Below are 115343 nucleotides of genomic sequence, written 5' to 3'. Positions count from 1 at the left end.
CCATCCCCTGGAATAAGCCACAATCTAATAAAATCTGGGTGCCGTTTTTTAAGGTAATAAGGTGCTTACTCCCCGTAACAGTACGGGCGGCACCATGAAAAGCAATGTTCATCTAAATGGTGGTTAGAAAATATATATAGAATAAAAATGCCGGATATTTCCGGCACTTCCAATTCTTTATGCATTTATTTCTGCTATTTTATCTTTCACCTTATCAGCTACACCAGTTGCTTTATCTGCTAAACCTGCAAGTTTATCTTTCGAACTATCTAAAATATCCGCTAACCAGTCTGATACTTTACCCTTTAAATCGCTGGTAGAATCAGAAGATAATGCCAATGCGATTGTTGCACCAAGTGCTGCTCCAGCTAATACGCCTACTATAATTTTTGTTTCCTTTGTCATAACTTTATTATTTAATAATTAAACATTAATTGGCACTTGTTGTTTTGGTTTTATTCTAACATAAATCATTCCATTTACATGAAGCATATTTTTTTTATCGATCTGGACAATACCATCTATTTTACCAAACCTAACGAAGAGCAGTTGATGAGTGGTTTATACCAGCTTTTAGACCAGGAAGATTTAGGAGTTTCTGATGAGGTATATCAAACATCGAAAAAAGATATGTTAAGGACCCCTTTCCAGAAAGTAGCCAAAAAATATGGCTTTAAACAATTAGCCGTTGATCGTGCGGTTGATTATTTAAAAAACCGCGAAGTAACCAGCCCCTTAAAACCGAGCAATGATTACCATTACATTAAAAGCCTTAAAGGACGTAAATTTATTGTAACGGCGGGTTTTCCGAAACAGCAAACCTCAAAGGTGAAGATGTTGGGTATCGCTGATGATTTTGAGGAAATACATGTTGTGGATGTTTCGACCACCAACAAAAAGGAAGCTTTCAAACTGCTGATTGATAAATACAATCTTAAAACAGATGATATCTTAATTATAGGTGATGATGCCGAATCGGAAATTAAATTCGGACTGGAACTGGGGATTGAAACATTTTTACTCGATCCCGAAAACCTGCATCCAGGTGCCAAAAGCACTTTTAGGGGAATTGATTTAAGTAATTTGCATAAGGCAGCAGGGCAGTAAGGTGCCGTCATTGTGAAGCCAGTTTTTCATTGGCTGAAGCAATCTTTATTGCAACACCCCCATTGCATGAAGATGGCCTGTCTGTTGTTCCCGAAGCAGTACTGCATTTACATTTTCAGATAAATATTATAAAGTTAATAGGAGAGCAGTTTTCTACAATTATTTAAGTATCTCCCCGCTTTCCGTTTTACTTATCCCGATGAAGATCGGGATTGCGTGCTCACTCCAATCGGGTCTAGATAGCTCGTGGGGTGGTGTTATTTTTGGCTGGGTGCTCAGCTGCATAAGCCTTTGTTTTTAAACCCCTACCAGCAGCAAGCAGTAATTTCTTTAACTAACCCACTTGCTCCTAATTCAAAATTAAATACTTTTGAATTTTATTTCGTCCCAGATCAATATGGATTACCTAAGTTATAAGCTCAAATTAATTTATTCCCGTTATCTTATCATTACATTAGGCTCAATTGTTGGTTTTTCAATAGTAAATATATGCCTCTTTCAAACACAGCTTATACCCATTGAAGACTTTTTTTATGAGTTTTTAATACCCATGCTCCTTCCTATACTTCCAGTAATTTTTTGGTTGAGGCCACGACTAAAGCTTTTAAGGCTGGAAAGAAAAAATGGAAAAGATTTATTTGAATTTTACCTGATCATTGCATGGTTTGCCATTATATGCCCTTCTATTTTTGCACAGAAATATATCACCAGCGCAGTTGGCCAACTCACCGAATTAAAAACAATTAGCAGCATCGACCAAAGTTACCTCACCAAATTTTATAAGGTTCAAAATCTGTATCTTGATAAGACACATAGTGCTGTACAGGTTGAAGCCAAAGCCACTGGCAAACACAACGAAAATTTAAAATTTACAGTTTATACGGCCATTCCAATTTACAATGAACCAACACCGCCGCTAATGAGATCTCCATCAAAAGCAAGATCGCTTCAATATGGAGTAAAATCTTCAGGTAAGATGGAGCTAGATGATTTACGGCCAAAAGCCTGGCTTGGCTGGCAAATGACAAAACAAATAAACAACAGACTAACGAAAGAAACAAAAGATAATATGTTTAGGACGTTCCTTAAAGATTCACATCTGAGTTTCCTGCACGACAAAATTTATAATTTTGATTATCTGCAGAAAATAGGCAACAGTAAGGATTATAAAAATTTCAAAAAAGGTATTGCCCATGCTGATCCCGGTTCACCAATAAATCCTGTTTTGTTAATACCTAAATATACTCCATTTGAAAAAAGGGGTAGCCATCAATTATTTCTGACACTTTTATCATTTTTTATAGGTTCAACAATATGGTTAATCATGTTAATCCCTCCGAAATTTAAAAAAGAAAAACTGCAAATGCCAGTGGGATCTATTTAAAATAAAACAAAAAAAGTCCCGATTTTCATCGGGACTTATCAATCTATCCTCTACCACCTCTTGATGGTCTTCCTCCTTCAGAGCCGCTTCTTTCACCACCCCTTTGTTGTTGTTGTTGCGGTGGTGCTTCTGTTCTTCTTTGTTCTTGTCTTTGTTGCATTTGCTGCTGCTGTTGCTGTGCTCTTTGTTGTTGAGCCTGCGCATCACGCTGTGCACGTTCTTGTTGCTGCGCCTGGGCACGTTGTTGCTGTGCCTGAGCATCGCGTTGCGCTCTTTCTTGTTGCTGAGCCTGAGCTTGCTGCGCACGTTGTTGTTGCATTTGCTCATTTCTTTGCTGTTGCATCTGCGCATCTCGCTGAGTCCTTTCCTGTTGCTGGGCCTGGGCTTGCTGTGCACGTTGCTGTTGCAACTGCTCATTACGTTGTTGCTGTACCTGGGCATCACGTTGCGTACGTTGTTGCTGAAATTGCTCATTACGCTGTGCTCTTTGCTGCTCCATTTGGGCCGCGCGTTGTTGTTGGTCTATCTGACCACGTTGCTGTGTTTGAACATCGCGCTGTGTACGTTGCTGATCCTGGCTCATACGGTCTTGTTGCGTACGTTGTTGCCTCATCTGCTCTAAACGCTGCTGATCCTGACCGCGGTTTACGTTTTCTTGTCCGTTTCTTCCGTCTACACCATTGGCATTTCCACGGCTGGCACGACCATTAGCATCTCTATTGTAAACTTCACCTCTGTTATTAGGCTGATTGTTATTGTCTCTGCTTATGGTACCATTGTTCCGGTCAGGTTGTGCGGTACGGTTATCTCCTCTTGATCCAAAACGGTTATCATTATTATTGTTACTACCACCTCTTTGATCGCGATTGCTATAACCTTCATTTCTACCACCCCTGCTAATACCAGCATTACCTTGCTCAAATTTTCTTGGTGCTGCACTACGGTTGTCGGCATTACGCTCTGGTCTAGGTCTGTAAATAGATACTTCCCTGCTATTAATCCTGCTTGCACCTGGTCTTGAACCTTGTGAATACCTATAAACGGTTACATCCCTGTTGGTTGCACGTCTGATATCTTCAACCCTTGGGCCACCATAATAGGTTCTTCTGTTATACACATAGGTATTATTGATAATGGTGGTGTTTCGGATATATACATTGTTGCGACCATAATCATATCTTGGAAATACATTGATATAGATATTGCGTTGCGGGATAAAGTTCCAGCAGAAATCTGGCACAGCATAACGACGGCCAAAGCTCAGATTAATATTAATGCTTGGTGCCATTGGTGCCCATCCGTAGTATCCATCGCCGCTTCTCCAATCTACCCAGGCTGGTCCCCAATTGGTATCTGGTAACCAGATCCATTGCCTGTAACTGTTAATCACCCAACGGCCATAGTGGAAAGGTGCCCAGCCCCAATCGTAATTAGAAACCCAGGTATTACCATATTCGGTCATGGCCCAGCGTCCGTTGGTATAATATGGACGAAATTCGCTTTGATCTACATCCGGGCGCCAAACATAGCCATATTGAGGATCTTGTATCCAGGTGCCATAAGGCGAAAGTTCATCGTAAAAAGTCTGTAAAGAAACATTGCCAGTGCTATAACCATCGTCCTGGTAATCGTTTTGATAGTCTTGTGCCCTGACAAGGGTTGTGGTTCCGGCAAGGAGCGCAAATAGCCCCAGCACAAGTGCCGTAGATTTCAGTGTTTTCATTTGTGTGTTTTATTTTAATAACCTAATGTGTGTGTATCAATTAGAGAACCAAAAATATAGAAGGTTTAATATGCATGCATAGTTTCTGCGTTTTCCTTCAAATATTGCCCTACAAGGCATATTTAACTAATATTTAACGTTTTAAGCCGAGTTTAATTGTGCAGAAAATAAGTCAGTTAGAAATAAAATTTGCTACACCTTTGCTTACAAAAGAGATTATATTGCCGGTACCGCAAATTTTAGAACTTAAATTCTATTTATTGTAAGTATTTTTGTAGCATGCAAAAAGGCACTTTATACCTTATTCCCGTACCATTGGCTGAAGAGGTAGCACACAAAACTTTTACCCCTTATTTGGTTGATACCATTAACCAGATTGATACCTACATTGTAGAAAATAGTAAAACAGCCCGCCGGTTTTTAAAAGAGGCTGGTTTAAAAACACCTCAAAAAGATTTAATCGTGCACGATTATGGCAAACATAACCGGACAGATTTAGGTCAGTTTTTTGTTGAGCTTGCCGCCGGAAAAGATGTAGGTTTAATGAGCGAAGCGGGTTGTCCGGGCATTGCCGATCCCGGGGCTGATATTGTCGCCGAAGCACATAAACGCGGCATTAAAGTGGTACCATTAGTAGGGCCAAGCTCGATTTTACTGGCCTTAATGGCCTCAGGTTTTAACGGACAGAGTTTCGCATTTTGGGGCTATTTACCAATTGATAAAGAACAGCGGACCAAACGCATTAAAGATTTAGATTTATCGGCGAGCCGTTACAAACAAACCCAGATCTTCATCGAAACCCCTTTCCGCAACAACCAGCTTTTTGAAGAAGTGCTGAAAAGCTGCAAACCCAATACGCAGGTTTGTGTAGCCAGTAACCTCACGGCAGAAGATGAGTTTATTAAAACCCAAAGTGTTTACAATTGGCGCAAAGAGGAAATAGATCTTCATAAACAACCTACTATATTTTTGTTGTACTAAGATAAAATCGTCATCTCGACTGAAGCGTAGTCCCGAATTATCGGGAGAGAGATCTTTTTATATAGATTTCCCGACTCCGTTGCACTTTGCTCGAAATGACGAACAATTTCAAAAAATCAAAACATATCCGATAACATATTGGTTGTTATTATAGCGCGCTGCAATTTATTTACTAAATCTTAGCATGATGAAAAACACGATCACACCAAAAAACAATCCAACCGTTCAGGGCAGTTCAATAGCCGATCGGGCGAACCACGATGTTAAAACGGATAAAAAAATCCAGGGAATAACCAATGGCGGTGGCCAGCGGTCAGATCAAACTTCTAACAAGGATAATCAACGGAAGTACGATAATAAAAAATAATCGAAGGTCGTTTAATATGACCAAAAGAAAAGGCTTGTCGGAAAATCTTTATTGAATGAGATTTCCTGACAAGCCTTTTTTAATAAATGGCATTTTATTTCGCCATTACATTATAGAAGTTATAATCCGTCATGGGTGCACCTGTTATGCCTAAATTATGGCAAATCGTAATGATCTGGCCACGGTGGTAAGTACTGTGGTTGAAAACATGTAACACATATTCGAAATTCTGAAAGTCGGAAGTGAACCAGGGGCTTTGGATTTCCGTTTTCTGATTAAATCTATCTTCACTAATTGCGGTAATATAAACGGCTAAATTTTCTGACTGTTTCAACAGCGCATCAAAAATATCATTCAAACTTCCATATTCGCGAAATTCGAATTCGGTTTTAGTGAGGATTGAATACCAATACTCCTGCGCCTGTAAAATATGGGCGAGCGTTAACTTTACACTTTTAAAACTCGATAATACTTCCTGCTCCAATAATTGTTCCGGATGATTTTTTAACCAGTTTACCAAGGTTAAATTTGCCCAGAAATTATAGTTTGCATAATTTTTCATTAAATACACAAGGGAAGTTTCTTCCATTGTTTCTGCGAATAATTGTTCCTGTACCATGTCTTTTTTGCTTTAGTTACACAAAGAAAACACAGGCCACTGACAACCCTATGGCAGTGTAAAAATCAGCATGAAAATATTTTTAAAATAAACATTTCCCCATCCATTTTCCATCATCCATCTCCCATCTTACATCATCCATCTTTGCCTCCTACCTGATCACCCTATCAGGAGAATAGGCGATAAAATACTCCGATCCGGTTTGGATACTGACATTCCGATCGGGCACATTAACTTTAGGTTGCTCTTTAAGCTGCAATAATACGCTCGCTGCAAAATCATGTATCTTTTTTGGATCTACCCGGTAAGAAACCGTCGGAAAGAAATCATGTTCTATTTCGGCCTTTCCCTGCTCACTTACCTGGCTAAACTTCCAAGATTCTTTGGCCCGAAAACCATTTTCGTTGTTGGCATTGTTTAAATGGTATAAAAACACCTTCGCCTGTAAGGCTATACTCTCATTTTGCATACTATAAAATTTGGGCCTTCCGGCCATAATTTGGTAAGGTAAGAAGAATTAACTGGTAGTCTGTTTTTTTTCGACCTGCAAGCGGTGCCGCCCGCACGTTATTTTCGGTTTACCAATCAATCCCATTAAAAAAAATCCATAAAAACAGACTGTTTGTGTAAATTTTTAAATACAAATATAGCTTTACAACATTACATCATATGCTAATTAAGTTTTCGTGTAAAATAATAAAATGGGCGGATATTAATGTAACACCTTCTGTTACATTTGTTTATCAGCTCCGAAAGGACTTAACTAACTTAAACTTCATGAAAAATAATCTAAAAAAGATTGCCATCGTTGCCATGGTGGCATTGGTAATTGCCGCCTGTAAAAAAAATCAGGAATCGACCACTGCGCCACAAGAAACGGTAAAAAATGCTGACAAAGTTTTACAGTACATTAAAGACCTTGGTTTCCCTGCATCAAGTATTGTTGATAATGGCAATGAATTTATCGTAGAAGAGGATATTTCATTTCCGAAAAACATGGAAATCCCGGCTAATGGTGCTGGCGCAATAACAGAGCAATACTACACCGGAAGCATTGTAAACAGCACTAAAAAACTGAATATTAGAATTTTTGTAGATCCATCTATGACTTCTATGAGCAGCGAGATCAATAGTGCAATTGCGCAATGGAATGGTGTATCAGGTTCAACCTTAAGGTTTAGTATCGTAACTACAGCGCCATACGATATCTTAATCAAAGACGAAGCCTTAACAGCGCCTCCGGGATATGTTACCTGTGGTATGGCACAATTCCCTTCGGGCGGAAGTGCTGGTGCGCTGGTTAGAATTAACAAAGCAGGCATTGCAGGTAATTCCTTTGCACAACGTGCAAGAACAATATGCCATGAGTTTGGACACTGTATTTCTTTCAGACATACGAACTGGTCAGCTCAGGGCGAATCTACGGCTACAAACGTTCCTGGTGTTACCGGAACAGATGCTTTATCACTGATGAATGGTGGCCAATGTGGATCGGGCGCAACAGTATTATCACAAAAAGATAAAGATGCCACTGCTGCATTGTATTAAAATTTGCTAAAAACAACTAAACAAACCTAAACTGGTCTATAAGGAGCTGATAAAATGATTAAGCCCGGGCACTCATTGTAGTACCTGGGCTTATTCTTTTGACAAGGCAATAATGTCTTTCCCTTCTAAAATCCGTCGCTCGTCATTATGGCTTAAAGTATTAATCATGGCATTGCCCAGCTCGGCCATGGTGCAAAATCCACCAGGATAAATGGCCCTTCCAACAGGAAATAACCAATTGATATAAGTATAAAATTTGTGTGCGTATTTTTGTCCTGGCAATGGTTTAATAAAACCCGGGCGAAAATTAAATACCTGTTTGAAAGGTAATTTCATTAAATCGTTCTCCGTTTTACCCTTTACCTGCGCCCATTTCAACCGGCCATTCGCATTAGTTCCCCCTCCTGAAACATAACAAAAAGTCATTCCATCGTTCAGCTTGCTTAAGGTTTCGGCAACATGCATGGTTAGGGTATAAGTCATTTTGTAATAAGTATCGCTATCAACACCTACTGAGGTAATGCCTAAACAAAAGAAACAGGCATTATAACCCGAAAGCTGATTTTCAATTGGCGAAAAATCGAAAAAATCAGCATGGATAATTTCTTTTAGCTTAGGATGCGTATACCCACAAGGCTTGCGGTTGATGACTAAAACACCATCAATTTCCGGACTGTTTAAACATTGCATCAATACGCCCTCGCCAACCATTCCTGTAGCACCGGTGATGATTATGTTATTCTGACCTCTGGTTTTTCCCATGATTATTGTTTACGAACTAAAACGATCCAAAAGAAGCTTTGTTTAGCACAATATACAAAAAGAGCAACCGGTTAAAGTTGCTCTTAAAAAATTATCTTGCTGAGGGGCCTCTCATCTGGTAATCTTTAGGTGGTTCTGCTCCTAAAAGATGTTGTACAAAGTAATCCCAGCGTCGTCGGGTCATATATGGCGAGTAATCGCCATAACCGTGTGCACTATTTGGAAAAATAACCAGATCAAAAGATTTGTTTGCTTTTTCTAATGCCTCAACTACGAGTAATGTATTGTAAGGTGGTACATTATCATCCATCATACCATGTACCAGCATCAGTTTTCCTTTCAGGTTTTTAGCGTAGTTCTGGTTGGCCTGTGCTTCGTAATCTGAATTTTCTACCAAACCATTGTAACGCTCGCCCCAATCGTCCTCATAATTTCTGTTATCGTGATTTCCTGATTCTGAAATTCCCACTTTAAAGAAATCCGGATAACGGAACATGGCCGCAGCGGTGGCAAAACCACCACCCGAGTGCCCCCAGATCCCTACTTTTGTCGTATCAATAGGGTATTTAGCAGAAAGCTGTCTGATGGCTGCAATCTGATCAGGCAGGGTATTCTCGGCCATATTGCCATAACTCATGTCATGGAAACTTTTAGAGCGGTCGGGATTACTGGTTCCTTCTATTACCACTACAATAAAGCCCAGTTCGGCCAAAGCCTGATTATCGCCACGCGAAGCCGCAAAAGACCAGCTGCCTACACTACCACCCTGCGGACCTGGGTAAATATAATCGATCACCGGGTATTTCTGCCCTGCATCCATTTTGGTTGGTGTAAAAACCAGTCCGTAAATATCGGTTTTGCCATCTTTGGCTTTAACTGTAACCGGAACAGGGGCTTTCCAGCCGGTAGCGCTTAACCTCGATACATCTGTTTTCTCTAAAGTATTGATCAGTTTCCCATCGATACTTCTTAAAACAGTAACCGCTGGTACATCTGGTTGCGAATAAGTATCTACAAAATATGCAAACGAAGGAGAAAATACCACCTGGTGGTTGCCTTCTTCAGGGGTTAACGATGCCAGGTTTTTCCCGTCGAAACCGATTTTGTATAAATGGCTGAAATAAGGATTGCCTTTTTCGCGGCCATTGGCCATGAAATAAAGTGTGCGTGTTTTTTCGTCAACTTTAATTAAACGGGTCACTACGAAATCGCCTTTGGTAATCTGGTTTTTCAATTTTCCGCTGGTCGCATCGTACAAGTACAAGTGGCCCCAGTTATCTCTTTCCGAATACCAGATAATTTCTTTTGATGCCGGAAGGTAGCGCCAGTTGATGGCTCCCTGACCAGATTCGTATTGTGTTTTTACCGTTTCTTCAAAAACTTCGCGAACCGCGCCTGTTGTAGTATTGGCAATGCGGAATTTTTCATTTTTATGATCGCGGGAAGTAGAGAGGAAGGCCACTTCAGTACCATCGGCTTTCCAGTCGATATCATCAAAAGTACCGCTGCTCGAAATATCATCGCTTAAGGTTGCACGATGTTGATCTGCCGGGATGTTTAGCGAAACCATCTTCGCATTTTCTACATCAATAACTACTCTTCTAATCGTTGCAATCTGTTTATCACCAGGCAGAGGGTATTTCCATGCTTTTAATTCTGGCGCGCCTACATTAGTGGTTACCAGATACATGTCTTTCGAATTTCGCTGATCCTGCTGAAAAGTGGCTATCTTTTTCGAATCAGGCGACCAGCGCAAAATCGGTGCATCGCTATGTTTCCATCCCGCATTGTCGGTAGCATAACCATAATCTTTAATGCCATCAGTGGTTAACTGTGTTAATTTTCCTGTGGCTACATCCTTAACAAACAGGTTGTAATCTTGAATTAAAACGGCTTTTTTCCCATCAGGAGACAAAACTTCATTGCGGCCAGCGCCCCGGCGTGATGGCGTTGCACTGCTTTTATAGTCGGTAGTTAACGTTTTGGTTTTCTTTACCGGATCTACCAAAAAAGTTTGTTCGGCACCATTGGTTTTAGTGGTGTACCAGAATTTATCGCCATCCAGCCAGTTTGGTTGCACACTGGCATGGTCGATGTACTTTGCGGTGTTGTAGCTCATAAAACTTTCCGCTCTTTCGTAATCTTTAACGGTTAAAGCTTTCTGCTGAGCATTTGCTGTAATGGCTAAAGCACAAGCCGTTACGGTAAGCCAATATTTATTTATCATGTTAGTTAATCTTGCGATAAAAATAAGACTGTTTTAGGAAATGATTGGTATTAATCTTGATATAATTTCCCCAAGCATCATAATCTTTCTTTTTTTTGGAAAAGCAGGTTCCTGTGTGCATTGGCCCCGAAAGTCCTGCTCATTCGCGCTACTGCGTGCCGCTGCGATCAAGGTTTATTTAACCTGGTTAGGTGGTTCTTGGGGAACATCAATCCCGCACAGCTATATAAACTGAATAGAAAGCTTTTTCAGATAATAGAACTAGTGATTTTACCTGGCCAAACTTTGCTCCAATTACAGGATCTCAACAAATCCATCCGTTCCGTTTAACCTAATGCGCTGCCCGTCTTTGATCAGTTTGGTCGCATTTTCTACACCCACAACTGCGGGCAGGCCATATTCTCTTGCAATCACAGCGCCATGCGTCATTAATCCGCCAACTTCGGTAATCAGGCCTTTTATGGAGACGAACAAGGGTGTCCAGCTGGGGTCGGTAAATGGGGTAACGAGAATATCTCCATCTTCCAGATCGGCATCTTCCATGTTTAGGATGATGCGTGCCCGTCCTTCAATCACTCCTGAAGAAACCGCCAAACCTACAATGGCTTCGGCCGGAAGATTTTCGCGTTTGTATTTACCCCTTATAACTTCTCCATCGGATGTAATTACCCTTGGTGGAATTAGTTTTTCGTACTGTTTAAAGGTTTCTTTTCTTTGGTGTACAAGCTGAATATCTAATGTATTGGTGCTTACCACTTCACGCAATTCCTGAAAGGTGAGGTCATAAATATCTGCGCTCTCGCTGATCACTTTGGCTTTTAAAAGCTTTTCGGCTTCTTTCAGTAAGGCCTGTTTATAAATAAAGAAGCGGTTAACGATTCCGTATTTTGGATATTCGCGGTAACCTGCAAAATTCCGTAGCAGGTTGATCATCTGTTTGGTTTCCTTTACTTTTTGTTCGCCTTCTGGCAGAGATGCCAATTTATCCAATAATTCATTTTCCTTTTTTAAAGCTTCCCTTTGCCCCTGCTCAAATTTTCGCTTGCCGGCATTGGGTTCAAAATTTTTAATATTGCTAAGCAGCAGGGGAATGAGTATGGATGGTTTTTCGCTCCAGCGTGTATTGGTAATATCAATTTCTCCGGCACAGCGCATGCCGTATTTTTCGAGATATGCGTTAATTGCGGCGCGGGTTTCTTTACCTCCATCAAACTGCATCAGGCCATCTAAAAAATGATCCTCCTTTGCCTCCTGTAAATAGTTAACTACCTCTGGATAAGGGCGAATCACATCTGCCACATCCAATAGTGCCAAACCCATTTCTGAGGTGATGTTATTGGGTGCCGACTGAGACAGTGCATCTGCCGGATTTTTTTCACCTAACCATTCGTCCATCTTTTCGTTGATCCAGGCTGCAGCATTCATTGCGGCGATGATCACACCCATGTGCTGCGAATCAAATATCATCTTCTTCGATTGCCCGATATCTTCCAGAATAAAATCAAATAGATCAGGTCCTGATTTCGTTTGGATAGCTTGCTTTAGTGCTGCTACTGATGCCTCATCTTTTTTAATCAGATCAGCAACAATAGCCGGGTCGTTTCCTACTTGTGCTAAAATCGCCGAAGCCGACATGCCTTTAGTACTTTTGGCCAGCAGGGTTACCTTTCCATCATCTGGTAGCAATCTGATAAAATCACCTCGCCCGGTAATGGTGATTAATGCATCTTTGATGAGCGGATCGTGTTGCCCCATTGCATCTAATAAATTCTCCCTTCCAGATGGCGTAATCAAACTATCGGTAACATCAACAAACAATCTTCCACCCGCGCTAAACATCGGCCTGGCCGCTCTTAATTGCCATAGCGATAATCCCAGTGGTTTCATCGGGTCCGTCATCATTTGCTGATGGCCAACAGATATATACACATGATTTTCAGCGTCATTTGTTTCCGGAATGGGATATAAAGTAGTAATTGGCCGGCTCTGTACCATGTAAAATACATCATCAGCCAAACACCATTCTATATCCTGGGGCTGGCCGAAATGTGCTTCGATTTTTCGGCCCATTTGCTCAAGTTGTAAAATCTGTTCGTCAGTGAGCACTTGCCTGTTTTGCGCTTCTGCAGAAAGTTCCTGAGTTATTGTACCTCCATCCTTTAAGGCATAAATAGCCAGTTTCTTGGTCGATATCTTTTTATCTGTAATCCTGCCATTGCACACCTGATAATTATCGGCATTCACCAGGCCTGAAACCATGGCTTCACCCAGGCCAAAACTGGCATCGATGGATAAGATTTTCCGATTTCCGGAAACCGGATTGGCCGTAAATAAGATTCCTGCAGCCTGCGGAAAAACCATTTGCTGCACCACCACGGCTAACTGCACTTTATGGTGATCAAAGTCATGCTGGATGCGATAAATTATAGCCCTGTTCGTAAATAAGGATGCCCAGCACTTGCTGATGTGTTTTAGGACAGCTGTTTTTCCAATAATGTTCAGGTAGGTATCCTGCTGACCTGCAAAAGATGCGGTTGGAAGGTCTTCGGCGGTAGCACTCGATCGGACAGCAAAGGCTGTATGTTGATCAAAACGGGCAAGATAATTTTCAATCTCTTCGCTTATGTCATCAGGAATGGATATGTTTTCGATAATTGCACGGATTTTTGCACTGGTTTTGCTAACCGCAGACCGATCTTCCGTTTTAAGCTGACTCAATTCATCCATTAAGCCATTTAGTTCCTTATTGTTCGACGTTATTTTTTTGTACGCTTCGGTGTTGATGCAAAAACCATCGGGCACATGGATACCCTCAATTTTAGATAGCTCGCCAAGATTGGCACCCTTACCTCCAACGCTCAAAAGGTCAGCCTTGTCGATTTCCCGAAAACCAGTTACGTATGTGCTCATATCATTTCCTTTTTTTGGTAGAAATTGTCTCTTCACCCTACAAAAAACAATTTAAACTTTGTTTATCAACGCTTTAACAGCAATTTTCACAGAGACGAAAAGTCAAAAGTATAAGGTATAAAAGACGAAAACAACGTTTTTTGACTATATTTTTCCAGGCGCAATAATGGGTGAAGTATTGGCGTTATCCTTACAACAAAGGGGTAATAATTTATATAGATTTCCTTCTGCTCCGGGGTTTTCCCTGTCAGGAAAGCCAATAAACCGGTGCTCATATGTATACAAACACGAGAGCTGAAAAGATGGATTGTGGAAGCTTATCCAGTGGAACATACGCCTTTGCCCCACCTCATGGCAGAAAATAAAAAAAGCCTGCTATCCATACGACTTGCAGGCTTTTGAAAGCATTTTGGCAGATTTATTTATATCCACTAAAATATTTAAAACTGTATTTTAATCGAAATAAGGGCTGTATTTGAGCATCAGTAACTGGCTTTTCTGAAAACTATTGCCAACAGGTGAACTGTTAAAAGCCTTGTGCTCATTTACCCATTGGTCTTCAAATTTGTATGTTTTCTGTTTAAAGGCCTTTTCATCGAATTTAGTTCCTTCTTTAACGCTGAGTAAAACATCATTCAAAAACATTTCCCATCTTTTTTTGTAGAAATCGCCGGTTAAGCCTGCCCAGCTGCGGTTGCCATAATCGTTTAACGAACGCTGTTTGCCGCCCCAAACCGTGATCAGCATTTTAGCATCTTTTTCATAATAATCCTTTTCCCGGGCATTTTTACCTAATTTTCTGGCATCAGCTATCCATTTTCCCAAAAGCATACTCGGTTGTGTAGCCAACAGTTCATCCAGGTCGTCAATCAGGCTTAACATCTCCGCTTTCTTTTTGGTCATTCCTACAATATCCTTTCTCTCGTAAGCAGCCGCGAAATCGTCTCTCAACGTAATGAAATGATTACCCAAAACCTGTCTGCCGATGTTAACCAGATCATAACTAAAGGATTGGTGAGCCGGATTTTGAATCGCAAGCATTTTCTGCCATATTCCAAAAAGTGTTTTGTTGTTATAGTTAAACTTTGGATTCGGAGTCCAATGTGCGGTACCCTTTAAAGTGGGTTTTGCATTTACTAAAATCCCCTGCCCCAGTTGCGAAGGCCTGTTATACACTTCTTTTATCAGCTCATTCCATGCCGCCTGATTGTTGGTATCTACACTGCCCAATCTTCTGTTGGCCCAATTGTTCGTCCAGCTGTTTACATCTGTTTTGCCGGTGCTCCATGCTTTTTCAAAAACATAATCATACATCACCGGATTAACATCAAAACCTTCGAGCGTTGAGCCTACTCCGGTTAAATTCGCACCCCCGTTTTTAAATGCATTTTCCATTCTGTCTTCAACGGTTTGCAAATTTCCCACCAGCATGCTGTTGCCACCAAAGTTGCCCAGGTAACACCAGATATAAGGCTGGTTAAAATACGACTCAGTGAGTTTCCATACTTCGGTACTTTCGGCATAGTAATCTAAGAGTGTCATTTTATCTTGCGGTACGGCCCTAACAAAGGCTTTGATGCGTTCGTTGTTCCATTCTTTGCGCATATAGTAAAATACCCAGGTCATTTGCAGCCACTCGGCCGACGGGTCTACTGATTTCATGGAGCTATAAATCACATCCGCAGCACTGGCCAGGTATTTAGGCTCCCAGCTCGGTGGGGTTACCTCGTTAAAAGGGTCAGCACCGTAAATATGGTCCGTTCCAAATGCCGCAGTCTGCTCTGCTAAAAAGGCGGTCTGTATCTGTTTAAATAATGGATCGAACGGATCGATGAAGTGGCTGTAATATTCTTCGCTAAAACCTCCCCAGGTACCCAAATCAGTAATTTTTGCATTCGGAAACTTAGTTTTAATGGCCTGTGGAACGTGTCCGGCAAAAGCAGGTAAAATGGGTTTCATGTTTAACTCGCGTTCGCGCTTAACGATTTTCTTTTGTAAGGCGAGCTGGTCATCCAGCCATGATTTTGGCAATGGGCCATCCCAGTGGTCGATGTTCGACATCCTGTGCCAGGGCAAAAATGCTGGTCCGGTAAAATAACTGCGGATCTGCTCATCACTTAAACCCATTTTCGACCACACTTTGTACCAGATGGCTTCCTGCCCGGTAATGGAAAGCGGCATGTTGATGCCGTTAAGGGCCATCCAGTCAATTAAATGCTCCCAATCTTTCCATCCCCACCAGGGCATCGTATAACCGAAAGTGCAATAGTTTAAAAAGAAACGGTTTTTAACCCTTGCCTCCTGGTTAATTTTACTTGTTAACACGGGCATTAATTTGGGAAGATCGATCTGATCATCCTTGTACCAGGAAACGGAGGTGTTGCAATAATATTTAAGGTAGTGGTTTAGGCCATAAGCCATCGAGTTGTAACTATTCCCTTTTACAATCAGCTTACCTTCTTTACTTTCCAGTTCAAAATAGTCTTTTCCTGAAGCGGTTTGGCTTTGCTCAAATATGATGTTTTTAGCATAAGGTTTAACAATCCTTTTTGCCAGATCTTCTATAGGTGTTGCTGCTTTTGAAAATAATGAGGGGAGAAAGAAAACAAGAAATAAGTAGGAAAAGGTTTTGATGGACTTGGTCATTTGTGTTATTGTTATTAAAATTATATTATTAAAAAAGGGGCCGCCATGAAAAAGCATACCCCTTTATACTTTCTGTTAATTATTGGAGCGTAGGGTCGAAAGTGCCTCCCCAATCTTTGTTTTGCTGTAATTTATTAGCATTTGCAATGATGTTTTGTGCTATAGGTGCAAAATAATATTTGTCAGGAACAATATTGAGTTTGTTACCGGTTTGTGGTACACTTAACGGAACATATTTGAAGTTCTCTTCTAACAATTGGTTAGCCTGGCCGAGCGACCTCGCTTTTGCCAGTGCCATTTCTGTACCATTGGCTTCTATGGCAATGGCTTCTAAGCCCGTTTTGCCTTTGTTATCTAACAAACTAAACATACGCCATCTTCTCAAATCGTTAAACCTAAAACCTTCAAAACAAAGCTCAATATTCCTTTCGTCCATAATGGCTTTACGCATTTGCTCACGGGAGGTGGCAACTATACCGTAGTTTCCGTCTGCACCGGGTTCAATACCCGCACGGGTTCTAATTTGTTTCAATATATCCAATGCATCTGCTAAATGATTCGTTTCGTTCGCAGCTTCTGCATAGTTTAACATGACTTCTGCATAACGCATCAATACATAATCTACGCCGGATTGTAATACAGTAGCTTGCGTTAAGGTTAAATCGCAACCTTTTAACACAAAGAATCCTGCATTTACATTATTATTGGTAGAGCGGTCTGGAGAATTTGGATTAATCCCGTTATTATCCAAAGCATTGGCAATGCCCAATGCAGTATATTGCCGATAGCCGGCAGCCGTACCTGCAACAGGATAGGTTTTTGCATTCCAAACGATAGATTTTTCAAACCTTGGGTCTCTATTCTTCCAATACGATTTTAGCATATCAGCATCAGATACAAAATAGGCACTGGTTGGGTCATTATAAAGTTTTCCATCTTTCATGGGGAAGGCCTTTACAAATTCGTAAGTTGGGGTTACAGCAGTGTTGCCTCTAGCTAAAGATAAGGGGCGAAGTCCGTTGTCCCAGCTTGCCGTTTTATCCGGAAACTGATTAATTACAGAAAAAACTACTTCGGTATTACGCTCAGCAAGTGCTATCGTCGAATAGTCACTTACCAGTTTGTAACCCTGTGTTTTTAAATCATCATAAGCTTTTTTATTTACGGTATAAGCATCGGCCCAATAGGCATTATCCCATGGATTGCCTGGGTTAAATTGTGGTGAAGCCTTATAAAGTGACATTCTTGCTTTAAAAGCCAGGGCGAAGTTACCATCAATTCTGCCCCAGCTGGCAGAACTCGGCAAATTACGTTTTGGCAGCAAGGCAATAGCCTGATCTAAATCGGCATTCATGAAATCAAAACACTCTTTGGTTGAGTTTCTAGGCACATTAAGTTCATCCTTATCTTTATCCTGTGGGATTTTGATATAAGGGACACCACCATAAGTACGGACCATTCCAAAATAAAAGTAGGCCCTGAGAAAATAGGCTTCTCCTAAAATTCTATTTTTGGTGGCATCGGGTAAAGTTCCTTTAGGTATATCCAAAATAGCTTGATTAACCAACCTAACCGGAGCGTAATTCCAGTTACCCAAACCGCCATTGGTGATGGTTACAGCATCTTGCGGAAAAGCAATACCCGATAGCTGATCGCTGTTGCGATCGGCACTTGCATTCCAGTTGCCGAAGGCAGTAGGATAAATATTGGTTAAATAAGCATCAGCTAATAATTGATCGTTCCAAATTTGATTGGGATCATATGCCGTTAAATTGTCAACATCTAATGCTTTTTTACATGCCGAAAACAGCGTTACGGCGATGAGGAATATGAATATTTTTTTCATAAAAATTTGTTTTTTATCGGCCATGAAGCTAGCATGAGCATCATCACTGCGCTTTTTAAGCAGTATGCCCATGCCGGTTTCATTTTTTTATAACAACCGGTTTAAAATTTAACATTTAAGCCCAAAGTGAAGGTTTTCATAATAGGGAAAGAATCGTAGTTGTTCTGCTCAGGGTCCTGAAATTCTTTCATAGCCGAGAAGGTTAACAGATTGGTTCCGTTGAAGAAAATCTGCGTACCAGCTAAGCCAGCTTTATTCATCCATTTTTGTGGTAAATCGTAAGCGACATTAATGTTTCTTAAGCGTAAGTAAGCACCATTAACCATCCAAAAGCTAGAGGCGCCTGTACCAGATTCCTGCCAGTTCTGACCGACCGGCCTAGGGTATTTAGCGTTAGGGTTTTCAGCAGTCCAAACGTCGCCAGCCCATATTGGATAATAGGTACGGAAGTTACCACCATGCTGGCGCATACCACCACCCTCCTGGTTACTGATCATCCTGTCATAAGCACCTACACCCTGCAGCAATGCATCAATAGTAATGCCTTTCCAGTTGACCCTAAAACCAAAACCAAAGTTTATTCTTGGTATTGCATTGTTACTCAATACCTGAAGGTCATTGTCGTCAATTTTATTATTTGCCCCGGGTTTAAATGCATCGCCGCGTACATCTTCATAAAGAATAGCACCTAAATATGGTTTTCTGCCATATTGCAAAAATCCTTTAGCATTTAAGGCATCTAACTGTTCCTGTGTACGGATCAAATCAATTGCTTTTAAACCAATAATTCTATTGGCGGGCTGGCCGATGGCGGAGCGCCATTCGTTAACACCACCTGGTAAATAATCAGCACTTTGATCCAATACATCCCAACGGTCTTTGGCATAACCCAAATTACCGAACAATGAATAATTTATCTGGCCAATTTTATCTTGCCACTCCAGGTTAAAATCTAGTCCTCTGAAGCTTCTGGCGGCATAATTTTCTGGCGCTATCGTTGCTCCATAAGATGCCGGCACGATAATATCCCGTGGTCCGAGGATATCTTTCATGTTATTCAAAAAGGCATCAACAGAACCGGTTAGTTTATTTTTTAACAATCCAAAATCCAAACCGATGTTGTAGTTATAAATGGTTGCCCAGGTTTGGTTAGGGGTAGGTGTGCTACCTGGTGCAACACCACGGAAAAGCGTATTGCCAAAAATATATGAGTTCCCGTTTCCGTAGGTTTGTTCAAATCCGAAAGCGCCAATAGTATTATTACTCGTATTTACCAGATTCCCTGTTGTACCATATGAGGCACGCAGTTTTAAATCACTCAACCATTTAGCGTTATCCTTAATAAAGCCTTCTTGTGATATTCTCCATCCTGCAGAAACTGACGGGAAGAAACCCCATCTTTTGGTCTCAGCAACTAAGGGTGTTCCATCATATCTGAATGAAAAATCAACAAGGTATTTTTCGTCAAAATTATAACCCAATTTACCAACCCATGCAATATTCGAAATCCATGAATTAAATGCATTTCCTCCGTTAACACCAATGGCTTCTGTAGCATTACCCGTTCTGTTACCCGCTGATGCAGAGTAGGCAAACATCTGATCTATACTGGCTGTAGGCGCAAAACCCGTAGTGGTGATATAGGTCGTTTTAAACTCCGACTGTTCGAATATCGCTTGTGCCGTTACTTTATGTTTATCAAAAGTTCTATCGTAGTTTAAGAAACCATTAACCTGGTACCTCCAGGCATTATTCATCTCATAACCTAAGCTTGGCTGGGCTTGCCCGAAAGTGTAGGTATTTGTTTTTGCAGGATCTGGTGCTGCAGGAATGAACCGGTTACCCGATGGATCTTTAGGAGAATAAACATAATTTTTCTGATAAGTGATAAACGTTTTACGCATGTAATCCACCGCTTCATAATTTCCTGCGATTTTAGCAGAAAGACCTTTGGTAATGGCGTCTAACTTAACGTTAAAGGTTAAAATAGGATTAAATTGCCTGTTTTTTGTATCAACATACCGATCGCCATTAACCTGATCGATTACGCTCCAGGCTTGAAAACTGCCCAATGGGGTTTGTACCGGAAAAGCTGTAACCTGATTAGCCGGAGTGCCATCAGCCTCAGTATAAAAAGGATATAATTTAGTCCAGTTGAAGGTTACACGATAAAAATCGCCCACGTTAAAATCATCAGCAGAATCGCCCTGCCAAAAAAAACGGTGGTTATTTTGCTGAGATGCCGATAAATTTAAATTCATAGAAATGGCATTGCTCAATTGTGCCGTAATGTCCGATCGCAGGTTGAATTTACCAAAATCTACATTTTTGTAAGTACCCTGCTCATCGGTATAACCTGCCATGGCATAATAGGTAATTCTTTCGCTACCGCCATTCACACTAAGGAGGTACTTTTGTGAATTTGGATTGCGCCAAACCCAATCGTTTACATTGTAAACCTTATCATTAAAATAATCGAATTCTCTCTGGTTATTGGGTTGCACATAGGGCGTGGTTCTGGCACCTTGCTCCCATTCAAATCTCGTTACCCTGTTTTGATAGGTGAGCTCATCGGCGGCGGTGGTAATATCGCCCAAGGGCGTTTTAGTCGTGGTGGCTAAGGTATTTGATGCCTGAAAGTTAAACTGTGCTTTTTGTACCTTACCGGTTTTGGTTGTCACAACGATTACCCCATTACCTGCCTGTGCACCGTAAACAGATGCCGAAGCTGCATCTTTTAAAACGCTCATTTGGTCAACTTCATTTGGATCCAGTGCATCGAAAGAGGCTTTGTTTTTAATCACACCATTAATCACATACAAAGGTTCTCTAAAACTTCCCCTTACACGTATGGTTGAGGTAGCACCAGCAAGCCCAGAGCTATTGGTAACAGTAATACCAGGTGCCCTGCCCGCTAAGGCATTAGATAAGTTAGAAACCGGAATAGAACCAATTTTGTCCATTTTAATAGAGGAGACAGAACCCGTAATATTGCCTTTCTTCTGCGTTCCATAACCCACCACCACAACCTCTTCAAGGTTAGATTGAGGTATCATTTTGATCGTCATACCTGATGACGCTTTTACTTCAAGCGGCTTGTATCCTACATAAGAAACAATAATAACGGCACCATCTTCAATGTTTTTGAGCTGAAATACGCCATTGGCATCAGCCTGGGTAACAATTTTTGTTCCTTTAACGCTTACTGTTGCTGCAGGAATGGGCTGTCCATTTTCATCAACTATTTTTCCACTAACATCAAGATACCTGCTCCCTGGAAATGAGTATCCGGTTGACAAATGAGTATTTCCGACGTTTGCATCACTATCCGAAACTTCGAATAGTACGTTTTTTGCATTGGATTGAAATGCAAGCATTGCGAAAGCAAGTGCCAAAATCAACTTTCGATTTTGAGATCGCTTTTTAATCGATAACCACTCCACACCATTGCGTGGAGCATTCTGTTGTTTAATTAAAGACATAATTTTGTTGGTTGTATTGGTTGCTTTGTTTTTAAACGATTTCAGGGATGATGATTTAAAATTTTGTAGTTGTTTTAGTGCTAATAATGAATACAAATTCCCACTTGTATTTAATTCGATTATGTTATGTTTGCGACGTGATCGCAAGGGTTTAGTAAAACTATTGGAAATATAATTTTGTAGTTAATGATTAAGGCTACAAAGTTTTTGAATTGTTTTGTATGTTTAACTATTTGATTTATAGCTGATTATTTTTTATGAAATCGAATTCTGGAAATAAGGAAACTCACGCTTTTTTCGAATTGCTGGATTATTGCGTGGCCGAGATCATAAAAAAAATGGGGGACCTGCCTGTTGCCGAATGGCGTTCGACAGATTATACGGCCCTGAGTAGCCATTTAGGAAAACAGACCAAGGTTTATTTAAGCGAAAATACACTCAGGCGGATACTGGGCAAATTGAAAACCTCAGAACGCTACTATCCACAGAAGGCAACAAGGGATGCTTTGGCACAATTTATAGGTTACCGCGACTGGCAGGAGCTTGAGCTGGTTTATAAAACCACGAAAAAAAATAGCCAGGCGACAGCGGAGAATCTGGCAGACCAGAAAATGCTACCTGTAAGCGCCGTCAAAAGAGCACGCAAATCTTACCGCTTTGTAGCAATTCTAAGTATCCTGTTGGTTTTGGGTTGTGCAGCTGCGATAATTTTGTTTAAACATGGGGAGCAGATGCATGTAAAACTGGTGTGTACCAATCCCTTCGGAGCAGTCCCTCACTCAGCAACGTTCAGGCTGGAAGCAATGAAAGGTTATAGTCAGGACGAGAAATTTCAGCTTGATTTTTTAGAAGAAGCGATGCGGTCGGAAATTAGCGGAAAGAAAGAAGTAACCAAGTTTTTTAAAAATCCGGGCGTGGTTTATGCCACCTTGCTTCACAATGGCAAGGCCATCGATACCGTTAGCGTCTTTATGCAGACCAAAGGATGGGTGGCCAATTCGGGGAATGATACATCACGCGCTTTTCCGGTAATCGGGCTTAAAACACTCCATCCGGCAAATATTTATGTCTCTCCCCAACAACTCGATTCGGCAGGTCTCGATACTGCAAAACCTTTTATGGTTGGCTTCAGTTATGTTAAGCCTTCTCACATCAGTGGCGATAATTTTTCTTTTAACTGTAAGATTTTCTCCGAAAAAGACAGGCCAGGCACACAATGCGTAGGAACCGCTATCCTCATCCTGGGCTCGAAAGATAAACATGTGATCAATCTGTTCAGGCCAAGTTGTTCGGCCTTTTGCGATTATAAATTTTCAGAACTGCGTGTGCTGGGTTCAGATAAAAACCTCAGTAATCTGGCCTTTAATCCCGAACATGGTGGGGATGTAACCATCAGGGTAGCAAATAAAGTGGTTTCTATTTACCTTGATGGAAAAAAAGTGCTCACTACGCAATATAAACAATCCATAGGCGAAGTAATGGGGATTAAATTTGTATTTAATGGAATAGGCAAGGTGGTTTCGCCCCAACTGCAGGATTTAAAAACTAAAGAAATTTTTTAAGGCATTAGCGGTTGATCAACGGCCACATCTCTGGGCAATAGCAGATGATTAAGTCTTACCGGTAAACAGAAAGACCACATATAGTCCGCATTCAAAAAATGCGGACTATATGCAAAACAGGATATTAATTAGTTTTCTTTCCGGATGAAAATTGCGCCGTTAGTGTCATTACTGGTATCGCCCCTTACATAGGCTTTAATGGTAAATGCGGCACCGGTTTCATACTCATTGATTTCGAATTTATAACTGTTTTCTTTTTGTTCTGTAGTGTTCTGTTGCACGCCTCCATTAAGCTTGGTGCCATTTTTATAAATTTCGATGGATTGTATTTCAAGCTTGCTCCTGCCTCCGGTAGCTTGAAAACTTAATACATATTTTCCATTTGAATTAATTTTACCTGTGGCATTGATTTCCATTAGCGCAAAATCTTTTGCCTTAATATTTGATGGATTCCATTCTGATAATAAGGTGCCATATTTTTTGTAACGTTCATACTTTTCCGGAAAATAAAGCGGAAGGGAATATTGCTGACGGTTGAGCACAGTGATGGCTAAGAAATTATTAAGTCTACCTACTTTAACCGGCTGCGTGTAAACAGGAGAGTAAGCATTCGGGAAAGAGCCATCTGTGGTATAGCGTATTTCCGCATGGTCGACAATATTTTTTAAGGTGATGGTTTCGGTACTGTCTGTCTTAGTTTTACTCATCAGCTTCGGTTGAGGCAAGCGAAAACCATAACCCGCATTTTGATAACGGCTGTAATGTGAAGCCATCCGGTTTTCAAAATCTGTCCAGCTTTGCCGGGCGAAGGGAGTCCAGCAAACCTCTGCCAGCGCGCTCAGTCTTGGCAGGGCCAGGTAATCAAAATATTTTTCTGAACGGTTTTCATTTAGCGGAGCAAATTCTGGCAACTTGTTTCCGTGGATAAACTGATCTGCCCACAATGTTCCTGAAGCACCGAGGATTTGCCCCTTATATTTTTCGTCTAAACCTTTCACCATCGGGTTTAGGGAATACACCCGTTCTAAAGAAACTGGTCCTACCCAGGTTGCAGTTTGCACTTCGCCCGGAATGTTTGCTTCGGACATATCAAAATAACAATAAGAAGTAAGGGATTGAACGATACTGTGGCCGGCCTCAACTGCTTTGAGTATTTTTTTCGGATCGTTCCAGATCATCCCTACCATCGGCTCTTTTAGGCCTTCTTCTATGGCTTCATCCCAGCCTACAATGGTTTTACCATATTTTTTCAGTATCGTTTGTACACGGTTATTAAAATAGGTTTGCAGCTCGGCCTCTGATTTTAGTCCCAATTCTTTCTTCTTCCGCTGGCAATCTGCACATTCTTTCCATCTACTGTAATTGGCTTCATCTCCGCCAATATGAAGATATTTGGATGGAAAAAGTGAAACGGTTTCTTTAAAAACATCCTCTAAAAAACTAAAGGTACTTTCTTTGCCCACGCAATAGATTTCTTTACTGATTGAATGCTGGGTAGGCATTACGAATTGCTGCCCTGTACAACCCAGGTAAGGATAAGCAACAATTGCGGCGAGGGTATGTGCAGGTAGCTCTATTTCGGGCACCACCTCTACATTTCGCTTTGCCGCATAGGCTACTATTTCTTTGATATCTTCCTGGGTATAATAACCTCCGGTTGTTTCTGCACCAACACCACGCCAGCCACCAATTGAGGTTAATTTCGGGTATTTTTTAATTTCTAATCTCCATCCGGCATCATCAATAAGGTGAAAGTGTAAAACGTTCATTTTATACATGGCCATCATATCAATAAATTTCAACACATATTCCTTACTGAAAAAATAGCGCGAAACATCGAGCATCATGCCACGCCACGGGTATTCCGGGCTATCGTTAATCACCGCGCCCTTGATATTCCAAACTATATTTTTTTGACGCTCTTTATTATATATTTCGGCGGGCAACAGCTGTAGCAAACTTTGAATGCCATAGAATACGCCTGCGCTGTTAGCGCCAGTAATTTTAATTTGTTTGTTATCGACCAATAAATGATAGGCTTCCTTATTGGTGTCTCCTTTAGCAGTAGCTAATATAATTCCGTTAAGTGGTACAGTTTTAAATTCCTGTAACGCAAAATCATAACCCGTAGCCGGGCTTAAAGCCGATGCCAGGAGCAGTGCCTGGTCCTTGAGTCCTTTTTGATAATAAATTTTTGTCTGGGCATTCAGCTTAAAAACTTTTCCGTTTGCTTTGAAATCCCTGGGTTGGGGTATAATACTGGTTTGCGCCAATACTTGGCTCCGGAATGCCAACATCAGCATCAGTACCGTAAAAATATTTTTCATGATTGGTTATATCAGGTTTTGATACAGCAATTTGTAGAAATATCATTGGTTTTTAAAGTTTATTACTGCACAAACGTTTGTTTAAAAGCAAAGCGCTTTATAATGAATTAGATGAGTCATTTGGATTTAATACTGGCGCGAATGCCCCTTTATTTGTCATAACGGTACAGCACCTAAAGTAATTTTTACACCTAAATTTAAACATCAAAAAAACTGAATGATGTTATTAGAAGGTAAAATCGCGATTATTTATGGCGCTGGCGGATCTCTTGGCGCTGCGGTAGCCAGTGCGCTCGCCTCTGCCGGTGCTCAGGTATTTCTTACAGGCCATCATATACACAGTGTGGAAAAAACAGCAAATAAGATTGCATCTGCCGGAGGGAAGGTTTCATTCCATGAGGTAAATGCGAGGAATGAGAAATCTGTAAATGACCATGTACAAACAGTGATGCAGGCCGTTGGATCGGTTGATATCTCTTTCAATGCAATCGGCTGGCAGGATACACAAGACATGCCTTTAGTTGATATGGCGCTTGATGATTTTCTCCGTCCGATAAATATTGCCATGGAAAGCCAATTCATCACTGCAACCGCTGCAGGAAGGGTGATGAAACAAAATAAATCCGGGGTGATCCTTTCGCTCACCGCTACACCCGGAGGTATCGGTTATGCCAACGTGGGCGGATTTGGTCCTGCCTGTAATGCGGTAGAGGCATTCTCCCGAAACCTGGCTTCAGAACTGGGTCCATATGGAATTCGTGTGATAAACATCCGTTCGGCCGGATCTCCGGACTCAAGGGTTTTTAAGGAAGCAATAGATGCCGGTGGCGATGAAGTGAAAGCATTCGTTAAGAAAATGGAAAGCGACACCATGTTAAAACAGTTACCGCTCATGGAAGATATAGCCAATACAGCCGTATTTCTTGCGTCGGCTATGGCTGGTAAAATAACAGGGGTTACCATCGATGTAACAGCAGGTACCACAAGCGCACTGAATTATAAAGTAACAAACATCGCATTTCTGAAAAAAGATGCCAGTAAACCATAGGTGCAACTGCAGTTTTCCTTTCAGGTTAAATACCCACCGGCGAAAACAAATAAAGCCTGAAATCTCTCAATTTCAGGCTTTACTCAATCCCGGGTATTTTATGAATTTATAAACTGCGACAAGAGATCGTGTTCACTTATTCATGTATCGGTATAACTGTTAAAAATTTACCAAACTCGCAGCATCGTATCGTGCTGGAATGGGTACATTTAAAAACTTAAGGACGGTTGGGGCAACGCCATAAATAAACGGCGGATTTCCACTTACATAATTGCCAGCGCTCGCACTTGACCATGATGGTGCACTTGTGCCACTTCCGATTAAATTAACATTACCTCCAATAATACCTGTATAAACCGAGCCTGATCCATCATTTCCTTTTGCATAATATTTTAAACTCGCATAATCAGGATGGTTGGTTGAAGTAAGGTTACTATTCTGATACTGTTTAGCAATTGTGGCGGGGCTTAATGCGGTATTGAAAATCCGCAGGTGTGTGATGTTTCCGTTAAAGAGGTTTGGCCCATAAAGTCCCCTGCCGTCCTGACCGATATTAAGGTTTAAAGCAGGATCCTGTATCGACCCTGTAACTGCAGAAATATCTCCGTTTAGCTTCATCAATCCAGCTTCATATACCATTGCCCTGTTGGTTGTACGGTTAATTACCAGGGTAATGTAATGCCAGTTCTGGTCAGTAAGGTCTATACCAGGATCAAAATCTTTACGGGTAGTGCCATTGCTGATATTAAACCTTAATTTCCCCATCTGATCGTGCATTTCGAAACCAACATTAATACCGGATACCCAATTTTTATTGCTGATTACAGGTGGGTAGTTTGTACTTAATGTATTGTTTTTTCGTACGCGGTATTCGATAGTGAAATTGCCGGTTGCAAAATCTACATTAGATAAGGCGGGCAGTTTTCCATAAGCCCCATTACCAAAACCCACAACATTTTCGCTATGCGAACCACTTACACCAGGGAGCGTATTTACCACCGCAGGCGTTATCGCGCTGTTGTTTAATATGATAAATGGATTTCTTTCTAAATAACTTGCTCCACCATGCCCGGTTCCGGTACCACCATGATCGGTTACCATGACAATAAGCCAATCCTCGCTGCTATAGGTTGCCCTGTTTTTTAATGCAGTAAGAATATTTCCGACATGAACATCTGCCGCTGCAATTGCATTGGTATAGTTAACATTGCTGGTCGAAAAGCCGCTTCCGTGGCCATTGTGGTCAATGTTGTCAAAGTGGCAAAAAAGTACATCAGGATTGTTGTTCGAGAGTTCATTAATTACGGCCGTGGCCACTTTACTATCTCTTAATACATAATCACTATCGCCGTAGGCTGTGCGAAAAGCAACATCGTTAGCATTCACGATATAGGTTGTAATCGGGCTCCATGCTACAATTGCACCTGTTCTTAGGTTGGGTAGTGCTGTTTTTATTTCCCTGAAGAACGATGGGTTATTGGCGATATCGTTTCCTGTAAAAGAGTTGTCAGTTGCTTTGTGTTTTGAAATGGAGGTGCCGGTTAATATCCCGCTCCATCCGCCTGCACTCCAGGTTGGTGGTTCTGCCTGGGCATTTGTACTTACCCACGATGAATCCATAAGTGCTTTTATATGCGGGGCATTTTGTTGGGTAAGTGCAGTCCACAATGTGCCGTCTAAGCCAATAATAAGGACTTTTTTGGTTTTTACTACTGCTTCTGTTTTTCCGGCACCAAGAGTTTTAAAACTTTCGAGCTTGCTACAACCAAACAGGATGGAGGAAATTAAACAAGCGGCAACTAGTTTCATCTTTGCGCTTTGGTTCGACTTTAGGAAGCTGCCTGTTTGCGGCGCCCAAAGTAGAAGTCGTAAGGTGTTGTTTTTCATGGTTTGTTTTTTAGGACGTTTAAATTGGTTAGATTTATTATTGTTTTTCGGGATTGATTTCCGGTTATTACATGAAAACCATTTCTATAAGAATAAGATTTTCGGGTGTTTAGCTTTGGTATGCCATTGTTAAGTCTGTTTTTCGATATCAATATTTTAGCAGACAATTTACTGCAATCAAAGCAAATTATTGTAAACAATGTTTATTAATACTATACAAACATAAAAATATTTATCAATAATGAACCATTAGGTTTAAGAAAGATGGATGGATAATAAGCGTGTTTACCGGAAACGAAAAAAGGCCTGCTATCATGCGATTTGCAGGCCTTTTTAGATATTAGAAATCCTTTTGCGGAGAGAGCGGGATTCGAACCCGCGGTACCTTGCAGTACACACGCTTTCCAAGCGTGCTCGATCGACCACTCTGACACCTCTCCGGGTGGATTGCAAAAGTATATTTTTTATTGGTAAAAAAAATGCTCCCGGTTAAAATCGGGAGCATTTTTAAATATGATATTAGAAATTAATCTATAACCGTAATTTTTAACATGTTGGTTTTACCTTTTGCTTCCATTGGGATAGCAGCCGTATTGATCACGATATCACCTTGTTTAACCAATTTTTTGCTTTTTAAGAATTCGTTCACCTCTATAATAGTGTTATCGGTACTTTCCCACTTATCGTAGTAAAAACCTCTTACGCCCCAAAGTAAACTTACCGCGTTTAATAAGGCCCTGTTGCTGGTAAAAATAAAGGTTAAAGCTTCCGGACGGTGACTTGAAATTTCAAAAGCAGTATAACCACTTAAAGTCATCGATACAATACCTACCGCGTTGGTTTGTTTCGCTAAGAAACAAGCAGAATCGCAAATGGCATCGCTTAAAAAAGATGGCGATTTTGGTTTTAAAAACTTATCAGGATTGAAAGGATAGTTGTTTTGCTCAATGTTCTGGATAATTTTTTGCATCGTTTCGATCACGATCAATGGAAATTCTCCAACTGAAGTTTCGCCACTTAACATCACTGCATCAGCACCATCTAAAACAGAGTTGGCCACGTCATTTACCTCTGCACGTGTTGGGCGAGGTGTAGTGATCATGCTCTCTAACATTTGGGTAGCCACAATTACAGGTTTAGAAGCTGCTCTACATTTAGCAACAATCATTTTTTGTAACAATGGAACTTCTTCCATCGGACATTCAACACCTAAATCACCACGGGCAACCATAATACCATCCGTTGCCGCAATAATTTCGTCGATATTGGCAATGGCTTCCGGTTTTTCGATTTTTGCAATTACACGGGCAGTTTTACCACGTTCTGCAATAATTTTTTTAAGTTCGATAATATCTTCTGCTTTACGCACGAAAGATAAACCGATCCATTCTACATCATTTTCTAAAACAAATTCTAAGTTTTCGCGGTCTTCTGGTGTTAAAGAAGGGATAGAAACTTTAGTATTTGGAAGGTTTACACCTTTTCTGGAAGTTAAAATACCACCGTGAACTACCTCACAAACTACTTCATCTTTTAAATTGGTAGAAATCACTTTCATTTGAAGCTTTCCATCATCCAAAAGGATAATTTCGCCCGCCTGAACATCCTGAGGGAAGTTTTGGTAAGTGATGTAAATACGTTCCTCGTTACCAATACATTCGGTTGTTGTAATTACGGTAGTTTTACCATTAATCAGGTTAATGCCACCTTCTTTTACTAAACCAATGCGGATTTTAGGGCCTTGTAAATCGGCAAGGATACCTACATTATAATCGTATTTTTTATTTAAATCGCGGATGGTATCCAAAACCGCCTGATGATCTGCTTGTGATCCGTGTGAAAAGTTTAAGCGGCAAACATCTAAACCTGCGTTAAACATACTATATAATACATCTGGTTTTGCTGATGCAGGCCCAAGCGTGGCAACAATTTTAGTTCTCGAATGAAAAGGTTTCATTTAATTAATTGATTTTAGCAATGCAGTTTAAGAAAGCATAATTATTTATCTAAAATAATCAAACTGCATTAAATTTTATATATTTTGTTCTTTTGTTCTTTGTTTGTAACCGTCAAATATAGTGTATTTAATACACCAAGTATATAATTTTTATATTACCAAATTCTCACGGCTCTTTAACTTGGCTGGATCAATCTTTGCAGCCACCTGTATATCAGGCAGTTTATTCAAACCATTGATTAAATAATCCAAATCTTCCTTATCAATAAATTCTTTAATAATAATAAAGAAATCTACTTTGTTCATCTCCGGAATTAGAAAACCATCGCTACTTTTGTTGCAAATTAAGTAGTATTCTACCTCACCTTGCTCTACAAAAAAGTAATATTTAGAGAAAGACCAGGCTGGTTCGTCAATATTAAAAAATATTTCATGGTCTTCTATTTTTTCAAATTGTGTATTTAATCGGGTATTAATTTTGTGGCAAAGCACATAGTCTTTTAGGGGTGCTGTGATCGCAATTAGTATAAAATCAAGGTCTAAGGTAAGTTTTAGGTAAGTCTTATTCAAAGCGAAATAAATTATTTACAGAACGAAATTAAAAAACTAATTCTATATTCGCTGTGTTATTGAGATACCAAAATTACGTATCGAAATAAAAACATTTGAAAATTGTAAGAATTTATTTTTCTTTGCACAGAATTATTTAACCATTAAATTATAAAATTATGTCTGATATTGCTTCAAGAGTTAAGGCTATTATCGTAGAAAAACTAGGTGTTGACGAAAGCGAAGTTACGCCAGAGGCTTCATTCACCAACGATTTAGGTGCAGATTCTTTAGATACCGTAGAGTTGATTATGGAATTTGAAAAAGAATTCAATGTAGCTATTCCTGATGATCAGGCTGAAACCATCGGTACAGTTGGTCAAGCGATTGCTTATTTGGAAAAAAACGTTAAATAGAATTACGCTTTTTCAGTATAAATGGAATTAAAAAGAGTAGTAGTAACAGGGTTGGGTGCGCTCACTCCTATAGGCAATAATGTTCCCGATTTTTGGGAAGGATTGACTAACGGGGTGAGTGGCGCTGCTCCTATTAAGGGTTTTGATACTGAAAAGTTCAAGACCAAATTCGCATGCGAGGTTAAAAATTTTAATCCGGAAGACTTTCTGGAGAAAAAAGAAGCCCGCAAGCTAGATCCGTTTGTACAATATGCTCTTGTGGCAACAGATGAGGCTGTGAAGGATGGTGGTTTTGATTTTGAAAAATTAGATACCAACCGGATCGGTGTAATCTGGGGTGCAGGCATAGGTGGATTGAAAACTTTCCTGGATGAAATTTCGAATTTCGCCAAGGGAGATGGTACGCCAAGATACAATCCATTTTTTATCCCTAAAATGATTATTGATATTGCTCCTGGGCATATCTCGATCAAATACGGCTTACGTGGGCCAAATTTTGCAACTGTTTCGGCATGTGCCTCTTCAACCAATGCCATGATTGATGCATTTAACTATATCCGTTTGGGTATGGCTGATGTAATTATCAGTGGCGGTTCTGAAGCCATCATTAACGAAGCAGGTATGGGTGGTTTTAATGCCATGCATGCATTATCAACGCGTAACGAAGATCCGGCAACGGCGTCACGCCCTTTTGATAAAGACCGTGATGGTTTCGTAGCTGGTGAAGGTGCTGGGACGATTATTTTAGAAGAACTTGAACATGCAAAAGCAAGAGGTGCAAAAATTTATGCAGAGCTTGTTGGCGGTGGAATGAGTGCCGATGCTAATCACATCACAGCACCACATCCTGAAGGTTTGGGCGCTAGAATGGTAATGACCAATGCACTAAAAGATGCTGGTTTAACAACTGCTGATATAGATTATATCAATGTACACGGTACTTCTACCCCACTGGGTGATATTAGTGAAACCAAAGCCATTGGTACATTATTTGGTGAAGATGCTTATCGTTTAAACATCAGCTCAACCAAATCGATGACTGGCCACCTTTTGGGTGCAGCCGGAGCTATTGAGGCTATTGCAGCCATTCTTTCTGTTAAAAATGATATTGTTCCTCCAACGATCAATCACTTTACAGACGATCCTGCATTTGACCCTAAATTGAATTTTACTTTTAACAAAGCACAAAAACGTACCGTTAGAGCTGCTTTAAGTAATACATTCGGTTTTGGCGGCCATAACGCTTCCGTTATTTTTAAGAAATACGAAGATTAATTTAAAACAGCCCTGCTATATAATTTTGTATGCTAATTAAAAATAGATAACTTAGTTAAATATGCTAATTAGCCGTTAATTGTGTTATTTATTTAATGCCGATATTAAAATTATATAAACTTTATCTCTCTCCTGAAAAGGAGTTTGTTAAAAAGCTGAAAAACATTTTAGGCTTTGTTCCAGGCAATGTTACGCTCTATAAAATGGCGTTCAGACATCGTTCTGTAGCGAAAGTTTTAAAAAATGGAAGCAGGAGCAGCAATGAACGCTTAGAATTTTTAGGCGATGCTGTTTTAGGTTCGGTGATAGCAGAGCTGCTTTTTAAACATTACCCCTACAAAGAAGAAGGTTTTTTAACCGAAATGCGCTCGAAAATTGTGAACCGGGCTAATTTAAACCAGTTGGCAAAGAAAATTGGTTTTGATAAGCTCATTCAGTTTGACCAGCGTTCGGTTAGCATACAAACCAAACACAATTCGATGCTCGGCGATGCTTTTGAGGCTATTGTAGGCGCCATTTATATGGATAAGGGGTACAATTTTACCAAAGAGTTTTTATTGCGCAGAATTGTAAAACCACATATCGATATTCATACCCTGGAACTTACTGAAACCAATTTCAAAAGTAAATTGATTGAGTGGTGCCAGCGCCACGGCAAAGATGTTATGTTCGAACTGGCCGAAAACAGTGAAGGTGAAAGTGCCAAGTTATTTACCATTAGCGCAATTGTTGAAGGTGAAAAATATGGTACCGGCAGAGATTACAACAAGAAAAACGCAGAAAAATTAGCAGCAGAAAAAGCTTGCGAAGCGTTGAGTATATAGAAGATTGGTTAACTGTATAATTGGTTAATTGTACAGGTGGGTTAAAACTACTAACGCTAAATGCTCAACTCGGGGCTAAACCCTTCAGACCTCCGACTTCGGACTTATTTTATACCCCCAAAACCCATCACTTCAAACTGACTCCGGACTCAAACCTATTTCCCCTTTCCCAGTGTATCCGTAAATTTCTTTGAAGATTCTTTAATGTATTTAATGTAATCGTAGCTGTTCCAGTATTGCGCTTTATCAAATTCAGGGCGACAGTTTAACATGTATTTTTCTAAGGTATCGCCTCTTAATTCGGTATTGTTTTTAATGATGCTTTGGTTGAAGTAGACATCGATTTGCGATTGTTTAATTTCATTATCAGCATACCGGCCAAACCGCCTTGCATTTTTAGGATCTTTGCCAAATAGGTTATACAACGCATTTAACGGACTGAATACCGCTGATAGAAATGAAGTTTTACCTCCATTGTATACGCCCTTGTTTTTAAACTCTCTTTTAATATCGTCGAGGTCTTGTTGTTTCGTATTTCCCCTAATGGTTACATCGGCTAATGTAGTACTTCCGCGAACAAGATAAACAACCAGATCCTTCTCACTGGTAACCACTATGCGCTGATCGACCAGGTCTCTTTTAATGACCAGAAGTGTATCGCCAAGTCTGGCTTTTAACTGAAACATACCAATATCATTACTCCCCACCCCTATACCGGTACGCAGGTTGGTAATTTGTGATAATGCAATCCTAACGTTTGAGCCTTTCTCGATGACCACGCCTTTAATAATAAAATCCTGTGCTTTAGCGACAAAGCCAATTGCGGTGAGAACGAAGAGTATGAAGGTAAATTTAAAGTTTTTCATTTATGTTTTAATTTGTGTGTTTCAAAGTATCAGTATATTTTTTAGCCGATTCTTTGATGTATTTAACAGCATCGTAATTGTTCCAGTTACTAACCATGCTACTGCTTGGGTAATAGTCGAGCAGAAATTTGTCGAGCGCTTTCCCTGTTAAGGTGGTATTTTTCGAGACTAAACTTTTATTAAAAAATTTATCCACCTCGATTAAACTTAGCTCCTTTTGATAATAACGGTTAAAATTACGCGCTCTTGCCGGTGTTTTTCCGAAAAGCTCATAAAAAAATGTTAACGGACTCCCACCAAAAGGGTTTAACAAGATTAATGGTGGTTTACCTGCATAAAATGAACCATTTCTTTTCAGGTCTCTTTTTATGCTTTCCATTTCCTGCTTTTTGGTCTGGCCTTTAACCGTAACCTCTTCTAACATTGTGCTTCCTCTAACCAGATAAATAACCAGGTCATCATCTGATTTAACTACTATTTTTTGCTCATTCAGGTTTCTTTTTTGAATGAACAGCGTATCGCCAATTCTTACACTTAACTGGAACATCCCAATATCATTACTGCTTGCGCCCATTTTACTGCGCATATTGGTAATACCAGCCAAAGCAATCCGCACATTCGAACCTTTTTCAATTATTACCCCTTTCAGCACAAAATCCTGCGCTTTGATTTTTAAGCCCTGCATGAAGATGATCAGTAGAAGAATAATTTTCAAATGCTTCATTGCGTTAAAATGGCCAGTTAAATGATCGGGTAGCGCAGATTGGTTTCTATTTTAACAGCAGATTGGTTTTGTTGTTTGTTTTCTGCCTAATTGTTACATCCTGGCCAGAAAACGAATTTATCTTCCTTAATGAAGGAAAATGCTTTCCTATCTACCAATATTTTTGTAAAATTAACACTTGTTAACCTTGCAAACTGTTAAATAAACGTTAATAATGATGAGAAAACTATTTGGCGGATTTTATTTACTCTATTCGGCAATTGTATTTTTCGTACTCATGCTTATTGTTTGCCCTTTTATCCTAATTAGTACAGGTATTTTTAAGGAGAAAACAGGAAGAAAAATTTCCTTCTATTTTTTAAAATGCTGGGCATGGACTTTTAGTCTTTTAACCTTTCTATGGTTTTCTGCTGGAGGTAAAAAAATTAACACTTCGCGGGCTTATATCTATGTAGGTAACCACAGTTCCTTTTTAGATGCCGTAGCCATTGTGATCTGCATTCCACAGGCCTTTAGTCCGCTGGGGAAGATTGAAATGCTTAAAATACCCGTATTTGGATGGATTTACAAACGTTTAGTGGTGGTGATTGACCGAAGCAGCAGAGAAAGCCGGGACCATTCTGTAGCCGAGCTAAGGAAAGATCTGGCTGATGGTCAATCCATATTGATTTTTCCGGAAGGAACGATGAATAAATCTGATCAACCTTTAAATGCTTTTTATGATGGCGCATTTCGTTTAGCGATAGAAACCCAAACCCCTGTTTTACCCTTCGCCATATTGAACAGCAGGGCGCATTTACCCAGAACAGATCCATTATTATTAAATCCTGGATTAATTAAAACAGTATTTGGGGAAGCCGTTGAAGTGAAAGGCCTGGTTGCCGAAGATATTGAAGAACTGAAGCAAAAAACATTTAATGCTATTTTGAACATGCTGGAAAAGTAGGATTATATTTCATTTATCAGGAATAAAAGCCCAGTCCCATCAGATTTAAATACGCTGATTTGTACTTTGCAGGTAACAGACCAGAGCCAAAACCAATTCTGCTTTGTACCTAAACCCGATTGGAATGAAAAGCCCGCATCCCGATTTTCATCGGGAGAGGACTTGTAATGAAAGCGGGGCTGCAATCCCCGAAGAAATGCTGAACGCTGGTTTTCCAAATTCGAACAATCATTTTTTTAAACGACCAACTTCCATAATCCTAACACCCAATCCATTATTATTTCTCCTTTCGGCTGAAAACCCTATCTTTGCGCATGATAAAATCCATGACAGGATACGGCTTAGCAACAGCCGATTATGCAAATGCAAAGTATAGTGTCGAAATCAAATCGCTCAACAGTAAATTCCTGGAGCTGAATTTAAAATATCCTAAAGCTTTTTCTGATAAAGAGTTGATTCTGCGCAACATTTGCAGCAAAGACATCGAGCGCGGAAAGGTGAGTTTAAGCATCAATGTAGAACGTACCAATGGTGAGGTTACAGGTGCGACCATCAATACTGCATTATTAAGCCATTATTATAAACAACTTATTGCCGTTAATGACGAATTAAGTGCCGGAAGCAGCAATTTATTGCAAACTGCCTTAACTTTTCCTGATGTCATCAGTTACAAGGAAGAAAGTGTGAGTGAAGATGAGTGGAACCATTTATTCCAGATTTTCACTTCAGCTTTGGCCAATTTCAATAAATTCAGAGAAGATGAAGGTGCTGTGTTAAAGGCTGATTTAGAGCTGAGAATTAAAAATATCCTTTCTTATTTCAAATCTGTTGAAGAATTAGAGCCTAAAAGAATTACCGCTATCCGTGATAAATTTACTCAGTTTTTGGACGATGCGGTAGGTAAAGTAAATATCGATCAGAACCGTTTTGAACAGGAACTGATTTATTACATTGATAAAATAGACATTACTGAAGAAAAAACACGTTTAAAAAGCCATTGCGATTATTTCTTGCAAACTTTAGCAAGCAAAGAAGCAAACGGCAAAAAAATGGGTTTCATTTCTCAGGAAATCGGAAGAGAGATTAATACCATGGGTGCTAAAGCAAACGATGCCCAAATGCAACAATTTGTTGTAGGTATGAAAGAAGAATTAGAAAAGATAAAAGAACAGTTATTGAATGTGTTGTAGTGTTAGGCGGAGAGCGATAAGCGCTTAACGCCAGACGCCAATCGCAAAAATTTTAAAAATGCAAGGCAAATTAATCATATTTTCAGCACCATCAGGGGCAGGTAAAACCACTATAGTACATCATTTATTAACGAAATTTCCTGAGCTGAGCTTTTCTATTTCTGCGACAACCCGCGAATTGAGAGGCGCTGAAACACATGAAAACGATTACTATTTTATTAGTAAAGAAGAATTTTTGCACAAAGTAGCCCGCCAGGAATTTGTGGAGTTTGAAGAAGTTTATAACGGAACTTTTTATGGCACTTTACGTTCAGAAATAGAACGCATCTGGAATGATGGCAAACACGTTATTTTCGATATTGATGTAGAAGGCGGTATCCGTTTGAAAAGAAAATATGAGGAAGATGCGCTGGCTATTTTCGTTCAGCCACCATCCTTAGATGTTTTAAAAGAACGTTTAAGCGGCCGTGGTACAGATAGTCCTGAGAAATTACAGGAACGTTTTATTAAAGCTGAAAAAGAACTGCTTTATGCAGATAAGTTTGATGTGATTTTAAAAAATTACGATCTGGCTACAGCTTGTGCAGAAGCAGAGCAGTTGGTGGGGGATTTTTTGAAGAGTTAGCAGTTTATAGTTTCCAATTTTCAGTTTTGGATGTATAAGGAGTTAATCGAATAAATATAAATCAATTTATGGGCGATTTTTCTGATTTATTAGTTTATAAAAAGTCATTTGAATTGGCCATGGATATTTTTGAAATCAGTAAGACCTTTCCGAAGGCTGAAACCTATTCGCTAACTGATCAGATAAGAAGATCATCCCGATCTACAAATATTTGTTTAGTAGAAGCCTACCGAAAACGTAGATATAAAGCGCACTTCATCAGTAAACTTTCGGATAGTGACATGGAAAATAGTGAAACCAAGGGCTGGCTAAAGTTCGCATTCGAATGTAAATATATTGCTGAAGAACAATACGAAAAATTAACATTACAAAGCGACGAAGTTGGGAAACTGCTAAATCACATGATCAATAATCCTGAGAAGTATGGTGTTGCTTAACTGTTCATCAATTAATGTAGCGAACTGAAAAATGTCAACTGCCAACTGTAAACTGAAAACCGGTCTTTTCTTTGGTTCATACAACCCCATCCATACCGGGCATTTAATTATTGCCAATTACATGGCTAACCATACTGAGCTTGATGAAGTATGGTTGGTGGTTTCACCACATAATCCCTTAAAAGACAAAAGTGGTTTAACCAACATGTACGACCGTTTGGAAATGGCCAAACTGGCTACAGAAAATGCAGAACATATCCGTGTGAGCGATATCGAGTTTTCCCTACCTCAACCATCATACACCATCGATACCCTTACCTACTTACATGAAAAATATCCTGAAAAGGAATTTGTATTGATTATGGGCGCTGATAACCTGGTATCATTTAAAAAATGGAAAAACTACGAGGTGCTTTTAAAAAACTACCAGATTTACGTTTACCCCCGACCAGAGGCAAATGTAAGCGAATGGGAAAATCATCCTTCCATCACTTTTACCAAAACCCCTTTAATGGAAATTTCTTCAACCTTTATCCGTAAAGCCATTAAAGAGAAAAAGAATGTTCAGTTTTTCCTGCCTGATAAAGTGATCGATTTTATCGAAGGCAAAGGAATGTACAAATAACACACATTAACAACCTAAATTACTGCCGGTAAAAGCAACAGACTTACAACCTATTAGATTAAATCAATTAATGGATTGGTTTTTGTTTAATTCGCTTTTTGATTATTAATTTAGCGGCAGCTGATACAACAAAACACGTGAGAAAAAACTTATTTATACTTATTGCCCTTTGTGGCACTGCATTTTCGGCAAGCGCACAACAGAAAACCTATTTAGAATTATTGGCCAATCAACCGAAATGGGTCGATTCGGTTTTTAACAAACTTAACCGTAGAGAACGTATTGCGCAGATGTTCTTTGTTCGGGCACATACCAATCTGGGTAAAAAATATACCGACTCAGTTGGTCAGGTCATTAAAAAAGAACAATTGGGTGGAGTAATCTTTTTTCAGGGAGGCCCCGGCCGGCAGGTTTTAGCCACTAATGCCTATCAAAAATTAAGCAGGGTACCCTTAATCGTAGCCAATGATGGTGAATGGGGTTTGGGCATGCGCCTGGACAGCACAATTTCCTTTCCTTATCAAATGACCCTTGGCGCAATCCAAAATAAAGAGCTGTTGTATAAAATGGGCTTGGAAGTAGCCAAAGATTACAAACGCATGGGTATGCAGATGAACTTAGCACCCGATGCCGACATCAATAATAACCCTAAAAATCCGGTTATTAATTACCGCTCTTTTGGCGAAAATAAATACAATGTGGCGACCAAGGTTGCCGCTTATATGAAAGGCATGCAAGATGGCGGTTTATTAACCACCTTGAAGCACTTTCCTGGTCATGGCGATACTGATGTAGACTCGCATTACGATTTACCCCAGCTTACTTTCTCTGCTACACGTTTGGATACTTTAGAAATGTATCCTTTCAAAGAGCTGATTAAACAAGGGGCTTCTGGCGTGATGATTGCACACATGAACATCCCATCTTTAGATAATACGCCAAATTTACCCTCTACCCTTTCCAAGCCGATTGTTACAGGCATTTTAAAACAGAAATTAGGCTTTAAAGGCTTGATCATCTCGGATGCGATGGACATGAAAGGTGTGGTAAAATACTTTAAAGATGGCGAAGCGGATCTGATGGGTATTATTGCAGGCAACGATATCATAGAACTTTCGGAAAATAGCGATAGGGCGATTAAACTGGTGCGTAAAGCGGTGAGACAGGATCGTGTAAGCATGGCCGAGATCGACCAAAGCGTGCGTAAAATATTAACTGCAAAATATTGGGCAGGTTTGGCTAAACGCGATACCATTGTAACCCAGGGTGTTGTTGCTGCCGTAAACCGCAACGCAAGTAATGCTTTGGTGCAGGAGTTGGCCAATGCGTCAGTAACCCTGCTAAAAGGTAAAGATTATATCAAACGTCTTATTCCAATCAGAAGAACAGCCATTATCAGTATCGGCGTACCCTCGGTAACTACTTTCCAGAAAGAGATTTCGAAAGGTTATTATAACTCTGTTTATTATGTGCTGGATAAAGATGCCAATGCAACACAAATTTCGAACATTGCCCGCGAAATCGCTGCATTTGACCAGGTGATTGTGGGCATTCACGATAGCCGCGCAAGACCAGCAAACAATATCCCGCTCAATGCAGGCGTAAAAAACTTTATTAAAGAGTTATCAGCAAAAAATGCTGTTTTTGCGTTGTTTGCTAATCCATATAATCTGGCCGGCTTAGCTGGTTTAGAAAACAGTAAAGGTTTGGTTGTTGCTTATCAAAAAGAAGATTACATGCAGATTTCGGCTGCTGCAGTGATTAACAACAGATTGACACCTACTGGCAAGTTACCCGTAAGCGTGGCTCCGTTTTATAAATTCGGCGACGGGCTTTAGTTATTGACCACATAGGCACGAAGAATACAAAGAATCAGATGTCGGATGATTAAATCTTCCGGCATTTTTTTATTTCTATAATTTTTTCTCTGAAATAATCAATCTATTACTTTAGTCTTTCAGCTTTTACCTTTTTTCAAAACAATTCTTTGCTCAAAACGATTATCTAATTATAAAATCTTAATGTTATGATAGACCCGGAAGATGACAATTATTCAAACGATCCTAATGATGCTTTACGCAGAGAGGATGATGTAGAAAATATCAATGAAATTAATGGTGATGATACCAGCATTGAACACGACAAAGATCTGCTGGAGCAAGCCGATGAAGCATCTAGGGCTTCTTACGAGTTAAACCTTGATGATGAAGTGGAAGAAGATGATCTAGATGATTAAAAAGAAAGCCGTCCCGATGTAAAATCAGGACGGCTTTTTATTTTTTAAGTTGCCCGGTTTTCTCCCTAAACCTTACAACTTTATACCTTAAACCTTTACTTGGCCTTCGACTTGTAAGTTTCGGGATTAACTGCAGTGGTTGTCCATCCTTTTAAAAAAGAGGTAATTTTCTTTACATCATGTCCAACTTTCTTTTTACCGTTAGCGCCAACTTCTTCGGTTTCTAAATAAGAAGAATTTTCAATGTGTAACACTTTGCCTTTACCATCAAGGATTAAAAATACCGGAAAGCCAAAACGTTGAGGATATCCTAAACTGGCTAAAACACTTTCGTTTTTATTTTCAGGACTGTAATTAACCAGAACAGTTTCAAAATTGTCGTTAATGTATTTTTTTAGCGTTGCTGTGCTGTCAACCAGATTGTGGAATGCAATACACCAGCTACACCAGTTCCCACCAACCTGAAGCAAAACATGTTTATTTTCTTTAGCTGCCTTTCCAACCGCAGCAGCAATTTCGGCTTTGGCATCGGCTTGTGGGTTATAGATATGAACGCCTTCTTTTTTCGCCTGACTAAAAGCTGCAGTCGAAAGAAATACAGCCGTTAATAAAATGACTAATCTTTTCATGATTTTTCTGAATAATAATTAAGTAAAAGTAATAAAGTATAATCTTACAATAAATTATTCGCGAATTCTTTACAGAGACATGGAAAATGTGAGATTCATAGTCCGTAGTCCGTAGAATGGAAAGTGATTTGGAACGAAGATTTAGTTCAATAAGTATTTTTTACATTTTCCATCTTCCATGCCCCATCTTCCATTTTTGCATATCTTTGCCCTGCAATGGATTTTTTAGACATACATACCCATAAAACTGCTACCCAAGCAGGGGTAACCAGCATTCAAAGCCTGTCGTTAACTGACGATATCTTTTTAGCGATGCCTAAAACAAAACCGATTTCGGTAGGCTTACATCCATGGTTTGCCAAAATTGATCACCTGCAGCTTCAAATGAAATATTTAACGGTTGTGGCCAATCAACCGAATGTTAAACAGATCGGCGAATGTGGTTTAGATCGCTTAAGAGGTGAAAACCTGGGAAATCAGACAATAATCCTAGAAAAGCAGATAGAATTGGCTGAAAAGATTAACAAACCGTTGATTCTGCATTGCGTGAAATGCTTTTCTGAACTGATTGCGATTAAAGACCGGTTGAAAGTTAAAGTACCAATGATCATCCATGGTTTTAATAAAAATGAAAAACTTGGCCAGCAATTATTGGATAAAGGATTTTTACTTTCATTTGGTTTGGCTGCGTTGAAAGAAAGCTCGGGTGCGGCAAAACTCATTCAAAGTACCGATAATTTTTTCCTGGAAACAGACGATGCGGATATATCGATTGCAGAAATTTACCAGGCCGCAGCCATTTTAAAAAAATGTAGTGTTGATGAACTTAAAGCTCGTATTTTTACCTACTGGAAAAAATTCAATTTAATATAAACTTGTCATTCTGAGCCTGTCGAAGAATACAGTCAATTACAAAAATTATGTCTGATGTTACCTGGCTTTCGCGCTCTGCCCTCCTTGTAGGAAATGATGGAATAGAAAAACTACAATCGAAACACGTTCTGGTAATTGGTTTAGGTGGAGTAGGTTCTTTTGCAGCCGAATTTATCTGCCGCTCAGGCGTTGGCGAAATGACTATTGTAGACGGTGATGTAGTTGACCCGACCAACCGGAACAGGCAACTACCAGCTTTGGCAACCAATCATGGTGTAAGCAAAGCTGCAATTATGCAAGAGCGTTTACTGGCCATTAACCCCGAATTAAAACTCCATGTGGTAAACACTTTTCTTACGCCGGAAAAATGCAGGGAAATTTTAGAGTCTGATTTCGATTACATCATGGATTGCATCGACAGTGTAATGCCCAAAATCACTTTGTTAGGAACGGCACTGGAAAAGAATATTCCTATTGTAAGCTCAATGGGTGCTGGTGGTAAAATGGACCCCACCAGATTAAGAATTACCCTGCTTCCTGATACCTATCAATGTGTTTTTGCCAGTTATGTACGCAAAAGGCTGAATAAACTTGCCAATGCAGCAAAAATAAAAGCTGTTTTCTCCACAGAGGAAATGGATAAAAACTCGATGATCATGACTGATGGGAGTAATTTCAAGCGTTCGGCTTATGGCACCGTTTCTTATCTGCCCGCAGCATTTGGCGGGGCCTGTGCTTCGGTTGTAATCCGCGATCTGCTTGGCCTTCCAATCGAAATGGCCGAACGCCCTGCAAGAATTAGCCATAAAACGCTCAATAAACGGAAAAGCAAAAAAGTCTGATCCTCATGAATTGTTGATATCATGATTTCGCGAAAATTTTAAATTGTTGTAAGTTAGGGTAAGATTAAACCACCCCGCCCTGCGGGCACCCCTCCAAAGGAGGGGAATAACCCAACTTAAAAATGCAACAGAAAACTAACCCCCATGCCAGCTTAGGCGCCCAGAATTCCCCTCTCCCAGAGGGGTGTCCGAAGGACGGGGTGTTAAAAAACATTTTGCAAAAAGATATCATAATTAACGGAACAACTTTAAAGCTAACACCAATTACAAATTTGCCTTATCAACCCCGGTTAAAAGAAAGGGCAAAAGCACTTCGCCAAGCTGGAAATTTGCCAGAAGTATTATTTTGGATGCAAATAACCAAAAAACGCTTTCATAAAATTGATTTTGACAGACAGCGCATAATAGGTAATTATATAGTTGATTTTTATATCAAAAAGCTTGGCTTAGTCATTGAAATTGATGGATGTAGCCATGATGATAAACAGGCTTATGATAAACTAAGAGAAGACTATTTAATTTCTTTGGGTTTAAAAGTATACCGCATCTCAGTTGATGATGTAATGAAACAAATGGATTTTGTAATCATGGGTTTAGAAAAATATATTATTGCAGAGTATGGGATTATTCCTCCTTGATACCCCCCTGAAAGTTCCGATAAAAACAACTCAATATTATAAATTAAAACCACCCTGCCCTACTGGTACCTCTCGATTTACATCGGAGGAATAAAGAAAACATTATGCCCCAACCCCTCAAAATTCTTCAGGCCTCTGCAGGTTCCGGTAAAACGTTCAGTCTTACGGCACATTACCTCACGCTGCTTTTTAGTGGAGACAATAAGTACCGCGAAATTTTAGCGGTAACCTTTACAAACAAGGCCACCGAAGAAATGAAAACGAGGATTCTCGAGGTACTGCTCGGACTGGCGAAAGGCAATCCATCTAAAAAAATCGACGATTATCGGAAACTGATTTTACAGGCTTACCCTACAGTAAGTCAACAGGAATTACAGTTTAAAGCCGATAAGATTTACCGCAAAATTTTGCACGATTACAGCCGCTTTTCGGTAAGTACAATTGATGGTTTTGTGCAAAAAGTAATTCGTGGTTTTGCTTTCGAGCTGGGACTCAATGCCGATTATAATTTAGAAATGAATTATGATAAGGTGAAAGATGACCTCGTGAATAAACTCGACGAAGCTTTAGACCACAACAAACAACTTTTACAATGGATCATCGATCTGGCTATCGAGCGCATCAGCGACAACAAAAGCTGGAACTATAAATTCGAACTTTATAACCTGATCGGAGAAATATTTTCTGAGCGCTTCCAGATTTTCGAAGATGCGGTAAGTACACTCGGATTGGAAAACATCGATGAATTATTCAAAAAATATATCAGTGTTACTAAAGCCGAAATCAAAAATTTTGAAGAGGAACTGATTGCACTAGCTACCGAAGCCAACGAAGCCCTGAATGTAATCGGCGTAGAAACCGAACACCTCAAAGGGAAATCGCGTAGTCCGCTGGCTAAGATTATTTTTGTTGCCAGAGGCGATTTTTCTAAAATAGAACCGCTGTTTAATTTAATTGATGAACCTGAGGAGTGGTTTCAAAAAAACACAAATTTCCCTGAAGCTTACGACACCGTAAATCCGATTCTCCAGAAATTAAAAGCACATTATTTAGCCCATTTACCCAATTACAGCCTGGCCATCGCTTTTAATAAAAACCTTTACTATTTAAGGTTGATGCAGGAAATTGCCGTGTTATTGAAAGAATATCGGGCTGAAAATGACAACCTCCTCATCAGCGATGCACAGAAACTGATTTCAGGGATTACCGAAGATGCAGGCGACAACCCTTCCTTCATCTGGGAAAAAGTGGGCAATCGTTACCGCAACTTTTTGTTCGACGAATTTCAGGACACCTCTACCAGCCAATGGGGAAGTTTTAAATCACTATTAACCAATGCGATGGCTACGCCGAGTCAGGATTTAATCGATCACCTGATTGTTGGCGATACCAAACAATCTATTTACCGCTGGCGTAATGGCGATTGGAACATCCTGCATAAACATGCCAAATTAGACGTCGGCGCAGAAAATGTATTGGAAGAAAGTCTAGAAGAGAACTACAGAAGTGCCGAGAATATTATCACTTTCAACAATTTCCTTTATAAAGCTATTCCACTAACCCTGCAGAATGAGCTGAATGAAAATCTGGCTACGAAACCTGATAGCATCTCTAAATGGTGGCATGAGCAACATTATCAGCAGATTATAACCGATATTTATGGCGGTTCGACCCAAAATTTTGCCACCAATACTTTAAAGGGCGGCACCATCAAAATTAAGAAGTTTGGGAAAGATCATGCACCTAACGAAGCGCGTTTTACTGAAACCGTTTTCAGGGATATTGCCCTCGACGATATTGTTGAAGAAATAAACCACCTCAAAAACGAACAGCAGTATGCCCTAAAAGACATTGCCATTCTGGTTCGTTCGAATAGTGAAGCCTTACTAACCGTTAAAAAATTAATGGGGCATAACTTACCGGTTTTATCGGGCGATGCTTTGTTGATTTCGAACAACTCGGCCATACAGCTCATCATTAATACCTTAAAAGTGCTGATTGGTTTAGAAACACAAACGGCATTATATAAAGCCAATTGTATTGCACTGTACCATTCGCTGCACGATAAAGAGATCAATGCCAATCATTATCTGAATCTTAACAATAAGCCTTTAAATACCCTAACAGCAGTTTTACCCGTAGCCTTGTGCGAGAACTGGCAAAGCTGGTTACAGCTCCCGCTGCCCGAGCTCGTAGAAATTTTAATTGAAAGTTATGGTTTAAAAAATCTGACCGCCAATTTACCCTATCTGCTGGCTTTTAGAGATTTAACCGCGTCAGCAGGCAAGCTTGGCGAAAAAGGCATTATTTCCTTTTTAACCTGGTGGGAAGAAGACGGCATCAAAAAATCACTACCCTCGCCCGAAGGTGCTGATGCGATACAGATCATCACCATACATAAATCTAAAGGACTGGCCTTTAGGGCGGTTTTTGTGCCATTTTGCAATTGGGAGATTAAAGGAAAACCGAATGGCACTTTTTGGGTATCTTCAGAAGAAACCGTCTATAAAGAACTCAAGGGCATTCCATTGAAATACAACGAGGCATTGGCCGATTCGGCAATTGCAAAAGCATATTACGAGGAATTACTTTATAACAATATGGATGCCCTGAATATGCTTTATGTGGCTACCACACGCTCAAAGGATTATTTGTACATCGCCACGATGGCCAAAAAGGAATTGAAATTATCCAACATGGGCGATGTGATCAACTTTACTTTTGATGAGCAGTTTGATGAAAATGGGGTATATGAAATTGTAGATGATGTAATTGTTGAAAGTAAAGTTGAGGAATTCAATTTTATCAACTTAAAAAGTTACCCTACTACAACCCGCTTATCAGAGCTTTATATTCCCTCAGAAGACAAACACTTAAAACATTTGGTCAATATTGAAAAATCAGGCAGAAAAGGCTCGCTATTGCACGATATTTTGGCCAGTGCCAGTACCGAAAAGGAGGTAAATGATTATAGCACCAATCTGGTTCTACAGGGCATTATCAAAGAAGAAGAAAAGCAGAAATTAATCGATTCGGCATTGGAAGTATTAAACAATCCCGAACTTCAAATCATTTTAGGTAAAGCAAGTGAAAGCATCGTAGAAAAAAATATTATTGATGCCCACGGAAAACTCCACCGTCCAGACAGGGTGCTGATTAATGCTGATGAAGTAATTATTCTGGACTATAAATTTACTTTGGAAGAAAGCGACAAACATATCGAACAGGTGAACAATTACAGGGTATTACTTTCCGAAATGGGTTATCAAAATATCAAAACCTATCTTTTCTACGCAGTTAAGGGTAAATTGAAATTAGTATAATATGCAGATGAAACCATTTTTACAGGAAGTTGCCGAAGATTTAGTGACCAGATTTGGAAACCAGCTGGAAAACTGTGCTATTGTTTTTAACAATAAACGGCCATCGGCTTATTTGCAGAAACACTTTGCTGATATCATCGGCAAACCCTTTTTCAGTCCATCATTTTTTACCATTCAGGAATTTTTTGCCAACTCTACCAGTTATAAAATAGCCGATTTTTACCTCCAGTTTTTCACTTTACACGGGATTTACAACCAACTGCTTGCCGAAGAACAATTAGAAAGCATCTCGAGCCATAAGTTTTTTCCACTGGCCAAAATTATCTTAAGTGATTTTAATCAGATTGATGCCGATCTGGTTGATGCAGGAAAATTATACCGTGATCTGGAAGATATATCAGTCATTAATAAAGATTTCGATTATTTAAGCCCAGAGCAATATGAGTTCCTTTCACAATTTTGGACCTCCTATTCCGAAGGAAAACATAAAAAACAGCAGGAATTATTCATCAAGATGTGGCGCAGGATGCCCAAACTTTATCATAAATTCCATGCAACGCTTAAAGAACAGGGATATTTAACCAATGGCTCTGTTTACCGCCACCTGGCCGACGACATTACCAATCACCAGGAATTTATTTCGAATTTTGATCAGGGTAAGATCATTTTTGTTGGTTTTAATGCCTTAAGCAGTGCCGAGGCTAAAATATTCACCCAGCTTCAAGATGCCGATAAAGCTTTGTTTTATTTTGATGCGGATACTTATTATTTAGACGATGTATCGCAGGAAGCAGGTTTGTTCTTACGGAAAAACATCAACCAGCTTGGCCTAAAAAATGTATTTGCAGAGCAGGAAAGTTTAATGAAAACAGCTGCGCACCAGGTGAATGTTTTCAAAGTGCAGGGGCAATCGGCACAGGCCAAAATCTTAAACAATATTTTAGAAGAAGATTATACAAATGCCGAAACAGTTGGAAAAACGGTGGTGGTTTTGGCAGATGAAAGTTTGTTGATTCCAACTTTACAGACTATTCCAACAACATTTAACGGAACAGAAATCGACCTGAATGTTACTATGGGTTTTGCCCTGTCAACCTCCAGTATTTTTGGCTTGGTTGATTTATGGTTGGGCAGTCAGTTGGAAATTTTACAACGCGATAAGGTAACCTACAAAAATGTCGAGGCGTTTTTAACCCACCCCTTAACCGGTCTGACGCAGAAAATGCGCGATAAAATTTTAACCGCATTACTCGAAGAAAATGAAGTGGAGATCGACCATAAACGCCTACTGCGTCAAAGTGGATTATTTGAAGCTTTCTATAAAAAAATCGACGATCCGCAACATGTGGTAACCAATTTATTGGATGTTCTGGATTATGTGTTAACGAGATTATCGAATGCGAAAACACTAAAAAAAATCGATGCCGAACTTTTCGTAAAAACCATTCAGGAATTAAACAGATTGCACGATACTTTTAGTAACCATATTGGCAAAGAAGAAATTCCTTTTGTGATTTATTTGGTTCAAAAATCATTGCAAGCCATTGCCGTTCCGCTTTCAGGTGATCCTTTAAACGGCATCCAGGTAATGGGACTGCTCGAAACCCGAAACTTAAACTTTGATAAGGTGGTGATTTTAGGCTTCAATGAAGGCATTATCCCTAAATCATCCATCGGTAACAGTTTTATTCCCGATTCTATCCGCCGTGTTTATGGCCTTCCGGTCCTTGAAAACCTCGATGCCATTTCATCCTATATGGTTTACCGCCTGATGCAAAGGGCAAAGAATATCAACTTTGTTTATAACAGTTTGACCGACGAATCTACTTCAGGCGAGGCCAGCAGGATTTTAAAGCAGCTGGAATACGAAAGCGGTTTCGATTTCACCTACAATGAGCTTAATCTCGAGGTAAAAACAGAAGCCTTTAAAGAAGTGCGTATCGAAAAAACAAATAACGCTTTTATTCAGGAAACCCTTCAAAAATACCTTGATAAAAAGAAAGTGCTTTCACCTTCTGCGCTTACACAATACATCTCCAATCCGATAGATTTTTTCTTCAATTACATTGCCGGGATTAAAGAACCTAAGGAAGTAAGTGCTGTAGTTGAAGCCAATGAAATTGGCTCGATTCTGCACAAAGTGATGGAGTATTTTTATCAGGATCTGAAGTCTGCTGAAATTACTGCAGACCGCATTAAAGAAAAACGGGAAAAAGTCCCATCGTTGATACAGAAAGCTTTTAATGCCGTAATGTTCAACAATCCCGATAAGGTGATGGAGTATAAAGGCATGCAAAAGGTGATTTTATCCATTGTTGATGCTTATGTGAATATCATTTTAAACCAGGATGCGGCACAAACGCCATTTACCATCATTAGCCTGGAGCAAAAAGTAGAGGCCGAAATCAGCTTTCCGTTAAATGGAAAAGAAGCCAGTGTTAAAATTTTTGGTTATATCGATCGTGTTGATGTAAAAGATGGGGTGACCAAAATAATCGACTATAAAACCGGAAGCGATAAGCTGACTTTTAAAGATATCCCGGAATTATTCAATTCTGATGGAAAACACATCAACAAAGCTTTAATCCAGACTTTATTATACACCTATGCATATGAACAATTCTCGGGCAGAACTTTTGTAGAGCCCAATTTATATGTAGTGAAAACCATGAGCGTAGATGGCGTTTGGTTTAAGTCTGGCAGGCAAAATCTATCAGGAGCTTATCTGGAAGAAATAAAGCCGGAATTTCTTGCTGAGTTAAGAAAAAAGTTAACCGAACTTTTTGAAGCACCTTATTTTGTAGCCAGCGCTGTTGAGGATAATTACAAATATTCTATTTATAAAACTTTGTTTGGAAAATAATATTCATTGCAGTTGGCTGAAGCCAATTGCAATGAATAGCGTAAATTTTAGTTATCGGCAAATTTGTATTTCCTCGCAGTCTGTTTTAACAGACTGCAAAAATTCCTTATATTTAGATTAATCAAATCATCAATTATGTCGTATGTAAGAATTTGGGTTCACCTTGTGTTCTCAACTAAAAACCGACATCCCTATTTAACAAAAAACATCCGCTATAAAGTTCAAAAACACATTATGGATAATTGTAGAGAAAAATCTATTTTCCTACAGGCAATTAATGGATACACCGAACACATGCACTGCCTGATATCTCTGGGAAGAGAGCAAACAATTGCAAAAATAGCGCAGCTCATAAAAGGAGAATCCTCATTTTGGATCAACAAAAATATGCTAACAGACATACCTTTTATGTGGCAGGATGATTATTTTGCTGTATCCGTTAGCGAATCTGGTTTGCAAGCAGTGACCAATTATATTAAAAATCAAGAAATTCATCATGCCAAAAAATCTTTTGAATCTGAAGTCAAAGAATTTGCAGAGAAGTATGGATTTACCTTAGAAAAAGAAGATCTTTAAAAATGCTTACCTTAAATTTCACAAAATTCCCGGTTCTCGAAACCGAGCGTTTAATTCTACGCGAACACGATCTTGCTGATGCCGAAACCCTTTTTGCCATGCGTACCAACGAAAATGTAATGAAATACATTGATAGGGAAAGGCCCAAAGATATTTTTGAGATCAAAGATTTTATTTCCCGTTTCAGAAATGGCTACGAAAATGGCGATAACCTGGCCTGGGTAATTGCCTTAAAAGAAAATCCTAAACAAATGATAGGGTCCGTAGGTTATTGGCGCACCGATTTTGCAAACCATAGGGCCGAAATTGGTTACATGCTTCATCCCGATTACTGGCGAAAAGGAATTATTTCAGAAGCACTGAAAAAATCAATTGCATTTGGATTTGAAGATGTTAACCTACACACCATCAGTGCTAATATTAACGTAGGAAATGATGCTTCCAGGCAAATGCTGATCAAACATGGTTTTGTAAAAGAAGCACATTTTAAGCAAGATTATTATTTCAGGGGCCAGTTTCTCGATAGTGAGATTTATGGATTATTAAACCCAAATCATTAAATCCAGCTAAACATTTTTTATATTTGAGTATGTACCGTTTAGATAGAACAGCATTTAATGCACAAACTGCAAAAGAAGCCAGTAAAGCCGATCGGATTTATTATAAAAACCTATCGTGGCAAGAGCGTTTAAGAATTGCAAACTATTTAAATAGTGTAGCTTTTAACTATCCAGAAAATGACCCTCCCAAAATGGATAAATCTGTATTTTCTGTTCGAAGTAGAAGATAATGGGAAATATTTTCAATGATGATTTCCGGGAATTTATTCAGGCGCTAAATAATCATGATGTAAAATATATTCTAGTTGGTGGATATTCGGTAATTCTTCATGGATATTCCAGAACGACTGGAGATATGGATATTTGGGTGGAGAGAACTGCGGAAAATTATAGAAAGATATTCAATGCTTTTTTTCAATTCGGCATGCCAGTTTTCGATATGACAAAAGAAAATTTCCTTCATCATCCAGATTGGGAAGTCTTTAGTTTTGGAAGACCGCCAATATCAATCGATTTAATGATCCTGGTAAAAGGACTAAGTTTTGAAGAATGTTATCCGAATTCAGTTTTCTTTGAAGAAGATGGATTAAAAATAAGAACTATAAATTATCATGATCTCTTACTAGCTAAAAAGTCTTCTGCTAGAGCAAAAGACATTAATGATTTAGAAAACCTATAAGAATGAATAAAGCTACAGCACTCTTTCTCGTCGCACTAAACTGGAAGTTAAAAATAGGTGTTGATAGCCTATCAGATTTCTATTTTAGACAACTACGGTAATCATATCCATTTTGGAGAAGATATTTCGGAAAAAGCTTAAGCTTTAATACAATAAGCTTATCAAAAACACAATTACCCAATATTATTTCCCACTTCGACAGATAAACAAAAAATACAGCTTAAAAAACATCAAATAATTAGTCAGATTACCTATAATTATTACAAAACATAGGCATTATAGCCTTTGGTTTCAAAGCGATTAATAATTATATTTGCCACCGTTATTAAAATTTACAATGAGAGAAATCCAATTTAGAGAAGCACTACGCGAAGCCATGAGCGAAGAAATGCGTAAAGATGACCGCGTTTTTTTATTAGGTGAAGAAGTAGCAGAATATAACGGTGCGTACAAAGTAAGTCAGGGCATGCTTGACGAGTTTGGTGCGAAACGCATTATCGATACCCCGATTGCCGAATTAGGTTTCGCAGGTATTGCAACTGGTGCAGCAACAGCAGGCCTTATTCCAATTGTGGAATTCATGACCTTTAACTTCTCATTAGTAGCTATCGATCAGATTATCAACGGTGCTGCTAAAATTTTATCAATGAGCGGTGGTCAGTTCTCCTGCCCAATGGTTTTCCGTGGCCCAACAGGTAACGCAGGTCAGTTAGGTGCACAACACTCTCAAAACTTCGAAAACTGGTTTGCAAATACACCAGGATTAAAAGTGGTAGTACCAGCTACTCCTTACGATGCAAAAGGATTATTAAAACAATCAATTATAGATCAGGATCCGGTTATTTTCATGGAGTCTGAGGTAATGTACGGCGATAAAGGCGATGTTCCTGCTGAAGAGTACTATATCGAATTAGGAAAAGCAAACGTAACCAAACAAGGTACCGATGTAACTATTGTTACTTTCGGTAAAATGTTAACACGCGTTGTAAACCCGGCTGTAGAAGAATTAACGAAAGAAGGAATTAATGTTGAAGTGATCGATTTACGTACTGTACGTCCTATCGATTACGATACCATTATCGCTTCTGTTAAGAAAACCAACCGTTTGGTTGTGGTAGAAGAGGCCTGGCCTTTGGCATCTCTTTCTGGAGAAATTGCCTTCATGGTTCAAAAACATGCATTCGATTATTTAGATGCACCAGTTTTACGTATCACTTGTGCCGATGTACCACTTCCATACTCTCCAACTTTAATCGCAGCAAGCTTACCAAATGCTGAGCGCGTAGTTAAAGCGGTAAAAGAGGTAATGTACGTTAAAAAGTAATTACAAATTATTAGTCTAAGCTTAGGCAAAGACCAAAAGATATAAATCCCCCAAAGGAATTTGGGGGATTTTTTTATTCCTCCATTTCCGTGCCCTCCGTGTTTCCGTGGCAAATATTTGAAAATCAATGTCAGCAATTCTTCGGTTTCAGCAGCCCCGCTATCCATTGCAATCTTTTTGGCCGATTACCAGCTCCATTTATTGTTATTGCCGGCAGGAATGACGAAGCAATCTTCTGCAGCAATCAACATCAAAAAGTATTTTCATTCCTGTCGGGTTTAGTTAACCCAAGCCTATACAAGAAACCTAATTCAGTTTCCTGCTCAAACCAAAAACCTTCAGATAATTTTTATATTCGTGGCATAAAGAATCTATATTCATGCCTGATAATTACATAGCCGACCAAATATTCGAAAAAGCCGATTTTACCTTACGGGCACTCCCAAAAGCAGAATACGAAAACTGTAAATTCACTAACTGTGATTTTTCCAGCGCTGATTTAAGTGGTGTAAAATTTTTAGACTGCGAATTTATCTCTTGTAATTTAAGTCTGGCAAGCCTTACCAAAACCTCATTTATTGATGTAAACTTCCAGGATTGCAAAATGCTGGGCTTAAGGTTCGAAAACTGTAACGATTTTGGACTGGCATTTTCTTTTGGCAATTGTAAACTGGATCATTCTTCCTTCTACAAACTAAAACTAAAGAAAATGGATTTCAAAAATTCACAATTACATGAAGTCGACTTTTCAGAAAGCGATTTAGCTAATTCAACTTTCGACAACTGTGATTTATTAAACGCAACTTTCGACAGGACTATCCTCGAAAAGGCCGATTTTAGAACAGCTTATCATTACTCCATCGATCCGGACAATAACAGGATCAAAAAGGCAAGATTTTCAAAATCCGGGCTTGCCGGGCTATTGCACAAATACGATATCCAGATCAGTGAATAGGTTTTTAAGAAATTTTGTAAATTCAGCTTACAAAATTACAGACCATGGAACAGCCCAAACCAGAAAACATTGACCAGTATATTGCCAATTTCCCGGTAGAAACACAAAAGTTGCTACAGCAAATCCGCGAAACGATCCACCAGGCCGTACCAGAAGCCAAAGAAGTAATCAGTTATGGGATGCCCGCCTTCAAACGGAACACCGTATTGGTTTATTTTGCAGGTTATGCTAAACACATCGGCTTTTATCCAACCGGCTCAGGAATAGAGGCATTTAAAGAAGAGTTTGCACAGTATAAATGGAGCAAGGGAGCTGTACAGTTTCCTTTAGATAAACCTTTGCCGCTAGATCTGATTACCAGAATCACCAGGTTTAAAGCAGAAAGAGATTTGGAGAAAGTCAAAAAGAAGAAATCATAACGCTTCTGGTATTTTCATCCGGGTAGATGATGTGTGGATTATGGAAAGCAGCTCAAAAAAGCATCAGTCTAGTAAACCATTCTAAAAAACGTTAGCCTGATGAAAAAAATACTTTTACTCCTACTTCTCTTTATCTCTGCCAAATCATTTTGCCAAAAAGCAACAGTTGTAGAAATTGAAACACTTTCGAAACCAGTCAAGCTGATTCCTGTTGTTCCTAATCAGGAAATACTTAAAACGCTTAAGGCAGATCTTGAAAAAAATGTAGAAAATTTGCCCGATAGTTTAGTTTATTATGGAGAACATCCTTTTTTAACGGGCATTTTAAATTCTTATATCGATCATAGGCCATTTGTTATTTCCCCTGATATTTTTTGGTTGCTGATTAGTCAGGGTTTTGCCCGGCATATCACTCAAAATGCGGAAGAGCTCAGGCCACAGATGGTGGGCTTTGAAGGCAAGAAAACTTTAACCGTTGTTTCAGACAAAATTGTGCTTGGTAATCCCAAATCAGATTGGGCTTCAATTTTCCCACAGTTTAACGAGCAGATTAACGATTATACCGGTAAAAAATTGGTAGGTGTTTTAACCTCCGATTTTAGCACGACCACGCCCACCTCGAAAGTGGTGAGCCAGGTTACGATTATGGAAACCGTAAAATCTTATTTCGAATTTAAAGTGATTATCACTGGCTGTGGGATCCCGAAAATTACCATTGAAGGCACCACTCAGGATTGGAAGAAATTACTGGAGAAAACAAAATACCTGTCTCAGTATAAATTAGAATGGTGGACAAACGAACTTATCCCGATTATCGAAGAAATTATAGCGGCAAAAAAAGGAAAAGTAAATAAAGATTTCTGGATGAACATGGTAAAATACCATACCGAAAAGAAATATGGAACGGTAAATACAATCGACGGCTGGATTGTAAAGTTCTTTCCTTATACCAAAGAAGGAAACAAAACAGGTTTAAAACCAATTACCAGCGTAAACAATCTGGCTTCTGAAATTGTAAAAGTCCCTTTTATTCTGGAAGACGCAGTACGCCACACAAAGCACAATATGGAAATCTGGGCTGGATTTATCGGTTTATCCCAAAACAACAAAGATTTCACTATGAAACCGGAGATGAGCTGGGCAATAGTTAATAAAGACAGTGCACCATCCGAAACTTCTGTTTTCGGCAATAAAACCAGTGCCGACGATCTTTCAATGAGCAACATTAGCGAAATTCCAAAAGAACTCTATACATTAAAAAGCATAGGCACATTGAGGATCAAGTTCACAAAAGATATAGCAATTCCTGATGAACTAGGTAAAATTCAAATTAGAAGATTAGAACTCACCGGAAAGATTACAGCGGCTGAAAAGCAGAGACTTATAAAACTTTTCCCTAACAACTGGCTGATCATAAATGGAAAAATGATCGAACGCTGATGAATATAATTATTGCTTTTTTTCAAAAACTTACTCACAAATTTTCGTGGAAAACTTCGTGCTAAAAATCATTAAATCCCGCAAATCCTGATTAGCTTTGCTTCCTTTAATTTTTACCTTTAGGATATGTTAACCCACCATAAAATAATTGCAGCCGAATTAAAAGTTGCAGAAAAACAAGTAACCGCAACCATAAATCTGTTAGATGAAGGTGCTACAGTTCCCTTTATTTCACGTTATCGTAAAGAAGCAACCGGTAGCTTAGATGAGGTTGAGGTAGCAGCAATCCGCGATCGGGTTTTGCAGTTGCGCGATTTAGACAAGCGCCGGGAAGCGATTTTGAAATCGATGACCGAGCTTGGCAAGTTAACACCTGAACTAGAAAAAAAGATCAACGAAGCAGAAACCATTTCGCTTTTAGAAGATATTTACCTGCCGTTTAAGCCTAAGCGTAAAACACGTGCTTCGGTAGCAAAAGAAAAAGGGTTAGAACCTTTGGCCTTGCAGATATTTGAGCAGCATGCTTTTGATTTGGAGGCGTCAGCAGATAAATTTATCGATGCAGAGAAAGGTGTAAATTCACTTGACGAAGCTTTAGCAGGTGCAAGGGATATCATTGCTGAAATGATTTCTGAAAATGTAGAGGCACGGACCAAAATGCGCACCTATTTTCAGGAAAAAGCCTCTTTTAAATCAGAAGTGATTAAAGGAAAAGAAGAAGAAGGCATTAAATATAAAGATTACTTCGAATGGAACGAGCCGGTTAAAACAGCTGCATCGCACCGTGTTCTGGCCATGCGCCGCGGAGAAAAGGAGCTGATTTTAAGATTAGATGCACTTCCACCGGCAGAAGATGCCATTGCTATTTTAGAAAACCAGTTTATTTTAGGCAATAATGCAGCTTCAAAGCAGGTCCAGCAGGCTTTAGAAGATGGCTACAAACGTTTGTTGGAACCAGCAATGGAAACCGAACTTCGTGTTTTCACCAAACAAAAAGCGGATGAAGAAGCCATCCGCGTATTTGCCGAAAATGCACGTCAATTGTTATTGGCAGCTCCAATGGGACAAAAAAATGTATTGGCGATCGATCCCGGTTTCCGTACAGGCTGCAAAGTGGTTTGTTTAGATAAACAAGGTCAGTTGTTAGAAAATACGGCAATTTACCCGCATACCGGACAAGGAAATGTGAAAAATGCCGAATTTACTATCCAACAGCTTTGCGAGAAACATAATGTTGAAGCTATAGCCATTGGTAACGGTACTGCAGGAAGAGAAACCGAAGCTTTTGTTCGTGCGTTGAATTTACCGCACATCACCATTGTAATGGTTAACGAAAGTGGCGCTTCTATTTATTCAGCGTCAGAAGTAGCCAGAGAAGAATTCCCTACGCAGGATATTACCGTACGTGGAGCCGTTTCAATTGGTCGCCGTTTAATGGACCCATTGGCTGAACTGGTAAAAATTGATCCGAAATCTATCGGTGTTGGTCAATATCAGCACGATGTTGATCAGAATAAATTACAGGCAAGTTTGGATGATACCGTTATCAGTGCGGTAAACGCTGTTGGTGTAGAATTAAATACTGCCTCAAAGCAGATTTTAGCCTATGTTTCGGGTTTAGGACCAACATTAGCACAGAATATTGTTGATTATAGAAATACACACGGTGCTTTTAAAAACCGTGAAAGTCTGAAAAAAGTACCTCGTTTGGGCGATAAAGCTTACGAGCAGGCAGCAGGTTTCTTACGCATCCGCAATGCAGAAAATGTTTTGGATACCAGCGGTGTTCACCCTGAGCGTTATGCCGTAGTAGATAAAATGGCAAAAGATCTCGGTACTACGGTTTCAGCTTTAATGAAAGATACGCAATTGCAAAAGCAGATCAAACCACAACAATATGTAACAGATGAAATCGGCTTACCAACACTAACGGATATTTTAAAAGAACTGGCAAAACCTGGCCGCGATCCACGTGAACAGTTTGAAGCTTTTAGCTTTACCGATGGCGTAAACGAGATTTCAGATTTAAGAGTGGGCATGAAACTCCCTGGAATTGTAACCAACATTACCAACTTCGGTGCCTTTGTTGATATCGGCGTACACCAGGATGGTCTGGTTCACACCAGTCAGCTGGCCAACCGTTTTGTGGCTAACCCAAATGATGTGGTAAAAGTTCATCAAAAGGTAGAAGTTACCGTTATGGAAGTTGATGCTGCGCGTAAAAGAATTTCGCTTTCAATGAAAACTGAAGTTAGTCCGAAGTCTGAAGTCCGCAGTCGGGAGTCTAAAGAACACAAGCCTAAGCAAGAATACAAACCCAATAACAGCAAGCCTATTTTTAAACCACGTAATGAACCAAAAGATGCTGATGGCGATTTGCAAGAGAAATTGGCAAAACTGAAAGGCATGTTTAAATAATTACGGGCAATTCTCATACTGAGCCTGTCGAAGTATTTAGGGAGTCTTCGACAGGCTCAGACTGACATGTAATTACTGTTTCTCAAACTCCAATCTCTTCTTCGGTAAACTTTCAGGATAATTTGTTTGAATAAACGAAATCATAGCTTCCCTTACATGGCAACGTAAATCGAAAGCCCTTGAAGAATTAGAAGCGCTCATCAGAAATCGGACTTCGATGGCGCCATCTTTTGTACTATCGGTAACCTGTACTACATTTACACGTTTGTCCCAAAGTGGATTAGCATTCAATAACCTGGTTAATTCTTGTCGCAATGGCTCAATCGGGATGGTATAATCAAGATATAAAAAAACCGTTCCAAGCAGATCAGCAGAAACACGGGTCCAGTTTTGAAATGGTTTTTCAATAAAATAGGTAATCGGCAAGATCAACCGTCGTTGATCCCAGATATTAACCACCACATAGGTTAAAGTAATTTCTTCGACTTTTCCCCATTCGCCTTCTACAATTACAACATCATCAATTCTGATCGGCTGGGTAAAGGCAATCTGAAAGCCTGCCAATAAATTTCCAAGGGATTTCTGCGCTGCAAAACCGATGATAATCCCACCTATACCAACTCCCGTAAGTAAGCCAGCCCCGATTTTACGCATGCTTTCAAAACTCAATAAAATAATAGCAGCAGTAATTAAAATAATAAGCGAAACAATAAATTTTCGAACAAACTGCAACTGCGTTCTGATTTTACGTTCCTTTAGGTTATTTTCTTTGTTTAGGTCATATTTCAGGTAGAAATAATCTTCCAAAACGTTAATTGCCCTCACCAAAATAAGTGCAAAAGTAACCGTAAGTGCAATTTCCAATATCTTGGTTATTGGAAGACGATATGTTGGCGCCATCTCCATCAGCGTTAACGAGAAGTTAAGGAACAATAAGGGAATAAAAATAGCTACAGGTCTCCTCAAATGCTTCACTGTCGATTTTATAATGATAAAATCCCACCATCGCGAAAGCAGGATGAAAGTTTTGTGAATGATAAACTTGATTAAAATGCCAAGAGATACCGCTATTAATCCAATGATGAGATTCTTAAAAAACAAAGGAATTGGATAACCGAAAATCTGGTCGATATACTGCATAAACGAAATCTGTGGTTAATAAATACGGCGATCACCTAATGGATATTCTTATAACAGCCATATTTTTTGATTGTTTGCCAACAGGAAACCACTAGCCCCAAATAATTATTTACATTAGCATTTTGTAAATCTTCAAAAAGGAAAGGATGGATTTTTTCGATGCTCACACTATATTTTTTACTGTTCTTGGCTATAAAATGAGCTATCTGGAATTCTTCGCAGTAATTACGGGGATTATTTCAGTTTCTCTTTCGGCAAAAGCAAGCATCTGGAGCTGGCCTGCAGGTATTGTTAATGTATTCCTATCAGCCTTTTTATACTATCAAAGCCAGCTTTACCCCGATATGTTTCTGATGGTTTTCTTTTTTGTAACCAACATAATGGGCTGGTGGCGATGGGCGAATCCAAAACCTGAAGAAGAGGATAAAAACAAAGAACTTAAAATTAGTTTTATGCCGATAAAACAGTTTCTAATATTCTTGGTTATTGGCATTGTTGGTACATTACTGATGGGTACACTAGCCAGTCAGCTCCACAATTGGCTCCCAATGTTATTTAACTTGCCAAGTGCTTATCCTTTTGTCGATTCGTTTATTTTTGTAATGAGCGTGATCACCACTTTTCTAATGATCCAAAAAAGGATAGAATGCTGGATTATCTGGCTGATCATCGATGTAGTGGCTACTTACCTATACTTTTTAAAAGGCATCAAATTTATGGGAATAGAATATTTAATTTTTACCGTTATTGCTGCATTTGCGTTGTGGCATTGGATAAAAGAGTATAAAAGCTATTCTAAACCAGCATGAAAAGAGGTTTAGTGATTGGCAAATTTATGCCTATCCATAACGGGCATATTGCGTTGATTAATTTCGCTGCCTCAGAATGTGATGAGTTGATTGTTTCGATGAGTTATACACCTGCTGACAAGATTGATCCGGCTATGCGTTTCAAATGGATCAAGGAAATATTTAAGGATCAGCCGAACATCAAGCCCGCCATCATTGCGGATGATTTTGATGATGAAACCCTAGCCTTACAAGATCGGACAAATATCTGGGCGATTAGAATGAAAGAAGTATATCCAAAGATCGACATGCTTTTTAGCTCTGAATTTTATGGAGAACCTTTTGCTTTTAATTTAGATGCTGAACATATTTTGTTTGACGAACCAAGAAAATTTATCCCCGTTTCCGCAACTTTAATCAGAACTAAACCATTCCAATACTGGGAATTTATCCCAAAAGAAGTACGCCCGTTTTTTGTAAAGAAGATTTGTTTCTATGGGCCAGAAAGTACGGGTAAATCAACCATGGCCGAAAAAATGGCTTTGCACTATCAAACCACCTTTGTTCCTGAAGTTGCACGCGAATTAATCACATCGAACGATATTACCCTTGATGACATTATCAAAATTGGGACAGCACAAACCGAAAGGGTAAAAGAAAAAGCCAGCATGGCCAATAAGGTTGTCTTTTGTGATACCGACCTGATTACCACAAAAATTTATTCGCAATATTACCTGAACGAAGTTCCACAGATTCTGAATGATCTGGAAAACGAAATCCGCTACGATTTATATTTCCTATTGGATATTGATGTAAAATGGGTAGCCGATCACCTACGCGATTTTGGAGACCAGCGCTTAGAAATGTTTAACCTATTTAAAGGCGAGCTAGAAAAACGTGGGATAAACTATATTCAGATCAGTGGAAATTATGCAGAACGTGAAGAGAGGATTAAAAAAATTATAGATTCACTATTGGCGTAAATAAATCAATTTTTGTATCTTCAAGTCAAATCCAAAAATGATATGACAGCGAAACAAATGCTTCCTATCATCCCTGACAATATTGTAGTTAATAAAATTTACGAACTAAGAGGCCTTAAAGTAATGCTTGATAGCGATCTGGCCGAACTTTATGGTGTAGAAACTAAACGCCTTAATGAGCAAGTTGGTAGAAATTCAGATAGATTTCCAGAAGATTTCATGTTTCAACTAACTGATGAAGAATGGTTAAACTTGAAGTCGCAAATTGCGACCTCAAAAAATGGAAGAGGTGGAAGAACCTATTTACCTAATGTTTTTACCGAACATGGTGTGCTTATGCTATCGAGTGTTTTAAACAGTAAGCAGGCCATTCAGGTAAATATCCAAATTGTAAGGATTTTCTCCCGTATCCGTCAATTTATTCTTGATAATGGCGAACTCAAATTGGAAATCGCCGAAATCAAACGAAAAGTGGATAACCATGATAAAAACATCGAACTGGTTTTTAGTTATCTTGATCAACTAATCGATAAGAAAATTGGACCGAGAAAAAGGATTGGTTATATGCCTGATGATTTGTGACAAGATTGCGATTCAATATTTAAGCCTAACTACAAATAGTTCCACTAGCCGAAGTTATAAACAGGATTGCAGCGATATCCTTTTAATTTGTAGTTTCCGTTCACAATGTCATGCTAAGGCGCTAAAAATCTGCAACCGGTGAAACAGATGCATTTAAAAGATTTAGCGTAGAGTCCGGCTGAACCCAACCAAAAAATTTCCGGCTTTGCTTTTCACAACCTAAAAAATATACAGCCTATCAGATGCTGAAATAAATTCAGCATGACGATTGTCAGGTAAAAACGTAAAAATTTTTCAATCAACTATTTGATAATAAAAGTATTCTATCTATCTTTGCAGTCCCAAATTTAATGGGAATAATAAATTGTTTAATAAATTAAATACAAGCAAGTGAATACGTTAAGTTACAAAACTGTCTCGGCCAATGCGAAAACTGTTAACAAACAGTGGATTGTTGTTGATGCGCAAGGCGAGATTTTGGGGCGCTTGTCATCGAAGATCGCTATGATCATCCGTGGTAAAAACAAGCCTGAGTACACCCCACACGTAGATTGCGGCGATAACGTAATTGTTATCAATGCAGACAAGGTTAAATTGACAGGAAACAAATTCAGCGAAAAGCAATATGTTTCTTATACTGGTTATCCAGGTGGTCAACGTTTTATTTCTCCTAAGGAGTTAATGGCGAAACACCCTCAACGTGTAATCGAGAAAGCGGTACGTGGTATGTTACCGAAAACTAAATTGGGTAAAAAATTATACACCAATCTTTTTGTGTATGCTGGTGAAACTCACCCTCATGCAGCTCAATCTCCAAAAACCATTAAACTTTAAGAAATGTCAGTTACTAACACTTCAGGAAGAAGAAAAACAGCTGTTGCACGTATCTACTTAAAAGATGGTGCTGGCGCAATTACCGTTAACGGTAAAGATCACAAAGTATATTTCCCAACTTTACCATTGCAATATATCGTAAACCAAAGTTTAGAAGTTTCTGAACTTGTAGGTCGTTATGATATCACTGTAAATGTACAAGGTGGTGGAGTAAAAGGACAAGCAGAAGCTGTTCGTTTAGCTATTGCTAAAGCGATTGTTGAACTAGATGCGGAGAAAAAACCTGCATTACGTGCTAAAGGCCTAATGACGCGTGATATGCGTATGGTTGAGCGTAAAAAACCAGGACGTGCTAAAGCTCGTAAGAAATTCCAATTCAGTAAACGTTAATCACAGGAGGCAAAGACAATGGCAAGAACAACTTATCAAGACTTATTGGATGCAGGTGTACACTTTGGTCACCTTACCCGTAAATGGAATCCAAAAATGGCTCCTTACATTTTCATGGAGCGTAATGGAATTCACATTATAGATTTAAATAAAACTTTAACTAAAACTGAAGAAGCTGCGGCTGCGATTAAACAAATCGTAAAATCAGGACGTAAAGTATTATTTGTTTCAACAAAAAAACAAGCAAAAGGAATCGTAGCTGAACAAGCTAAAAAAGTAAACATGCCTTTCGTAACCGAGCGTTGGTTAGGTGGTATGTTAACCAACTTTGCTACTGTTCGTAAGTCAATCAAAAAGATGTCTAACATCGATAAAATGACTAAAGACGGTACTTATTCGATCTTATCTAAAAAAGAGCGTTTAATGATTCAACGTGAGCGTATTAAATTAGAATCACTTTTAGGTGGTATTGCTGATTTAAACCGTTTACCTGCAGCTTTATTCTTAATTGATGTTAAGAAAGAACACATTGCAGTTACTGAAGCGTTAAAATTAAACATCCCTACTTTTGCGATGGTTGATACTAACTCTGATCCTTCTAACATCGATTTCCCTATCCCGGCGAATGATGATGCTACAAAATCAATCTCTTTAATTACTGATGTAATTATCAAAGCTATTGAAGAAGGTTTAGATGAGCGTAAACGCGAAAAAGATGATGAGGCTGAAAAAGAAGCAGTAGCGGCTAAAGCTGCAGCTGATGCTCCAGAAGCAAAAGAGCCAAGACGTAAAAAAGCTGCTGAGGCAGAAGTTGAAGCGTCAGCATCAGAAGAAACTAAAACAGAAGAATAGTAATATTTTTTAATTGCAGGTTACTGGTTTCAGGTTTTAAGTTGGCTTAACATGAGTTTAACTTGGCGCTTGTAACTTGTAACCTGTAATTGTTATAACAAGATTGTAAAATTTAAAAAAGGAAATAAAATGTCTACAGTACAAATTACTGCCGCTGATGTAAATAAACTACGCCAACAAACTGGTGCTGGTATGATGGATTGCAAAAAAGCATTATTAGAAGCTAATGGCGATTTCGAAGCTGCTGTTGATTTATTGCGCAAAAAAGGTCAAAAAGTATCTGCCGCTCGTTCTGGTAATGCTACTTCTGAAGGCCTGGTATCAATCAATGTTTCAGCGGATGGCACAAATGGTAAATTAGTTGCTTTAGCTTGTGAAACTGAGCCAGTTTCTAAAGTGGAAGATTTCCGTAACCTAGCTCAAGCTGTTTTAGCTGCTGCAGTTGCCAACAATCCTGCTAATACTGAAGAATTATCAGCAATTACTTTGGAAGATGGACGTACAGTTGCTGAAACCATAACTGAACTAACCGGTAAAATCGGAGAGAAAATCGTTATTCAGGAGTACGCAAATATATCTGGTGAGAAAATCGTTTCTTATATCCACTCTAATGGTAAAATGGGTGTTTTAGTAGTATTTGAAGGTGCTAATGGCGCAGATATTACTGAAGCTGGTAAAGATGTTGCTATGCAAATTGCTGCAATGAACCCAGTTGCTGTTGATAAAGACGGTGTTGATCCTGCTACTATCGAACGTGAAATCGAGATTGCTAAAGACGTTATCCGTCAAGAAGGCAAACCTGAAGAAATGGTGGAGAAAATTGCTGCTGGTAAATTGAATAAATTCTACAAAGACAGTACTTTATTAAACCAGGAGTTTGTTAAAGATAGCTCTATCGATGTACGTAAATTTTTAGATAACACTTCTAAAGGTTTAACTGTATCTGCTTTCAAACGTGTACAATTAGGTGCATAAGCACTAAAAAACATATTAAAAAGCTCCCGATGTTGAATCGGGAGCTTTTTTTATGCCTATATATTTTAGGAAAGGGCGTCATCTCGACTGAAGCGCAGCGGAACAGAGAGATCTATCTATACAGATTTCTCAACTACGTTGCACTTCACTCGAAATGACGGTACGAGTGGAGTTTCGATACCAATTGATTGCCGCATGCAACCCTCCTACTTCCTCAACGCAGTATAGCTGCCAACTTCCTTACCAGAATCATCAATCATACTCGCCACGAGTTTATTTCGATCGGCTTTTATTTTGGTGATTGTTCTTGTTCCTGTTCTTGGTCCGCCACCAATAATCAAAGGATAATGGTTTAGCGCTTTATCAGGTTGATGCACCATATATTTATGGGTGTGACCACTTAAAACTAAATCTACCTTACCCTGATTCAACAAAGGCTCAAATAACTCAGTACAATGTTTTGGACCATGGGCATCGCCAGAAAAGCGTGGCGGAATATGCATTAACACCACTCTGAATGGTGCTTTTTTAAATTCCTTCGAATTTATTTCTGTTTTAAGCCATTCGGCCTGCTGCACCCTGTAATCGTCAAAATCGACAATACCTGCGTATACCGGATGTGCATCTTCTTTATCTTCACCAGTGTCTAAAATAACAAAGCGAACAGGCCCCAGGCTAAAAGCCGCATGGCCAACATGCATATAATATTGTGGAAATTCGCGTGCAAATTTACCACGTGTTTCATGATTACCCCTTACGTAAATAAAAGGCGTATGCTTTGCAAAATTATCTACACAGGGCTGGAGCATATGCTCGATGATCTGTTTTTCGTCGGTTTGATAATCGAATATGTCTCCATTAAAGAAAATAAAATCCTGCTTCTTATCCGGAACAAGTCCTAACAACTGAGGGATTGATTCTGGCCGATCGTGCGTATCATTCATCATTAAAAACGAAACCTCTTCCTTAGCCAGATCGGCATTCACAAATTCTTCAACAGCACTGCTTACCGTTGCACCATAAGTTAATTTGTAAGGCTGGAAATCTTTAATTTCTTTGGAAACTATTTTATAATAATATTTCGTTCCTGGCTTTAAGTTTTTGAGTGTTACTGCATTCAGCTTGCTATTGGCTTGCATTAAACCCAGATCAGCTTTTCCGTAAGCCTTTTGGCTCAACTGATCGGCCTGTTCTCCAAATTCTACCCAACCTGCAGCATTTTTATTGGTCAACCAAAGAATGGTCATCGAGTTATTAAAGTTGGTTTGTAAATAAGGGCCGACTGCTATTTTAAATTCATCTTCTCTAAGGGGTACGCTTGCAATGGCAGCAGATGGCGCTACTAAGGTAGCAGCACTTAAAGTTAGTCCGGCCTTTAAAAAACTTCTTCTATTTGGCTGATTTTCATTCATTTGGTCAGGTTTTATCTTATTGATCAAATATATAGTTACAATATTTAACTTTGACCGTGTAAGATTAAATTTACTCAAACGTTTGATATGCCAAAAGTAATTACCAATACATCCTACTTTCAGGATAACGAGATAAAAAGTAACCAGGATATCTTAATTGAAGGCAGTACCATTTCTATTATTAATAGTTCCGAAAATAAAGAAACGAGCCAATCATTAACGATTCCGGGATTTATTGATCTACAGATTTATGGCGCTGCAGGCCGGTTATTCTCTGCCGATCCAACGGTCGAATCATTAACCATCATGGAAGATGATCTGCTGAAAAAAGGAACCACGGGCTTTTTAGCTTGTATGGCAACAAATTCTTCCGAAGTTTTTAATGCATGTATCAAAGCAGCTAAAGAACATCGGTCAGCTGCAAAAAATTGCCTGGGATTGCACTTAGAAGGCCCGTTTTTGAATCCAAAACGTTTAGGCGCCCATGTGCCTGCGTTTGTACGGAAAGCCTCGCTGGATGAAATTAAGGAATTAATCGATTTTGGTGATGGAGTAATTAAAATGATGACGATAGCGCCAGAAATCCAGGATGATGAGGTAATACAATATTTACTTGACCATGGTGTTGTGGTTTCATTAGGGCATAGTAATGCAACCTTTGATGAGGCAACAGCAGCTTATAACAAAGGTATCCAAACCACCACCCACCTCTTTAATGCCATGAGTCCTATCCACCATCGCGAGCCCGGAATACCAACAGCTGTTTTTAATCACAATAAGGCAATGGCCAGCATTATTGCCGATGGGCAGCATGTAGATTTCGAAGTACTTAAATTTGCACAGAAACTTTTAAAAGAACGTTTATTCCTGATTACAGATGCGGTTACCGCCTGTTCTACCGGCCCATATCAGCATGTTGAAAAGGAGAATAAATATGTGATGCCCGATGGTACACTTTCTGGCTCATCAATAACGATGTTACAGGCCGTTAAAAACTGTGTAACACACTGTGCGATCAGTTTAAGTGATGGCGTTAAAATGGGAACGCTTTACCCTGCTCAATTGATTGGAATAGAAAACCTTACTGCAACTATAGCAACCGGGCACCAGGCAAATTTATTGGTATTGGATGACGAACTGAGTTTAAAAGAGGTAATCTTCAGAGGCGAAACGATATAAGCCACCGGCTTGCCGCAACTCAATAAAAATGATAGCACAAAAAGGGCAATATTTTAAGACATTGCCCTTTTTTCTTTAAATGAGTGTTTCTATTTAAATATTTACATCAATTATTAAAAACCATAGCTAGGTATTAAAAAATTGTTAATATTTTTGGGGTCATGAAATACAAACGCATCCTACTTAAGCTTAGTGGAGAATCGCTAATGGGCGACAAACAGTACGGTATTGATAATGAACGCGTTAAACAATACGCTGAAGATATTAAAGCAGTACACGATAAAGGCTTAGAAATCGCAATCGTAATTGGAGGAGGAAATATTTTTAGGGGCTTAAGCGCCGAAAAAAGTGGGATGGACAGAGCACAGGCCGATTACATGGGCATGTTGGCTACGGTAATCAACTCTATGGCCTTACAAGATGCTTTAGAAAAAGTTGGTATTAAAACACGTTTACTTACTGCAATTAAAATGGAGCAGATTTGCGAACCATTTATCCGCAGAAGAGCTGTTCGACATTTAGAAAAAGGCCGTGTGGTTATTTTTGGTGCCGGAACCGGAAACCCATACTTCACAACCGATTCGGCTGCTGCTTTACGTGCCATTGAAATCAAAGCAGACGTTGTTTTAAAAGGAACACGTGTTGATGGAATTTATACCGCAGATCCAGAAAAAGATCCATTAGCCACTAAATACGAAGAAATTTCTTTCAGAGAAGTTTACGATAAAGGCCTTAATGTAATGGATATGACTGCCTTTACCCTTTGCGAAGAAAACCAAGTGCCGATTATTGTGTTTGATATGAACAAACATGGCAATTTCATGAAAATCGCTAATGGCGAACCTATTGGAACCCTGGTTAAATAAGGAATAAAAATTATTATTTTTGTAGAAATACACACAATTATGAACGACCTCATACAATTACAATTAATGGATGCTCAATCTGCAATGGAAAGAGCCATCGATCATTGTGAATCTGAATTAACTAAAATCAGAGCTGGTAAAGCATCAGCTGGAATGTTGGATGGTATTTTCGTGGATTATTATGGCGCCGCTACAGCATTATCACAAGTAGCCAGTATTAATACGCCTGATGCCAGAACAATCGTCATCCAACCTTGGGAAAAATCACTTCTAACTGCAATTGAAAAAGCTATTCAGGTAGCGAATATTGGTATCAATCCTCAAAATGATGGTATCGTGATCCGCCTGGTGGTACCACCTTTAACAGAAGAGCGCAGAAAAGACCTGGTGAAAAAAGTTAAGGAAGAAGCCGAAAGAGGCCGCATTACCGTTCGTAACATCCGTAAAGATGCCAACACTAAAATTCAAAAATTAAAGGGTGAAGGTGTTTCTGATGACGAGATTAAAACAGGTGAAGGCGAAGTGCAAAAATTAACCGATGCTTATATCATCAAGGTTGATAAACACGCTGAAGCTAAAGAAAAAGATGTAATGACAGTTTAATCTGTATAAAATACAAGCTAAGAGGGAATGGACTTAAATCTATTCCCTTTTTTATTGCTCTTATTTTTTCGCGCTTGATCCTCTGACGTTTAAGATAGTAGGCAACGATACCTGCATGTTTTCGATAGGCTTTCCTGCTCTTTTAAGTTTGTTCAATAGAATCTTCATCACATTTTCTGCAATGGCCTCAAGAGGCTGTGCAATGGCAGTAACCGGAGGTTCACAAAACTCCAGGATTTCGAAATCATCAAAAGAAACCACAGCTATGTCTTTGTGGATCTGAATACCTAATTTTCTAAAAGTTCTTAAACCATCTAAACAAATATAGTTCGCCGCAAAAACTACCGCATCAAGCTGCTGCTCTTCTTTAAAAAACCTGATCATCTCTTCAATTGAGTCGGCAGAGTTTACATAGTTTATCTTCTTTACGATTGCAGGCAAGTTATATTTTTCGACAGCGCTTTCGTAACCTGCCAGACGATCTACCATCTGTTGCTGAACGGTATCGATGGTTACAAAACCTATTTTTTTATAATTATTTTTAATGAGGTGCTCAGTTGCTTCGTAGGTACTGTTCTGGTTATCGATAATCACATAATCCGTTTTAACATCCTGTACATAACGATCAAATAGTACCACAGGTGCCTCTGTTTGAATTAATTTTTTAACTTCCTCTTCCAGTCCCTCAGGCAAGGCCATAATGTAACCATCAACGTGCCTGTCTTTAAAAATCTGCAGCAATTCTATTGCCTTATCGGTATCGTTTCTGGTACTGCTAAAAAGGATTTTATAACCAAGACTCGACGCAATTTCATCAATACGGCGTGCTATACCAGAGAAAAATGGTTCAGAAATATCATCAACCAGGAAACCTATAATTTTTGTTTTACCCGTTCTTAAACTTGTAGCAAGGGTATTGGGCTGATAGTTTAATTCGGCCACCAGGTCTAAAACCTTTTTGGTAAGCGATTCGCTAATGTTTTTTTCTCTTGCTTTCCCATTAATCACAAACGATACGGTTGTAATGGAAATATTTAATTGTTTAGCGATATCTTTAATTGAAACACGTTTCTTCATCACGGGCATTGAACGAATAATTTGATCAGGTAATATAACAATATATCTATAAATATATGATGGATATGAAAAAAACTAGTCTGAAAAAGAAAAAGAGCAACCTATCCAGGATTGCTCGATTAACTAACTTATTATTCATAAAAAATGCTGTTGGGGAAGGAGTCGAACCTTCAAGGGGTAGTTAGCTACAGTTCAAAAAATTAATTTGTGGTCAACCCAATAAACTGCGTTTGTCCCATTATTCCCCACCACCGAGACAAGGAGGAGTGTCTGCCTGTTTCACCACCCTACATTTCAAAAGTTAACAGTCTTCAATTTCCAATTTTCAGCTTTTAAACCGCCAACTGTAAATTGCCAACTGAACTGGCTGTAGGGGAAGGAATCGAACCTTCAAGGAGTGGTTAGTACCGAAACCGGTATATTCCCATTATTCTCCGCCACCGAGACAAGGAGGTGTGTCTGCCTGTTTCACCACCCTACATTATGTTATGCAATTTTGAAAGAACGTTTCCTTTTTGTTAATTGCTTGATACAAATGTAAAGGAACATCCAATACCTTGCAAATATTTTAAACATTTAATTTTATTTTTATAATATTGATAAATATTTGTAAATTCGCTTATCATAATTCAAAAATATGCTTAAAAAAGACAATTCCAATTTAGAAATTGACAACCTCGACATCGATATATTAAAGCAATTGATGCAGGATGCCACTAAACCCTACACAGAAATCGCTAAAGATCTGATTGTTTCGGGCGGAACGATACACGTTAGGATGAAGAAACTGCAGGAAATGGGCATTATAAAAGGCTCTCATCTCATCATCGATCCGCAGAAAGCCGGATATGATATTTGTGCCTTTTTGGGTATTTACCTGGAGAAAGGGATTCAGTACAAAGATGCCGTTGCGCAGCTGAGCAAAATTAAGGAAGTAGTAGAATTGCATTATACTACCGGCGCCTACAGTATGTTTGCCAAAATTATTTGCAGGGACACCAATCACTTACGCCACGTTTTAAACGAAGAAATACAGGCCGTGAACGGTATCCAACGAACAGAGACTTTAATCTCGTTAGAAGAGAGTATTAAGCGTCAGATTGAGCTGGGGTAAAGCAGGAAAGACCAAAGCGGAAAGGTTAAAGCAAAAAGATGTCTTGAAGAACAATGGGCTTAAATGACCTTTTATACCTTATATGGTAAAAAGCTTTTTAGTTAATTTTTAGAAATTAATTAGAAAACGATCGTTTGGTATTGCTTCGGGATAAGCAGTCCCGTTATCCGCTAATTCCGATGAAGAATCGGAACCGCTACTACCGGGTTTAGATACAAGGGCCGGTGCAGGTAAGTATCCAGCCAGAAATAGGACCACCTCACGAGCCAACTAGACCCGATTGGAGTGGGCATACCGATATTTTCAATCGGGATAAAACGGAAAGCGGGAATAAACCTGGATAATTGTACAGGCATTGCTCTCCTAACCTTCGACTACACTATCAATGAAAGACTCCAATAAAGCGGTCGTCTTTCTCGCGCATGCGGAAATCTTGAAGCGTATTGCATTACGATTCCCAATCGAGTTGGGAATGACGATATATCTATAGTATCATCTACTTAAAATATATCTGTTAATTGTATTGATTTTTATACAATAAATTAACCCTCAGCGCGACAAAACGCTATAATACGTTGTTGTAAAAACTATTATTTTAGCTTAATCGGAATATTAAGTCTGGAGCCAGATTTCCCGGCTGCGTTGCACTCCGCTCGAAATGATGGATCTATTTTATTTCAGCAGCTGATAAGCAATAAGAGCAGCAACGTAAGCCATAGCCGTCATATAGGCCAATTGGATGACAGGCCATTTCCAGCCTTTAGTTTCGCGGTAAACAATCGCAACCGTGCTCATACACTGCATGGCAAAAGCATAAAAAAGCATTAATGAAATACCAGTAGCAAAAGTATAAACGGGTAAACCGGTACGACTATTAACCGAGGCCGACATGCGCTCTCTAATGGTGCTTGTATCCTCGTCACCGCCATCAACACTGTAAATGGTAGCCATGGTACCTACAAAGGCTTCGCGGGCGGCAAAAGAGGTAATTAAACCTATACCGATCTTCCAATCGTAACCGAGTGGACGAATGGCAGGCTCGATCCAATGACCAAGAATGCCTACATAAGAGTTTTCCAACTTCTCGGTAGCCACCAGGGTTTTGATGTGATCGGTATTTTTTGTGGTATCAGCCAAGGCAGATTCGTATTTTTTATCAATGCTTTCAAAACGGTTTCCTGGTCCGAAAGAGGCCATTACCCAAAGGATGATGGAAATGGCGATGATGACTTTACCAGCTTCGAAAACAAAGGTTTTCGATTTTTCATACATCGTGTAGAACACATTTTTCCATCTTGGCATGCGATACACCGGCAATTCCATAATGAAATAAGAGCGTTCTTTGGTTTTGATGATGAATTTCATTACCCATGCCACCAATACCGCAGCAATAATACCAACAAGGTACATCACCATCAGCGCCAGTCCCTGCAGGTTAAAAACACCTAAAACGGTCTGAGAAGGAATAATCAATGAAATAATTAAAATATAAACCGGAAGTCTTGCCGAACAACTAACCAGTGGGGTAACCATGATGGTAATCATTCTGTCTTTCCAGTTTTCGATATTTCTTGCAGCCATAATAGATGGAACGGCACAGGCCAAACCACCGATCATCGGTACCACCGATTTTCCGTTAAGGCCAACCTTACTCATAATTTTATCCATCATAAAGGTAACGCGGGCCATGTAACCCGTATCTTCCAAAATGGATATGAAGGCAAAAAGGATTGCAATTTGTGGAATAAATACAAATATACCGCCGAGTCCTGCCACAACACCATCCAATAACAGATCGGTAAGCATACCTGCAGGCAAATATTCGTGACCAATACTGGTAATAAAACCAAAACCTGTCTCAATCCAGTCCATCGGATAGGACGACCAGGCAAATATGGCATTGAAAATCACAAACAGGATAAGCAGGAAAATGGCAAAGCCCCATACTTTATGGGTTAGGATGGCATCTAATTTATCACTGAAAGAAAACTTCTTTTCAGTACCCTTATCCACAACCACATCAGATAAAATAGTGCCTAAATGTTTGTATCGGGCAATTGTTTCGGCAGCCTGAACTTTAGAAGATTCGAAATGGTGCGACTGCTCTATATTTTCAATTTCTTCCTGTTCCTTTTCGGTGAAGAAAGTTAAATGTTCATGCTGGTGCAAAACCTGCAGCGCATAATAATCATTGTCGGAATTAAGTTTAGATTTTATGGCGTTAATCGCTTCCGGAGCCAAAAAATTCACATCTACATCCTGAAACTGTGTGGCAATTTTATTGGTATTGGCAATCGCTTCTTTTAATTTATCAATTCCAATGTTGTTCCTGGCCGAAATGGAAACCACCTGGATACCCAGCTTCTCTGCAAGTTTATCCAGATCAATCTCTATTCCCTGCTTAACCGAAAGATCGATCATATTCAGGGCCAAAATCATTGGGATACCTAAATCTGCCACTTGCGAATACAAAAGCATATTACGCTTTAAATTCGAAGCATCGGCAATGAGCACAATAACATCAGGATGACTATTGTTTTTTTTATCGGCAAGTACCTGAAAAACGATGCTTTCATCGGCGCTTTTCGGATATAAGCTATACGTTCCTGGTAAATCGATTATTTCGGCCTCTTTACCACCTGCAAGTTTTGTAAAACCTGTTTTCTTATCAACAGTGATGCCTGGAAAATTTCCGATTTTTTGATTTAATCCTGTTAAACGATTAAATAAAGTAGATTTACCTGTATTGGGATTACCAACTAACGCAACTTTAATATCCAAACCCAGCTTTTTTATTGAATAATGATAACATCGGCTTCGCTTTTACGCAAACAAAGCTGATAACCAGCAACACGAATAGCCATTGGGTCGCCCAGTGGAGCAAAACGCTCTACTTCTACCACTTCGCCCGGCAAACACCCCATCTCCATTAACTTTACAGACATATCTAAATCTGTAAAAGCTACAATTGTTCCTTTTTCTCCGACTTTTAGGTGCGACAGCTTCATGTGCTAAATTTGGCGCAAGTTAACCTTTCTTTAGATTTATTCCAAATAAGAAAGTGGCATGAAGCATATAAATTACATAGGTTTACCCTAAAATGATCTAGTTCCGCTGTCTGCCGCCACCAAAGCCACCACCTCCGTTACCGCCACGACCCCTGCCACCTTCTTCGCCACCTCTGATGCGGTTTTTACCGCCCATACGGTTTAATGAATAGGTAAATGAAAACATGAAATAACGTTGCAATACATTGTAACTCACATCCTGAATGGTGTTATTATTGGCGGTGCGGCTTACCCCTTGATTTTCGTTCAGTAAATCGTTAACCGCAGCTTTAAAGGTTCCCCTGTTTTTGAAAAACTGTTTGCTGATATAAGAGTTAACCAGGGTAAAATGCGTATCGAAACCCTCTCCCCTTCCGGTATTCTGATTATAATCGGCATCTATAGCCCAGCGGATATTTCCCGGAAACAAATAGCTTACACTTACATTTGGGCTGAAAGTGTAGTAGCGTGTATTGGAATTAGGCTGAACGGAGTAAGTTGCACGGTTAATCGAACCATTAACACCTGCCGTTAAATCGAGTTTATCTAAATTAGAAACCAAACGGTAACCGTTGGTAACAGACCAGCTGTTGGTAATATTTTTTAAGGAGTTGGTAAAGTTTACATCCCGATCGTAACTACCACTAACATTGATGTGGAAGTTCAGTTTATTTTCTGCCATAATCGGCAAACTTAATGAAGAGGAAATAGACCCGGAGTAAACACCATTTACGTTAACCGGTGTAATGGCCAGTTTTCCCTGATCCTCGCCACTTTGAATTAAACTACTGCTGTTTGCAATCCGGTTTGAGGTTTGGGTAAGGTTTAAATTCACGAACAACGACCTGTTTTTTCCTACGGTAAATGTATTATAGGCTACGCGAAGGGTATTATTGAATTCGGGTTTCAGATCGGGGTTACCAACCGGGATACTTTGCGTATTGGTATTGTTTCTAATTGGCTGTAATTGTTGAATGGTTGGCTGGTTGGTACTGCCTCTATAGTTAAATACCAGGCGTTTGCTGTTGCTGAAATTATACCTGAACATGGCCGAAGGGGTATAATTAAAAACATTTTGCTTCAATACATATCCTTTGCTGATGTTATTATTTGTCCGGTCTGTATTTTGAACTGCCATACCTACATTCCAGTTGTATTTTTTATCCATTTTATTAAAGCTAAAACCTGCGGAGTTAGTTAAAATGGTATTCTCGTAAGCATTACTAAAGGTTTCATCCAGCAAATCGTATTGTAAAGTAAGTGGATTAAAATTATAGGTGAAACGATCGGATGTATTGTGGTTATAACCATTCTGATAATTAAATTCCAAGCTTAAGGTTTTATCCAAAGGTTCGGTATATACCAATCTTGTATTCTGATTGATGGACTCACTCTCCTGATCGTTAAACTGATCGGTTATTTTTTGAGTGGTGGTTCCGTTTTCTTTTCTCGTTTCGGGATTGGTATTGTAATTATCGGCGTCGTTATTATTAATGTTGGTATTGAAGTTTAAGGATAGGGTTCTTCCTCTGCGTATAAATTTTTTACGCAATAAAATGTTATTGCTAATGGATGGTGCGGTACTATGATTTCGTAGGGACTGTGTTCCACTAATCATATACCGGTTATAATCACGTGTATAAGTGCTGCTGTTTAAGCTCTCGTTATCGGTATAACTTAAATTTGGCTGTATGCGTAGTGAGGTTAAGGAATCAAGCTTGGTATCGACCATAAAGTTTAAGCGGTGGTTTAACCGACCCGAACTATTGGTTTGATTGTTATTAAAAATAGTGGTTTCATCACCCAATAAATTTTGGGTTACACTATTTCTGAGGATCAGGTTGTCAGATTTATTAACGAAATAACTCATTTCTATTTGAGTCTGATCGGCATATTCGTCCGAGAAATTAAATCCGCCAGCTTTGGTATCGGTAATTCCTCCGCGACCGCCATTCCCCCCTCCGTTTCCGCCGCCTAAACCGCCGCCAAAGTTTTGTTTGTTCACATTGTTAAACTGGGCAATAACACTTAGGCGCTTATCCTGGTTGAAATGATTGATATTCGCGTTAACATCGTAACGGTCGTTAGAACCATAACCTCCTGTAGTGTTGCCGAAGTAACCATTTTTCTTATCCTTTCTGGTGGTGATGTTAATAATCTTGGTTCTTGATCCATCATCAATTCCGGTAAACTGTGCCTGGTCTGATAGTTCATCAATGATCTGGATTTTATCGATCATATCTGCAGGAAGATTTTTAGTAGCCAGTAAAGGATCATTCCCGAAGAATGTTTTGCCATCTACCTTAACTTTGGTAATGGTTTCACCCTGGGCTTTTACCGTGCCTGCTTTATCAACCTCCACGCCCGGAAGTTTTTTCAACAGGTCTTCTACCACCGCATTTTCGATTACTTTGAAAGAACTTGCATTAAATTCAATAGTATCCTTCTTTACTACAATCGGCGGAACTTCAGCTTTGATATCAACCGTTAGAAGATCAATTGCTCCGCCTTCTAAAATAATGTCAGCCAAGGCAACATTAATTTTATCTGCGGTAATGGTAAAATCTTTTGTAGTATTCTTTAAACCTAAAAACGCAGCATATAACCTATAGCTACCAGGTTTCAAGCCCGAGAGCACGAATTTCCCGTCTTCGGTTGTACTTACTGCACCAACCATACTCGAATCAGTCAGGTTCTTAACCGCAATGGATGCGTAATCAATTGGTTTTTTATCTTTTGACTGAATAACACGTCCGCTAACTGAACCCGTTTTCTGGGCGTAAGCAAAAAAAGATGATAAAATAAAAAGGAGCGTAAAAATCTGTTTCATTCGGTTAGTTTGGTTTATAGCTTAGAGACTACAGGCTTTTACAAAGGTTTATTTTGATTAGGTAACATTTGAAATACATAAATGTCAACCATACATTTAATCTCCAGACAGCTGGCTTTAAAACAGAAAAGTCCCGGTTAAAACCGAGACCTTTCTAAAGTAAAATCGTCATTTCGACAGGCGTGTAATCCCGAACTTTCGCGGGAGAAATCTTGAAGTATCATTTTAGATTTCTCCACTACGGTCGAAATGACGATATTAAAGAATGACAGATTACATTCTCATACGGCGGCCGCCATCACCTCCCTGGGCAGGCATCTGCATATCTCCGCTCATATTTCTTCCGCCAATGCGGGTTAAAGAATAAGTGAATGAGAACATGTAATAACGTTTTAACACGTTATAGTTTAAATCTGTAATCGTATTATTTGTTGCAGTTCTGCTAATGCCTTGATTTTGATTAAAAGCATCGTTAACCGCAATTTTAAATGTACCTCTGTTTTTAAAGAACTGACGACTGATATAAGAATTTACCAAAGTATACTCGGTATTATATCCTTCACCTCTACCTGTATTTTTGATATAATCTAAATCTACTGCCAAGCGGATATTTCCAGGAAACAAATAACTAATGTCGAAACTAGGGTTTAAAGTATAATAATTTGTGGTTGAATTTGGCTGAGCAGAATAAGTTGCCCTATTGTAGGTTCCTGAAATACCACCAGTAAGATCAAACTTATCAAAATTGGTTACGAAATTATACCTGTTGGTAACCGACCAGGAATTAGTGATGTTTTTAAGCAGTCCGGCACTGTTATTCCCTGTTGTAAAATTCACATTCCTGTTGTAATTGGCATTTAACGATGCATTCAGGTTTAATTTACGCTCTGGCAAAATTGGCAAGCCCATGTTGATACTTGCATTACCCGAATAAACCCCGTCAACATTCACATAAGTCGTTCTGATTTTCCCGTAGTCTACATCATTTTGATCGGTTACAAGTTGACTGCTATTACCGATAGCATTAAAAGTTTGACTAAGATTTAAAAAAGCAAAAAACATCCTGCTTTTGGCGAAATCGAAATTGTTATAGTTAATGCTTAAATTGTTATTAAACTGTGGCTTTAATTCAGGATTACCCACAAAAACACTTTGTGTGTTGGTATTATCAAGTATTGGCTGTATCTGGTTGATTGTTGGCTGTTGGGTTGTCCCTCTATAACGGATATTCAATCTTCTGGAGTTACTGAAATTATACCTGAAATTGGCCGATGGCGTTAAATTGATAAAATTCTGTGTCCTTACCAAACCCGTTGTTAAGTTGGTGTTTTCACGGTTAGTCTGTTGTGCGGCTAAACCAATGTTCCAGTTGTATTTCTTTTCATTGGTTGTAAAACTTACCCCGGCAGCATTTGTTAAAGTTTGGTTCTCATAAATATTGGTATAATCCAAATTAACCAGATCATATTGCCCACTGGCTGAATTGAAATCCAATACCTGGCGGCCCTGATTGTCGTGGCTATATCCATTCTGGTAGTTAAATTCTAAACTTGTTGTTTTAGATAACGGCTCGGTATATACCAATCTGGAGGTATTGTTAATAGAGTTGGTGTTCACCTTGTTCAACTGATCGATCAGACTGGCCGTTGGGGTACTGTTAATGGTATTCGTTTCAGATATATAATTATAGTTATCAGCATCATTATTATTGATACTCGTATTCACATTAAGTGATAACGTTCTACCGCGTCTTTTGAATTTTTTACGAACCAAAAGGTTGTTACTAATATTAGGAGTAGTACTGTTGCTGATATAGCGCTGATTTCCGACAGTTGTAGACTGGATCAGATTTCGGGTATAATCACTCAGGTTTGTCGCATCACTTTCAGTGTACGATACATTTGGCTGGATTTTAATCGTTGTAGAAGAATCCAGTTTGGTATCGATCATGAAATTAAAACGATGGTTAATCCGGTCCGTATTATTATCCGCATTGTTTAAAACGGTGGTAATTTTATCGCCCAATAAGTTTTGGGTAAAACTGGTTTGCTGATTCGCTACAGCCGATTTATTAAAAAAGTAACTTCCCTGAATTTGGGTACCATCTTTATAGGTATCGGCAAAGTTTAAACCCGCTGCATTAGTGGTGGTAATACCGCCGCTACCCGCGCCACTTCCTCCGCCACCAAAATTACCCCGGCCACCGCCACCAAAACCATTTCCTGCACCATTACCTTGTCCGAAGTTTTGTTTATTGACGTTGTTAAACTGACCAATAAAACTGAATTGCTGGTCATTATCGAACTTGTTCACATTTAAGCTGGCATCATAACGATCTTGTGTACCGTATCCAACTGTACTATTTCCAAAATAACCCTTTTTCATTCCGGCTTTAGTTGTGATGTTTAAGATTTTATTTCTTGTACCATCATCAACACCAGAAAATTGAGATTGCTCAGACATCTCATCAATTACCTGAATCTTATCTACCATATCGGCAGGTAGGTTTTTGGTAGCCAATAAAGGATCTGTTCCGAAAAACTCCTTACCATCTACTTTAACTTTTGTAACGGTTTCACCCTGCGCTTTAATACTTCCGTCTTTTGCTACTTCAACTCCAGGAAGTTTTTTCAACATGTCTTCTACAACCGCGTTTTCTCTAACCTTGATTGATTTTCCATCAAATTCTATGGTATCTGTTTTTACCACTACCGGAATGCTTGCCGTAACGTTAACATCTTTTAAATCAACGCCATCGTCAACCATGGCAATTTCGCCGGCATTTACGGCTACTTTAGCCACTTCAACATCCTTAGTTACTGTTTTCAAACCTAAAAAGGCCGAGTAGATTCTATATTTACCTGGGGCAATACCCTTAAAACTAAAAGTTCCATCAGGATTACTTTGTCCTGAGGCAACAGTGCTCGAATCTTTCAAGCTTTTAATTGCTATTGTAGCAAAGTCAACAGGCTTTTTATCTTTCGCGTTAATTACTTTACCGCTTATTGAGCCAGTATTTTGAGCCTGGGCAATATATCCACAAAATAGGAGCACCATGAATATTGCCCGCTGAACGTTTCTTTTCATCAAAAAAAATTAGATATTATAATACAAAACTAAGCTATCAGACTACGCAAATGCCGAAAGGTTTGTTAAGGTGTGTTAAAAGCTTGGTAACATTTTAAATACAGCTTTTCAGGAAGGAGATCTGATCTAAAGGGAAGGTCGGTCAGAAAGGGGATTATTTTTGTGGTGAAGGATAACTTTTGTAATATACTTTTGGGCAGTTGCAGTTTTTTTTAAAAATACTGCATCCGCTTAAACTTATGGCCACAATTACACAGATGATGCTAACTTTTGTTTTCATTAAAATTTAATTTATGAAGCAATACATAACTAAAAACGGCCATTGATGCACCTAACATATCGCAGCCAAAATCCCACCATTCTGCTGAGCGGTAGGTAAAAACTTTCCATTGTAACAATTCAATTCCGCCACCAATGATCGCATTGATGAGCAATATTTTAAAAATGGTTAAGGTTCTGAAAGCGAAATTATGCTGATATCTGATTTTACCGTAGAAGAGCAGCACCGATAAAACAAAGAAAAAACCCATATGGGTCATTTTATCAAAGCCTTCGAAAAAAAAGCCTTGCCCCTCAGAATCGGGCATTTTAATATTACAAAGCACCAAAACGACAATAGTCCAGAATATGGCCCATTTTTGTTGTTTCAGTGCTTTGTACAACATATAATAATTAGGCGCCAACCAATTCCTGGTAAGCTTCTGCTGATAATAAATCTTCTACTTCGGCTAAATCAGCTAAAGATACTTTTACCATCCAACCTTTTCCGTAAGGATCAGAATTTACCAATTCAGGATTATCGTTTAATTCAGCATTAACTTCTAATACTGTACCTGTAACTGGCATATATAAATCAGACACCGTTTTAACCGCTTCTACCGTACCAAAAACTTCTTCTTTTGCTACTTCACTACCTACCGTATTGATATCAACATAAACAATATCACCTAATTCGCGCTGAGCGAAATCAGTAACACCGATAATAGCTTCGTTACCTTCAACTTTAACCCACTCGTGGTCTTTAGTGTATTTTAATTCTGATGGAAAATTCATGGTTTGTAAGTTATATTAATTTTCTTGTTTTATTAAGCTTGTATGCATTAAACGTTTCCTGACGTTTACCCGCCAAAAATACAATTTAGTTTAACATATCGCAATGCCTGGTCAATTAACTTATCGTAAAAAGGTTTAATGTTGCATTTCGTAATGAACTTCCGAATTGGCAATTGTTCAGATTAAACAGATTCAGTAAAAATCTTTATCTTCACCTAACAAATTAACCCTCAACATGAAACCTGCACAAATTTACACTTTAAAAGTATGCCTTGCCACACTACTTGTTTCCGTTCCGGCAACCATGGCCATCGGATTCACCTATATTGGATTGATCATGCTCATCAAACCGCTTAATTATAGTTTTAATTTCAACCTTACCTTTACTCATCTATTTATTTTTGTCGCTATAATTGCGGCAGTGATGACGATAAATCATTACCTGATCGAAAAATCAGGATATAAAAGATTTATAAATGACCGGCCGATAGCACATTCGATTGTTATCTTTCTGTTCTATTTGCTGATCAGCGGGGCCATGCATTTTAAAAGTTTTGATTATTTGCTGTTCAGTTACGCCCCCATGTTCTTAACTGCATATGTATTTAGCAGAATATTCTCCGCACAAAAAAACAAGCCGTTAACTGCTTAAGCAATTTATTAATTCAGCGTAAACCTTAAACTAAACCCGAAATTACTGAACGAAGTATTAAAAGTTTGCGAAGTATAAGGCTTTGTAATATTCGAATCGTAAAACAATTTGATGTTAAACTTCTGATTCAACACATAATCTACACTTGGCCTTAAGGTAATGTTCTTTGCTCCTGAAGAAACTTCGGCTTCGGTCACATCTGCGCGGTAAATAACGGTTTTATTATCGCGGATAGCTACATCCAGTTTGAAATCCATGTTGTTATCCATTTTCAGGCTTTTAAACCATCCAAACGGGAAGCGGAATTTATTGGTACGGTAGCCCAATCCCAACACCATATTGTTTTCTGATAACTGCGCCAGCTGACTGTTAGATAAACTCAATCCCAATAAACGTGAACGGTTTAATTCGAAAGAAGCCGTCAGGTTATTTTTAAACCTGGTATCCACACCAACCAAAGGAGAAAAATATTCTGAAATGGTTACCTGAGCAAACTGGTATTCAGGTAAAAAGTTATTATTTACATCTCTGCTGCTAACCGCACCATTGGTTTCCTGATAGCGCAATAAGGAGTTGAAGCCATTAATATTGTAGGAAGAGCGATATCCATGTCTGATATCGACAGATGAAAACTTATCAGCGATAAAAGGAATACGGGTTAAGCCGCTATAAGTTAAACTCCAGTTTGGCAGTGGGATTTTAGGAAAGGCATTCATTTTTGTCTTGCCGGCATCTTTACCCGAATAGGCAGCCATAAAAGCAGAAATAATTACATCCTGGCTTTCTTTGCTGTAACCATCGGCAAAACCACCGTTTACGCCGCCAGAATTTGGATTTTGAGCACCCAATCTTCTGGATATAATCATCCTATTGGCCATAAACTGATTAAACAAGCCCGAGACTACCGTCGAGTTATTTTCTTTAAATGCTGTACCTAAAGCAATGTATGATACGCTATAATCGCCGGTAGTAATGGCACTTAAATTTTCGAACGATGATACACTGGCTACATACCTGAAATTGGTCGAAAAGTTTCTTGTCTGCGCTTTATTGGCCTTTAGTGTAATCCGTAAATCTTTAAACGGCTCTACCTGTCCGGTAAGTTGAAAATCTTCTCTGAGCGTGTTTACATACAGCTGATTCTGCAAGGTATCGGTGGTTAGCCATCCATTGTTTAAGGCCATATCGCGAATATCGCGCTGACTTCCGAAAGCAAAACCTAAACCCGGTGCTCCTGTTGCATTATCGATACCAAAATACTTTGTGGTTGGCAGATAACCTGGCAAGAAAATACCTTTGGTTTGCACAAAGCTGGCATTAACATTTTTTACACTCGTTAACAGGTTAATAAAAAATTTCTTAGCGCCACTCCCCTCCTGATCGTTGCCTGCACTTCTGATAAAACCAAACTTATTGTATAAAGTAGTTAGGTTTAAAGTTGGATTGATCTGTACCGTTCTGCTGTTCTGTACGGTATTACCCAAATTAATATTCGGATCGCGCAAGGTAGAAAGCGGCTCGGTTTGCCAGTTAAAGTTGGTACCATAACGGGTTTTTACGGTAATCCAGTTTAGCCCTGGTATTTTATCAATTGGCAGGTTATAAGTAACGTTTAAATTGTGGTTATAATCGGTGGTGCGTCCTAAACGTTTTAAATTCTGCCAGACGGTATCGCGTTTTAAACCGTCTAATCTTCCATCCGGTTCATCGATGATCGAATAATTTGTGGCATTAAAATCTAACTGTAACGAACGGGTAAGGTTCCATGCGATACCATAAATCCGGCTCATGGTAAAGTTTTTGTTAAAGGTGGTACCATAACCGCTCTGGTAAACCCCAATGGTATTATTCGGATCGTTATTCCGTAAGGTATTTTCTGAATACAAACGGTCTACATCAATCCTGAAGTTAATGGCACTCGGGAAAATACTGAAGTTAAAATCCTTCAATAAAGCCAGCATATTCGACTTTATAATTTTTTCGAACGGCGCTATCGTTTTGGCTTCTTTAGAATAACTGTATTGTAACGATGCCCTGTAGGTATTCTGAATGCTACTCTGGTTAATAAAATCGCGATGATTGTATTGGGTATAAGCATAACTTGCTGCAAAATTCTCAATATCCCAAAGGCGGACAGGTTTGCTGTTATTGGTCCGTTCTTTTCTAACGTTGGTAAAGTTGATACCTCTTCTAACGGTATAATCCTGTGCAAAGTTTAAAATCGAATCTTTTTGTTCTTTTGTCGATTGCGCTAAAGCATTTTTAAGCTCGATATCTGGCGTTCTAGGATTATACTGTGGAGTAGAAACCTGTTTAGAATAACTCACAAACATTGGGATTTTCACACCCGACTTTTGCGGCAGGAACTTACCTAATTCCATGGCAGAAGAAACATCAAGCAATACATTATCGGCCCGGTTACGCTCGCTCACTTTCGAATCGATAGAACCAAAACCAATGGTCGATTTACTTCCGGAAATATTTACATCTGCAAAATCGGCCAGTTTTAAATTCAATCTTCCTGTAGCTGCCCAGCCGCCTTTTTCATCAAATTCGGTTAACCTCAACTCGTTAAACCAAACCAGTGCATTTTTATCCAGTCCGTCATCATTCTGCTCATCGTTAGCAGCACGGAGCGGGTTTTTAATCCCCACCATATACACCCTAACCTTGCTCATATCAGGCTGCCCTTTAACGACAATAGTCCGCGCTCCATCAGTATAGGTAAATGGAACATTTGTTGGCCAGGGCTGTCCGTTAGCTTGTTTAGCTACATTACGGGCCAGCTTAGCATTCTGGAAAAGCGTTAAATCAATATCCATTCTGTTGGCTTCCGGCCAAATGGCATCAGGATCGCTTGTACCCGGATTGGTCACCTTTAACGGGATTACATATTCGTAATAATTATCCTGGTTATCAGTTCCGATTCTTAAGAATGCAGAAACATCATTATCATTTAAAATTTGATTGTTAACGGCCTCGGCGTGGATAAACATTTCTAAATGTTTATAAGATCTGAAATCGCTGTAGGCTGTTTTAAATGCCGCCCTGCCATAACCATCTCTTAACGATTTTACAATAACCGATAACGATTGCTCATTTAAACGCGTATCGCCACGATAATTGCTATAGTCACGCTCGCGAAGAATACCCGGAGGGGTAACGTACGGAATCGGTGAACGTTTTCCATTTTCTTCGATGTTTACTGTCGAGACTTCAATGGTAGAATTATCAGGGGTAAGTGCTGGCAATGATGGATCGACGATTACCTGTGCAGCTTCATTCGCAGCATTGTATTCTCTCCACTCTCCACGGATCAGCTGCAACTTTGCAAAACGCATCACGGCAGTATCAGCGAAATTGGTCATAAACATCCTGAAGAAACGGATGGATTTAAAATCCTGGATACCGCCTACTCTGTCCTGATACTGACCAATTGGGATTCTGAACTGATACCATGAAACGGCCTGTGTATTTCCATTGGCCAGTTTTACCTGTGATGTTACTTTATCGGTAATAAAATTCTGACCCACATTTAAATCACCCGGACGCATCGAAACTTTATACTGAAAATACTCATCACTTTGCGTCATGTTATTATCGCGGTTGATGTCTTCCCCGTCGGGTAAAGAAGTAGAGGCAGAGTTTTCAAGTCCTAATTCTTCCTGCGACTGCTGCGAAGTTTTAGAGTTTCCTTCCGTTCCGTTATATTTTTCGTAACGTTTAAGAATACCTGCATTAATCTGATCTAAGGCCGGACCTCTGAAATAGGCATAATTATCTGATGAAGGATCGGCATCGAGTGCGGCAGAAGCGGTGGCATTTAACTGCGATTTAATTTGTGTAATTGCCGCAGCAAATTTTACCTTTTCGTCTGCATCCGCTAGTCCATCCAAACCGACGTCCTGTGCACGACGCGAATTGGCATTGTTATCAAAAGCCTGTACTACAGGTTGCAATTTGGGAACACGTCCCCATGCAGTTTCCTCGTATTTACTTGGATCGTTTGTTGCTGGCAAACCATTTTCTAACGATTTTCTACCATCTTTCAGAATATCTTCCGAAATATTACCCAGATTGAAATACATATCACCACCTGCGGAATTCGGTTTATAAATAAAGGGGTCCATTACCCAAAACTCAATAAAGCCCACATTTAAGGCTTCAAAATCGTTGGTTTCGATTTTTCGCTGGAAACCTCCCCAGTTATTTTTAGGTTGCAATAATGTTCCGTCTGGCCTGAAATCAGTCGGGCGGAAGTTATACGGTCCCCTAACGGTTGGATAATAAGCCACATCGAAAGTGGTAATATTTAAGGCTTGTCCGGTTGCTGTTTCTTTAAACGGGAAAACTTCCTGTTCAATCACCTCTCTTACGTAGTGATTAGAAAGTTCAGCCCGGTTGTTCCTGATATTGGCTGGAGTAGTAGATGCTGCTGAGTTATAAAAAGTAGGATCGATGTTATAAAATGCGATCCTTGCCCGGTTGTAGCCATAGGTTAAATCGTTAGATTTATCATGCTCGGCGAAAAGCTGGGGAGTGCCCGATAACTGCCATGCAATGGCACTTTTTAAATCGATTACTGATCTGGATGCCTCGAAATCATCTAAATAACTTACCCCATTTTTACTGCCTGCAAAATTTAATGCTCTCGGATGTCCGGGAATCAATTGTGCAAACTCTCCATAAAACGTCACACTCGAAGGTGCCTTCGTAGAAAGGAAAGGGAGTTTATCAACCAATTTGGTTAAAAACCTTGATGGCGAACTGTAGTTAATATCTGCTCCCCAAATGGTATTCGAAATGGGTTCCTCGCCGATGTTTACCTTTTGTGTTAAAGGTTTCTCGGTTAAGTTCATGATGGTACCACCCAGGTTTAGCTTGTTGTTAACCCGGTAATCTAAACGGGTTCCAAAAAGCGAGCGCTGCTGCAGACCAAAAAGTTCATTGTTTTCTGTAGTTATCCGAATCGGCTGGCCAGATACCAACAGTGCCTGGTTGATAATGCTCACCCGGCCACCTTGATAATCAACCGTAAAATCTATGCCTTCAGTTAATGGCATGGTTCCTGCAAAAACCTTTACTGATCCTTCGGGAACATTTATGGCGTTCAAACTAAATTCAGAAGAAATATCTGATTGGTAATTTACCTTAATGATATATCGGTTCTGGTTTTGAAATAACTGTTTGGCGATAGTTTGGGTCGAATCGTAAAGCGCTGTAAAAGTATATTTATTAATCAATGCCTGTTCACTAGGCAAAAATCTGGCAGCTAAATCTTTACCAAAAGGTTCAATTACCGGAAAGATAATCCTGCCGTTTGCCGGGTCGATGGTGATATAACCCGAATTGGTATTGGTTACCAACGAGGTTTGCCCGTTGCTGCCTACCCCAAACATGCTGGCCTGATTGGCATTGCTCGCGGTAGAGTACGAACCAAAGGCATTATTTGCGGCCACAAAATCGAAAATCCCATCGGGTTTACGTTCATTTTGCTGGTTTAAGCGATCGAATTCGGTTAAGGCAATCCACTGTTTATTCGCCGTATTTTGTCCTTCGGTCATTACCGGATTATCCACACCGGTTTCATTATCAATGCGGTAAATATCGAGTTTGAAATTTTGACTGCTGATCTGATATCCCCCAATTGAGTAGATATTTTTCATCATCAAATCCCAGGTAGGAAGTTTGATTTTGGTCGTTTCATTCTTTAGCAATTTAGCATAAAGCACTTTCGGATTGGCCGCATCAAAAGAAACATCGGTAGAAAATTCACCCACCTGGTATTCTACCCCATTATAAGTATAGCGGTAAGCAACAGCTAAAACCTCATCGGAATTTAAAGGGTTGTTTAGTGATAAATAACCCAGTTGCGGCTGAAAAGTAAACTCCCGTTCGTTTAATTTTCGGGCGTAAATGAGTTTGGCAAAGTTATCGGTATTGCTGCTATTGGCAGGCGTTGTCTGGAAGAAAGAGAGTACGGCATTAGAATTGGTTTGCCTTATCGCGCCACCCTGATAAGCATTTAATTGCGCAATTAAATTATTCGATTGTTGCGAAAAACCCGTTGCGGTCGTTCCCGCTGGCAAACCTGAAGTACCACCCGTAAGCAAAGAAGTATTAAAAGGCGCATTTTCGCCCAAATCCATCAAACCCAATACATCTCGCGAATCAGTAGTATTACCGGCCTTATTGGTAATCCAAACCTCAATTTTAGTAATCTGTATTGGCGAAGTGATAATGGGTGCGTTAGCCAGATTTTTGTTGTAGTTGTTCCTGAAATATTGTGACAGGAAATAGTGTTTATTCGCCTCGTAGCTATCGATATTTACGGTAGTCGTATTTTGCTGCGCCCCGTTGGTAATCTTAATTTCCCTAGATTCGGATTTTTGCTGGGTGTAAACACTTGTTACGTTTAAGCGCCCGAATTTCAGTTGTGTTTTAATCCCGAAAAGGGCCTGTGTTCCGGTAATTAAAGAGGTATTTAAAGGCAAGCTTACGTTACCCGCTTCAATTTTTTGGATAATATCATCTGGTCCGCCGGTATAATCGAGTTTGATCTGGTTTTCGAAATCAAATTGGGCCTCGGTATTGTAATTGCTTTTGATTTTTAATTTGGTTCCGATGTTACCCACCAGATCCATTTGTATCCTCTGGTTAAAATCGAAATTGGTCTGTACCCTTTGTCGTTCGTTAAAAAGCGGGTTTTCATTTTTATTTACCCGGCCTAAAAAGGTGAGCTCGGCTTCTCCGCGAGGCTGTATATCGATGGTTGTTCCACCGAATAATTTTTCGAAAGCTTTGCTGTTTACCTGAATCTGGGGAATGATACCTGTACTTCTGTAATCACTTACCTCTGCATTTGAAATACTCCGCCAGTTACTGCGTTTTATCTCACTGTTAACCAATCGCTGGTATTCGTCGATCGTTAAATATTGTGTATTTAAAACAAATTTTTCACCAATTAATTCCTTTACCACATAACGTTTATTCTTGGCATCGTATTCTACCACACGCTTTAAATTACTGGGCGCAGGAGAAAATGGATTAACGGCCGGGCTAAGGCCTAAACGTTCCTTTTCGCGTAAACCAAAATTATTTTTTGGAGTAATGGTATCCGTTTTGCTTGGAACAACTTGGGAGAAAGCGTTTTGAGAAGCAATTAAAAAAAGAGGGATGAGAAACAGAAATGTAGATATTCTCTTCAAAGGCAGTAGATCTATAAAGTTTTTAAAGCTTGTTTAATTAGTTGCTCTACCGAAAGTGTTCCCTCTGTCACTTTTAAAATCTGGTCTATAGTTTTTTCGGCGGTTTGTTTGGCGAATCCGAGCATTACCAATGCTGATAACGCTTCATCTTTAACAGTATTGTGTTGAGGCATAGAAATTAATGAGTCTGCCCCTTCTTTTTTTAGTTTATCCTGGAGTTCTAAAACCAGGCGTTGTGCCGTTTTAGCTCCTAAGCCCTTAATCCGTTGAATTAGGGGTAAATCTGCTTTAACAATCGCGGTCTGGATTTCTATAGGTGTAATCGATGATAAAATCATTCTACCTGTATTTGGTCCAATTCCCGATACCGATATTAAGTGTAAAAATAAACGGCGTTCGCCTTCATCAGCGAAGCCGTATAATGTATGTGCATCTTCTTTTACATGCAGCCAGGTGTATAGTTTACACCTTTCTGCATCGCCCAAAGCGCTGTATGTATTTAAAGAAATGTTTATATGATAGCCTATACCTCCGGCTTCAACCACAACATATGCCGGGTTTTTGAATGTCAATTTACCATCAATATAGGCGTACATGTAATTCTACTTTTTAGTTGTTTTTCCAAATATACCTTTTCGTTTCGATGTTGCAATTTCTTCTTTTGCTTGCACATCTACAACAGCAATGGTAACCATATTGACGATTTCACGTACAGAACTACCTAATTGAACAATATGAACAGGTTTATTCAGTCCAAGCAGGATCGGACCAACCGCTTCGGCGCCGCCTAACTCTTGTAACAATTTGTATGCAATGTTTCCTGATTCGAGATTTGGGAACACTAAAGTGTTAGCTGGAGCATCTGCCAGGGTACTAAATGGGAAATTATCTTTTAAAAGTTCGTTGTTGATGGCAAAGTTTCCCTGCATCTCTCCATCTACAATTACCTCAGGATGATTTTTATGCAAAAGTTTAACCGTTTCCCTTACTTTATTTGGTGTTACCCCATCATTTGAACCAAAGTTTGAATAAGATAATAAAGCAATGCGTGGTTTGATGTTAAACTGCTTAACAGATTTATCAAGCAATAAAGTAATATCTACCAGCTCTTCTGCTGTTGGATCTACGTTTACTGTGGTATCTCCGAAGAAAACAGGACCTTTTTTGGTCATCATCATGTACATACCCGCAACACGTTTCACACTTGGATCAACACCAATTACGTGTAAAGCAGGCTTAATGGTCGATCCATAATTTTTGGTCAGACCCGAAATCATGGCATCGGCTTCGCCAAACTCAACCATCGATGCACCATAATAGTTACGGTCTCTCAATAATTTAGTGGCATCAGTTAGAGAAACCCCTTTACGCTGACGTTTTTGATAAAGCGCCTCGGCATATTGTTTGGTTTTATCAGGATTCTGCATCTGATCAATGATCTCTACACCTTCTAACTCCAAACCGTGCTCATCAATAATCGCCTGTATTTTATCTTTATTTCCTAAAAGGATTGGAATGGCGATATTCTCGTCGTTAACAATCTGCGCTGCCTTTAAAATTTTGTAATTATCAGCTTCAGCAAATACAACTCTTTTTGGATCTGTTTTAGCTTTGGTGGTAATGGCACGCATAATGGCGTCATCCAAACCTAAACGTTTTCTTAGTTCTTCGCTATAGGCATCCCAATCGGTAATAATTTTACGGGCCACGCCGCTTTCAATGGCTGCTTTGGCTACCGCGATAGAAACCTCTGTAATTAACCTAAAATCGACAGGTTTTGGAATAATATATTCTTTACCGAATTTAAGGTTACGGGCATTGTAAGCTAAGTTTACAGCCTCTGGAACCGATTTTTTAGCTAATTCCGCGATGGCTTTAACGGCAGCGATTTTCATCGGCTCGTTAATACCTGTTGCTCGAACATCAAGCGCACCACGGAAAATATAAGGGAAACCTAAAACGTTATTTACCTGGTTCGGATAATCAGAACGGCCTGTAGCCATAATAATATCTTTACGGGTTTTAATCGCCAGTTCGTAGGCAATCTCGGGATTAGGATTGGCCATTGCAAAAACGATTGGGTTTTTGGCCATCGAAGTTAACATTTCTGCGGTAACACAATCGGCTGATGAAAGACCGATAAACACATCAGAATCTTTCATGGCTTCGGCCAAAGTGCTGATTTTTCTATCTGTAGCAAATTCAGCTTTAATCTCATCAAGTACTTCACGGTCTTTACGGATCACACCAGAACGGTCACACATGATGATGTTCTCTTTTTTAGCGCCCAAAGAAACATAAAGTTTGGTACAAGAAATTGCAGCGGCACCAGCACCATTAACTACAATTTTAATCTTATCCATTTTTTTCTTGAAGATTTCGCAGGCGTTCAACAATGCTGCAGCTGAAATAATCGCTGTACCATGCTGATCATCATGCATGACCGGAATGTTCATTTCTTCCTTTAAGCGACGCTCAATTTCGAAACATTCTGGTGCTTTAATATCTTCTAAGTTAACACCACCAAATGTTGGCTCTAAAGCCTTCACGATTTTCACAAAATCGTCAACATTTTTGGTATCTAACTCTAAATCGAATACATCAATATCAGCAAAGATCTTGAAAAGCAAACCTTTTCCTTCCATTACTGGTTTTCCGGCTTCCGGACCGATATCGCCTAAACCTAAAACGGCTGTACCGTTACTGATTACCGCAACCAGGTTGCCCTTTGCGGTATATTTATAAACATCTTCTTTATTTTCTGCAATCTTCAAACACGGCTCTGCAACGCCAGGGGAATACGCTAAAGTTAAATCTCTTTGCGATGTTGTAGGTTTTGTGGGTACTACTTGTATCTTTCCTGGACGGCCTTGCGAGTGGTAATCAAGCGCATCTTGCTTTCTAGTGGTCTTACTCATTACGTAACTTATTAGTGACGGGGGCAAAGGTACAATTCTTTTTATGAGGCATAAAATAAAAAGCCCTTCAAAAAAGTTAAATAAGACGCGACATTAAGCTGCCTGTTGCAGCAATGGATTAAACCAGGTTTATGATACCATTTCAAATTACCTGATCAAGAAATAAGCACAATTGTTTCGGTTCCGTATTAGCCCCTGCTAATTTTCAGAATCATACCAACTTGCAAACCGGCTTTGGATAAACGGTTATCTCTTCTGATACTCTGAACGGTTGCTCCATCAAATTTCTCGGCAATTTCAGACAAGGTATCGCCTGTTTTAACTTTGTAACTCAAAAAAGACGATGGTGCTTTTAATGGTGTACGGTTTTTAGCATAGATTTTTAATCTTTGTCCAGGCACCAGGGTTTTGCTTTTTAAACCATTCCAAACCCTTAAATCCTGCACCTCTACACCATATTTATCGGCAACAGTTGTCAAACTTTGTCCGGAGGTAACTTTATGGTAAACTACAGCGGTTGTAGCGATACTTTTTGTTTTTTTCTTTCTTAAATCTCTTACATCATCAGTACTGGCGGCCACCACTTTCATGTTCACCTCCACTTCCTGATTATTTAACACATCGTAAATACCGGCGTAATCGATGTCCCTTAACTTGGGCATCACAATACGCTTGGGCTCATCATCTGTGCCGTTTACAATCTTTTTCTTGTACGATGGATTTAAGGCCATAATGGCTGCTTCATCAACATTTAACACCTTTGCGAGTGTAGATAGCGAAACGAAGCGAGTCGTTTGAACCGTATCGGTTTTTAAAAACATGCTCGAAGCTTGCGCGGTAATCTGATGTTTGCCCGAATAATTCATTACATAAACCGCAGCAATAAATGCCGGCACATAATTTCTGGTTTCTTTAGGTAAAAACTGTCTGATTACCCAAAAATCCCTCGAGCCAGCTTTATCAATTGCCCGGTTAACATTACCCTTTCCGCAGTTATAGGCGGCAATGGCCAACAGCCAATCGCCAAGCTCTTCAAAAGCATCTCTAAAATAGGCTGCCGCTGCATAACTCGCCTGGATCGGATCTTTGCGTTCGTCGACAAAGTTATCCATCTTCAGGCCATAAGCCTTACCCGTGCCGAACATAAACTGCCAGATCCCTGTTGCCCCAACTCTCGAAATGGCATGCGGATTCATCTGTGATTCGACGATGGTTAAATATTTTATTTCCTGTGGAATGTTATAATCTTTTAAGGCTTTATCAAAAATAGGGAAGTAATAACTCGACAAGCCAATCATTTTCCCGAACATATCTTTACGCTTGGCATAAATATCGATATACTGCTGAACGTACTCGTTGTAAGGAAGCGGTACCGTTTTCGCAATAGAATCGAGCCTGAGTTTATAGATAAAATTCTGGCCCATGTTTAACGGGTTTTCTGAAACTAGCGGTACAGCTACCGTATCGGTATTGATAAAGATGTTATTGTGAATCTTCGGAAGACTATCCAGTTTGAGTGTTTGTTGCGCGGAAGAGGAAGAAATGTATCCTAAGCATGCACAAATTGAAGCAAAAAGTAATTTTTTAATCATGGGCTATTGGTTCAAATTTTCATTAACCGTGGCTGGTGTCCCCACAAACCTTTGTACAAATCCTTTCTTCTTTCCATAGGGAACTAAAATAAGAACCTGCGAACCTTCCAAACAATGCCTGGAAAACAGCTAATGAAATGCCATTGCCATACTTAACGATAATGCTTTTTTGCATTAAATTGCTTCGTACTTCGCAATGACGATAAAACTATGATAAAAATGCCTGAGAAAAAGCCAGAAGCTTATCTTCCTCAAAATGTTTGGCTGTAAATTGTATACTTAACGGTAAACCTTCTGTATTATTGCCTATTGGCAAGGCAATAGCCGGATTTCCGCTTAAAGAAGGTAATACGGTAAAAATATCGGCCATGTACATCACAATTGCGTCTTGAACATTATCGCCGATTTTAAAAGCGGCTGTTGGTGCCACAGGAGAAAGAATTAAATCATAATCCTGGAACAAAACATCCATTTTTTCTCTGATTAACCGGCGAACCTGCTGTGCTTTTTGATAATAAGCATCGTAATAGCCTGCACTTAAAACAAAAGTACCTAAAAGGATGCGGCGTTTTACTTCTTCACCAAAACCTTCGGCGCGGGATAATTTATAAAGTTCGTTCAGCGATTTCGCTTCCAGGTTACGATGTCCGTAATGAACGCCATCATAACGCGAAAGATTTGAAGAGGCTTCGGCTGTGGTTAAGATATAATAAGCCGGAACCAGATAATCCAGCAAATCAAAAGAAACATACTCAACTGTATGTCCATCTGCTTTGAGCTGCTCGATTGATCTTAAAATAGCTGATTTGATTTCGGAATCGAGGGCTTCGCTCTCAATCGTTTCCTTTAATACTGCTATTTTTTGTTTTTTATGCTCGTTTAAATGAGCAGGATAATCGGGTACTGCAACGGGAGAAACGGTAGAATCGTAATCATCTTCGCCAGCTAAAACCTGCAAAAGCAAAGCAGCATCTTCTACTGAAGAGGTGATTGGTCCAACCTGATCGAAAGAGGAAGCGTAAGCAATAACACCATACCTTGAGATACGCCCATAAGTAGGCTTAAGTCCGATTTGCCCGCAAAATGCTGCTGGCTGTCTTACCGAACCACCGGTATCAGTTCCTAGCGCAGACAAACACATATCGGCCTGAACCGCTACAGCTGATCCACCTGAAGACCCACCCGGAACAAGGTCGGGATTTGCCGCATTTTTAGCAACTCCATAGTATGAAGTTTCATTTGAGCCGCCCATAGCAAACTCATCACAGTTTAAACGACCAATAATAATGGCATCTTCCTGTAACAATCGTTGCACAACTGTAGAAGAATATGGAGATACAAAGCCTTCGAGCATTTTTGACGATGCAGTAACGATATGGTCTTTGTAACAGATATTATCTTTAATACCAATAACCATCCCTGCAAGTTTACCTTGCTTACCTTCTTCTATTTTTTGCTGTATCGCTTTTGCCTGAACTTCAGCCGACAAAAAAAACACCTCATTAAATGCATTGAGGTGTTCATTATTTTCAATTTGCTTAAAATAATAAGCTAATAAATCGGGTAAAGTTAATTGCTTTTGCGAAATGAGTGCTTGAATCTCTTTAAGAGAGCTGTATTTCTTCAAAACTAAAAATTATTGCAATTAAACGGTTTTATCACGGTTTGACGGATCTACTTGTTCTCCATCAACACCATCTTTACCATCTTTAAATTCTTTAACACCTTTACCTAAACCTCTCATCAGTTCAGGAATTTTTTTACCACCAAATAATAACAATACCACTACCGCAATAATGATAATTTCTGGCGTTCCAAGCATTGCTGCTATTGTTGTATTTAACATAACTTTTTGTTTAAACTTTTTCTTTGTCAGTTATAATTTTTTCGTCAACAGGCGTGCTGGCTTCTGTATGGGTTGCACTTGCCTCTGCCTTTTCATCAACAGAAGGTTCTTCTGTTGGATGATGGCGCTGACTATGGTTTACCGCTGTTTCTTCTGCTTCTTCTTTATCTAAATCCATGGCATTGATATTCCTATGGATTTCACGCTTCACACCATCAGAGGCATCTTTGAATTCTCTGATCCCTTTCCCTAGTCCCCTTGCAAGTTCAGGTAATTTTTTACCCCCGAACAATAATAGAACGACCACTAAAATGAGTACGATCTCTGATCCACCCATGTTTAAAAACTCTAATAACGTGCCTTGATACATCACTAATATAATTTATACAAATATAGACATTTTAACTTGTCTTAAGTTTATTTACTAATCCAGGCTTCTGGATTTAAAGCTGCCTGCCCTCTTCTGATCTGAAACTTCAGTACAGCATCATCGCCAGTGTTGGCTACAACCCCAATGGTTTGTTTGGTATCAACAGAATTACCTACGCTCACACTTACCGATTTTAGGTTTTGATATACCGTAAAGTACTCGCCATGGTTGATCAAAACTACTGTTCTACCCATCATTACCTGAACAGCCGCAACCTTACCTGCAAATACCGCTCTTACGGCCGCCCCGTCTGTTGTGGTAATATCTACACCATCATTGGTATAACTGGCCTGATCGATCTTATGCATACCAAACCTTTCGGTTATTGTTCCTGTAGCTACCGGCCAAGGTAACCTTCCCCTGTTATTTTCAAAACCTGCCGATAACCTGGCTGCCTCTGGTGTTGCAGTAAGCAATTCTCCTGTCGATTTTGCTTTAGCCGTTGGTGTAGCTGGTGCTGTAGGTACAGGTTTATTTTCAGCCTTGGCTTTTGCCGCCGCTATCCGTGCTTCTTCAGCTGCTTTCCTTCTGGCCTCTTCAGCTGCCTTCCTTCTGGCTTCTTCAATTGCCCGCTGAATGGCTGCGCTAATGGCCCTGTCTATCTGTGCCTGCTGTTTTTTACGGCTGGTAATATCTTGCTTAAACTGCCTTTCATCTTTACTCAGCTTGTTTAATTCTACTGACTGTTTATTTTTATCTTTACTTAAACGTTCACGCTCTCTTTCCTGTTCCTTCAACAGGTCACTTTTTTCCCTAAGTGTTTTATCCAGCACTTTAATTTTACCATTCAGGTCTTGCTGCGTATTTTCAATGTAACCAGCCTGTTTTTTACGGTATTGACTAAACTGCTGTAAATACTTTATTCTTTTGTAGGCCTGGTTAAAATCCTTCGCCGCAAAAATGAACATCATTTTATCGTACGAATTTCTGTTGCGCTGGGCAAAACGGATCATGCCGGCATATTCTTTTTTAAGATCGCCTAACTGACCTTGCAACGTATGTACGGTATTTGTGTTCTGAGAGATTTGGTTATCCAGATTTTTTATTTCAGAGTTGATGGTACCGATTTTATCCTGGCGCAACCTAATCTGGGCATTTATCGTATTAATCTGCTGTATAGTAAGCTTTTTACCACTGGCAGTTTTATTCAAATTCTTTTGAAGCTGTTCGATTTCGCGTTGTATAGCTTCTTTTTTCCTTCTGAGCTGACTTTCAGTTTGTGCAACCGCCGAAAGGGTTAACACGCTTAAAAAAAGGATAAATAGGAGTTTTTGTAGCTTCATTAAGCCAAAAGTATAAAAATTTTGTAGTAAAAAATATTAAAATCGAGATACTAAAGTCATAATTGCTTATTACAGAACTGTCTTCACTCAATCTTCATGCACAACAAAGATTGCCAGAGCCGCTATACCTATACAGTATCTACCCCTGGCAAATCAATTAGCTAAAATAAGTAATGAGTTCTATTTTACTTTACAACAGCAAATCTCTTTGGTACACTAAACGGAAAATCGACCGGAACATTGCCATCAATTTTTACAAATTGTAAGTCGATGTTTATTTTCTTTGCTTTAGATAGTGTTTTGATTTGCAATGCACTAGGAAATAGTGATTCGTTTAATTTTTGATAATCGGTATAGGTTACTTTTAAAGCCTGACCGTTTTTAGCGTCATTTAAATTGGTTTCTGACACTTTGAAAAGCGTGTTAAAAAGCAATTTGTAATCTAATTCTGATTTGCTTCCCGAGACTACCCAAACACCATTTTCTTGTTTAACATCAGATTCTGCCGTTAAAAACTCGCCCATGGCATTGCCCGTTAAAATGGCTTGTAGGGTATTAAAATTAACCTGTTTATTGGTGAAATTGTAAATGTAACTAAATGGTTTTTTTAGGTATTCGCTTTTCATCCGGTTCATGATCTTGATGCTATCAGGCGTAATCAAGGCCCTTGCCACCTCTGCCATTCCACCTAAGGCCGTAATGCTCACCCAAATGGTTTCCTTGTCTTTCATCTTGAAATTCATGGTTACATCATTTGCATCGCCGGCAATATCTAAAGTTGCCTTTGCTTTTAAAGAAAGGGTATTAAATTTAAGTTGTTTGCTATTTAATAAGGTTAGGGCTTCTGCTTTCGAATTATCAGTTTTGGTTTCTGTTTTAGTAGGGGGAGCCACTACAATTTCTTTTTTAGGTTTACATGCCGAAACAAAAATTACAGCTCCTAACAGGAATGCGCTATTTAAAATACTTCTTTTCATTTATCTTTTTAATTAATACTTCTGAACCGTTTCCAGCCTCTTTTGCTTTTTGCCATTGGATTAATGCTGCATCCTTTTCACCTTTCATAAAAAGTATATCGCCATATCGCTCCAAGTAAACACCATTTTTACTGCTATTGTTTTGCAAAGCCTTTTCGATCCACGTTTTCGCCAGATCGTATTTTTGCTGTTTAAACAGAATAAAGGCATAGGTATCTACAATTGAGGGATTATTAGGCATTGCATTAGCCGCTGTTTCTGCATATTTCGCTGCCTTGGTTAGGTCGTCATTTCTTAACGCCAAATAGTAAGCATAATTATTCATGATGAGATAATTATCGGGCTCGGTTGAAATGGCTTTTTCGAAAGCGGTTTTAGCCAGGGCGAAATTATTCTGGTTGATGTAGATATCACCCTGTAGTGCATAAATCTGTGCCTGAAGGCTTTTATTCTCCACATCTAACTGTAGTGAAGTTTTTAAATTGCTTTGGGCAGGCTCGTATTTGCCTGTTTTAAACAAGGCATAAGCCATATAATAGTACAAGCTGGCCTGATTGGGATAAATACTTAAAGCTTCATCGCCTACCTTTATGGCTTCCTCATAGTGCCCCAGGAGTGTTTGGATATTAATGACCTGCTCCCAAACGACATAAACCTGTTCGTTAAGTTTTAAAGCAGCCTGGTATTGAGTTAATGCCTCTTTTAAATTGTTCTGCTGATAAAGTACGTCGCCATAAAGTGCCAATGCTTTTGCTTCAGCCGGATTTTTTTCAGCCACCAGTTTACTCAGTTCGGTTACATTTTTAGCAACGATGGGCTGATTAAGTTTCGGAAAAAGTGCCGCAATAATCTTCACCTTTTCTGTAAGTGGCATTTCATTGCTTTCGAAAGCTAATTTTAAGGAAGAAAATGCAGCTTCATCATTTTTTTGCCTGCGGTAAATATCGGCCAAAGCCAGGTTCACCTCAAAATTATGGGGTTCAAGCTGTTGTGCTTTGGTTAATACCTTTAACGCTTCCGGATCATTTCCTTTCTGCAAAAGTAAACCTGCAGCATACAGGTAGTTCTTTACATCAGCCTGATTGCCTTCCAGTAATTTAACAATATCACTTTCAGAGGCATTCCCATTCGATTGCAGACGTTTTTTGGCATTCACCAGATCTCTCGATTCGCCAAATTTAGCCTGGATCTCCTCATAGGTTTTTTTTGCGGCATCGAGCTGATTGGCTAAAAACTGCGCATTGGCTTTATCAAAATAATAAGCATCATTTTCGGGATCTAGGCGAATCAACTGATTAAACACCTCAATGAGCTCGGGCATTTTATTGGTGCGTTTATATACCTCACCAAGTAAGCGCCAGTACCATAAGTTACCTGCATTTAATTTAATTGCCTGTTTTATATTTTGTTCCGCTTCTGAAAGTTTATCTAAACGCAGGTTTGCATTGGCGAGCTCGAAATAGGCCGCATGGTTATTTGGATCCAGGCCGACAATTTTATTGAAATTGGTGGAGGCCACAACATAATTTTCAGACATTTTCTCCCGCAGGCCCGCGAAAAACAATTGTTTTACCATATTGCTATCGCGATTGTTGCTTGGCGTAACCACTCCCTGCCCAAAAGCCTGGAAGCCCATTAACGTCGCTCCTACAAGAAAATGTACTTTGTATTTCATGTTATTTTATCCATCCAAAAATTAACTCCTGACTAAAGACTTCTGACTCAGGACTGCGAACTATTTCCCCGTATGTCCGTAACCACCTTCTCCACGTGCAGTTTCCCCTAATTGTTCAACAGTTTGCCAGCTAATGGTTTCGTGTTTTGCCACAACCATTTGTGCAATTCTATCGCCATTAACGATTTTAAAATCTGTATCTGATAAATTTACCAATAAAACTTTTATTTCGCCACGGTAATCGGCATCAATTGTACCAGGCGCATTTACAATGCTAATGCCATGTTTATAGGCCAAGCCACTTCTGGGCCTGATCTGTGCTTCGTAGCCAACCGGTAATTCAATAAACAAACCTGTTGGCACCAGTAATCTTTGCAAAGGTTTCAGTATTATTTCTTCCGCTATTGCCGCCCTCAGGTCCATGCCAGCTGCATGTGCAGTTTCGTATTGTGGCAGTGGGTGTTCGGATGTATTGATAATTTTTATTTCCATTTTTATTAGAGTTGAGATTGGAGATATGAGATTTTAGGTAAAATCAGAAGCCTTAAACCCTTTAGCCGTCTACCTCTTCAATATTTTCATTAAATCATTCTTTTCGAAATAAGCAATGCCTGCAACAAAAACAATTAACATGGCATTACCAATATAGATGTTTCTGTTGAATACAAAAAACGAAGAGAATACCAATATGATGGAAATGATTAAGTAGGCTAAAATCTTTTTCAGGTTGTAGGGAATTGGGTAATATTTCTGTCCGAGGATATAAGAAATAATCATCATTGTTCCATAAGTAGCCATCGAAACCCAGGCCGAACCCATATAGCTAAACTTTGGAATCAATATCATATTGAATACAATGGTAATAAAGGCCCCAATTAAAGAAATGTACAATCCAAACCTCGTTTGATCAGATAATCGGTACCAGATCGACAGGTTCATATAAATGCCTAAACACACATATCCCACCAGTAAATAGGGCACTGCGGGTAAACCGACCCAATATTCGGCCAGGTGTTTTGCATCGCGACTGATAAAGTATTTCAGGATTTCGATATTGGCAGTGAGTGCCACAAAAAGAATGGAAAGTGCAATTACAAAATACTCTAGAATTTTTGCATAAGTAACCTTTGCGTTTTCATTTTTAGCATAGCTGAAGAAAAATGGCTCAGCACCCAGTCTAAAAGCCATATTGAAAATACTTAGGAATATAGCCAATTTACAAACAGCGCCATAAATACCTACTTCTGCTTCGGTCGTGTATTTATCCAAAAGTATTTTGTCCAGATTTTCATTGACAATGAAAGATAAATTTGCGATCAAAACAGGCCAGCTGTAAGAAAGCATTTTTTTAAACAGATAGCGGTCAAATTTAAACTGAACCTTTAAAAATTCTGGCACTAAAAGCAAAAAGGTAAGCGCACTGGCAACCAGATTGGCAATAAACACATATCCAACCCATTTATCGCGGAACCAGTTTTGAAAAAAGGATGCGCCAGGTAAATCGTGTTTAATAATCAGTGGTATGCCATAAATAAAAAACAGACTTAAAAGTACATAACTTAAGATATTCACAAATTTAATGATACTATACCTGAAAGGTTTTCCATCAGCCCTGATCCTGGCAAAAGGGATTACACAAATGGCATCTGAAAACAAGAGCCAAAGAAAATACTGCACATATCTTTTTTGATCCTGATAGTGTGACATGTTACTATTTAACAACCATTTGGTTATCGGTTCGGTAAAAACAAGACCCGTAATTAAAAAGAGTGTTGAGATAAAAGCAACGATCAGAAAAGAATTGTTGTAAACCTGCTGTTTTTTGTCTTCGTGTTTATTGAGGTATCTGAAAAAAGTAGTTTCCATTCCAAAGGCCAGTATGGCATTGATCATAGAGGCATAAGCATACATTTTGGTAAAAACACCTAATGCACTTGCACCGTAACTTCGGGTAAATATTGGTGTTAATATGAAATTGAGTAATCGGGAGGCAATGGTGCTGATACCATAAACCATTGTTTGCCCAAGAAACTTTTTATATACAGACATTTACGATTGAGATTTGAGTACTGCGTATTGAGATAAGCTCCTGAGCGGAACAATATAGCAATCCAACAATTCAGCAATTTATTTCCTTAAGATTTCAAAATTACGATAGTTTTTTACTTCACCATCGCTTACCGTCACATTTTCTACACGCGAACGGTCGGGTCCTTCGTGGCACCAGTTTACAAATTCTTCCAGAAAAATATCTTCCCCTTCTGCTTCGATGTAAACCGATCCATCTTTTTCGTTCCTCACAAAACCCTGTACCATCATTTGGTTGGCAATAATTTTTGTAGTTTCCCTAAAGCCAACGCCCTGCACTTTACCTGTTATCGTTATATTGAGGTGTTTCACCCCTAAATCCCCTGAAGGGGACTTTACATCTTTTTCGGTCATGTTAAACTTTTAATACTGCAAAGTTAGTAAAGCAATTGTGTATCCCTATGTTTATAAGTCCAATTCGTTTTGTAAACGGTTAAATCTTTGTATTTCGGACCTAAAACCCAACCATATTTCTTCAAGGATTTCTTTTGCAGGTTTAATTTCACTCAGCATCGCTGAAACCTGACCGATTTCGAGTTCTCCGTTTTCCATATCGCCCTCAAACATACCGGCTTTTGCCCTTGCTCTGCCCAAAAGCTCCATTAAGCGGTTTCGATCTGCGCCTTCAGCTTCTGCCACCGATACCGCATCAGCAAATTCATTTTTTAGCAAGCGCACCGGAACCAGTTTTTTCATGGCCAGCTTAGTATCGCCTTCAGCAGCCGCAATAATTTTATCTTTAAACGCCGGATGGGCAGATGATTCTTCTGCAACAGCAAAGGCCGAACCGATCTGAACGGCATCGGCACCTAATGCAAATGCAGCCAGCATAGCCTTTCCACTCCCGATACCACCAGCAGCGATAACCGGAATTTTAACGGCCTCTTTTATCATCGGGATTAAACACATGGTAGTGGTTTCTTCCCTCCCGTTGTGCCCACCCGCTTCAAAGCCTTCGGCAACAATGGCATCAACGCCAGCTTCCTGCGCTTTTATGGCAAATTTTGTATTCGCAATTACATGAGCAACAGTAATACCTTTTTCTTTTAAAAAACTGGTCCATGTGGCAGGATTACCGGCAGAAGAAAATACAATTTTTACTTTCTCTTCGATTACTACATCTATAATTCCCTGTATATTGGGGTAGAGCAATGGAATGTTAACACCAAAGGGTTTATCGGTAGCTAGCTTGCACTTCTGGATATGCGTTCTTAAAACATCAGGATACATGGAACCCGCTCCAATAATACCAAGTCCTCCTGCATTCGAAACTGCCGATGCCAATCTCCAGCCACTACACCAAACCATTCCGGCCTGAATAATAGGGTATTTAATATTGAAAAGTTTACAGATTGGATTCATATATTCTAAATTAGCCTTTCTACCTGATCATTTTCAATCTTAAAATCGGCAGACAGCTGGATTAAATTCAATCCAGGCTTTTTACCAACTTCTATTGTTCCGATTTGTTGCTCGAGCGCTAAAAATTCGGCCCCGTTTATCGTTGCCCAACGCAAAAGTTTTTCAAAAGTTACCTGCTTGTGTTGCTGCAAGGTGATCATTTCTGACAGGATATTAAGCTGGTGATTACTCGCCAAACTATCTGTACCCAAGGTAATCCTTACATTTTCTTCAATTAAAAGGTCAACATCGGGCAAAACATTTTCGATATATAAGTTAGCTTGCGGGCAAAGGCACCAGTACAGATTATTATTGTTTTCCTTTGCAAAGGCGATATCAGCTTTACTCGAAGTAGTATTGTGCACCAACAAAGTCTTCTGCTCTTTAATATAGGGCAGCCAGGTTTGTAACGATGTTTTTATTGTGGGTTCGAAGAAAGAAATATCGAGCCCTAAAAATTGGTATAGGTCTAAAAATCCACCCGATTTATTTTCGAAAAAGGCATTTTCATCTTTGGTTTCCTGATTGTGAACACTTATAAAGGTCTTATCTTTTTCGGCTTCCTCTTTTATTAACCGGAACAATTCAGGAGATACTGAATAAGGAGCATGTGGTACAATTGAGGTGGGCAAAGCACCAAATGCATGCTTAATCCCCTTTGCATAATCCATTATTGCATCGGCCCGTTCGGGATTAAAGCCCATGGCTTCGATAAAAGTATGGTAGTATATTTTGCTGTGCGCTTTTACTTCTTTTGACGAAATTTGATTGGAAATATCGCCAACGGCTACAATCCCGTTTTCGAACATTTTCTGGTCAGCAGCATACATCGCTGCTTTAATTTCTTCTGCATCGCCCTGTCTGCTTTTAATAATGCTTTGCACAAATTCTACGAGGCCCGTTTGTTCTGGAATTTGCCCCAACATATGCGAGAGTTCTAAATGGCAATGGGTATTGATAAAACCCGGAACAATTGCGCCTTTATACCTGAGGATATCCAGATTAAGATCTCCGGCCTCTTCTTCGGTTAATACTTCTTCAATTTTGCCAACTTCATTTACGGCTACCACACCGTTTTTAATCGGCGGGGATGATACAGGAAATATCCAATCGGCTGAAAAGTATTTTAACATATCGCAAATTAGCGGAATAACCGGGGCAAATAAAAATATTTTTCTACGCCTGGCCTATTTTGATGATGAAATGATTTTTGATTTACTTTCTAAAGAAATTAGAAAAAGGGGAAAGAAAAAGAGCCTCCTATCGGAATCGAACCAATGACCTACTGATTACAAGTCAGTTGCTCTACCAGCTGAGCTAAGGAGGCTTTTAATCGGGCTGCAATGATAGAAAAAAATCTTCTTTTTTAAAAATTGAAAGTTATTTTTTTGAATTTCTTTTTTGAGTATCCCGAAATCTATCTTTTAGTAGTCATCACCCTGTCCCGAAGCTTCGGGATCAGGAGCTATTTTGCTGAAAAGATGCTGAAACAAGTTCAGCATGACAATAAGTGGAGTATGGAGTTTAGTTTTAGGTATGTTTAATAAGTTTACAAATGCCTCTCGGTTTATAAACGCCAACAATATCTGCAAAATTTGTAGTCATTCACCCCAAAGTGTGGAGAAACTCCACACCGTCAAAACTTTGGCACACACATAATCACCTGTAAAACAATAAATTAAACAAAATATACGATTTGGCATCATTGTGAAACATTAGCAAGTATTGTTACACAAATTAAATTTTAAAATATATACTATGAAAAAGTTCGTTTTAGCAGCAACCGTATTAGCATTAGCAGGATTCTCAGCAGTACAGGCAAGTGAAGTAAAAGATTTTAAAACTACTGCAATTGTTGCAGTTCAAGATAGCGCAGTGAAAACTCCGGTTAAATTGGAAGAACTTCCTGCTCCGGTAACAACAGCATTAAAATCTGATGCTTATAAAGGCTGGACCGCTACTGAAGCTTTCTCAGTTAAAGAAGGTACTAAAGAATATTATTTAATCAACGTTAAAAAAGAAGCTGAAACCGGTTCGGTTAAAATCGACAAAGACGGTAAACCAGTTCAATAATAATAAAAAGAGTTACCGCTCCATAATTAACGAGTATTTAACGTAACGCAAGTTACCAACCATATTTAAAACAGAATATCATGAAAAAGATCATTTTAGCCGCTACTTTAGCATTCGCAGGATTCACAGCTGTTCAAGCAAGTGAAGTAAATACAATCAAAAACGCTGCAATTGTTGCAGTTCAAGATAGTGCCGTAAAAACTCCGGTTAAACTGGAGGAATTACCTGAACCAGTAACCACCGCATTGAAATCTGATGCTTATAAAGGATGGACTGCAACTGAAGCTTTCTCGGTTAAAGAAGGCACCAAAGAGTATTATTTAATCAACGTTAAAAAAGAAGCTGAAACCGGTTCGGTTAAAATCGACAAGGACGGTAAACCAGTTCAATAATCTCAAATAATTACGCCACATAGGCATAATCAATATAAGCGCGGCCTTCGGGCTGCGCATAAACTAAAAAATATATCCCATGAAAAAATTAATTTTATCAGCTGCGTTCTTAGCTTTTGCAGGATTCTCAGCAGTACAGGCAAGTGAAGTAAATACAATCAAAAATGCTGCAATTGTTGCAGTTCAGGACAGTGCAGTAAAAACTCCGGTTAAACTGGAAGAGCTTCCTGCCCCAGTTACAACAGCATTAAAATCTGATGCTTATAAAGGATGGACCGCTACTGAAGCCTGGTCTGTTAAAGAAGGAACAAAGGAATACTATTTAATCAATGTTAAAAAAGAAGCAGAAACTGGTTCAGTTAAAATTGATAAAGACGGTAAGCCAGTACAATAAAACCCAAAATAATTACATCTACCTATTACAAGAAAGCCGGATTATGTCCGGCTTTTCTTATTTTTGTTACATGGCGAGAATCCTGATTTTAGAAGACGATACCACATTTGCTCAATTACTTGAAGGTTTTTTAACCAAAAACGGTCATGAAATCACCCTTGTAACCCAGGTAAAGCAATCATTTAAGCAAGTAGAAAACAATGAATTCGACTTACTTTTGATTGATTACCGTCTTCCGGATGGAACAGGTCTTGAAGTGCTTAGCCACATCCGTGATCTGGGTTTGTCTATACCCGCAATCGTAATGACCAGTTTTAATGATGTTAGAACTGCGGTCAGATCTATACAATTAGGTGCTTTTGATTACATTACCAAGCCGGTTAATCCGGATGAGTTATTAATGGTGATCAAAAATTCTTTAACTAAAAAGGATTTAAAGAGTGTTGAACCAAAAGAAACAAACAGTGATTTTATAAAAGGGAAAAGTGCAATTGCGGATAAACTGTATGAACACATCAATTTGGTAGCCCCAACTGATATGTCGGTAATTATACAGGGCGAAAGCGGTACAGGAAAAGAATTTGCTGCCAGAACCCTGCACCAGCAGAGCAAACGTGCCGATAAACCTTTTGTGGCCATAGATTGCGGAGCTTTATCGAAAGATTTAGCGGCCAGCGAATTATTCGGACATGTAAAAGGTGCTTTTACCGGTGCATTAAACGACAAAAAAGGACAGTTTGAGGCTGCAAACGGCGGAACTTTGTTTTTAGATGAAGTGGGCAACCTGAGCTACGAAGTACAGATTAAATTACTCCGGGCATTACAAGAAAGGGTAATCCAGCCTTTGGGCAGTACCAAACAGATTCCGGTAAATGTGCGCATTATTACGGCTACGAATGACGACCTGGCCAATAGCATGCAACAGGGAGAATTTAGAGAAGATTTATATCACCGGCTAAATGAGTTTAAAATCCAGCTTCCACCATTGAGAGATAGAGGCGGAGATTTGGAACTATTTATCAACCATTTTATACAGCTATCAAACCGCGATTTAGAACGGAACGTGAAAAGTGTTTCGAGTGAGGCCAAAGCACTTCTGCTGAGTTACGATTGGCCAGGAAATCTGAGAGAACTCAGCAATGTGATTAAACGCATGGTTTTATTGAGTCCTGGTGATGTTGCCCAAATTAATGCATTACCTGATGAAATGATGATATCTGTCCATCATCAATCCGCCCCAGGTAATTCATCCGACCTGAAAGCAGTGAATGAACAGAATGAAAAAGCTTTGATTACTGAAACCTTGATCAAAGTGAGGCATAACAAATCAAAAGCGGCCAAGATTTTAAACATCGACCGTAAAACGCTTTATGCTAAAATGGAGCGATATGGCATAGAATAATTACTCCGCACTGGCGTAATCCATCTCTTCCATGAAGGCAATTAAACTATCTAATTTTCTGATCTGTAATAAAACTTCAGACTTAATATTTTTAGTTAAGCCTTTTTCGGCAATTTCTATTTCCAGGAGCCGGAATGCATTTGCTAACGTTTTTGAACCCATCTGTGCTGTCCGTCCGGCCAGGCGATGAACCAATAACCTCGCCTGATCCGGATCATTATCGGTTAAATGTTTTTTCAGCAATGCAGCATCATCTATAGAATCCTGTTTAAAACGGTTCAATATTTTCTCCAACATTTGCTGGTCGCCAAAGGTCATTTTCTCAATGGAAGAAAAATCGACTTCTGGTTGTTCGGTTAAAATTTCGGCCCGGTCAAATATAGAAAGGATATCTACAGCCCTAAACGGTTTCATAATCAGCCCATCAAAACCTTCGCTTAAAACCATTTCGCGTTCTTCTGGTAAAACCTGTGCGGTAATGGCGTAAAATTTAATGTGAGCTGGGAGTTTCTTTTTTAATAAATGACAAAGTTCGAAACCCGTCATTTCTGGCATGCGCATATCAACCAATATATATTTTAAGTCCAGTTCAGGTTCTGCATGCAAGATATCGGCCACCTGGGTGAAACTTCTAAATGGGATTTTGTTTTTCTGAAAAATCATTCCACACAAATCGAGAATAAGTTTATCATCATCAATTGCCCAAACTGTGCCTGGATTTACAATGGCATAATGTTCTAAATCAAGGGTATCGCTTACACGTTCGGTGGTATTTTCATATTTCATGTAAATATTAAATGTAGTACCCATGCCCGGTTTACTTTTCACATAAATTCTTCCACCTTGTGTTTCGATCAAAGATTTAACGATAGGCAACCCCAAACCTGTTCCAGCCTGATTAATAATATATTTCTCTGGAGATTCGATCTGCTCAAATTCATTAAATATTTTAGGAATATCTTTTTCTTCGAAGCCAATTCCCGTATCTGTTATGGTAAAATGAAAGTGCAGGTCATCTCCTTGCTTTTTATATGAAACGGATAAGTTAATTTCACCTTTCAGGGTAAACTTTACAGCGTTGCCCAACAAATTAAATAAAATCTGCTTTAATCTAAATGCATCGCCCTTTACAAATTCAAGCTGGGCAAGATCAAGTTTTGCGTTTAATTGCAGCGATTTCTGTTCTGCGAGTGGCCGCATGACCGAAACTACCTCATCCAGGGCTTTTCTGATATTGAATACCTGGTTATTGAAACTAAATTCACCTGAAATAATCCGGTTATAATCTAATACCTCGTTCACGATCTGAAGTAAATGAATGGAAGATTGATAAATCGCATCCACATCTTTCTTATTCGGTACCTCCTGCTGGGTAATCAGCTCAGCATAGCCTAAAATAGATTGTAGCGGTGTCCTGATCTCGTGACTCATGTTCGACAAGAACCGTTGCTTCGCTTTACCATGGTATTCTGCTTCATCTTTAGCAAGCTCTAAGGCCCTTCTGTATCGGTTACTTTTTGTAATGTCAGCCAAAATTAAATACAGGAGAATAACTGTTAACAGAAAAAAGATAATAATAATGGTGGTGATCTGCGTAATCCCGTCATTAACCACTTCTTTGGCCTGTATACCATTTAAATCTACCTGGGCCACTGCTTCACCCTCCACCTCTCTTAAAATCTGCAGCATTTGGGCAGTTAAAGCATTACTGGCATTGGATAAATCCGCTTCACGTTTTAAAAATTTCTGGCTTTTCTGACGTTGCTCCAGTTCGATGTTTTTTAACGAACCGGTCATACTCTTCATGATGCTGTCTTCCGCCTTTGCATTTAAGGTATCGCGTTTTACTTTAAACTCTTCGTTAATAATTTTATATACCTCCGATTTTTTCTTTCCAAAAAGCTTGGTGAAAAAATTCCGCGATTTCTTCTCTTCTTCAGGCGCAACTGTCGTGGTAGAGGTGGTTGTTTCTGTTGTTAAAACCGCACTATCGGTTTGTCTTGCCCTTATCGCAACCAGTTCATTTAATTTCTGAACTTCATCAGAGAACGATTTGGTATTCACCAATGTTTCTCTCACCTTTAAATAATTGATAAATTGCTTATCCCGGTCGGTTAGCAGATTCTTGATCGACTTTATCCGTGCCAGCTGGGCAGAATCGCCCCTGTACAGTTTACGTAAGGTATCTAAACTGTTTCTTAACTTACGTGATTCTTTCAGAAAACTATAGGTACCTTGTTTATTGAATGCCTCATCCCTTTGCAACTGATCTAACCGGGCAATTTTGTGCGAGAGATCATTTACAATCCTTAAGCGGTCGTTCGGGGCCGAAATTTCTTCAACAGTATCCAGCATCCGTGTAAAAGCAAACTTGCTGATGCCCCATGCCATTAACAAAGCAAAACAGGCAAACAGGAAACCTATAATTACTTTACTTTTTATTGCCCGGAAGAAACGCTTTTGGATAACAGCAGCCATTTAATTCAGATTATGTATGATAAACCCTAATGATAACGGTTTAACCTGTAGAATTGATATGTATTTATCTTTTACAAATAACGTACCACAAGAAAAATTGATTAAAAAACTTTAATTTTAATCGCCTAAAAAAACAAACTATGAACCGTATCGACCGACTTTTCGGAATCTTAACCCTGCTTCAATCCCGAAAATACATTACTGCAGAAAAAATTGCGGAAAGATTTGATATGAGTATTCGTACAGTTTATCGCGATATCAAAGCATTGGGAGAACAGGGGATACCGGTAAGTTTTGAGCAACATAAAGGTTATTATCTGGTTCAGGGTTATTTCCTGCCACCAGTTTCTTTTAATATGGACGAAGCCAATGCGCTGCTATTGGTTGAAAGTTTAGTGAATGGATTTGCCGATAACTCGATCCGTACCCATTATTCTACAGCACTGACAAAAGTAAAAGCAGTATTAAAAACGGGTCAAAAAGAAAAGCTCGAAACCTTAAATCAACATATAAAACTGCAGATTCCGGAAAGGCTAAATTTTAACTTCGAATACCTGTCACTTATTCAGCATGCCATAGCCGAAAAACACCTGATCGAACTCGATTATAAAAACAATAAAGAAGAAGTGAGCAAAAGAGAAGTAGAGCCAATTGGCCTGATTTTTTATGCCTTTAGCTGGCATTTAATTGCCTGGTGCCATTACCGTAATGAATACCGTGATTTTAACCTCACCCGAATCATCTGCCTTAAAAACCTGGGCATTCCTTTCAAAAAAACGCAGCACATGCCACTGAGCGAATACATGCATCTGCTTCCTGTAAATTATTAAAAATAATATTTTTCACGCTGCCATAGGGTTGTCAGTGGGCTGTATTTTCTTTGTGTAAACAAACATCAAAATCATGAGTATAGCCGATTTATTACTAATGGATTTAAACACCGCAGAAAAAACAAAACAGAAAAATATGGACATTATTAAATTATTATTGAAAGAGTTGGAAGCCGAATTTAATACCACAAAAAAATTCCTGGCTATTGTACCGGTTGACAAATTCGACTGGGCACCACACGAAAAAAGCATGAAAATGAAATCGCTTGCAGTTCATATTGCCGATCTGCCGAGCTGGGTTTCACTGGCTTTAACTACTGATGGGCTGGATTTCGAAACAGCACCTTATGTAGAACAACCTGTCGAAAATGCCAATGACCTGGTTAAAATTCTGGAAGAAAATTATGCAAAAGGAAAAGCGGAATTAGAAAAAGCTACAGAAGAAAGCTTGAATGGACGTTGGGTATTGAGTATGGGCAAACAGGTACTGGCCGATTATTCTAAATATGAAACCATCCGTCATTCGCTTAGCCAAACATCTCATCACCGGGCTCAACTGGGTGTTTATTTAAGATTATTGGATATTCCAATCCCTGGAAGTTATGGGCCAAGTGCCGATGACCAGAATTTTTAGTTTGTTATCATTTTTTTGAATGGGCTGTTGACACCTGGTGCGTTTCAACAGCCCGTTTTGAAATGACGGTTGGATTACCTGGCAATCTTGATATTCCATCTCCACTTTGCTACTTTTAGCAATGAAAAAAATATTGGCAATCTCCGGGAGTACGAAAACGGTATCAACCAATGGGCTCTACATTAAGGCTATCTCCCGGCTTTTGGACGTTGACTTTGAGGTAACAAACTTTTCATCCATTGCAGATATTCCACATTTCAATCCTGATTTAGACCAGGAAAATCCGCCAAAGGCGATAGAAGACCTTCGCTTAGCCATTCAAAGGGCAGAAGGCATCATTATCTCAACCCCAGAATACGCGATGGGTTTACCGGGTTCGCTAAAAAACCTGCTCGATTGGACCGTAAGTTCAGCATCATTTTCCTGGAAACCTGTTTTAGCGCTCGTTGCCTCCACACAGGGCGAAAAAGCTTATCAATCGCTCATCGATATTTTAACCGTAATTGAAGCGAGGGTATCGCCCCAGTTGATTTCATTTGCAAAATCGAAGATCGACAATGAGGCGGCAATTACAGATAAAGAAACTTTAACCGCACTCAAAAGCACTGTTGATTCATTTGTTGCCAGCCTGGAGAATGGATAACACGATTTATTTCCGTAAAATTGCAGCATGAACAATAACTCTGCAACCCGTTTAAATAAATTCATCAGTGAAAGTGGATTATGTTCACGCCGTGAAGCAGACCGTTATATCGAAAAAGGCACCGTTTTCATCAACGGGAAAAGAGCTAAAGTAGGCGATCAGGTTTTTGCGGGCGATAAAGTGATGGTAAACGGCCATAATATCGAACCTAAAGAAGAAAGTAATTTCATCCTCTTGGCTTTTAACAAGCCTGTTGGCATTACCAGTACTACAGAAGGCAGCGTACGCGATAATATTGTTGATTATGTCAATCATAGCGAAAGGATATTTCCCATTGGCCGTTTGGATAAAGATTCCTCAGGTCTGATCTTCCTGACCAATAATGGCGATATCGTTAACAAAATTTTAAGGGCAGGAAATAAACATGAAAAGGAATACGTAGTTACCGTTAATAAACCCATCACCGAAGATTTCATTTTCGAGATGAGTAACGGTGTTCCCATCCTGGGGGTAAATACGCGTAAATGTAAGGTACGTCAGATTAGTACATTCGTATTTAATATTATCTTAATTCAGGGTTTAAACAGGCAGATCCGCAGAATGTGCGAGCATTTTGGTTATGAAGTGACCAAATTAGAGCGTACACGTATCATGAATATCAATTTAAAAGGCATTCCGACAGGAGAATTTAGGGAACTTACAGAAGAGGAGATGAAGAGTATCACCAAAAGTGTCGAAAATTCATCTTCTGAAGCTAAATCAAAGCCAAAAAGTGCTGCTAAGAAAAAAGCCAATGCCTGGGAAGAAATCCCTGAACTTAGGGAAGAACAGCCTAAAAAATCTTTTAAGGCAAAATCATCAGGCCAAAAATCTTCTGGCAAAAAACAGACTGGTCATTCAGGCTCAAAACCCACTGGTAAAAGTAACACCGGAAACAGAAACTCGAAACCTGCAAAAGGTAAGCCTGCAAGCAAGTCAAATACAAGAGGCAGAGGAAGATAAGCCAAGCAATTGTAAAATTCGGTCTTATCTAAGTGCCTTATACCTTGCACCTTTTTACCTTCTGCCTTTTTTAAGTACCTTTGCAACAAATGGTAACAGCAAAAAAAACCGATATCCGTGCATTAGATTTGCCTCAATTGCAACAACACCTGGTAGCAATGCAACAGCCTGCATTTAGGGCCAAGCAAATTTACCAGTGGCTTTGGGAAAAGTCGGCTACGAGTTTCGAGCAAATGAGTAATCTTTCTAAGGATCTTCGTAAAGCATTGGATGAAACCTTTGCTATTAATGCTGTTCAGGTCAACAATTCTCAATTCAGTAACGACCATACCATAAAAAATACTTTCAGGCTAGCCGACGGCAATATTGTAGAAGGGGTTTTAATTCCTCTCGAAGACCGCATGACGGCCTGTGTAAGCTCGCAAGTAGGTTGTAGTTTAACCTGTAAATTCTGTGCAACCGGCTACATGGATCGTAAGCGTAATTTAAATGCTGATGAGATTTATGATCAGGTAGTATTAATCGATAAGCAGGCTAAACAGAACTATAATAACCCCCTTACCAATATCGTGTATATGGGCATGGGCGAGCCGCTGTTGAATTATGCCAATGTATTGAAGTCTATTGAGCGTATTACTGCTCCAGATGGCTTAAACATGAGCTATAAGCGCATTACAGTTTCTACTGCTGGTATTGCTAAAATGATCAAGAAATTGGGCGACGATGGCGCAAAATTTAATCTGGCACTTTCGCTTCATGCGGCCGATGATAAAAAGCGTAATGAGATCATGCCTATCAATGAGGCCAACTCGTTAAAAGCGCTGGCAGATGCCCTTAAATACTATTTTGCCAAAACCAAAAATCCGGTAACTTACGAATACATCGTTTTTAATCATTTTAACGATGAAATTTCTGATGCCATGGATTTAGCTAAATTCTGCAAACATATCCCTTGCAAGGTAAACCTTATTGAATATAACCCGATTTCTTTCGCCGATTTCACCAATGCAGAAGGCGATAAGATCGATGCTTTTTCTAATTACTTAAAAAGTCAGGGAATCAATACCAATATCCGCCGTAGCCGTGGGAAAGATATTGATGCCGCTTGTGGCCAGTTAGCGGTAAAAGAAGAAGCCGCCAACGCATAATTTAATCTAGCTATTTAAGTAGTCCACTTCAACAAAGTACATCTTTTCAAATAAATATATTTTTTGGAGCGCAATTTCTGCACCATGTAGGCCGGGTTCTGTCCTGCTGTGCGCTGCAATCCTTTTGGATAGTTGTATTATCAACAATATAGCTTTAACCAAAAGGGATTTCCACTGCCATCAGGGCTATTCAAGCTGGGCTGGAGCTATAACAACAGAGAAGATGGCATATACTCAGCGGGGATCAGCGTAATCTGCGGGAACTAAATCCTTAACTTTCTTAACTGCTTAATGGTAATTGAGAGTAAAAGGTTTACAAAAGCTTATAAACCAAGAAAACCCTTCAACATTGCTGTTAAAGGGTTTCTTTTAAGATTTGGCACCGACCTACTCTCCCACGTGTTACCGCAGTACCATCGGCTCTGGTGGGCTTAACTTCTCTGTTCGGAATGGGAAGAGGTGGACACCACCGATATAGGCACCTAAATATTTTTATATCGATTTCAATATTTCAAATTATGCAGCCTTAAAACACATGGCCTTGTATATAACCAAGAAAACCCTTCAACATTACTGTTAAAGGGTTTCTTTTAAGATTTGGCACCGACCTACTCTCCCACGTGTTACCGCAGTACCATCGGCTCTGGTGGGCTTAACTTCTCTGTTCGGAATGGGAAGAGGTGGACACCACCGATATAGGCACCTAAATATTTTATTGAGGTAGAAGGTGGAGGGTTGTAGGGTATAAGGTTCACCCTTATGCCTATCTGCCTTTCGCCTTAAACCTTAAACATGATTGAAAGAAGTTATTATGAAGAACAAACAACAGT

Annotated in this window: 95 protein-coding genes, 3 tRNA genes and 2 rRNA genes (1 of these 100 running past the window's edge); 52 read left to right on the top strand and 48 right to left on the bottom strand. The window is 39.3% G+C overall.

The window, feature by feature from the left end; translation table 11 throughout:
* Both AC07YT_RS11390 and AC07YT_RS11385 read right to left on the bottom strand, forming a co-directional pair.
* On the bottom strand, window positions 1-112 hold the 5' portion of the coding sequence (locus AC07YT_RS11390; RefSeq protein WP_086548033.1) for an MBL fold metallo-hydrolase RNA specificity domain-containing protein. It extends 1289 nt beyond the left edge of the window; the window shows 112 of its 1401 coding nt (coding positions 1-112); its start codon is at window positions 110-112; the stop codon falls past the left edge of the window.
* A 65-nt stretch (window positions 113-177) separates the two neighbouring features.
* Complete coding sequence (locus AC07YT_RS11385) at window positions 178-405, bottom strand: YtxH domain-containing protein (protein WP_086548034.1); 228 nt, start codon at window positions 403-405, stop codon at window positions 178-180.
* Window positions 406-483: 78 nt separating this feature from the next.
* Here AC07YT_RS11385 and AC07YT_RS11380 point away from each other — a divergent pair, with 78 nt between their 5' ends.
* Together AC07YT_RS11380 and AC07YT_RS11375 are read left to right on the top strand one after the other, a co-directional pair.
* Complete coding sequence (locus tag AC07YT_RS11380; protein ID WP_086548035.1) at window positions 484-1107, top strand: HAD family hydrolase; 624 nt, start codon at window positions 484-486, stop codon at window positions 1105-1107.
* Window positions 1108-1504: 397 nt separating this feature from the next.
* The gene (locus AC07YT_RS11375; protein ID WP_086548036.1) at window positions 1505-2491 is read left to right on the top strand and encodes a hypothetical protein; all 987 of its coding nucleotides are present in this window, start codon (window positions 1505-1507) and stop codon (window positions 2489-2491) included.
* Window positions 2492-2534: 43 nt separating this feature from the next.
* On the opposite strand, the gene AC07YT_RS11370 is transcribed toward AC07YT_RS11375, so the two are convergent.
* Window positions 2535-4214 carry a DUF6600 domain-containing protein gene (locus AC07YT_RS11370; protein WP_086548037.1) on the bottom strand — a complete coding sequence of 560 codons (1680 nt, stop codon included), beginning with the start codon at window positions 4212-4214 and terminating at the stop codon, window positions 2535-2537.
* 279 nt (window positions 4215-4493) lie between these two features.
* Between AC07YT_RS11370 and AC07YT_RS11365 the strand changes: the two genes are divergently transcribed.
* Both AC07YT_RS11365 and AC07YT_RS11360 read left to right on the top strand, forming a co-directional pair.
* On the top strand, window positions 4494-5195 hold the full coding sequence (locus AC07YT_RS11365) for an SAM-dependent methyltransferase (protein ID WP_029274984.1): 702 nt from the start codon (window positions 4494-4496) through the stop codon (window positions 5193-5195).
* Window positions 5196-5382: 187 nt separating this feature from the next.
* Complete coding sequence (locus AC07YT_RS11360; RefSeq protein ID WP_086548038.1) at window positions 5383-5562, top strand: hypothetical protein; 180 nt, start codon at window positions 5383-5385, stop codon at window positions 5560-5562.
* 94 nt (window positions 5563-5656) lie between these two features.
* Here AC07YT_RS11360 and AC07YT_RS11355 read toward each other — a convergent pair whose 3' ends face one another.
* Window positions 5657-6181, bottom strand: a complete 525-nt coding sequence (locus AC07YT_RS11355) for a DinB family protein (protein WP_478359504.1) — start codon at window positions 6179-6181, stop codon at window positions 5657-5659.
* 151 nt (window positions 6182-6332) lie between these two features.
* Complete coding sequence (locus AC07YT_RS11350) at window positions 6333-6650, bottom strand: hypothetical protein (protein ID WP_494945320.1); 318 nt, start codon at window positions 6648-6650, stop codon at window positions 6333-6335.
* 308 nt (window positions 6651-6958) lie between these two features.
* Between AC07YT_RS11350 and AC07YT_RS11345 the strand changes: the two genes are divergently transcribed.
* Window positions 6959-7729 carry a M57 family metalloprotease gene (locus AC07YT_RS11345; protein WP_494945319.1) on the top strand — a complete coding sequence of 257 codons (771 nt, stop codon included), beginning with the start codon at window positions 6959-6961 and terminating at the stop codon, window positions 7727-7729.
* A 90-nt stretch (window positions 7730-7819) separates the two neighbouring features.
* Here the strand turns inward: AC07YT_RS11345 and AC07YT_RS11340 are convergent, their stop codons facing one another.
* The 6 genes from AC07YT_RS11340 to AC07YT_RS11315 all read right to left on the bottom strand — a co-directional run bounded on the left by AC07YT_RS11340 (window position 7820) and on the right by AC07YT_RS11315 (window position 21602).
* A complete protein-coding gene (locus tag AC07YT_RS11340; RefSeq protein ID WP_086548041.1) occupies window positions 7820-8491 on the bottom strand; it encodes an NAD-dependent epimerase/dehydratase family protein in 672 nt (223 codons plus the stop codon).
* A gap of 91 nt (window positions 8492-8582) precedes the next feature.
* Window positions 8583-10718, bottom strand: a complete 2136-nt coding sequence (locus AC07YT_RS11335) for a S9 family peptidase (protein WP_086548042.1) — start codon at window positions 10716-10718, stop codon at window positions 8583-8585.
* Window positions 10719-11012: 294 nt separating this feature from the next.
* Window positions 11013-13628, bottom strand: coding sequence for a phosphoenolpyruvate synthase (gene ppsA, locus AC07YT_RS11330; RefSeq protein ID WP_086548043.1), 2616 nt, complete (start codon window positions 13626-13628; stop codon window positions 11013-11015).
* A 453-nt stretch (window positions 13629-14081) separates the two neighbouring features.
* Entirely contained in the window at window positions 14082-16274 is a 2193-nt protein-coding gene (locus AC07YT_RS11325) for an alpha-N-acetylglucosaminidase (protein WP_086548044.1), read from the bottom strand.
* A gap of 79 nt (window positions 16275-16353) precedes the next feature.
* Window positions 16354-18120, bottom strand: a complete 1767-nt coding sequence (locus AC07YT_RS11320; protein ID WP_086549438.1) for a RagB/SusD family nutrient uptake outer membrane protein — start codon at window positions 18118-18120, stop codon at window positions 16354-16356.
* 101 nt (window positions 18121-18221) lie between these two features.
* Entirely contained in the window at window positions 18222-21602 is a 3381-nt protein-coding gene (locus tag AC07YT_RS11315) for a SusC/RagA family TonB-linked outer membrane protein (protein WP_145954280.1), read from the bottom strand.
* A 257-nt stretch (window positions 21603-21859) separates the two neighbouring features.
* Here AC07YT_RS11315 and AC07YT_RS11310 point away from each other — a divergent pair, with 257 nt between their 5' ends.
* Window positions 21860-23164 (top strand): hypothetical protein, encoded by a 1305-nt coding sequence (locus tag AC07YT_RS11310; RefSeq protein WP_086548046.1) that lies wholly within the window; start codon window positions 21860-21862, stop codon window positions 23162-23164.
* A 128-nt stretch (window positions 23165-23292) separates the two neighbouring features.
* Here the strand turns inward: AC07YT_RS11310 and AC07YT_RS11305 are convergent, their stop codons facing one another.
* Window positions 23293-25491 (bottom strand): beta-N-acetylhexosaminidase, encoded by a 2199-nt coding sequence (locus AC07YT_RS11305; RefSeq protein ID WP_086548047.1) that lies wholly within the window; start codon window positions 25489-25491, stop codon window positions 23293-23295.
* A 217-nt stretch (window positions 25492-25708) separates the two neighbouring features.
* On the opposite strand from AC07YT_RS11305, the gene AC07YT_RS11300 reads away from it, so the two are divergent.
* Window positions 25709-26539, top strand: coding sequence for an SDR family NAD(P)-dependent oxidoreductase (locus AC07YT_RS11300; RefSeq protein ID WP_494945318.1), 831 nt, complete (start codon window positions 25709-25711; stop codon window positions 26537-26539).
* A gap of 159 nt (window positions 26540-26698) precedes the next feature.
* Here the strand turns inward: AC07YT_RS11300 and AC07YT_RS11295 are convergent, their stop codons facing one another.
* The 4 genes from AC07YT_RS11295 to AC07YT_RS11280 all read right to left on the bottom strand — a co-directional run bounded on the left by AC07YT_RS11295 (window position 26699) and on the right by AC07YT_RS11280 (window position 30953).
* On the bottom strand, window positions 26699-28426 hold the full coding sequence (locus tag AC07YT_RS11295) for an alkaline phosphatase family protein (protein ID WP_086548049.1): 1728 nt from the start codon (window positions 28424-28426) through the stop codon (window positions 26699-26701).
* A 355-nt stretch (window positions 28427-28781) separates the two neighbouring features.
* Window positions 28782-28866, bottom strand: a tRNA-Ser gene (locus tag AC07YT_RS11290).
* A gap of 86 nt (window positions 28867-28952) precedes the next feature.
* A complete protein-coding gene (gene pyk, locus AC07YT_RS11285; protein ID WP_086548050.1) occupies window positions 28953-30383 on the bottom strand; it encodes a pyruvate kinase in 1431 nt (476 codons plus the stop codon).
* A 150-nt stretch (window positions 30384-30533) separates the two neighbouring features.
* Window positions 30534-30953, bottom strand: coding sequence for an IPExxxVDY family protein (locus AC07YT_RS11280; RefSeq protein ID WP_029274996.1), 420 nt, complete (start codon window positions 30951-30953; stop codon window positions 30534-30536).
* 158 nt (window positions 30954-31111) lie between these two features.
* On the opposite strand from AC07YT_RS11280, the gene AC07YT_RS11275 reads away from it, so the two are divergent.
* From AC07YT_RS11275 to rnc, 3 genes are all read left to right on the top strand, one after another.
* Window positions 31112-31348 carry an acyl carrier protein gene (locus AC07YT_RS11275; protein ID WP_008508386.1) on the top strand — a complete coding sequence of 79 codons (237 nt, stop codon included), beginning with the start codon at window positions 31112-31114 and terminating at the stop codon, window positions 31346-31348.
* Window positions 31349-31369: 21 nt separating this feature from the next.
* Entirely contained in the window at window positions 31370-32623 is a 1254-nt protein-coding gene (fabF, locus tag AC07YT_RS11270; RefSeq protein WP_029274997.1) for a beta-ketoacyl-ACP synthase II, read from the top strand.
* Between the two features lie 95 nt (window positions 32624-32718).
* A complete protein-coding gene (gene rnc, locus AC07YT_RS11265; RefSeq protein WP_086548051.1) occupies window positions 32719-33447 on the top strand; it encodes a ribonuclease III in 729 nt (242 codons plus the stop codon).
* A gap of 155 nt (window positions 33448-33602) precedes the next feature.
* Here the strand turns inward: rnc and AC07YT_RS11260 are convergent, their stop codons facing one another.
* Window positions 33603-34313, bottom strand: coding sequence for a hypothetical protein (locus tag AC07YT_RS11260; protein WP_086548052.1), 711 nt, complete (start codon window positions 34311-34313; stop codon window positions 33603-33605).
* A gap of 7 nt (window positions 34314-34320) precedes the next feature.
* Window positions 34321-35037 carry a hypothetical protein gene (locus tag AC07YT_RS11255; protein WP_145954281.1) on the bottom strand — a complete coding sequence of 239 codons (717 nt, stop codon included), beginning with the start codon at window positions 35035-35037 and terminating at the stop codon, window positions 34321-34323.
* Between the two features lie 214 nt (window positions 35038-35251).
* Here AC07YT_RS11255 and AC07YT_RS11250 point away from each other — a divergent pair, with 214 nt between their 5' ends.
* From AC07YT_RS11250 to AC07YT_RS11220, 7 genes are all read left to right on the top strand, one after another.
* On the top strand, window positions 35252-35983 hold the full coding sequence (locus tag AC07YT_RS11250) for a lysophospholipid acyltransferase family protein (protein ID WP_086548054.1): 732 nt from the start codon (window positions 35252-35254) through the stop codon (window positions 35981-35983).
* Window positions 35984-36309: 326 nt separating this feature from the next.
* Entirely contained in the window at window positions 36310-37173 is an 864-nt protein-coding gene (locus AC07YT_RS11245) for a YicC/YloC family endoribonuclease (RefSeq protein ID WP_086548055.1), read from the top strand.
* A gap of 58 nt (window positions 37174-37231) precedes the next feature.
* Entirely contained in the window at window positions 37232-37798 is a 567-nt protein-coding gene (gmk, locus tag AC07YT_RS11240) for a guanylate kinase (RefSeq protein WP_086548056.1), read from the top strand.
* A gap of 68 nt (window positions 37799-37866) precedes the next feature.
* Window positions 37867-38235 (top strand): four helix bundle protein, encoded by a 369-nt coding sequence (locus AC07YT_RS11235; RefSeq protein WP_086548057.1) that lies wholly within the window; start codon window positions 37867-37869, stop codon window positions 38233-38235.
* 31 nt (window positions 38236-38266) lie between these two features.
* The gene (gene nadD, locus AC07YT_RS11230; protein WP_086548058.1) at window positions 38267-38860 is read left to right on the top strand and encodes a nicotinate (nicotinamide) nucleotide adenylyltransferase; all 594 of its coding nucleotides are present in this window, start codon (window positions 38267-38269) and stop codon (window positions 38858-38860) included.
* 137 nt (window positions 38861-38997) lie between these two features.
* On the top strand, window positions 38998-40698 hold the full coding sequence (locus AC07YT_RS11225; protein WP_086549439.1) for a glycoside hydrolase family 3 protein: 1701 nt from the start codon (window positions 38998-39000) through the stop codon (window positions 40696-40698).
* A gap of 188 nt (window positions 40699-40886) precedes the next feature.
* The gene (locus AC07YT_RS11220) at window positions 40887-41096 is read left to right on the top strand and encodes a hypothetical protein (protein WP_086548059.1); all 210 of its coding nucleotides are present in this window, start codon (window positions 40887-40889) and stop codon (window positions 41094-41096) included.
* A gap of 95 nt (window positions 41097-41191) precedes the next feature.
* Here the strand turns inward: AC07YT_RS11220 and AC07YT_RS11215 are convergent, their stop codons facing one another.
* Window positions 41192-41725 carry a thioredoxin family protein gene (locus AC07YT_RS11215; protein WP_086548060.1) on the bottom strand — a complete coding sequence of 178 codons (534 nt, stop codon included), beginning with the start codon at window positions 41723-41725 and terminating at the stop codon, window positions 41192-41194.
* A 216-nt stretch (window positions 41726-41941) separates the two neighbouring features.
* On the opposite strand from AC07YT_RS11215, the gene AC07YT_RS11210 reads away from it, so the two are divergent.
* From AC07YT_RS11210 to AC07YT_RS11145, 14 genes are all read left to right on the top strand, one after another.
* A complete protein-coding gene (locus AC07YT_RS11210) occupies window positions 41942-42598 on the top strand; it encodes a TatD family hydrolase (protein ID WP_086548061.1) in 657 nt (218 codons plus the stop codon).
* A gap of 47 nt (window positions 42599-42645) precedes the next feature.
* Complete coding sequence (locus tag AC07YT_RS11205; protein ID WP_086548062.1) at window positions 42646-43440, top strand: tRNA threonylcarbamoyladenosine dehydratase; 795 nt, start codon at window positions 42646-42648, stop codon at window positions 43438-43440.
* A 122-nt stretch (window positions 43441-43562) separates the two neighbouring features.
* Window positions 43563-44078 (top strand): endonuclease domain-containing protein, encoded by a 516-nt coding sequence (locus AC07YT_RS11200; protein ID WP_086548063.1) that lies wholly within the window; start codon window positions 43563-43565, stop codon window positions 44076-44078.
* A gap of 104 nt (window positions 44079-44182) precedes the next feature.
* Complete coding sequence (locus tag AC07YT_RS11195; RefSeq protein ID WP_086548064.1) at window positions 44183-47401, top strand: UvrD-helicase domain-containing protein; 3219 nt, start codon at window positions 44183-44185, stop codon at window positions 47399-47401.
* A 7-nt stretch (window positions 47402-47408) separates the two neighbouring features.
* Window positions 47409-50264, top strand: a complete 2856-nt coding sequence (locus tag AC07YT_RS11190) for a PD-(D/E)XK nuclease family protein (protein ID WP_086549440.1) — start codon at window positions 47409-47411, stop codon at window positions 50262-50264.
* A gap of 135 nt (window positions 50265-50399) precedes the next feature.
* Complete coding sequence (gene tnpA / locus AC07YT_RS11185) at window positions 50400-50840, top strand: IS200/IS605 family transposase (RefSeq protein ID WP_086548065.1); 441 nt, start codon at window positions 50400-50402, stop codon at window positions 50838-50840.
* Window positions 50841-50842: 2 nt separating this feature from the next.
* Window positions 50843-51400 carry a GNAT family N-acetyltransferase gene (locus tag AC07YT_RS11180; protein ID WP_086548066.1) on the top strand — a complete coding sequence of 186 codons (558 nt, stop codon included), beginning with the start codon at window positions 50843-50845 and terminating at the stop codon, window positions 51398-51400.
* 29 nt (window positions 51401-51429) lie between these two features.
* Window positions 51430-51630, top strand: a complete 201-nt coding sequence (locus tag AC07YT_RS11175; protein ID WP_086548067.1) for a hypothetical protein — start codon at window positions 51430-51432, stop codon at window positions 51628-51630.
* On the top strand, window positions 51630-52079 hold the full coding sequence (locus tag AC07YT_RS11170) for a nucleotidyltransferase (RefSeq protein WP_086548068.1): 450 nt from the start codon (window positions 51630-51632) through the stop codon (window positions 52077-52079). The genes AC07YT_RS11175 and AC07YT_RS11170 overlap by 1 nt, the downstream gene beginning before the upstream one ends.
* A 337-nt stretch (window positions 52080-52416) precedes the next feature.
* On the top strand, window positions 52417-53403 hold the full coding sequence (locus tag AC07YT_RS11165) for a pyruvate dehydrogenase complex E1 component subunit beta (protein ID WP_029275017.1): 987 nt from the start codon (window positions 52417-52419) through the stop codon (window positions 53401-53403).
* Window positions 53404-53782: 379 nt separating this feature from the next.
* The gene (locus AC07YT_RS11160) at window positions 53783-54358 is read left to right on the top strand and encodes a pentapeptide repeat-containing protein (RefSeq protein WP_086548069.1); all 576 of its coding nucleotides are present in this window, start codon (window positions 53783-53785) and stop codon (window positions 54356-54358) included.
* A 44-nt stretch (window positions 54359-54402) separates the two neighbouring features.
* Entirely contained in the window at window positions 54403-54777 is a 375-nt protein-coding gene (locus tag AC07YT_RS11155; RefSeq protein ID WP_086548070.1) for an iron chaperone, read from the top strand.
* A 99-nt stretch (window positions 54778-54876) separates the two neighbouring features.
* Entirely contained in the window at window positions 54877-56217 is a 1341-nt protein-coding gene (locus AC07YT_RS11150) for a DUF4419 domain-containing protein (RefSeq protein WP_086548071.1), read from the top strand.
* Between the two features lie 126 nt (window positions 56218-56343).
* A complete protein-coding gene (locus AC07YT_RS11145; protein WP_086548072.1) occupies window positions 56344-58635 on the top strand; it encodes a Tex family protein in 2292 nt (763 codons plus the stop codon).
* Between the two features lie 72 nt (window positions 58636-58707).
* Here AC07YT_RS11145 and AC07YT_RS11140 read toward each other — a convergent pair whose 3' ends face one another.
* A complete protein-coding gene (locus AC07YT_RS11140) occupies window positions 58708-59775 on the bottom strand; it encodes a mechanosensitive ion channel family protein (protein ID WP_086548073.1) in 1068 nt (355 codons plus the stop codon).
* Window positions 59776-59972: 197 nt separating this feature from the next.
* On the opposite strand from AC07YT_RS11140, the gene pnuC reads away from it, so the two are divergent.
* The 7 genes from pnuC (at window position 59973) to tsf (ending at window position 65179) form a co-directional block, all read left to right on the top strand.
* Window positions 59973-60584: a nicotinamide riboside transporter PnuC gene (gene pnuC, locus AC07YT_RS11135; protein ID WP_494945317.1), complete on the top strand. Its 612-nt coding sequence runs from the start codon at window positions 59973-59975 to the stop codon at window positions 60582-60584.
* Window positions 60581-61546, top strand: coding sequence for an AAA family ATPase (locus tag AC07YT_RS11130; RefSeq protein WP_086548075.1), 966 nt, complete (start codon window positions 60581-60583; stop codon window positions 61544-61546). The genes pnuC and AC07YT_RS11130 overlap by 4 nt, the downstream gene beginning before the upstream one ends.
* Before the next feature lie 42 nt (window positions 61547-61588).
* Complete coding sequence (locus AC07YT_RS11125; RefSeq protein ID WP_494945316.1) at window positions 61589-62128, top strand: ORF6N domain-containing protein; 540 nt, start codon at window positions 61589-61591, stop codon at window positions 62126-62128.
* A gap of 390 nt (window positions 62129-62518) precedes the next feature.
* The gene (gene rplM / locus AC07YT_RS11120) at window positions 62519-62962 is read left to right on the top strand and encodes a 50S ribosomal protein L13 (RefSeq protein WP_010602007.1); all 444 of its coding nucleotides are present in this window, start codon (window positions 62519-62521) and stop codon (window positions 62960-62962) included.
* Between the two features lie 3 nt (window positions 62963-62965).
* The gene (rpsI, locus tag AC07YT_RS11115; protein WP_029279076.1) at window positions 62966-63352 is read left to right on the top strand and encodes a 30S ribosomal protein S9; all 387 of its coding nucleotides are present in this window, start codon (window positions 62966-62968) and stop codon (window positions 63350-63352) included.
* Window positions 63353-63370: 18 nt separating this feature from the next.
* Complete coding sequence (rpsB, locus tag AC07YT_RS11110; protein WP_057931874.1) at window positions 63371-64204, top strand: 30S ribosomal protein S2; 834 nt, start codon at window positions 63371-63373, stop codon at window positions 64202-64204.
* Window positions 64205-64333: 129 nt separating this feature from the next.
* Window positions 64334-65179 carry a translation elongation factor Ts gene (gene tsf / locus AC07YT_RS11105; RefSeq protein WP_086548076.1) on the top strand — a complete coding sequence of 282 codons (846 nt, stop codon included), beginning with the start codon at window positions 64334-64336 and terminating at the stop codon, window positions 65177-65179.
* A gap of 206 nt (window positions 65180-65385) precedes the next feature.
* Here the strand turns inward: tsf and AC07YT_RS11100 are convergent, their stop codons facing one another.
* The gene (locus AC07YT_RS11100; protein WP_086548077.1) at window positions 65386-66591 is read right to left on the bottom strand and encodes a metallophosphoesterase; all 1206 of its coding nucleotides are present in this window, start codon (window positions 66589-66591) and stop codon (window positions 65386-65388) included.
* An 87-nt stretch (window positions 66592-66678) separates the two neighbouring features.
* Between AC07YT_RS11100 and nagA the strand changes: the two genes are divergently transcribed.
* The 3 genes from nagA to frr all read left to right on the top strand — a co-directional run bounded on the left by nagA (window position 66679) and on the right by frr (window position 69239).
* Complete coding sequence (nagA, locus tag AC07YT_RS11095; protein WP_086548078.1) at window positions 66679-67770, top strand: N-acetylglucosamine-6-phosphate deacetylase; 1092 nt, start codon at window positions 66679-66681, stop codon at window positions 67768-67770.
* A gap of 161 nt (window positions 67771-67931) precedes the next feature.
* Window positions 67932-68636 carry a UMP kinase gene (gene pyrH, locus AC07YT_RS11090; RefSeq protein ID WP_086548079.1) on the top strand — a complete coding sequence of 235 codons (705 nt, stop codon included), beginning with the start codon at window positions 67932-67934 and terminating at the stop codon, window positions 68634-68636.
* Window positions 68637-68675: 39 nt separating this feature from the next.
* The gene (gene frr / locus AC07YT_RS11085) at window positions 68676-69239 is read left to right on the top strand and encodes a ribosome recycling factor (protein WP_086548080.1); all 564 of its coding nucleotides are present in this window, start codon (window positions 68676-68678) and stop codon (window positions 69237-69239) included.
* Window positions 69240-69299: 60 nt separating this feature from the next.
* On the opposite strand, the gene AC07YT_RS11080 is transcribed toward frr, so the two are convergent.
* Window positions 69300-70316, bottom strand: coding sequence for a LacI family DNA-binding transcriptional regulator (locus AC07YT_RS11080; RefSeq protein ID WP_086548081.1), 1017 nt, complete (start codon window positions 70314-70316; stop codon window positions 69300-69302).
* 364 nt (window positions 70317-70680) lie between these two features.
* Window positions 70681-70797: transfer RNA gene (locus AC07YT_RS11075), tRNA-Asp, on the bottom strand.
* Between the two features lie 156 nt (window positions 70798-70953).
* On the opposite strand from AC07YT_RS11075, the gene AC07YT_RS11070 reads away from it, so the two are divergent.
* Window positions 70954-71430 (top strand): Lrp/AsnC ligand binding domain-containing protein, encoded by a 477-nt coding sequence (locus tag AC07YT_RS11070; protein WP_025145395.1) that lies wholly within the window; start codon window positions 70954-70956, stop codon window positions 71428-71430.
* A 672-nt stretch (window positions 71431-72102) separates the two neighbouring features.
* Here the strand turns inward: AC07YT_RS11070 and feoB are convergent.
* The 6 genes from feoB to gcvH form a co-directional block, all read right to left on the bottom strand.
* Window positions 72103-74217: a ferrous iron transport protein B gene (gene feoB, locus AC07YT_RS11065; protein ID WP_494945326.1), complete on the bottom strand. Its 2115-nt coding sequence runs from the start codon at window positions 74215-74217 to the stop codon at window positions 72103-72105.
* Between the two features lie 5 nt (window positions 74218-74222).
* Window positions 74223-74438, bottom strand: coding sequence for a FeoA family protein (locus AC07YT_RS11060; RefSeq protein ID WP_055913318.1), 216 nt, complete (start codon window positions 74436-74438; stop codon window positions 74223-74225).
* Between the two features lie 97 nt (window positions 74439-74535).
* Window positions 74536-77307 carry an outer membrane beta-barrel family protein gene (locus tag AC07YT_RS11055; RefSeq protein ID WP_086548083.1) on the bottom strand — a complete coding sequence of 924 codons (2772 nt, stop codon included), beginning with the start codon at window positions 77305-77307 and terminating at the stop codon, window positions 74536-74538.
* A 273-nt stretch (window positions 77308-77580) separates the two neighbouring features.
* Window positions 77581-80394, bottom strand: coding sequence for an outer membrane beta-barrel family protein (locus tag AC07YT_RS11050; RefSeq protein WP_086548084.1), 2814 nt, complete (start codon window positions 80392-80394; stop codon window positions 77581-77583).
* 263 nt (window positions 80395-80657) lie between these two features.
* Entirely contained in the window at window positions 80658-81059 is a 402-nt protein-coding gene (locus AC07YT_RS11045) for a VanZ family protein (protein ID WP_478359549.1), read from the bottom strand.
* Window positions 81060-81066: 7 nt separating this feature from the next.
* Window positions 81067-81447: a glycine cleavage system protein GcvH gene (gene gcvH, locus AC07YT_RS11040; protein WP_086548085.1), complete on the bottom strand. Its 381-nt coding sequence runs from the start codon at window positions 81445-81447 to the stop codon at window positions 81067-81069.
* Between the two features lie 235 nt (window positions 81448-81682).
* Here gcvH and AC07YT_RS11035 point away from each other — a divergent pair, with 235 nt between their 5' ends.
* Window positions 81683-82099 carry a hypothetical protein gene (locus AC07YT_RS11035; protein ID WP_086548086.1) on the top strand — a complete coding sequence of 139 codons (417 nt, stop codon included), beginning with the start codon at window positions 81683-81685 and terminating at the stop codon, window positions 82097-82099.
* An 8-nt stretch (window positions 82100-82107) separates the two neighbouring features.
* Here the strand turns inward: AC07YT_RS11035 and sov are convergent, their stop codons facing one another.
* The 16 genes from sov to AC07YT_RS10955 form a co-directional block, all read right to left on the bottom strand.
* Window positions 82108-89307 (bottom strand): T9SS outer membrane translocon Sov/SprA, encoded by a 7200-nt coding sequence (gene sov / locus AC07YT_RS11030; protein ID WP_086548087.1) that lies wholly within the window; start codon window positions 89305-89307, stop codon window positions 82108-82110.
* A gap of 11 nt (window positions 89308-89318) precedes the next feature.
* On the bottom strand, window positions 89319-89903 hold the full coding sequence (gene ruvA, locus AC07YT_RS11025) for a Holliday junction branch migration protein RuvA (protein WP_086548088.1): 585 nt from the start codon (window positions 89901-89903) through the stop codon (window positions 89319-89321).
* Window positions 89904-89909: 6 nt separating this feature from the next.
* Entirely contained in the window at window positions 89910-92225 is a 2316-nt protein-coding gene (locus tag AC07YT_RS11020) for an NADP-dependent malic enzyme (RefSeq protein WP_086548089.1), read from the bottom strand.
* A 188-nt stretch (window positions 92226-92413) separates the two neighbouring features.
* Window positions 92414-93817, bottom strand: coding sequence for a lytic transglycosylase domain-containing protein (locus AC07YT_RS11015; protein ID WP_086548090.1), 1404 nt, complete (start codon window positions 93815-93817; stop codon window positions 92414-92416).
* Between the two features lie 208 nt (window positions 93818-94025).
* A complete protein-coding gene (gatA, locus tag AC07YT_RS11010) occupies window positions 94026-95444 on the bottom strand; it encodes an Asp-tRNA(Asn)/Glu-tRNA(Gln) amidotransferase subunit GatA (protein ID WP_086548091.1) in 1419 nt (472 codons plus the stop codon).
* An 18-nt stretch (window positions 95445-95462) separates the two neighbouring features.
* Window positions 95463-95663 (bottom strand): Sec-independent protein translocase subunit TatA/TatB, encoded by a 201-nt coding sequence (locus AC07YT_RS11005; RefSeq protein WP_029287719.1) that lies wholly within the window; start codon window positions 95661-95663, stop codon window positions 95463-95465.
* A gap of 10 nt (window positions 95664-95673) precedes the next feature.
* Window positions 95674-96033, bottom strand: coding sequence for a Sec-independent protein translocase subunit TatA/TatB (locus tag AC07YT_RS11000; protein ID WP_086548092.1), 360 nt, complete (start codon window positions 96031-96033; stop codon window positions 95674-95676).
* Between the two features lie 47 nt (window positions 96034-96080).
* Window positions 96081-97376 carry a murein hydrolase activator EnvC family protein gene (locus AC07YT_RS10995; protein ID WP_086548093.1) on the bottom strand — a complete coding sequence of 432 codons (1296 nt, stop codon included), beginning with the start codon at window positions 97374-97376 and terminating at the stop codon, window positions 96081-96083.
* 185 nt (window positions 97377-97561) lie between these two features.
* A complete protein-coding gene (gene lolB1 / locus AC07YT_RS10990; protein WP_086548094.1) occupies window positions 97562-98353 on the bottom strand; it encodes a lipoprotein insertase outer membrane protein LolB1 in 792 nt (263 codons plus the stop codon).
* Window positions 98331-100028: a tetratricopeptide repeat protein gene (locus AC07YT_RS10985; RefSeq protein ID WP_086548095.1), complete on the bottom strand. Its 1698-nt coding sequence runs from the start codon at window positions 100026-100028 to the stop codon at window positions 98331-98333. The genes lolB1 and AC07YT_RS10985 overlap by 23 nt, the downstream gene beginning before the upstream one ends.
* 60 nt (window positions 100029-100088) lie before the next feature.
* Window positions 100089-100520: a dUTP diphosphatase gene (gene dut, locus AC07YT_RS10980; protein WP_086548096.1), complete on the bottom strand. Its 432-nt coding sequence runs from the start codon at window positions 100518-100520 to the stop codon at window positions 100089-100091.
* A 69-nt stretch (window positions 100521-100589) separates the two neighbouring features.
* Window positions 100590-102077, bottom strand: coding sequence for an oligosaccharide flippase family protein (locus tag AC07YT_RS10975; RefSeq protein ID WP_086548097.1), 1488 nt, complete (start codon window positions 102075-102077; stop codon window positions 100590-100592).
* Window positions 102078-102155: 78 nt separating this feature from the next.
* Complete coding sequence (locus tag AC07YT_RS10970; protein ID WP_494945315.1) at window positions 102156-102470, bottom strand: acylphosphatase; 315 nt, start codon at window positions 102468-102470, stop codon at window positions 102156-102158.
* A gap of 51 nt (window positions 102471-102521) precedes the next feature.
* A complete protein-coding gene (locus tag AC07YT_RS10965; protein ID WP_086548098.1) occupies window positions 102522-103478 on the bottom strand; it encodes an NAD(P)H-dependent flavin oxidoreductase in 957 nt (318 codons plus the stop codon).
* 5 nt (window positions 103479-103483) lie between these two features.
* Complete coding sequence (locus AC07YT_RS10960; RefSeq protein WP_086548099.1) at window positions 103484-104650, bottom strand: amidohydrolase family protein; 1167 nt, start codon at window positions 104648-104650, stop codon at window positions 103484-103486.
* 121 nt (window positions 104651-104771) lie between these two features.
* Window positions 104772-104844 (bottom strand) — tRNA-Thr (locus tag AC07YT_RS10955).
* A gap of 431 nt (window positions 104845-105275) precedes the next feature.
* Between AC07YT_RS10955 and AC07YT_RS10950 the strand changes: the two genes are divergently transcribed.
* From AC07YT_RS10950 to AC07YT_RS10935, 4 genes are all read left to right on the top strand, one after another.
* Window positions 105276-105590, top strand: a complete 315-nt coding sequence (locus tag AC07YT_RS10950; protein WP_086548100.1) for a hypothetical protein — start codon at window positions 105276-105278, stop codon at window positions 105588-105590.
* Window positions 105591-105670: 80 nt separating this feature from the next.
* Complete coding sequence (locus AC07YT_RS10945) at window positions 105671-105982, top strand: hypothetical protein (RefSeq protein WP_086548101.1); 312 nt, start codon at window positions 105671-105673, stop codon at window positions 105980-105982.
* 79 nt (window positions 105983-106061) lie between these two features.
* The gene (locus AC07YT_RS10940) at window positions 106062-106376 is read left to right on the top strand and encodes a hypothetical protein (RefSeq protein WP_057931901.1); all 315 of its coding nucleotides are present in this window, start codon (window positions 106062-106064) and stop codon (window positions 106374-106376) included.
* A 70-nt stretch (window positions 106377-106446) separates the two neighbouring features.
* Complete coding sequence (locus AC07YT_RS10935) at window positions 106447-107778, top strand: sigma-54-dependent transcriptional regulator (protein WP_086548102.1); 1332 nt, start codon at window positions 106447-106449, stop codon at window positions 107776-107778.
* On the opposite strand, the gene AC07YT_RS10930 is transcribed toward AC07YT_RS10935, so the two are convergent.
* Entirely contained in the window at window positions 107779-110256 is a 2478-nt protein-coding gene (locus AC07YT_RS10930; RefSeq protein WP_086548103.1) for an ATP-binding protein, read from the bottom strand.
* A gap of 140 nt (window positions 110257-110396) precedes the next feature.
* On the opposite strand from AC07YT_RS10930, the gene AC07YT_RS10925 reads away from it, so the two are divergent.
* The 5 genes from AC07YT_RS10925 (at window position 110397) to rlmN (ending at window position 114513) form a co-directional block, all read left to right on the top strand.
* The gene (locus AC07YT_RS10925) at window positions 110397-111086 is read left to right on the top strand and encodes a helix-turn-helix transcriptional regulator (RefSeq protein WP_086548104.1); all 690 of its coding nucleotides are present in this window, start codon (window positions 110397-110399) and stop codon (window positions 111084-111086) included.
* 73 nt (window positions 111087-111159) lie between these two features.
* A complete protein-coding gene (locus tag AC07YT_RS10920) occupies window positions 111160-111720 on the top strand; it encodes a DinB family protein (RefSeq protein ID WP_086548105.1) in 561 nt (186 codons plus the stop codon).
* A gap of 121 nt (window positions 111721-111841) precedes the next feature.
* On the top strand, window positions 111842-112363 hold the full coding sequence (locus AC07YT_RS10915) for an NADPH-dependent FMN reductase (protein ID WP_086548106.1): 522 nt from the start codon (window positions 111842-111844) through the stop codon (window positions 112361-112363).
* Window positions 112364-112390: 27 nt separating this feature from the next.
* Window positions 112391-113365 (top strand): 23S rRNA pseudouridine(2604) synthase RluF, encoded by a 975-nt coding sequence (rluF, locus tag AC07YT_RS10910; RefSeq protein WP_086548107.1) that lies wholly within the window; start codon window positions 112391-112393, stop codon window positions 113363-113365.
* An 89-nt stretch (window positions 113366-113454) separates the two neighbouring features.
* Window positions 113455-114513, top strand: a complete 1059-nt coding sequence (gene rlmN, locus AC07YT_RS10905; RefSeq protein WP_086548108.1) for a dual-specificity RNA methyltransferase RlmN — start codon at window positions 113455-113457, stop codon at window positions 114511-114513.
* A gap of 374 nt (window positions 114514-114887) precedes the next feature.
* Here rlmN and rrf (AC07YT_RS10900) read toward each other — a convergent pair.
* Window positions 114888-114999 (bottom strand): 5S ribosomal RNA (gene rrf, locus AC07YT_RS10900).
* A 109-nt stretch (window positions 115000-115108) separates the two neighbouring features.
* Window positions 115109-115220 (bottom strand): 5S ribosomal RNA (rrf, locus tag AC07YT_RS10895).
* Window positions 115221-115343: the final 123 nt, after the last annotated feature.

The organism is Pedobacter sp. GW460-11-11-14-TSB4 (genome assembly GCF_059423705.1).
The sequence above is the reverse complement of the archived record's forward strand: the minus strand, read 5'-3'. Positions and strand labels throughout refer to the sequence as shown.

What these genes read in the sequence shown, in the direction of transcription:
- AC07YT_RS11385 (WP_086548034.1), bottom strand. Translation starts at nt 405, where the DNA reads ATGACAAAGGAAACAAAAATTATAGTAGGCGTATTAGCTGGAGCAGCA.
- AC07YT_RS11380 (WP_086548035.1), top strand. Translation starts at nt 484, where the DNA reads ATGAAGCATATTTTTTTTATCGATCTGGACAATACCATCTATTTTACC.
- AC07YT_RS11375 (WP_086548036.1), top strand. Translation starts at nt 1,505, where the DNA reads ATGGATTACCTAAGTTATAAGCTCAAATTAATTTATTCCCGTTATCTT.
- AC07YT_RS11370 (WP_086548037.1), bottom strand. Translation starts at nt 4,214, where the DNA reads ATGAAAACACTGAAATCTACGGCACTTGTGCTGGGGCTATTTGCGCTC.
- AC07YT_RS11365 (WP_029274984.1), top strand. Translation starts at nt 4,494, where the DNA reads ATGCAAAAAGGCACTTTATACCTTATTCCCGTACCATTGGCTGAAGAG.
- AC07YT_RS11360 (WP_086548038.1), top strand. Translation starts at nt 5,383, where the DNA reads ATGAAAAACACGATCACACCAAAAAACAATCCAACCGTTCAGGGCAGT.
- AC07YT_RS11355 (WP_478359504.1), bottom strand. Translation starts at nt 6,181, where the DNA reads ATGGTACAGGAACAATTATTCGCAGAAACAATGGAAGAAACTTCCCTT.
- AC07YT_RS11350 (WP_494945320.1), bottom strand. Translation starts at nt 6,650, where the DNA reads ATGCAAAATGAGAGTATAGCCTTACAGGCGAAGGTGTTTTTATACCAT.
- AC07YT_RS11345 (WP_494945319.1), top strand. Translation starts at nt 6,959, where the DNA reads ATGAAAAATAATCTAAAAAAGATTGCCATCGTTGCCATGGTGGCATTG.
- AC07YT_RS11340 (WP_086548041.1), bottom strand. Translation starts at nt 8,491, where the DNA reads ATGGGAAAAACCAGAGGTCAGAATAACATAATCATCACCGGTGCTACA.
- AC07YT_RS11335 (WP_086548042.1), bottom strand. Translation starts at nt 10,718, where the DNA reads ATGATAAATAAATATTGGCTTACCGTAACGGCTTGTGCTTTAGCCATT.
- ppsA (WP_086548043.1), bottom strand. Translation starts at nt 13,628, where the DNA reads ATGAGCACATACGTAACTGGTTTTCGGGAAATCGACAAGGCTGACCTT.
- AC07YT_RS11325 (WP_086548044.1), bottom strand. Translation starts at nt 16,274, where the DNA reads ATGACCAAGTCCATCAAAACCTTTTCCTACTTATTTCTTGTTTTCTTT.
- AC07YT_RS11320 (WP_086549438.1), bottom strand. Translation starts at nt 18,120, where the DNA reads ATGAAAAAAATATTCATATTCCTCATCGCCGTAACGCTGTTTTCGGCA.
- AC07YT_RS11315 (WP_145954280.1), bottom strand. Translation starts at nt 21,602, where the DNA reads ATGTCTTTAATTAAACAACAGAATGCTCCACGCAATGGTGTGGAGTGG.
- AC07YT_RS11310 (WP_086548046.1), top strand. Translation starts at nt 21,860, where the DNA reads ATGAAATCGAATTCTGGAAATAAGGAAACTCACGCTTTTTTCGAATTG.
- AC07YT_RS11305 (WP_086548047.1), bottom strand. Translation starts at nt 25,491, where the DNA reads ATGAAAAATATTTTTACGGTACTGATGCTGATGTTGGCATTCCGGAGC.
- AC07YT_RS11300 (WP_494945318.1), top strand. Translation starts at nt 25,709, where the DNA reads ATGATGTTATTAGAAGGTAAAATCGCGATTATTTATGGCGCTGGCGGA.
- AC07YT_RS11295 (WP_086548049.1), bottom strand. Translation starts at nt 28,426, where the DNA reads ATGAAAAACAACACCTTACGACTTCTACTTTGGGCGCCGCAAACAGGC.
- pyk (WP_086548050.1), bottom strand. Translation starts at nt 30,383, where the DNA reads ATGAAACCTTTTCATTCGAGAACTAAAATTGTTGCCACGCTTGGGCCT.
- AC07YT_RS11275 (WP_008508386.1), top strand. Translation starts at nt 31,112, where the DNA reads ATGTCTGATATTGCTTCAAGAGTTAAGGCTATTATCGTAGAAAAACTA.
- fabF (WP_029274997.1), top strand. Translation starts at nt 31,370, where the DNA reads ATGGAATTAAAAAGAGTAGTAGTAACAGGGTTGGGTGCGCTCACTCCT.
- rnc (WP_086548051.1), top strand. Translation starts at nt 32,719, where the DNA reads ATGCCGATATTAAAATTATATAAACTTTATCTCTCTCCTGAAAAGGAG.
- AC07YT_RS11260 (WP_086548052.1), bottom strand. Translation starts at nt 34,313, where the DNA reads ATGAAAAACTTTAAATTTACCTTCATACTCTTCGTTCTCACCGCAATT.
- AC07YT_RS11255 (WP_145954281.1), bottom strand. Translation starts at nt 35,037, where the DNA reads ATGAAGCATTTGAAAATTATTCTTCTACTGATCATCTTCATGCAGGGC.
- AC07YT_RS11250 (WP_086548054.1), top strand. Translation starts at nt 35,252, where the DNA reads ATGATGAGAAAACTATTTGGCGGATTTTATTTACTCTATTCGGCAATT.
- AC07YT_RS11245 (WP_086548055.1), top strand. Translation starts at nt 36,310, where the DNA reads ATGACAGGATACGGCTTAGCAACAGCCGATTATGCAAATGCAAAGTAT.
- gmk (WP_086548056.1), top strand. Translation starts at nt 37,232, where the DNA reads ATGCAAGGCAAATTAATCATATTTTCAGCACCATCAGGGGCAGGTAAA.
- AC07YT_RS11235 (WP_086548057.1), top strand. Translation starts at nt 37,867, where the DNA reads ATGGGCGATTTTTCTGATTTATTAGTTTATAAAAAGTCATTTGAATTG.
- nadD (WP_086548058.1), top strand. Translation starts at nt 38,267, where the DNA reads ATGTCAACTGCCAACTGTAAACTGAAAACCGGTCTTTTCTTTGGTTCA.
- AC07YT_RS11220 (WP_086548059.1), top strand. Translation starts at nt 40,887, where the DNA reads ATGATAGACCCGGAAGATGACAATTATTCAAACGATCCTAATGATGCT.
- AC07YT_RS11215 (WP_086548060.1), bottom strand. Translation starts at nt 41,725, where the DNA reads ATGAAAAGATTAGTCATTTTATTAACGGCTGTATTTCTTTCGACTGCA.
- AC07YT_RS11210 (WP_086548061.1), top strand. Translation starts at nt 41,942, where the DNA reads ATGGATTTTTTAGACATACATACCCATAAAACTGCTACCCAAGCAGGG.
- AC07YT_RS11205 (WP_086548062.1), top strand. Translation starts at nt 42,646, where the DNA reads ATGTCTGATGTTACCTGGCTTTCGCGCTCTGCCCTCCTTGTAGGAAAT.
- AC07YT_RS11200 (WP_086548063.1), top strand. Translation starts at nt 43,563, where the DNA reads ATGCAACAGAAAACTAACCCCCATGCCAGCTTAGGCGCCCAGAATTCC.
- AC07YT_RS11195 (WP_086548064.1), top strand. Translation starts at nt 44,183, where the DNA reads ATGCCCCAACCCCTCAAAATTCTTCAGGCCTCTGCAGGTTCCGGTAAA.
- AC07YT_RS11190 (WP_086549440.1), top strand. Translation starts at nt 47,409, where the DNA reads ATGAAACCATTTTTACAGGAAGTTGCCGAAGATTTAGTGACCAGATTT.
- tnpA (WP_086548065.1), top strand. Translation starts at nt 50,400, where the DNA reads ATGTCGTATGTAAGAATTTGGGTTCACCTTGTGTTCTCAACTAAAAAC.
- AC07YT_RS11180 (WP_086548066.1), top strand. Translation starts at nt 50,843, where the DNA reads ATGCTTACCTTAAATTTCACAAAATTCCCGGTTCTCGAAACCGAGCGT.
- AC07YT_RS11175 (WP_086548067.1), top strand. Translation starts at nt 51,430, where the DNA reads ATGTACCGTTTAGATAGAACAGCATTTAATGCACAAACTGCAAAAGAA.
- AC07YT_RS11170 (WP_086548068.1), top strand. Translation starts at nt 51,630, where the DNA reads ATGGGAAATATTTTCAATGATGATTTCCGGGAATTTATTCAGGCGCTA.
- AC07YT_RS11165 (WP_029275017.1), top strand. Translation starts at nt 52,417, where the DNA reads ATGAGAGAAATCCAATTTAGAGAAGCACTACGCGAAGCCATGAGCGAA.
- AC07YT_RS11160 (WP_086548069.1), top strand. Translation starts at nt 53,783, where the DNA reads ATGCCTGATAATTACATAGCCGACCAAATATTCGAAAAAGCCGATTTT.
- AC07YT_RS11155 (WP_086548070.1), top strand. Translation starts at nt 54,403, where the DNA reads ATGGAACAGCCCAAACCAGAAAACATTGACCAGTATATTGCCAATTTC.
- AC07YT_RS11150 (WP_086548071.1), top strand. Translation starts at nt 54,877, where the DNA reads ATGAAAAAAATACTTTTACTCCTACTTCTCTTTATCTCTGCCAAATCA.
- AC07YT_RS11145 (WP_086548072.1), top strand. Translation starts at nt 56,344, where the DNA reads ATGTTAACCCACCATAAAATAATTGCAGCCGAATTAAAAGTTGCAGAA.
- AC07YT_RS11140 (WP_086548073.1), bottom strand. Translation starts at nt 59,775, where the DNA reads ATGCAGTATATCGACCAGATTTTCGGTTATCCAATTCCTTTGTTTTTT.
- pnuC (WP_494945317.1), top strand. Translation starts at nt 59,973, where the DNA reads ATGAGCTATCTGGAATTCTTCGCAGTAATTACGGGGATTATTTCAGTT.
- AC07YT_RS11130 (WP_086548075.1), top strand. Translation starts at nt 60,581, where the DNA reads ATGAAAAGAGGTTTAGTGATTGGCAAATTTATGCCTATCCATAACGGG.
- AC07YT_RS11125 (WP_494945316.1), top strand. Translation starts at nt 61,589, where the DNA reads ATGACAGCGAAACAAATGCTTCCTATCATCCCTGACAATATTGTAGTT.
- rpsI (WP_029279076.1), top strand. Translation starts at nt 62,966, where the DNA reads ATGTCAGTTACTAACACTTCAGGAAGAAGAAAAACAGCTGTTGCACGT.
- rpsB (WP_057931874.1), top strand. Translation starts at nt 63,371, where the DNA reads ATGGCAAGAACAACTTATCAAGACTTATTGGATGCAGGTGTACACTTT.
- tsf (WP_086548076.1), top strand. Translation starts at nt 64,334, where the DNA reads ATGTCTACAGTACAAATTACTGCCGCTGATGTAAATAAACTACGCCAA.
- AC07YT_RS11100 (WP_086548077.1), bottom strand. Translation starts at nt 66,591, where the DNA reads ATGAATGAAAATCAGCCAAATAGAAGAAGTTTTTTAAAGGCCGGACTA.
- nagA (WP_086548078.1), top strand. Translation starts at nt 66,679, where the DNA reads ATGCCAAAAGTAATTACCAATACATCCTACTTTCAGGATAACGAGATA.
- pyrH (WP_086548079.1), top strand. Translation starts at nt 67,932, where the DNA reads ATGAAATACAAACGCATCCTACTTAAGCTTAGTGGAGAATCGCTAATG.
- frr (WP_086548080.1), top strand. Translation starts at nt 68,676, where the DNA reads ATGAACGACCTCATACAATTACAATTAATGGATGCTCAATCTGCAATG.
- AC07YT_RS11080 (WP_086548081.1), bottom strand. Translation starts at nt 70,316, where the DNA reads ATGAAGAAACGTGTTTCAATTAAAGATATCGCTAAACAATTAAATATT.
- AC07YT_RS11070 (WP_025145395.1), top strand. Translation starts at nt 70,954, where the DNA reads ATGCTTAAAAAAGACAATTCCAATTTAGAAATTGACAACCTCGACATC.
- AC07YT_RS11060 (WP_055913318.1), bottom strand. Translation starts at nt 74,438, where the DNA reads ATGAAGCTGTCGCACCTAAAAGTCGGAGAAAAAGGAACAATTGTAGCT.
- AC07YT_RS11055 (WP_086548083.1), bottom strand. Translation starts at nt 77,307, where the DNA reads ATGAAACAGATTTTTACGCTCCTTTTTATTTTATCATCTTTTTTTGCT.
- AC07YT_RS11050 (WP_086548084.1), bottom strand. Translation starts at nt 80,394, where the DNA reads ATGAAAAGAAACGTTCAGCGGGCAATATTCATGGTGCTCCTATTTTGT.
- AC07YT_RS11045 (WP_478359549.1), bottom strand. Translation starts at nt 81,059, where the DNA reads ATGTTGTACAAAGCACTGAAACAACAAAAATGGGCCATATTCTGGACT.
- gcvH (WP_086548085.1), bottom strand. Translation starts at nt 81,447, where the DNA reads ATGAATTTTCCATCAGAATTAAAATACACTAAAGACCACGAGTGGGTT.
- AC07YT_RS11035 (WP_086548086.1), top strand. Translation starts at nt 81,683, where the DNA reads ATGAAACCTGCACAAATTTACACTTTAAAAGTATGCCTTGCCACACTA.
- ruvA (WP_086548088.1), bottom strand. Translation starts at nt 89,903, where the DNA reads ATGTACGCCTATATTGATGGTAAATTGACATTCAAAAACCCGGCATAT.
- AC07YT_RS11020 (WP_086548089.1), bottom strand. Translation starts at nt 92,225, where the DNA reads ATGAGTAAGACCACTAGAAAGCAAGATGCGCTTGATTACCACTCGCAA.
- AC07YT_RS11015 (WP_086548090.1), bottom strand. Translation starts at nt 93,817, where the DNA reads ATGATTAAAAAATTACTTTTTGCTTCAATTTGTGCATGCTTAGGATAC.
- AC07YT_RS11005 (WP_029287719.1), bottom strand. Translation starts at nt 95,663, where the DNA reads ATGTTAAATACAACAATAGCAGCAATGCTTGGAACGCCAGAAATTATC.
- AC07YT_RS11000 (WP_086548092.1), bottom strand. Translation starts at nt 96,033, where the DNA reads ATGTATCAAGGCACGTTATTAGAGTTTTTAAACATGGGTGGATCAGAG.
- AC07YT_RS10995 (WP_086548093.1), bottom strand. Translation starts at nt 97,376, where the DNA reads ATGAAGCTACAAAAACTCCTATTTATCCTTTTTTTAAGCGTGTTAACC.
- lolB1 (WP_086548094.1), bottom strand. Translation starts at nt 98,353, where the DNA reads ATGAAAAGAAGTATTTTAAATAGCGCATTCCTGTTAGGAGCTGTAATT.
- AC07YT_RS10985 (WP_086548095.1), bottom strand. Translation starts at nt 100,028, where the DNA reads ATGAAATACAAAGTACATTTTCTTGTAGGAGCGACGTTAATGGGCTTC.
- dut (WP_086548096.1), bottom strand. Translation starts at nt 100,520, where the DNA reads ATGGAAATAAAAATTATCAATACATCCGAACACCCACTGCCACAATAC.
- AC07YT_RS10975 (WP_086548097.1), bottom strand. Translation starts at nt 102,077, where the DNA reads ATGTCTGTATATAAAAAGTTTCTTGGGCAAACAATGGTTTATGGTATC.
- AC07YT_RS10970 (WP_494945315.1), bottom strand. Translation starts at nt 102,470, where the DNA reads ATGACCGAAAAAGATGTAAAGTCCCCTTCAGGGGATTTAGGGGTGAAA.
- AC07YT_RS10965 (WP_086548098.1), bottom strand. Translation starts at nt 103,478, where the DNA reads ATGAATCCAATCTGTAAACTTTTCAATATTAAATACCCTATTATTCAG.
- AC07YT_RS10960 (WP_086548099.1), bottom strand. Translation starts at nt 104,650, where the DNA reads ATGTTAAAATACTTTTCAGCCGATTGGATATTTCCTGTATCATCCCCG.
- AC07YT_RS10950 (WP_086548100.1), top strand. Translation starts at nt 105,276, where the DNA reads ATGAAAAAGTTCGTTTTAGCAGCAACCGTATTAGCATTAGCAGGATTC.
- AC07YT_RS10945 (WP_086548101.1), top strand. Translation starts at nt 105,671, where the DNA reads ATGAAAAAGATCATTTTAGCCGCTACTTTAGCATTCGCAGGATTCACA.
- AC07YT_RS10940 (WP_057931901.1), top strand. Translation starts at nt 106,062, where the DNA reads ATGAAAAAATTAATTTTATCAGCTGCGTTCTTAGCTTTTGCAGGATTC.
- AC07YT_RS10935 (WP_086548102.1), top strand. Translation starts at nt 106,447, where the DNA reads ATGGCGAGAATCCTGATTTTAGAAGACGATACCACATTTGCTCAATTA.
- AC07YT_RS10930 (WP_086548103.1), bottom strand. Translation starts at nt 110,256, where the DNA reads ATGGCTGCTGTTATCCAAAAGCGTTTCTTCCGGGCAATAAAAAGTAAA.
- AC07YT_RS10925 (WP_086548104.1), top strand. Translation starts at nt 110,397, where the DNA reads ATGAACCGTATCGACCGACTTTTCGGAATCTTAACCCTGCTTCAATCC.
- AC07YT_RS10920 (WP_086548105.1), top strand. Translation starts at nt 111,160, where the DNA reads ATGAGTATAGCCGATTTATTACTAATGGATTTAAACACCGCAGAAAAA.
- AC07YT_RS10915 (WP_086548106.1), top strand. Translation starts at nt 111,842, where the DNA reads ATGAAAAAAATATTGGCAATCTCCGGGAGTACGAAAACGGTATCAACC.
- rluF (WP_086548107.1), top strand. Translation starts at nt 112,391, where the DNA reads ATGAACAATAACTCTGCAACCCGTTTAAATAAATTCATCAGTGAAAGT.
- rlmN (WP_086548108.1), top strand. Translation starts at nt 113,455, where the DNA reads ATGGTAACAGCAAAAAAAACCGATATCCGTGCATTAGATTTGCCTCAA.